Source organism: Providencia manganoxydans, from assembly GCF_016618195.1.
Classification (GTDB): domain Bacteria; phylum Pseudomonadota; class Gammaproteobacteria; order Enterobacterales; family Enterobacteriaceae; genus Providencia; species Providencia manganoxydans.
In genome coordinates this window covers 3,921,656-4,036,998 of record NZ_CP067099.1, presented here as the reverse complement: position 1 = coordinate 4,036,998, position 115,343 = coordinate 3,921,656, and the positions used below count along the sequence as shown (strand labels likewise).

The window sequence follows — 115,343 nt, the reverse complement described above, 5'->3', positions numbered from 1 at the left end:
TCCAATGGCGGGCACGGTTTCTTCATTGAATGTCTCTGTAGCGACAGGTGTTTGTTTATTTGAAGCTGTACGTCAGCGCAGTGCAAAATAAATAATTTGCCGCCATCCCTTGAGTTTTTCCTCTGGGATGGGTATAGTTACGCGTCAATTTTTTAGCCGCACTCAATAAGTTCCTTGCCTCCGCGGGCCGCGGTTAACCCTGACAGGAGGCTGAATAATCCGTAAGGAGCAACTACTAATGCGTCATTACGAAATCGTTTTTATGGTCCATCCTGACCAAAGCGAACAGGTTCCGGGTATGATCGAGCGTTACAGTGCTGTTATCACTAACGCACAAGGTCAAATCCACCGTCTAGAAGACTGGGGCCGTCGCCAACTGGCTTACCCAATCAATAAACTGCACAAAGCTCACTATGTTCTGCTGAACGTAGAAGCTCCACAGGAAGCGATTGATGAGCTGGAAACTAACTTCCGCTTCAACGATGCCGTTATCCGCAGCATGGTTATGCGCTTAAAACACGCAGTAACAGAAGCTTCTCCAATGGTTAAAGCTAAAGACGAACGTCGTGGCCGTGACCTGTCTGATGAATATCAGGATGAAGAAGCTGAAGAAGCTGGGGATTCTGAAGAGTAATTGCGCAGGTGTTCACTAATCGTTTGGTGCTCACAGGCACAGTCTGTAAAGCATTGATTCGAAAAGTGAGTCCATCGGGCATCCCTCACTGCCAGTTTGTTTTAGAACATCGTTCGGAACAACAGGAAGCTGGGTTGACTCGGCAAGCATGGTGCAGAATGCCCATAATTGCTAGCGGACAAACCTTACAAGCCCATACTCACAGTATAACGGTCGGCAGTCGGATTACAGTCACTGGTTTTATTAGCACCCACCAAGGGCGCAATGGCCTAAGTAAACTGGTCCTTCATGCCGAGCAGATTGATTTGATAGATTCTGGAGACTAGCCATATGGCACGTTATTTCCGTCGTCGCAAGTTCTGCCGTTTCACAGCGGAAGGCGTTCAAGAGATCGACTATAAAGATATCGCAACGCTGAAAAACTATATCACTGAAAGTGGTAAAATTGTACCAAGCCGTATCACCGGTACTCGTGCAAAATATCAGCGTCAGCTCGCTCGTGCTATCAAGCGCGCTCGCTACCTGTCTCTGTTGCCATATACTGATCGTCATCAGTAATTGGTACAGTCCATTAACGACTTTAAGAGGATAAGGTAATGCAAGTTATTCTGCTTGATAAAGTAGCTAACCTAGGTAGCCTGGGTGATCAGGTTAACGTTAAATCGGGCTATGCTCGTAACTACTTAGTTCCACAGGGCAAAGCTGTTCCTGCAACTAAGAAAAACATCGAATTCTTCGAAGCTCGCCGCGCTGAACTGGAAGCTAAATTAGCTGACGTTCTAGCAGCAGCTCAGGCTCGTGCAGCATCTGTTACTGCACTGGGTTCTGTCACTATCGCTTCTAAAGCGGGTGACGAAGGTAAACTGTTCGGTTCTATCGGTACTCGTGACATCGCTGATGCAGTAACTGCAGCTGGCGTTGCAATCGCGAAAAGCGAAGTTCGCCTGCCAAACGGCGTTCTGCGTACTACTGGTGACCACGAAGTTCACTTCCAGTTACACAGCGATGTTTTTGCAGAGCTGAACGTTATCATCGTTGCTGAGTAATCAATAATGATGGTAGTGCCATGAGTTTACTGATGGCACAAAAAAACACCGGCTGGTCCGGTGTTTTTTATTGTCTGTAATAAATGATTTTCGACTAAAACTAAGGTGTACGGTAGTAACTACCATCGCTTAAACGAGCAAAACTAAAGGTTTTTCCATCTGGAGTGGTGATCTCCAACACCTCTACTTCACCTTTGGCATTCGCTTTTAAGCGAACTTTTTGGCCTTTATGTAAGTTGCTTAAGGGTTTTTCTGCCCCTTCGGCTCGTGCCATGACAAAGGCATCATTAGCCTGCAAATTATTATCACGAAATAGCTGCGCGAGTGTTTTTCCTTTCTGTATTTGATAATTCCGCCACTCATTTGCCGATGGTTGAGATGCTGTCGTCGGCTGCTGCGTTTGTTTTGGTGGTGTCGTTGTCGCTGGTGGAGTGGTATCAACTGGCGCAGGATCCTCTGGAGGCTCTTGAACTATTTCAGGTTCAGTCGGTAAGCCTATTTGTGGTTGATCAGAGTCCCCGTTACTGACAGGCTCTTCTGGTGTTGAGGCGATGATTTCAGGCGTTGTCGGTGGTGGTACAACAATAGGTTGAGGCTGATTTTGCGTAATTTGGCTTTCGGTGTTTTTTTCACCTGTAGGCCAAAATAGTGCCGCTATAATGATAATGGCTAAAATAGCGATACCAATACGATGAAATACCGAAAGTTTAAACATGGCTCCTCCTTGATTGAGGAATAATAGCTGTGAGTTGAATATATTGTTATACGAATACTAGCATTGATTCTTAGTAAATTGATTACTCGATGTTATTTTTCAGAGAACACTTAACTATGCAGCAACATGAAAGATGATGAGCTAATCGTTTAGGTTTACCCATAAGTGTAAGGCTGTTATCCTTGGTTTTTTCTTAAAACCATACAGGTATTTTCATGGCAAACCAAAATTTTGATTCAGTAGAAGCACAAGCAAGCTATGGGATTGGCTTACAAGTGGGCCAACAACTATTAGAGTCAGGCTTAGAAGGCTTAGTGCCTGAAGCGATCCTTGCTGGCTTGACTGATGCACTAGAAGGTAATATGCCTTCAGTTCCTGTTGAAGCACTACATAAAGCGCTACGTGAAATTCATGAACGTGCTGATGCCGTCCGTGTTTCTCGCCAAGAAGCAATGGCAGCCGAAGGCCGTGCGTTCTTAGAAGAAAACCAAAAACGTGAAGGTGTTTCAACCACAGATTCAGGTTTGCAATTCTCTGTTATCAATCAAGGTGAGGGGGCTATCCCGACTCGTAGCGACCGCGTTCGCGTGCACTATACTGGTCGTTTGGTTGATGGCACTGTATTTGATAGCTCAGTACAACGTGGTCAGCCAGCCGAATTCCCTGTTAGTGGCGTGATCCCTGGTTGGATTGAAGCTTTGACTCTGATGCCTGTTGGTTCTAAGTGGGAGCTCTACATTCCTTCTGAACTCGCTTATGGTGAGCGTGGTGCGGGTGCATCTATTCCACCATTTAGCACTTTAGTTTTTGAAGTTGAATTATTAGATATCCTGTAATTCGTTTTATTGCTGGATTAAGAAATAGCGGGTCTAAACACCCGCTATTTTTTTATCTCTACTTTTTGTTGTTTAGGTTTATAGGAAAAAGGTGCATCAATGGCTTATGACTGCTAACCTAGTTTTAACAGTTAGCGGGAGAGAGGTGAATTATGTTAAAACAAATTTGCGAACTGGCTATAGACGCGGGTTCTGCCATCATGAGTTACTATACCGCCGAAGAGCCGCTACAGGTTGAACGGAAAAGTGATGATTCACCTGTAACTGCTGCCGATATTGCTGCTCATAATATTATTACAACAGGATTAACGCAGATCGCGCCTGAAATTCCTCAAATATCAGAAGAAGCACCACCATCGTGGGATGAACGTAAGAATTGGCAACGTTATTGGTTAATTGATCCGTTAGATGGTACCAAAGAATTTATCCACCGTAATGGTGACTTTACCGTTAATATCGCATTGATTCAAAATGGTGTTCCTGTCATGGGCGTGGTTTATGCACCAGCAAAAAACTTACTTTACTATGCTGAAGGTAATCAAGCATGGAAGGAAGAAGGCGGCCATAAGCAATCTATTCATGTCAAAGAGATGACGCCACCTACAATAGTCATTAGCCGTTCCCATCAAGACGGTGAATTACGTGATTACCTCAATCAAATGGGGAGCCATGAAACCGTTACTGTAGGGTCATCATTAAAGTTTTGCTTAGTCGCTGAAGGCAAAGCACAACTTTATCCACGCTTTGGGCCTACCAATATTTGGGATACAGCCGCGGGCCATGCAGTGGCAATTGCTGCGGGAGCGAAAGTGCTAGATTGGAATGGAAAGACATTAGATTATACACCACGTGAATCCTTTTTAAATCCAGGGTTTCGCGTGACATTGTTTTGATGTGGATAAAATAAAGAAGGGTGGAAAAATGATTATTTTCCACCCTTATTGAATTAATTATCCAGTTTTAATACTTTTGCCGTAGCAGCTCGAATATCAAGACAAGCTTTGGCATCAACTTTTAAGTCAATTCCATAAGTTGGAATAATATCTTTCAAGCGTGCTTCCCAGCCATCTGAATTTAATTGCTCTGCAAAGCAGGTTTTCAATACATTCAAGGCGATGAAGGCAGCTGTAGAAGCTCCCGGTGACGCACCCATCAAGACAGTAAATGACTTATCGGCACTGGTGATGAGTTCGGTACCAAATTCTAAAACACCTTTTTTGTCGTGATCTGGTTTAATGATCTGCACGCGCTGGCCTGCGACCACTTCTTTCCAGTCTTCATGCTGCGCTTCTGGGTAGAATTGTTGCAGCATGGCAAATTGGTGAGCAGATGTTTGCAGCACTTGGCCTACTAGGTATTCTGCTAGCGACCAGTTATCTTTTGCAACCGCAAGCATTGGCTCAAGGTTATTCAATTTAACGGATTCGAACAGATCTAAATAGGAACCATGTTTAAGGAATTTACTCGAAAAACCTGCATAAGGTCCAAATAATAGGGAGCGCTTACCACCAATAATACGTGTATCTAAGTGTGGGACAGACATTGGTGGTGAACCTTTATCTGCTTTACCATACACTTTTGCGTGGTGACGAGAGGCAATTTCTTCGTTGTCGCAACGTAGCCAGATACCACTGACTGGGAAACCACCATAGCCTTTGCCTTCAGGGATCCCTGATTTTTGTAGTAATTCGATCGCACGGCCACCTGCACCTACGAACACGAATTTTGCAGAGGTAATGGTTTTTTCATGGGTAAGTAGGTTTTTAACTTCAATATTCCATCTACCATCGGCTGCTTTTTTAACGTCGATGACTTCATGTTTATAGTGAACTGAAAAACCGGATTGTTCGCTGAGTTGCGCCATTAATAAATGCGTTAGTGCACCGTAATCGACATCTGCACCGGTATTAACACGGGTAACGGCAATCGCTTCTTTAGGATCACGGCCTTCCATGATCAGTGGAGCCCACTCATTGATCTGTTTTGGATCATCACTGTATTCCATATTGTGGTAACAGTGGTGAGCAGACATCTGCTGGTAGCGTTGCTTTAAGAATTTTACGTTGTCTTCGCCCCAAACAAAGCTCATATGTGGGCATGGATGAATAAAGTCACGTGGATCTTTAATTTTACCTTTGGTGACGAGATAAGACCAAAGCTGGCGAGAGAGGTCAAATTCAGTATTGACTTCAAGTGCTTTACTGATATCTACCGTACCATCTGGATTCGGTGGCGTGTAATTCATTTCACAGTTAGCGGCGTGGCCTGTACCTGCGTTGTTCCATGGATGAGAACTTTCTTGTGCGCAATCATTGAGTCTTTCAAATACGGCGATGTTGAGTGATGGCTCGAGCTCTTTTAAAAAAGTTCCCAATGTTGCACTCATGATACCGGCACCAATTAGCGCGATATCGACTTGTTCAGAAATAGGCTTACTCATTAAAAACTCCTACTGCTTAGTGGGCTTAAAACACAGTTCAGTGCCTTCTTGATACACAACATAAGCACGGCGCCATGGGTCATCACCGATTAAACGCCATTTGTGGCCAGTGCCTGTATTATCTTGTGCTAATAAAACATCACCGGGTTTGATGATAAATGTTGAACCATCTTTGGTTTCAAATTCTAGCGTACCCGTCAGAGTCAGCACATAACGTGGAACAGGATCTTTGTGCCAATCCCATGATCCGCCTGATGTGGTTTCGCGAAATGAAAGTTCACTCACTGCAATCGCGGGTGTTTCATTGTCACCTCTTGCTTCACCACTTAATTCTATCGTGCCTTCTTCAAAAAGAGAGTTACCATCTTCACCGGTCCACATACGAACACAACGTATCATATTATTAACCCCTTACTTTGTATTTTGCACTATTGAATGGATAAAAAATCGATAAAAGATATTCATAAAAAGACATTTCCTAAATTGGTAAAAGCCAAATGAATATATTTTGTTACCTTTTAAAAGAGATAATTCATTAATACATTGTAACTTATTCTAATTAAAATAAATACTGTAGTAATTAGCGGGATGTTTTTAGAAGATAATGGTAGAAAAAAAAGAAAAATATATATGTTATTGATTCAAAATGATTATTTATCTTGATTGGCATACTTGTAAAAAATGTAACATAATGAAAAATCTATAAATCCAAATAAACATGATTTAATTTTCCTTCTCAATTCGTATCGAGAAGGAAAATAGAGAAATATAAAATGTGATATTAAGTGTTTTTTAATATATTATTTAATGCTACGTGTTGTATGAGCATAATTGTCTTACCATCGACAATTTCACCGTTTTTGATCGCTTGTAATGCTCTGGGAAATTCCCACTCTAATACTTCAATATCTTCCCCTTCATCAGCGAGTCCGCCACCTAAATTTAAGCGATCTTGATCATGGTATTCAGCAATATAAAAATACAGCTTTTCGGTGACTGAGCCGGGGCTCATATAAGCTTCAAAAACTTTTTCGATTTTTTGTACCTTAAAGCCAGTTTCTTCTTCTGCTTCAGCGATAATTCTTTCTTCGGGGGAAGCATTGTCGAGTAACCCAGCAGCAGCTTCGATAAGAAATTGATTGTAGCCGCTGATATATAAAGGAAGCCGAAATTGGCGGATCAGGACAATGGTATTTTTACTGCGATTATAGAGCAAAATGACAGCGCCATTGCCTCTATCATAAGATTCTCGGCTCTGCTCTTGCCAGTTTCCATCGCTACGTTGTAGCTCATAAGTGTATTTCTTGAGGGTGTACCAATTATCAGAGAGTAAAGTTTCACGGATATTGCGCACTTTGGGATGTTTAGCGGACATGATATTACCTTCATAATGGTGGTAATAATTAATCTAACATTATCGTTAGTGCCCGAAAATAAGAGTCTATGACAGTTTGCATGATAAATATTGAGGGGAAAAATGTTAGCGAAAAGGGGGCAAGGCCCCTCTTCGTATTTTTTAAGGTTTATTGAATGATTTGAATTTGCTTAACTTCGACTTCGCGAGAATTCCAATCTTTATCAATTTTACCACGGATTTCTACTTTATCTTTTGGGGTCACATTGAGGCCGTTCCAACGTTTTGGACTAATCTCAAGATTGATAGTGCCTGTGCCATCAGTAAATTCATAATGCTTCTGATCTAACTGTTTTACGATGTTTCCACGTAAAATCACCCAGCTGTCATCTGATAGTTCAAGTGCTTTGGCAACAGTAGTTTCACCGCTATTCGGGCCATTAAAGCCACCTGCTTGAGTGGATGAAGTTTGTTGTGCTGATCCTGGGCCGTCAAATCCACCTGTTGCCGCAAATACAGGTGCAGAAGCAAGAGCAGCGATCATTGCAATAATAGGTAGTTTTTTCATCGTGGTTCTCTCCATTGATTACTTAAATTTGTTGACGGAGGCTATTAAAACAAAAAGTTCTTAACAAGATCTTAAGAAGTCGTAATAAAAGAATAGTTTTTTAATTTAGCTAATTATAGCTAGTCATCGGCCTATTAATTAGATAAATATATTAATATTCGAATGAGGGAGATGGCCATGCGTATTTTGCTGATAGAAGATGACAGGTTAATTGGTGATGGTTTAAAGGTGGGTTTAAGCCAACTTGGCTTCACGATTGACTGGTTTACTGATGGTAAGCAAGGGCAAACGGCATTATTCGATGCACCTTATGATGCCGTGATCTTAGATCTCTCTTTGCCTAGTTTAGATGGTATGGATATTTTAAAACATTGGCGCAAACAAGGCCGAGAGGAACCTGTTTTAATTTTGACCGCAAGGGATGCGTTGGATCAACGCGTACAAGGCCTACAACAAGGGGCCGATGATTATTTGTGTAAACCTTTTGCATTAGTTGAAGTTGCAGCCCGTTTGCAGGCTCTGATCCGTCGGCGTAGTGGTCAATTAACACCGACCTTGAAGCATGGTGATGTTGAATTAGATCCTGTAGCGATGACCGTGACATGTCACGGTGAGTTGGTTGAGCTAAAAAGCAAAGAATTAGCATTATTGTCTCTATTTTTACACCATCCAAATAAAGTATTGTCTCGAGCAGCAATCGAAGAAAAACTGTATAACTGGGATGATGACGTTTCAAGCAACGCAGTCGAAGTCCATATTCATCATTTACGTCGTAAGTTAGGTACAAACTTTATTCGTACAGTCCATGGGGTCGGTTACCGCTTAGGTGAAAATGCATGAAAACTTTTAGCTTGCGCTTAAAATTGACCTTGATGTTATTACTACTTGCGTTAATGACGTGGGGAGTGGCCAGTTTACTGGCGTGGCACCAAACCTATAAGACCATTAATGAGTTATTTGATACTCAGCAGATGGTATTTGCGAAACGTTTATCTGTTCTCCCTTCAGACTTAGATTTTGCTGGCTCTTCATTAGCCAAAACGAAGAAAATATTACGTAAAAACCGTGGTAATCAAGATGATGATGCATTGGCCTTTGCTATTTTTAGCCCACAAGGTGAAATGTTACTGAATGATGGCGACAATGGCCGAAAAATAGCCTTCGACTTTCGTCGTGAAGGTTTTAGCGAAGGCAAAGTGAAGGGCAGCGATGATGAGTGGCGATTTGTTTGGCTAAAATCGTCTGACGGGCAATACATCATTGCGGTAGGGCAAGAATGGGAATATCGGCAAGATCTGGCAAAAGATATTATGGTCGCCCAGTTTTTACCTTGGCTAATAGCATTACCTGTGATGTTAGTTTTATTTTTATGGTTATTGACCCGTGCACTTCGTCCTTTACGCCAAGTGGCTGCCCAGCTCTATCGACGGCAGCCTAATGAGCTCAATGCGGTTAACGTAAAACGATTACCCTCAGAAGTGAAACCGTTGTTAGATGCGCTTAATAGCTTATTTGAGCGCATCCAAATCATGTTTACGCGAGAGCGGCAATTCACCTCTGATGCGGCACATGAATTACGTAGCCCATTGGCAGCGTTGAAAGTGCAAGCCGAGGTGGTGCAAATTGCAGGACAAGATGCGGCGATCCGTCAGCATGCGGTGGCCAATTTATCTGAAGGTATTGATCGAGCAACACGCCTCGTTGACCAATTGCTGACCTTATCCCGTTTAGAATCGTTATCACAGCTTGATGATATCGAGCAGTTACAATGGTCTGCATTAATCGAATCATCAGTACAAGAGGCTGACTCAGAAGCGAAAGCAGCACAAGTCACCGTTGAAGTTTCAGTACTCAATGAACCGCCACCGATTATGGGACAGCGGTTACTGCTAGCCATTTTGCTACGAAATCTTCTTCATAATGCTATTCGTTATGGCAAAACGGGTGGGAGAATAGATATTGAACTGAATTACCGTTATCTTGCCATTAAAGATGATGGGGAGGGGGTCACCAAAGAGGTATTAGCGCGGTTAGGCGAACGCTTCTATCGACCTGCTGGGCAAGAAAAAACAGGAAGCGGTTTAGGCCTCTCTATTGCGAAACGTATTGCGGAGTTACACCATTTAAGACTTGAATTTTCTAATAGAGAAACGGGTGGATTTTGTGTGACGGTCTTTCTGGGAGAAAACAAAAATAGTGTGATATAATATCATACTATAAAATAACATATTGATAATAAACTACACTATAATAACCATATATATGAAATTTAAAAATGAAAACAGAAGAAAAAACAAAAGTTAAAAAAGAAAAACTAAATGAAATAATAAGTAAGTTAAATGAAAGTGATGATTTATATTATTTACAGCTACTATAATAAACAAGAATAGATTATTGTATGAGGCCATAGTGAAAAGACGAAACATAGATAAGTTAAGTAAAGATGATATTGCCAAACTTAGTTTAATCCATTCATCTATTGGAACTGCAGATAGTTTTGACTCATGGTTTGAAGAATCAATAGCAAGTAAAAAAACACCAAGAGTATTAATTTTAATTTTTATAATAAATTACATAACACTTGTTTTTTTTATGGGGGCCCCATTAATTCTATCGCTAATACCTTTAACAATCGCATATTTAGTTCCTGTGATAATATTTACTTTTATAATGTCATTAACAAAAAGAATACCTTTTTTTTTCTATTTAAAGATCAAATTAAAAATTTATTTTTTTTCTTGATTCAATTCAAGAATTAATTTTAATTTAATTATTGAGGTCGTTGCTGCATACAATAACATTGGTTTATTTCCTAGCGCTAATTTTCTTTTATAATTTTCACTAGTCCATTTAACAATTCTAAATCCAACATTATCAGGAAAGTTACGTGCAAAAATTCCCACTTTTCTTAAACCATTGGGAGTCTCCATTGGAAGATTTTTTATTTCAGTTCTTTTTTTTTGGATCAATAATTTTAAATGCAGCAAACCCCACATAGATATTATTAACAAAATCAATATCATAATAAACTTTCTTAGCTGTTATACTATCACCACCTAAAGCGGAAACACTTTGTTCTATTAAAAATTTAGTTGGATCTCCTCCAAGGTTTAATTCACCATCGCTAAGCTCATAGGTAATATCAGAAATACCTTGATATAAACGTCCTCCTCCATAAGCCATACTTATAGTACCTGATGTTTTCATTCCTTTACTTCCAATTTTTTTACCCACATAAAAGGTAAAAGCTCCCATTGTAGTTTGAATTGCACCTCCTAATATGTCTAAACTTTTGTCACTATAAAAAAGCCACCCTTCACCAAAATAAGATCGAGTAGCATCATACAGTTCTTTACTTGCCTTTCTTAGTTGTGAATAAGCTAATTTCTCTGATTCGTATTCCAGCTTAATTTCTTCTGTGTACTTGTAAAGTTCAGGCCAATTTCCTGTTGACCCCATGTTTTCTTTAACCCAATCCCTAGCACCATCTATTCTCTGATATCTAGCTTTGTTATTATATAATGCAATATTAAAATCAGCGCGAATCAATCTGATAACTTCATTAATTTCACTTCTGTAACCTTGTTTACAGTAGGGATCATCAAGAAAATATCTTGCAGACAGTTCTGATATTTTTCTTAACTCATTTGCATACCATTCAAAAGTTTCTTCTGGGGTAGAAAACATTTAGAAAACCCTTTCATCCCATATGCTGTACGAACTGGTTCCTGCAATCACATGTTCCCATGTGACCGACTGAAACTTAATCGATACAGATTCTTCTGGTTGAGCTTGGTTATGACTAACTGAATTAGGGTAAAAGCAATTTAAACTAACAATTGATGCCCCTGTTAATTTTATTTTGTAATATAATTCTAGCCCACCACTCATTGATGTTCTATAGAAAGCAAAGTCACAAGTTAATATTTCGTTAGATACTAAAGATTGCGAGAGTAGTGGGGACGATTTATCTATTGGTTTTCTAATATCGATGGGTTGAAAACTCACATTTTGATCCATTGATAAGTTAGAAGATAGTTCATGAATGAGGATCTCATCTTCATGTCCATTTTGATATTTATTTCCAATTGAATCTATTGTTGAGCACCCCTTTGAGATTAGTCCTTGCTTGTTTCCTTTTAACGTAAGATAGATAATATTCGCCATTTGAGTATTCCTATTATAAAAATTTAATATAAGTTTAGATAATACAACAGCGCAACCCTAAGTTAAATATATAATTAGATTATCGAGCTTAAGAATATTAAATAAAAATGGGGTATATACTCTAAATAATTAGAGATGCAGATAGGCGACAAGTGAAGATAGGCGGGGAGCATAGATAAACTCTATGACTCGACTCGCTGAGTGTAATCAACAACCCTGCAACTTGAAGTATAACGAGTATAGAAAAATAATTCCAAGCTGAGAATATAGGTATTATTACTCAGGAATTGATTAGGGTAATAATAGCTCACCGATATTACCTAGAGTGATGATTTTTTATGGCTCTATTCAGGATAATTATTCATAATGTTGATCATAACGCTTGAGACATAATTCAGAATAACTGTCTGTTTTTGTAATCGACATTTTCAATTTTTATGCTATTCGCTAGTACACAGTTACTGTGTACTAGCGGTTAAGTCATACTAATTAGTTAATTCAGTTTTAATCAGTTCAATCACTTTATTGATTTCAGGGGCTGTGAGTGCGCCATCTTTAAAATAAAGTACATTGCCTTGTTTGTTCAATATGATAATCGCTGAGCTTTCAGGGGCGAGGCTCCAAGCTTGCTTCACAACACCGTCGCTATCGACAATAAATTGTGAGTAAGGAAATTCTTTTTTGCTGTCCTCAACACTATTGCTAACAAACACGCCTGTACCAAAAATAGCATCATCGGCATTAATAATTGAGGTCGTTTGATAACTATCATGTGGGAAGCTGGCTTTTTTGATCGCTTCAATTAATGGTGCATTGAGCTCTTTCGCGGAGGAGCGGCCTGCAATATGCTGAATTGTCCGAACTTTTCCCGGTAACTGTTGGCTTTTCCACTCTTGGTATGAAAATTTCCCTTCTTGGTTTAAGAGCATTTCACCTTTGTCTGTCACAGTAACGGCTGGAACGGGTTGATTGAGCTGGATTTGGCTTGCAAAAGCGGTTGATGATAAAGCCAGTAAGCAAGCAAATAAAAAATTCTTTTTAATCATTATGTTACCTCATTTTTGTGATTGCCTTACATCAAATGGCAATGTGTGACGGTGAAGGTACTAAGTAGTTACTGTTATAGCATAGCTCATCCGATGAGTTGTGAGATGAAAATTAACATTTTTGCAAAATTTAGCATAACTACACAGTTTTTGCGGTTATTGACAGAGAGTTTGCAGTGTCATTTTCTGTAAATGAATTGAATAAAACTGCAATAATCGAACCAAAGTAAACATTGCTGGTCTATTATTAACGAGCGGTATGAGTGAACGAGTATCGTCAGACAAAAGGAAAGGAAAAGTTCTAATGAAAATATTTAACCGTTATAACCCATCCAAAATTGCACTCTACGTTAAAACGCTATTCCGTGGTCGCCTATATATTAAGGATTTTGGCGCTTTTGAATTTAACTATGGCAAGATTTTACCACCTAAGGTGGGTGATAAACGCCATTACAATGTGATGAGTGAGGTGAACAAACAAATTCTTGTTTTGCAAACTGAGTTGGGGTGATTGCTGTTAGTATCAATAGTTATGCTGTGTTGCTATTGAGCTAAAAACAGCGCCACATAAAGTGGCGCGTTAACAAGAAACGGCTTCGCTGTAAGACATTAATCTTTGATATTTTTTGTTGGTTGTTCTGCGTTAGCCGTTTCGGTGTTGTTTTTACCTGCTTGTACGACAACGGGTGCTGGTGGTGTCGTTAGACGAGTCACAAGCAGCTGGTCAATCTTATAGTTATCAATATCGACCACTTCGAATTTATAACCTGCATACTTCACATAGTCCGTACGTTTTGGCATTTTTCTCAGGCGGTACATCATAAACCCTGCGATGGTTTCGTAGTTGCTGAAATCAGGGAAATCATCAATATCAAGAATACGCTGTACATCCTCAATTGGTGTGCCACCTTCGACTAACCATGAGTTCTCGTCACGTGTGACAATTTGTTCTTCTTGTCCGGGGCCGAGTAAGTCACCCATTAATGTGATCATAACGTCATTAATCGTGATCACTCCCATGACCATGGCATATTCATTAAGAATAACCGCAAAATCAACACCATTGGCTTTAAATGCCTCTAGAGTATCAGAAAGCGATAGCGTATCAGGGATCATTAATGCAGGCTGAATATGTACACCATCTTTTAAATTCAGGCTTTGTCCATTTAGTACGCGATTCAGCAGTACTTTTGAGTCAACATAGCCAATCACATGGTCAATGTCACCGTTACATACCAAAAACTTCGAATGAGGCTCTGTTGATATTTTATGTTTGATGCTGTCTTCAGATTCTTGCTTATCAAAGTAAATAATACTTTCACGTGGCGTCATTGCTGAAGGAACTGTACGAGATTCTAATTCAAATACGTTTTCAATCAGCTCATGTTCTTGTTTACGTAATACACCTGCCACTGCACCTGCTTCAACGACCGCAAAAATATCATCAGACGTGATATCTTCATTACGTGCTGTAGGCAATTTGAAAATTTTGAAGATAAGGTTAGCAAGGCCATTAAAAAACCATACAAATGGACTAAGTACTGCGAGGCAAAAGCGCATTGGATTGACAATGTGGACCGCGATCGCTTCTGGTTTTACCATGCCAATACGTTTAGGCGTTAAGTCAGCGACTAAAATGAATAGGCTAGTGACAATGGTGAATGACAGAATAGAGGCGACCTGTTGTGCCCAAACAGGTGATAGGAAGTTAATAAAAATATCCTGTAGTGCGGGAGAAAAGGCGGATTCACCAACAATACCTGCTAAAATGGCGACAGCATTTAGGCCGATTTGTACCACAGTAAAGAATTTACCCGGCATTTCTTGTAATTTGAGAACGCGAGCTGCATTGATATTGCCTTCATCGGCCATCAGTTTCAATTTAATGCGGCGGGAGGCTGCCAGTGAAATTTCTGACAACGAAAAAAATGCGCTAATTGCACATAATAAAAGAACGATCAGTAAACTATTAAGCATAAATTATCCAGATAATACCTTCAGGAACATATGATCCTTGGTAATGTAGGATCCCCTGAAGGTAACTGTCCTTACTACACAGATAAAAGTGGCGCGGAGTGCGCAAAATTTGGTTAGTCACGTTAGTATAGCATTAGGTTAAATTATCTGCCTATACTTGTCATACTTCAAGTTGTAGCGTTGTTGGCTGCACTAAGCTAGCCAAGTCATAGAGTTTATCTATGCTCCTCGCCTATCTTCGCTTGTCGCCTAGCTGCATCTCGAATTATTTAGAGTATAAGTTTATGTTTGGCGGCAAGCAAATCCCAATCCCCCCTAATCCACAGTAGCCCGCTGGATTTTTGTGTAAGTATTGTTGATGATAGTCTTCTGCAAAATAAAACGCATCTAATGGTGCAATTTCAGTGGTGATGGTTCGTGAGTCTTGCTGTGCCTTCATTGCTTGTTGATAGGCATTCAGTGTGGCTTGTGCTTGCTGTTGCTGTGATTCAGAAATTGTGTAGATTGCTGAACGATATTGGGTTCCAATATCGCCACCTTGACGCATGCCTTGGGCAGGATCATGATTCTCCCAAAATAGGGTTAATAAATCAGCGTAGCTAATGACTTGTGGATCAAAGACAACACGGACAATTTCTGTATGGCCAGTTAGGCCAGTGCAAACCTCTTCGTAAGTTGGGTTTGGGGTGATCCCCCCGCTGTAGCCGACAGATGTTGAATATACCCCCGGTTGTTGCCAAAATAGTCGCTCTACACCCCAAAAGCAGCCCATAGCAAAATAAGCCGTTTCAGTATTGTTCGGAATATTATCAATCGAATGATGGTTAACTGCATGATATGGTGAATGAGGGATCGCACATTGTCGACCGGGTAATGCTTGTGAAATACTCACTGGGTGTAATTTATTGGAAGACATAACAGAACCTTATAAGTGATGGTGTGCAATTTAAGTAAAAATACTCATCGTATTTCAAGTTGTAGCGTTGTTGACTACGTTCACTCGTGCCAGTCACAGAGTACTCTATGCTGCTAGCGGCTCGTTCGCGTGTCGGCTAGCTGAAACTTGAATTATTTAGAGTAAATTAGGATAAAAACTTGTATCTAATGTTTATTTTACTCAAAATAAATTGATATTAAGTGTTTAGTCAAACTATCAATGATCTTAGGAGCGGGCGTGTCAAAATACCCTATCATCTGTTTTCTCTGCTTAACGGCGGCTGTGCCTGTAGCGTATGGTGCAAATCTTCGCCTTAATATTGAAGGACTTGAAGGGCAAACAAATCAGAACGTCCGCGTTCAACTTTCCAATATTTCTCAAGATGAAGTGGCTCCTAATGGTCGTTTTCGCGCTCGAGTCACTAAAGCGATCGAAGAAGGGCTAAGACCACTTGGCTATTATGAGCCTAAGATTGAGTTTAGTTATCAAGAAAACAAGCCTCCCGCACGTTCAATATTAACGGCAAAAGTCACGTTAGGTGAACCGGTCACGGTGCAAGGCGTGAAGGTGATATTAGAAGGGGGCGCAAAAACTGACCCCAACTATGCCAAAATGATAAAAAATAATACCCCTAAAATAGGGACTATTCAAAATGATGGCGAATATGAAAGTTTTAAAGGGAAATTTAGCAGTTTAGCTATCCGTGAAGGCTACTTTGATGCCGTTATGGAAAAAAGCCAACTGGGTATTTCATTAGATCATCATGCATCTTATTGGGATTTCGATTTTAATAGTGGTGAACGTTATCGTTTCGGTGCTATTTCCTATGAAGGTTCACAAATTCGCTCTGATTACCTCAACAACTTAGCGCCTTTCAAAGAAGGTGAATACTATACTTCAGAGCAGCTTGCTGAGTTTAACCGTAGACTTGCAGAAACAGGTTGGTTTACCTCCTCAATTGTGACGCCAAATATTGCCAAAGCGCGTGAGAACCATACAGACATCTTACCGATGGAAGGCGTGATGGTTCCTCGGGCAAAAAACTTTGTTGAGTTAGGCGGCGGCTATGCGACAGATGTTGGTCCTCGAGTAAAAGCGACGTGGAATCGGCCATGGGTAAACTCGCGTGGGCAAAGTATTACGTCCAATATTAGTTTATCTCAGCCAGAGCAAATCATTGACGCGAGCTACAAAATCCCCCTAAAAGCGAATCCACTTGAGCAATATTATGCGGTCCAAGGGGGTTATAAGCGCACTGATTTAAACGATACAGAATCAGATACAACGACTTTGAATGTGTCACGTAACTGGGATTATTCAAGTGGTTGGCAGTATGGCGTTAATATGCGTTGGATGCTGAGCCACTTTACGCAGGCCGATGTAACGAATACCACCATGTTACTTTACCCTGGAGCAAATGTAAGTCGAATTCGTCAGCGCGGTGGGGTCATGCCGAGTTGGGGAGATAGCCAACGTTATTCAATCGATTACTCTAATGAAATCTGGGGTTCTGATATCGATTTTCTTGTCTTGCAAACGAAACAAGTGTGGATCCGTTCACCTTGGGAAGGACACCGCTTTGTTGTCAGAGGCAATTTAGGTTGGATAGAAACCAATAACTTTGACAAAGTGCCACCTGATTTACGTTTCTTCGCGGGGGGGGATGGCAGTGTGCGTGGTTATGGCTACCAAAAAATTTCACCAGAAGATAGCAAGGGCAAGCTGACAGGGGCATCAAAACTGGTGGTAGGCTCTATCGAATATGATTACAACTTCACGGGCAATTGGTGGGGAGCAGCCTTCATTGATAGCGGTGAAGCGGTTAATGACATTAAGAAAAGTGATTTTAAAACGGGGGCGGGGATTGGTGTCCGTTGGGTTTCACCAGTAGGGCCAATTAAGTTTGATTTGGCAACCCCGATAGGTGACCCTGATAATAATAAGATTCAATTCTATATCGGCTTGGGGACTGAACTATGAAATGGATGAAGTGGTTTAAATGGATAAGTCTCGCCGTTTTATTAGTACTGGTCTTAGTCTTTGCGGCATTGGGATGGGTACTTGGCACGCAATCAGGCCTACATTTTGCACTAAATAGCGCAACGCGCTTTGTTCCGGGGCTGGAAATCCGTTCTATTGAAGGTGACATTCGCGACTTAACCTTAGCAGGCGTTAAATATCAAATGCCGGGTGTCGATGTGAATGCAGAGAAAATCCATCTTGCTTTACGTTTACGTTGCTTAACTCATCGTGAATTGTGCATTGACGATCTTTCGACTGAGAATGTTGTGGTCGATGTTGATACTTCAAAAATGCCACCTTCGGAAGAAACTCCGCCTTCAGAGCCGTTAACGGAATTGAATGCGCCATTAACTATCAGCCTCAATCAGCTGCAATTAACATCAACTAAAGTGACTGTTGATGGAACGAATATTGATTTAGCGAAGTTCAAAACGGGATTGCATTGGCAGAAAAAAGCACTGACATTAGCCCCGACTGACATTATTGATTTAGCGATTAATTTACCTGTCAGTGAAGAAAAGCAGCCTGAGCAGCCAGTGCCAGAAACCCCTGTGGGTGAAGAGAAGCCGATAGGTGAAACGTTAAAGGCATTGTTTGAAAAACCTTTATTAGCTGAATTGCCTGAGGTCATTTTACCTGTTGATTTGAATGTTGAAGGTATCAATGGCTCGAATCTACAACTTTCTGGTGCAACAGAGGCATCTATCAATGATTTGCGCTTGCAGCTGTCTAATGATGGGCAAAATGTTTTACTGAAACAGTTTACTGTTGATGCACCACAAGGCAATGTTGCTTTGTCAGGTACGGCAACTTTAAAAGATAAGTGGCCTGTATCCCTATCGATTACAGGGGAAAGTCGTCTTGATGACCTAAATGGCCAAAAAATTGATTTATCCTTGAAAGGCGGATTGCTTGAAGAACTAAAATTGGCTTTAAATCTTAGTGGCCCCATTAATGCAACATTGAATGCGGAAACTGACCTTGGTCAAGCCGATCTACCTATTTTACTGACCTTAGAAAGCCAAAAGTTAACATGGCCTTTGGTAGGCGATGCTCAGTATCAACTGGATGGCACGCGTTTACGTTTAAACGGGCGTCCATCTGCCTATGATTTATCACTGCGTTCAGCGATTACAGGTCAAGAAATTCCACCGTCAACTCTGATGTTAGACGCGAAAGGTAATGAAGAGCAAATTAACATTACCCGCCTACGCTTAGCCGCTCTGCAAGGTAATGCAGATATTACGGGGGTGGCAGATTGGAGTAAGGCGATCAGTTGGAATGCAGTGCTGACGCTATCGGGTATTAATACCGCCAAACAATGGCCCGAATGGCCAGCGAAGGTTGATGGTAAGATCGCCACGCGAGGGAGTTTGTATGGCGGTAGCTGGCAAATGCAAATCCCAGATATTTCCCTTGATGGCAATGTGAAAAATAACGTTTTAAAAGCACGTGGCCAAGCTTCAGGTAATGCGGCTGGGCAGTGGGATATACCTGAATTCAAACTTGCCTTAGGCAAAAATCAGTTGGATGTGAAAGGAAATCTTGCTGAGAAATGGAACTTAGATGCGAAAATTAACGCGCCGGGGCTGGATGGTATTCTACCAGGCTTAGGCGGCGTTATTCTTGGTGACATTAAGTTACGAGGCGATCTCACCGCCCCTGAAGTGGTAGCTGATTTAACAGCACGTGGCGTTAGATGGCAAAAAGACCTTGCTATCGATAATGTGGCCATTAAAGGTAATGTTGCTTCTGGCGAGCAAATCAAAGGCGATTTATCCGTTGTTGTACGCCAGTTAAAACAAGGTGACCTTGTGGTCAGCAATTTGACATTAGACGCTAAAGGCAGCGAGAAAAAGCACACTTTAAAATTAGATGTCAAAGGTGAGCCTGTTTCAGGTCATTTAACCTTAGCGGGTGGTTTCGATCGTCAAACAGAGCAATGGAAAGGTAACCTAAGCAATACGCTATTTGAAACCCCTGTTGGTGAATGGCAGCTGAGTAAAGTTATGGCATTGGATTATGCCAATCAAACACAAGAAGTGACGATCGGAACCCATTGCTGGGTCAATACGAATGCACGTCTTTGTGTGCCAAAACCGATCAAAGCTGGAAAAAGTGGTAGTGCTGACATCGTGTTAGAGCGCTTTGATTTGGCGATGTTAAAACCTTTCCTAACCGATGAAACGCGTGTTCAAGGTGTTTTCAGTGGCAAGGCTAACGTAGTATGGAAAGATAATGGCAGCTTGCCACAAGCTAAAATTGATCTGAAAGGTAATGGTGTCAAAGCCGTTCAGCTGGTGGATGGCACGCGTTTACCATTGGAGTTTGAAACACTGACGCTCAGTGCTGCATTACAAAATGGTAAAGCCAATTTGAATTGGTTATTTAAAATTGCTAATAACGGCCAACTGAAAGGTAATATCCAAGTTTCTGACATTGAGAAAAAACGTCAACTTTCAGGTAATGTGGAAATCAACGCTATTACATTAGCCATGATTAAGCCACTGATTGGCGAGAAAGAAGTGGCAAATGGTGACTTAAATGCCAATTTACGCCTCGGTGGTAGCGCCAATAATCCATTGTTGAATGGTAATTTGGCACTTTCTGGATTGGAAGTGAAATCGTCATTAATTCCATTTGATATTAAAAGTGGTAATTTAGGCATTGCTTTTAATGGCACAAGCTCGGTGATGACTGGTCAAATCAATACGCCAGAAGGTTATCTCAACATCAATGGTGATGCGGATTGGCGTAAAGTGGATGCATGGCGAGCCAAGGTGATGGCTGTGGGGAATAACCTGCGTGTCTCTATCCCACCGATGATCAAAGTCGATGTGCAGCCTGATATTGTATTTGAAGCTTCACCTTCACTACTGACGCTAAATGGTAGTGTGAATATCCCATGGGCGCGTATTACCGTACAGGAGATCCCTGAATCAGCGGTAGGGGCATCTTCTGATGTGGTCATGTTAGACAGTGATCTGAAGCCAATTGATGAAACTAGTACGCCAATTCCAATTCAAACTAATTTGGATATTAAAATTGGTAATGATGTGCAATTGGATGCCTTTGGTTTGAAAGCGCGCTTAACGGGTATGCTGAAAGTGTTGCAAAACAAACAAGGCTTGAGTCTCAATGGGCAAATTGATATCCCGTCAGGGCGTTTCCATGCTTACGGCCAAGATTTGCTTGTACGTAAAGGGCAAATTCAGTTCTCTGGGCCACCGGAACAGCCGTTCTTGAATCTAGAGGCTATTCGTAATCCAGATAACACGGCTGATGGTGTTATTGCAGGCGTTAAGGTCACAGGACTTGCAGACAAACCAAAAGTCGAGATATTCTCTGAGCCAGCCAAAACTCAGCAAGAAGCACTATCCTATCTGTTACGCGGAGAAGGATTAGATAGCGGAGATGCTAATGGCTCTCAGATGACCTCAATGCTCATTGGGCTTGGTGTGGCACAAAGTGGACAGCTTGTCGGTAAAATTGGTGAGACATTTGGGGTATCTGATCTGGCGCTCGATACCCAAGGGGTAGGTGATAAATCCCAAGTGGTCGTGAGCGGCAAAATTACTAACGACCTACAAATTAAGTATGGTGTTGGTATATTTGATTCATTGGCAACGCTAACATTACGTTATCGATTAATGCCTAAATTATATTTGGAAGCAGTGTCTGGTGTTAATCAGGCTCTTGATCTCCTTTACCAATTTGAGTTTTAGAATATGCGTGTAATTGTTTATGGCAGTTTAAGGCGCAAGCAGGGAAATCATCACTGGATGACTTATGCTCAATTACTTGGAGAGCATAAGTTAGAAGGCTATGAGCTTTACGATCTTGGGTATTATCCAGCAGTTGTCAAAGGAGATGGGGTGATTGAATGCGAAGTTTACCGTATCAATCCCTCTATTTTGACTGAATTAGATGAGCTAAAGAAAAACTCACAGGACTATGTCCGTGAATTAATTTCTACGCCATATGGTAATGCTTGGATTTACCTCTATCGTCATTCCGTTGACGGCTTGCACCGCATCAAGAGTGGTGATTGGCTAAAACGCCACGAAGAAGAGTAGTGTCAGTAAATGCCGATATCTCATATAGGATATCGGCGTTTTTCAGATATGAAAAAGGCTCTAACAGTCCTGTTAGAGCCTTATATACTCGTCATACTTCAAGTTGCAGCGTTGTTGACCTAGCTTGCTCACGCCAGTCACACCGTTTTCTATGCTGCTAGCGATTTGTTCGCTTGTCCTTGCTGCACCTCGAATTATTTAGAGTATCCCCCCGAAAGGGTTAATTATTTCTTCGCAGCGCGTTCGAAAGAAGCGATGATTTCAGCTTTAGCGGCTGCTGCATTATCCCAACCATCAACTTTAACCCACTTACCTTTTTCGAGATCTTTATAGTGTTCAAAGAAATGTGTGATTTGTGCGCGCAGTAATTCAGGCAGATCGTTCACATCTTTAATGTGATCGTATTCTTTGCTCAGTTTTGTGTGTGGTACTGCAACCAGTTTCGCATCTTCACCTGACTCATCAGTCATTTTCAGTACGCCAACTGGGCGGCAACGGATCACTGAACCCGGTTGTAATGGGTATGGGGTAGGGACTAACACATCAACAGGATCACCGTCTAAAGACAGCGTGTGGTTGATGTAACCATAGTTACATGGATAGAACATCGCGGTAGACATGAAACGATCGACAAACAGAGCGCCAGAGTCTTTATCAACTTCATATTTGATTGGATCTGCGTTAGCAGGGATTTCGATAATAACGTAGATATCTTCTGGCAGTTCTTTACCTGCCGGTACATTGTTCAGGCCCATGGAAAAGTATCCTTTATGTTAAAAACTAATATAGTCATCAATATGTTAAGTCGTAAAAAATACAACTGCTATCATGATTGATACATAACGTGGGGGGTATTATAGCCGTAAAGAGGGGTAAAACTCACTAGTTGGTAGGACATTCATAAAAAAAAGCTGAGAATGCAAAACAAAAAAGGCGAGATTTCCCGCCTTTGCTCAGTGAAACAGATTATTCAGTGTCAGGGAATTCACGCATGAATGATTCTGCTTTTTCAACCATAGACTCAGTTCCAACAAAGAACGGCGCTCGTTGGTGAAGCTCACTTGGGATAATATCTAAGATACGATCACGGCCATTACTCGCTTTACCGCCGGCTTGCTCTGCAAGGAAAGCAATTGGGTTGCACTCGTACAATAGACGAAGTTTACCATTTGGATGACTTGCTGTGCTTGGGTAGATATAAATGCCACCTTTTAGCAAGTTACGATGGAAATCTGCGACTAATGAACCAATGTAACGTGTCGTATATGGACGCCCAGTTGCCTCATCTTGTTCTTGGCAGTACTTAATGTATTTTTTAACCCCCATAGGGAACTTGATATAGTTACCTTCGTTGATTGAATACATTTTTCCTTCTGCTGGAAACATGACTTTCTCATGAGATAGGCAGAATACGCCAAGAGATGGATCATAAGTGAAGGCATGCACGCCACAACCCGTAGTATAAACTAGCATGGTTGATGAGCCATAAACAACATAGCCAGCGGCGACTTGACGATGACCTGGCTGCAAGAAATCAGCTTCAGTCACAGGTTGGCCAATTGGAGTTATACGATGGTAAATTGAGAAGATTGTGCCGACGGAAACGTTTACATCGATATTTGAAGAACCATCCAGTGGATCCATTAAAACGACGTATTTCGCGTTTTCTGCACGGTCACCTTCGAAAATGACAATTTCGTCTTCTTCTTCAGAGGCAATACCGGCAACTTCTCCGCGTGCTTTCAAAGCCGCTTTCAGTTTTTCATTTGCATACAGGTCAAGCTTCATTTGGACTTCACCTTGAACATTCGAAACACCGCTCGTGCCAAGAATGTCTACCAGTCCAGCTTTATTAATATCACGATGGATAATTTTAGCGCCCAGTTTAATTGCTGACAGTAACGCCGTCAGCTCTCCTGTTGCATGAGGAAAATCTTGTTGCTTATCGACGATGAATTCGCCTAATGTTTTCATGACGAAGGTCCTGAATATAATTGACAGAGGTTTGCAGGGAGGGATTGTACCTTACCCTGCGCGTGGAGTTTATCTAAATTAAAAAAAGATTCATAGGTTAATGCATTTATAAACCTGTATTTGATGGGTAGAATAGTGACAAACCTCATGCTATTGGATGGAAAATAATGCACATACATATTTTGGGTATTTGCGGTACGTTTATGGGAAGCTTGGCAATACTGGCTCGTTCACTTGGTCATAAAGTCACGGGCTCTGATGCAAACGTGTACCCTCCTATGAGTACGCTGCTCGAAAAACAAGGTATTGAACTAATTCAAGGTTATGATCCTAGTCAGCTCGAACCCACACCTGATATGGTGGTTATTGGCAATGCAATGACCCGCGGTAATCCATGCGTAGAAGCTGTATTAGAAAAAGGTTTAACTTATACTTCTGGCCCTCAATGGCTACATGATCATGTGCTACCTGAGCGTTGGGTGCTTGCCGTTGCGGGGACTCATGGTAAAACCACAACCGCGGGTATGTTAGCGTGGATTTTAGAAGATTGTGGCTACAAACCAGGGTTTTTAATTGGTGGTGTGCCAGGAAATTTTGAGGTTTCCGCACAATTGGGAGAAAGCCCATTTTTTGTGATAGAAGCTGATGAATATGATTGTGCATTTTTCGATAAACGCTCGAAATTTGTGCATTACAGCCCAAGAACATTGGTGCTCAATAATCTCGAATTCGACCATGCAGATATTTTTGATGACCTTGAAGCGATCCAAAAGCAATTCCATCACTTAGTTCGCATTGTACCAAGTAGTGGCAAAATTTTTATGCCTGATAATGATTCGAACTTAAAGCAAGTAATGGGGATGGGGTGCTGGAGCGAACAAGAACTTGTTGGTGAACATGGTGAGTGGCAAGCTCGTAAATTAAGCCATGATGGCAGCCAATTTGAAGTTTTCTACCAAACTAAAAAAGTGGGTGAAGTAAACTGGTCGCAAGTGGGTAATCACAATATTCATAATGGGTTAATGGCGATTGCCGCCGCGCATCATGTTGGTGTTCCCGCTGAAGAAGCTTGCCGAGCATTGGATAAATTTATCAATGCCCGCCGTCGCTTAGAATTACGTGGTGTTGAAAATGATGTCAGTGTTTATGATGATTTTGCACATCACCCAACGGCGATTTTAGCGACTTTAGAGGCATTACGCAGCAAAGTTGGTGGTACTTCGCGTATTATTGCAGTACTGGAACCTCGCTCTAATACCATGAAGATGGGGATCAACAAAAATGATATCGCGCCAGCGCTTGGGCGTGCTGATGAAGTGTTCTTGTTCCAACCGCCGAATATTCCTTGGATGGTCACTGATATTGCAGAAAATTGTGTTCAACCTGCGCGCTGGAGCTCTGATATTGAAACATTGACTAATATGGTGATCGAAACGGCACAGCCAGGTGACCATATTTTAGTCATGAGCAATGGTGGCTTTGGTGGGATCCATAGTAATTTATTGGCAGAACTAAAAAAGAAAGCCGAATCTGCTCACGAAGAGTAATGCTTTCTCATTAAACTATATTCTAACTAATTGAAGTGCAGCCAACGACACTACGGTTAGAAGTATAACGAATATATTGGCAGCTTAGGCTGCCTTTTCATTGCTATTGCTAATAAACCGGCTATATAAAGACAGGTCAGCAACAAAATATCCAAGTGAGGAGGCGAGAAGCTCCCGCCTGTAAGAGTATTTTTATTAAAGCTCTTGATCAAACAGAGTGAGAATCGCTTCGTAAAGCTCTTTTGTAGTGAAGTTATTGGCAGGGGTTGAAAAAATGGTATCGTCACCCGCGATACTTCCTAAAATCCCCTCTGCTTTGCCTAAAGAATCTAATAAACGGGCGATTAGTTGTGCAGCGCCTGGACTCGTTCTAATCACAACCACAGAGTGGTTATAGTCGATATCAAGAACAAGATTTTTTAATGGGCTAGTGGCAGTCGGTACGCCCGGCTCCGTTGGTAAGCAATAGACCATTTCCATTTTTGCGTTACGAGTGCGCACAGCACCGAACTTTGTTAGCATTCTGGAAATTTTAGATTGGTTGATATTTTCAAACCCTTGTTCTTGCAGTGCGATCACTATCTCTGCCTGAGAACTAAATTTCTCTTCTTTAAGTAGGGCTTTAAAAGCCTTAACCAAGTCTTCTTGTTTAGACGGTGTACGCATAATTAACCCATCCTTTGACAATAAATTGAGTTGCATTATCCGTAAATGTGAATTTTTATGCAACAAAATTGCGTGATGATGATTTTATATACTGAATTTGCGATGAATTAAATGAACAAAATAGTAATTTATTTTAAGTAGTTACCTATTTTAGTGAGAAAATTTGGCTGATCGCATAGAGAGATAATGCAATTTGCTAATAAAAGGTGTAAATTTTTTGTTAATCACTTTGTGAAGTAAGTCATGATTAGCAGTAAAAACAGTTTATTATGCAAAAATCAATAGTGATAAAAACTATTTGTTAAAAAAGTGCCCGTTATCTCATTAACAGATAAGGATTTTGTTTAGAATAGACAGAATCAATGTGAAAAAATATTTGCGTTAATATGTTTCAGCATCTGTTAATGAATTGTTTTTTATCGGTAATGTACTAAATACATAACAAGATGAATTCATATACTTTTTAAAGTACAAATAAAGGAGTTTCAGAATGAAAGTTGCAGTTCTCGGTGCAGCAGGTGGTATCGGTCAGGCTTTGGCCCTTCTTCTTAAAAATCAGCTCCCAGCAGGTTCAGAACTCTCTCTCTACGACATCGCACCAGTAACTCCAGGTGTCGCCGCAGACCTTAGCCACATTCCTACCGACGTTAAAGTTGTTGGTTTCTCAGGTGAAGATGCAACTCCAGCGCTAGAAGGTGCTGATGTTGTTCTGATCTCGGCAGGTGTCGCACGTAAGCCTGGTATGGATCGTTCAGATCTATTTAATGTTAACGCAGGTATCGTTCGTAATTTAGTGCAACAAATTGCGGTGACTTGCCCGAAAGCATTGATCGGTATTATCACTAACCCAGTTAACACCACGGTTGCTATCGCTGCTGAAGTACTGAAAAAAGCAGGTGTATATGACAAAAACCGTCTATTTGGTGTGACAACACTGGATATTATTCGTTCTAATACTTTCGTTGCTGAACTGAAAGGCAAAAAAACTCACGAGATCGAAGTGCCAGTTATCGGCGGGCACTCTGGCGTGACTATCCTACCTTTATTATCTCAAATCCCTGGTGTGAACTTCACTGATGAAGAAGTCGCTGCATTAACTAAGCGTATTCAAAATGCGGGTACCGAGGTTGTTGAAGCAAAAGCGGGTGGCGGATCTGCAACGTTGTCTATGGGCCAAGCAGCTGCACGTCTTGGTCTATCCCTGATCCGTGGTCTGCAAGGTGAACCTAATGTGATTGAGTGTGTTTACACCGAAGGTGATGGTGAACACGCACGCTTCTTCGCTCAACCAGTTCGCTTAGGTAAAAATGGTATTGAAGAGCATATCTCTTTCGGTAAGTTGAGTGACTTTGAACAAAAAGCACTGAAAGAGATGCTAGAAGTACTGAAAAAAGATATCGAGCTTGGTGAGAAATTCATTAACGGTTAATTACTGTTAATCGCCTCATCATTGTTTGATGAAAACCGCTGATTTGACATTGACTGTCGAACAGCGGTTTTTTTATGTTCTTTCAACTCTGTAACTGTGGCTTATCTCTTACTTTTCTTTCCAACAATTCACCTGTAACTGGATTGAAATAGCGACTTGGCCATATTTCAGAGGGATGGATCTCGAGGAAATTAGCAATAATCCATTCACCTTTTGGCCATGGACGAGATAATGCATTAGCAAGTGTTGATGAACTCAGTCCCGCATGGCGAGAAATCGCGGCTAAAGTTGTGCCTCGCTTACGTAAAGCCGCAATAATATCTGCTGGGTGCCAATCCGATTTCCGTAAAATCATTTTTTAGTCCTTTTTTTACTCAGAATCATGTAGAGTTAGTGGTACATCTAACAGAAGATTGTGATACATTCACTGCAATCGTCCTGTTATTGGAAATAAAATAACAGAAATTTCCCAAAAGTATTTCTAATTTTTTCTGAAAATTCAGTTTTATGAAAGGTATTTTATTTTTGTGAAATATGAGAAAGATTTAGCATTTATATTTGTGAGCTAATATAAGATATTGAAAACAAAAACTAACTATTTTTAGTTATTTGTAAAAATTGGCATATTAACGATTATAGTTAAAAGTATTTGTAATATAGAAGCAACATAAAGAGAAAAAAGATAACTGTCAGTGAGTTTTTAGCCAATTTATTGTTATTAAAAGAAATTAAAATACATTTTACATGTATAACTCATAAACTAACTAATAATTAATTTTCATAAAACAAAAGAGAATAAGGTTATTGAGAAAATAAAAACATTTTTCAGCAATTATTATTAAATTGTACATCGTGACTAGGAGGGTCAGGCATGCAAAAAGAATGGTTAACAGCGAAAGAGTTAGTCGGTTTAAAGGGATTACCAATGACGACTCAAGGTATTAATGCAATGGCGCGTAGAGAAAATTGGCTATGCCGTAAGCGGCGAGGCATCCAAGGTAAAGCACTCGAATATCATATTAATAGTTTACCAGAAGGCTTATTTGAACCTTCCTCTGTTTATGAAGCGCCTATGTCTTATCAAGTAAAGCACCATGACAGTGCATTTATTTGGCAAGAGATTTACAACCAACTTTCAACAGCAGAGCGCGGTAAGATATTGGCATTTATTATGCGTGAAGGCGTAATCGCATTAGTAGATTTAATTAATAAAAAATAATTTACCTGAAAAATGAATTGAAGGTAATTAATGAAGAATATCTATATAACAGAACATTATTCTTGGTTAATAACCGTTAGATATAACAGCCTCAACGGCAGATTTCATAATATAAGTTCGAAAGAGATAATATGAAAAAAATGTGGTTCACTGCGAAAGAATTAGCAGGTTTAGAAGGCTTACCTACCTCTCCTCAAGGCATCAATTTAATGGCAAGAAGAGAAGGGTGGAAAAATCGTCGTAAGCGTGGTGTGCAAGGTAAAGCGGTAGAATATTATCTCGATAGCTTGCCAGGGGAAATACAGAACCAATTGAGTCTTGCTGAACCTACTGTTGGCTATCAAAGCCATAGAATGGATGGCTCTCAAATCTGGACGGAAGCGTATTACCAGCTTACAGAAACCGAACGAGATAAAGTGGTTAAATATATTCTGCGTTACGGTTTGTCATCATTATTGGTTCAGATAGATAAAGAAGAAAAAGGGGAAGAATAGGTTCATTCCCCCTTCAACTCACACCGTTTAGGCTACGAGTGACGTGAAATAGCGACTTCGGCGAGGCTGATAAGCGCATCTTTGTATATTGAATCATCAATGATACTCAAAGCATCAATGGCTTTTTGTGATTCTTGTTGTGCCCGAGTATAGGTATATTCAAGAGAACCACAACGTTTCATGGTTGCAAGCACGGCTTCTAACAGGTGGCGGCCATTACCTTGTTCAATTGCTTGGCGGATCATTGCTGATTCTTCTTCAGTACCATTATTCATGGCATGGAGAAGAGGAAGCGTTGGTTTTCCTTCATCAAGATCGTCGCCCGTATTTTTCCCTAACTGAGTGTTATCTGCATCATAATCGAGTAAATCATCGATTAATTGAAATGCAGTGCCGAGATAGCGGCCATAGTCTTGGAGTGCTTTTTCTTGTTCGGGCGTTGCCGATGCTAAAATAGCAGAAGCATGAGCAGCAGCTTCAAATAAACGCGCTGTTTTACTGTAGATCACCTGCATATAGTTATCTTCAGTAATATTGGGATCGTTGCAGTTCATCAGCTGTAAAACTTCACCTTCAGCGATCACGTTAGTCGCTTCTGACATTAGCTTTAATACACGCATTGAATCCAGATCCGTCATCATTTGAAAGGATCGCGTATAAATAAAGTCTCCGACAAGAACGCTAGCTGCATTTCCAAAGACAGCATTCGCCGTTTGTTTACCCCGCCGCATATCAGATTCATCAACCACATCGTCATGCAATAATGTTGCGGTATGGATAAATTCAATCAAGGCTGCAACTTGGATATGTTTATGCCCTGAATAGCCGAGGGATCGTCCAGCCAATACTGCGATCATCGGGCGGATCCTTTTTCCGCCGCCGCTAACAATGTAATAACCAAGCTGGTTAATTAGCGCAACGTCTGAATTCAATTGACTGAGGATCGCTTCGTTTACCGCTGACATATCCTCGCTAGTCAGTTCAACAATAGATTCTAAATTCATTGTAATTTATTCATATTATTAAATTTTAGCCGCTACCAACTCATAAAAAGGGTGCTGCCATTGGAACAGTTATCTTGTAAGCATAACATTAATATTTCTAAGATAATTAGTTGTAATGCAAAAAATGTTTAAATAAGTAACAATTCGAGTTATTCATCATAAATTAAGGGTTAGTTAGCGCATCGAATAAAAAAGTCGGTTTTTTTGTGATCTAACTGCATTATTGGCTTGTGTTTCGATGCTTTTTTGCGTAGAATTCGCGCCCTATTGTGAATATTTTATAGCGTGCTCTTGCATTAAATTTTTTTAGCGGGTACGCGGAAAGCGGAGTTAATATGTACGCGGTTTTCCAAAGTGGTGGTAAACAACACCGAGTTAGCGAAGGTCAAACTGTCCGCCTAGAGAAGCTGGACATCGCAACAGGTGAAACTGTTGAATTTGATCACGTTCTGATGGTTGCTAACGGCGACGATATCAAAATCGGCGCTCCTGTCGTTGAAGGCGTTAAAGTTAAAGCGGAAGTGGTTGCTCACGGTCGTGGCGATAAAGTTAAAATCGTTAAGTTCCGTCGTCGTAAACACAGCCGTAAACAACAGGGTCACCGTCAGTGGTTCACTGATGTTAAGATCACTGGCATCGCTTAAGATTTAGGAGAGCAGATTAATGGCACACAAAAAGGCTGGCGGCTCGACTCGTAACGGTCGCGATTCAGAAGCAAAACGTCTGGGTGTAAAACGTTTTGGTGGTGAAGCTGTATTAGCAGGTAGCATCATCGTTCGTCAACGTGGTACTAAGTTCCACGCAGGTAACAACGTAGGTTGTGGCCGTGACCACACTCTGTACGCTTTAGCGGACGGTAAAGTTAAATTTGAAGTTAAAGGTCCTAACAATCGTAAATTTATCAGCATCGAAGCTGAATAAGTTTTCTGACTTTTAATTCGAATTAAAGCCCTGCAAAAACTTTTTGCGGGGCTTTTTATATTCAAAATACGCCATCTCTGGGTAATACAGCCATCCAGCACTATAATATGGCTATCAAACGGAGAAAGAATTATGAAATTTGTTGATGAAGCCAAAATATTGGTTGTGGCGGGAGATGGTGGCAATGGTTGTGTCAGCTTCCGCCGTGAAAAATATATTCCAAAAGGCGGGCCTGACGGCGGTGACGGCGGTGACGGCGGTGACGTCTACTTACAAGCAGATGAGAACCTCAATACGCTAATCGATTACCGTTTTGAAAAGTCTTTCCGTGCTGAGCGCGGTCAGAACGGCCAAAGTCGTGAATGTACAGGTAAGCGTGGTCAAGATATCACGATTAAAGTACCTGTAGGAACGCGTGTACGCGATTTAGGTACTGGAGAGATACTTGGAGATATGACGCGTCACGAACAGCGTCATATGGTTGCTAAAGGTGGTTTTCACGGTTTAGGTAATACCCGTTTTAAATCCTCTGTCAACCGTGCTCCACGTCAACGTACCATGGGTACGCCGGGTGAAACGCGCGATTTGATGCTAGAACTGATGCTATTAGCTGATGTAGGGATGTTGGGAATGCCTAATGCAGGCAAATCTACCTTTATTCGCTCAGTATCAGCAGCAAAACCAAAGGTTGCCGATTATCCATTTACAACACTTGTGCCTAGCTTAGGCGTGGTACGTATGGATAACGAAAAAAGCTTTGTGGTTGCAGATATCCCTGGTTTGATTGAAGGGGCCGCAGAAGGTGCAGGTTTAGGGATCCGTTTCCTTAAACACTTAGAGCGCTGTCGGGTGTTATTGCACCTAATCGACATTTGCCCAATTGACGAGTCTGATCCTGTTGAAAACGCCAAGATCATTGTTAGCGAACTTGAAAAATACAGCGAAAAACTTGCAGAGAAACCACGTTGGTTAGTCTTTAATAAAGTGGATATTCTCGGCGCTGAAGAGTCTGCTATACGTGCGGCTGAAATTGCTAAAGCAATGGGCTGGGAAGATAAATACTATATGATCTCTGCGGTAAATCACGAAGGTGTCAAAGCACTGTGCTGGGACATTATGGAGTTTATGGAAACTCAACCTCGTGATATGGCAGTGACAGAAGACGAGAAACAACCTGAAAAAGTTGAATTTATGTGGGATGACTATCATAAAGAGCAGCTCGAAGGTGCAGAAGATCTCGACGATGATTGGGATGACGACTGGGATGATGAAGACGACGAAGGCGTTGAAATCATATATCAAAAGTAATCGAACGATCTAAACTCCCATAAGATGGGACTCAGATTGCGGACAAAGCCCTAGCTTTTTAGTTAGGGCTTTTATCTAGCTAAGCTAGTATAAATAGTGCTCTAACCGATGCGTTAAAAAAACGCTCACCTCAGCAGTATCAGTTCGAAGCAAGTGGCTTTGCGAAGATCATCTGATTGGTAAAGTCGATATCATCATATAGGATCCGTCATGCTTCAATGGATCTAAAGCTTATTATTCTAACCATTCAAAAATGTATTGATATTTTATTAACAAAAAGAGATAAAACCCCCGCGGACGGGGGAGTTAAAGGTTTCTCAATAGCTATTAGGCGAGCATTCATTAATGGCGATTACGGACAATTTGATATCGACGAGTTAAATACTCAATTGGTACGCTCCAGATATGGACTAACCGGCAGAACGGGAACAGTAAGAAAATTGTCATTCCTAAGAAAATGTGTAATTTAAATACCCATGCAACACCTTCAAGGTTTGCTGAAGCACCGCCATGGAATGTCACAATTGATTGTGCCCAAGCAACTAGCTTCATCATTTCACTGCCATCCATATGTTGAGCAGAGAATGGGATCGTGAGCAGACCTAACGCAACCTGAATAACTAAAAGCGTTAAAATCATAATGTCACCAAATGAAGATGTCGCTCTAATTCGTGGATTGGTTAAACGACGTTTTAATAGCATCACACCACCGATTAACATTAATACTCCACAAGTACCGCCTCCGACCATGGCCATGATCTGCTTATATTCAATGGGCAAGAAAGATTCATACATCCAATGTGGCGTTAACATGCCCAAAAAGTGACCTACAAAAACGCCGATGATCCCGATATGAAACAAGTTAGAAGCAAGTCGCATGTTTTTTTTATCTAACATCTGGCTAGAACCGGCACGCCACGTATATTGACCATAGTCGTAACGTAACCAACTACCGATAATAAAAACAGCAGCGGCAATATAGGGATAGATATCAAAAAATAACATATTGATGTAATTCATTTTTGTGCTCCCGTACCCAACGAATTCCCCACGTTGAAATATTGAACTTTGGTCTCTTGTGCAAAGCGACGCTGGTGTTGGATAATTTTGTTATTGCCACATTGCGCACCTTCTCCAAGAAAGGTCACTTGCTCTTCTTCCCATACAGCATCTAATGCAGCAGGAGTATCATCTAAAGGCTCTTTCTCTACCTGAGCGGCCAATTGTGATGCATCTAATTCACTTTGTGAGAGACAAAGCAACACATCAAACAGTGTATGATAATCACTACCTCGTTGTTTTAAACGCTCAGCCAACAGGGCCAAAATAGGGGCAATGTTATTTAATCCTTCAATGCATTCAGTAGTAGATAGCAGTGTTAAATATTCAAGATAAGTCGGTAAATAGTCTGGAAGCTCACGACTGCTTAACGTGATCCCAGCTTGTTGATATTGATTTAACAGATCAACCATTGCCTGACCTCGGGAGCGAGATTCACCATGAACGTGCTCAAATAACAATAACGATCTTGCTCTACCTCGATCAAAAAGTTCACTGTAGTGAGATTGCGCATCTAATAACTCTTGTTGTGTTAATCGGTGAATAAAGGCCATTAATTTCGCAACTTGAGTTACAGGAAGTTCATCAGCTTCCTGTAATGCATCAATAAGTTCACTTCGGTTATCCCACAGCTCCTGAGTGGGATAATCTAAGAGATGAGAAATAACTTTCAGAGCGATCATTATATTTTCTCCTCTGAACGGCGTTGGTCTTGAGGTGTTTTTGATGTGATATCAATGGCATCAATACGATGACTATTAAACAGATTAAATTTGCTATCGCTACCATGACAACCATCACCAAAGCTAAAACCACAGCCATTCCGCTCAGGGAAGGCTTCTCTGGCTAATTCACGGTGGCTTGATGGGATCACAAAGCGATCTTCATAATTAGCGATAGCCAGATAGCGATACATCTCTTGCGCCTGTGCTTCGGTTAATCCAACTTGCTCTAATGCGCTTAGATCTGTTTTTCCTTCAACGGTTTCAGCGCGTTTGTAATGACGCATTGCTAACATACGTTTTAAGGCTAATAAAACAGGAGCAGTATCACCGGCAGTCAGTAAGTTTGCTAAATACTGAACAGGAATTCGTAAACTTTCTACATCAGGCAGCACACCAGTATGTGGTAATACACCTGCATCTGCTGCCGATTGGATTGGCGATAGAGGTGGTACATACCACACCATGGGTAAAGTGCGATATTCAGGGTGTAATGGTAAAGCCAACTTCCAATCCACCGCCATTTTATAGACAGGCGAACGTTGTGCGGCATCAATTACACTGAGTGGAATACCTTGCTCTTCTGCTGCTTTAATTACTTCAGGATCGAAAGGATCTAAGAAGATATCTAATTGGCTTTGATAGAGATCTGTTTCGTTATCAGCACTGGCTGCTTGTGAGATTTTATCAGCGTCATACAGCATCACACCTAGATAACGAATACGCCCCACACAGGTTTCAGAACACAAGGTTGGTTGACCTGCTTCAATGCGTGGATAGCAGAAAATACATTTTTCTGACTTACCACTTTTCCAGTTAAAGTAGATTTTTTTGTATGGGCATCCGGTTAAACACATGCGCCAACCACGGCATTTATCTTGATCTATCAATACAATGCCATCTTCGGCGCGTTTATAAATTGCACCACTTGGGCAGGTTGCAACACAAGCAGGGTTTAAGCAGTGTTCACATAAACGTGGTAAATACATCATGAATGTATTTTCAAACTGCCCATACATTTCTTTTTGCATATGGGCGAAGTTTTTATCTGCTGCACGTTTACTAAATTCACCACCTAAATCGTCTTCCCAATTTGGCCCATTTTCGATTTTCGTCATACGCTGACCGGTGATCAACGAACGAGGGCGAGCTGTCGGTAAAGAGCCTTCAGGAGCATTTTTTAAATGTTCATAGTCATAATCAAAGGGCTCATAGTAATCGTCTAAGGCCGGTACATCTGGGTTAGCAAAAATTTTAGATAATAGACCAACACGGTTCCCCATTCTTGGTACTAACTTACCTTTAATATTTTTGATCCAGCCACCTTTCCACTTTTCTTGATCTTCCCAGTTTTGGGGATAGCCTATACCCGGCTTTGTTTCAACGTTATTGAACCATGCATATTCAACACCTTCGCGACTAGTCCAAACATTTTTACAGGTCACTGAACAGGTATGACAGCCGATACATTTGTCGAGGTTCAGTACCATGCCGACTTGTGAACGAATTTTCATTATGCCTTCTCCTGTCCATTCAGGGTTTGCTGATAAGCATCCCCTTCACCATCGAGCCAATCAACCCGTCTCATTTTACGCACGACAACAAACTCATCACGGTTAGAGCCCACAGTACCGTAGTAGTTAAAGCTATAAGCTAGCTGAGCGTATCCACCAATCATATGCGTTGGTTTAGGGCAAACACGGGTCACTGAGTTATGAATACCACCACGCATTCCTGTGATTTCAGAGCCCGGCAGGTTAATTTGACGCTCTTGTGCGTGATACATATAAATCATGCCGTCTGGAATACGTTGACTGACAATCGCTCTCGCAGTCAGTGCCCCATTACTGTTATAGGCTTCAACCCAATCGTTATCGCTAATTCCCATCTCTTTGGCATCATCTTCACTTAACCACACCACAGGCCCTCCACGGCCTAGCGTTAACATGAGTAAGTTATCGCTATAGGTTGAGTGGATCCCCCATTTCTGGTGAGGAGTAAGGAAATTGAGTGCTTTTTCAGGGAAACCATTAGGTTTCTTACCTTTAACTGCATCAATAGCTTTAGTATCAATTGGTGGGCGATAAACCACTAAACTTTCGCCATAAGCACGCATCCACTCGTGATCTTGATATAGCTGTTGACGGCCACTCAAAGTACGCCAAGGGATCATCTCGTGAACGTTGGTATAGCAGGCATTATAAGAGACATGTTCATCTTCAAGACCCGACCATGTTGGGCTTGAAATGATCTTACGAGGCTGAGCAACGATATCGCGGAAACGAATTTTTTCATCTTCTTTGACTGTTGCTAAATGAGTGTGGTCACGCCCTGTGACTTTACTCAGTGCATCCCATGCTTTTACCGCCACTTGACCGTTAGTTTCAGGCGCTAAAGAGAGAATAACTTCTGCCGCATCAATTGCGGTCTCAATGACAGGGCGTCCTTTTGCTGTACCGTCATGACGAACACGATTGAGTTTTTTCAGGAAATCGACTTCTGTTTGTGTATTCCAGCTGATCCCTTTACCACCATTGCCCAGTTTATCCATGAGAGGTCCTAATGACGTAAATCGGGCATAGGTGTTCGGGTAATCACGCTCTACTGAAATAAGGTGCGGTGCTGTTTTCCCTGGAATAAGATCACATTCACCTTTTTTCCAATCTTTCACATCAAAAGGTTGTGCCATTTCAGCCGCAGAGTCATGCTGGATCGGTAATGTCACCAAGTCAGTTTCGACACCTAAATGACCAACGCAAAGTTTAGAGAAGGTTTTAGCGATGCCTTTATAAATCTCCCAGTCCGTTTTAGATTCCCAAGCAGGATCAACCGCAGCCGTTAATGGATGAATAAAGGGATGCATATCCGAGGTATTCATATCATCTTTTTCATACCAAGTTGCGGTTGGTAAAACGATATCGGAGAATAAGCAGGTGCTCGACATACGGAAATCTAATGTCACCACTAAATCAACTTTACCTTCGCCGCCATTATCTTGCCATTCGACCTCTTGTGGTTTGACTTGGCCTTGTTCACCTAAATCTTTCCCTTGTAAGCCGTTCTCTGTGCCCAACAGATATTTCAATAAATATTCATGCCCTTTACCAGCCGAGCCTAATAGGTTAGAACGCCAGATAAATAAATTGCGAGGGAAGTTTTGAGGGTTATCAGGTTGCTCTGATGCAAAGCGAATTTCACCTGATTTTAATGCATTAACAGTGTAGTCAGCTGCACTGATCCCCGCTTCTTGTGCTTTTGGGGCAATAGTCAGAGGATTGACATTTAATTGAGGAGCTGATGGCAGCCATCCCATGCGTTCTGAACGCACATTCATATCAATCAAACTACCGCTAAAGCGTGATTTATCGGCTAATGGCGATAATAACTCTGTTGGCGACACCGTTTCATAACGCCACTGACTTGAGTGGTTATAGAAAAATGATGTACTGTTCATATGACGAGGAGGGCGTTGCCAATCAAGGCCAAAGGCTAATGGCAACCAACCTGTTTGTGGACGCAGTTTTTCTTGTCCAACATAGTGTGCCCAGCCACCACCACTTTGACCGACACAACCGCAGAAAATCAGCATATTGATAATGCCACGATAGGTCATATCCATGTGATACCAATGGTTAATACCTGCACCGACAATCACCATTGAACGACCATGTGTTTTTTCTGCATTATCAGCAAATTCACGCGCAATACGAATAATATCTTGGCGATTTACCCCTGTGACTTTCTCAGCCCATGCGGGTGAGTATGCTTTGATTTCATCATAATTTGAGGCGCAGTTTTCATCATTTAAACCGCGATCAACACCATAGTTAGCTAATAATAAATCATAAACAGTTGTCACGTATTTTTCTTCGCCATTCGCAAGTGTAATGCGTTTAGCTGGAAGCTTATGAACTATCACATCATCAAGGGCAACACCTTCAAAGTACTCACTTTTGATCCCACCAAAGTAAGGGAATGCAACGTCTACAACATCATCATGGTTATTTAAAAGCCCCAATTGTAAGATGACCTCTTCGCCAGTTTTGCCGTCTTTAGGTTCAAGATTCCATTTAGCGGCACCTTCCCAACGAAAACCCATTGAGCCTTGAGGCACAACCAATTGCTGTGTTTTTTCATCAATGGCAATGGTTTTCCATTCAGGATTTTTCTCTTGATCAAGATTGTTGACTAGATCCGCAGCACGCAACATACGACCCGCCACTAACTTGCCAGAATCGTGTTTGTCTAACATCACCAACATTGGCATATCAGTGTATGTACGCACATAGTTACTAAAATATTCAGCTTGGCGTTGAACATGGAATTCGTTAAGAATAACGTGTCCCATCGCCATAGCCATTGCACTATCAGTGCCTTGTTTTGGGTTTAACCATTGGTCACAAAGTTTCGCAATTTCTGCGTAATCGGGGGTGACCGCGACGGTTTTAGTGCCTTTATAACGCACTTCGGTAAAAAAGTGGGCATCAGGGGTTCGTGTTTGCGGTACGTTAGAGCCCCACGCAATCAGATAAGAAGAGTTATACCAGTCGGCTGATTCAGGAACGTCTGTTTGCTCTCCCCAAGTCATTGGCGATGCTGGCGGTAAATCACAATACCAATCATAGAAACTTAAACATGCACCACCAATAAGAGATAAATAGCGCGCCCCTGCGGCGTATGAGACCATTGACATCGCTGGAATGGGGGAAAAACCGATAATACGATCAGGGCCAAATTCTTTTGCAGTAAACACGTTAGAAGCAGCAATGATTTCATTTACTTCAGACCATGATGAACGTACGAATCCACCACGCCCACGCGCTTGTTTATAGCTTTTTGTTTTTTCTGGTGAACTGACAATTGAAGCCCAAGCATCAACAGGATCGCTATATTGTGCCTTTGCTTCACGCCATAATTTAATCAGACGCTTACGTACCATCGGGTATTTAACGCGGTTCGCACTATATAAATACCATGAATAACTGGCACCACGAGGACAACCACGTGGTTCATGATCCGGTAAATCAGGGCGTGTACGTGGATAGTCAGTTTGCTGAGTTTCCCATGTCACTAGCCCATTTTTGACATAAATTTTCCAGCTGCAAGAGCCAGTACAGTTGACACCATGAGTAGAGCGGACAATTTTGTCGTGTTGCCAACGACTACGGTAACCATCTTCCCAGTCACGGTTAACATTCAGCTCTTGGCCATGATCCTCTGAAAAGGTATCACCAAGCTGCTTAAAATAGCGGAATCTATCGAGAAACTTACTCATCAGATACTCTCCCAATGCGCGTGAGCGCTCTCACATTGCGTATAATTCGTCATTATTGTTTATTGTGTTTACGTCCATAGACCAACCAAGTGATCAAGACGCAAGTGATATAAAATAGAACAAAGATTTTCATTGCACCGGCAGGCGAGCCAGTCATAGCTAGCGATGTACCGAAGGCTTTAGGAATAAAAAAGCCACCGATGGCACCAATTGCAGAGATAAAGCCAAGTGCAGCAGCGCTTTCAGTGACCGCTTCTTTTTGAGCAGCTTCATCGGAGGCGCCTTGTGCTTTCATACGGTCAATGGTGATTTTTCTAAACACCACAGCAATCATTTGGAATGTCGAACCACTACCTAAACCGGCTGTTAAAAACAACACCATAAAGACGCCATAGAACGCGATAAATGAGCCACCAGCATCATTTTCAGGTAGTGTTAAAAAGAGAAGGGCTGAGAAAATCGCCATAATAATGAAGTTAATCAGCGTGACTCTAATACCGCCAAATTTATCAGACAATATCCCACCCACGGGGCGAGCTAAGGCGCCTAATAAAGGGCCAAAGAATGCATAATGTAAGATAACGATATCTGGAAATTGGGTTTTAGATAACATCGCAAAACCCGCTGAAAAACCGATAAATGAACCAAAAGAACAGAGATATAAAATACTTAATAACCAGAGATGCCCACGTTTTAAAACAGGCAGTTGCTGCCTTAAAGAGGCTTTGTTAGCAGCAAGGTCATTCATACCGAACCATGCGGCAAATGTTAGGATAAGTAAGAAAGGCACCCAAATCCACGCTGCATTTTCTAGCCATAAACGTGAACCATCTGGTTGAACAACACCGGGGCCACTAAACATAGCAAAAACACCAGCACTAATGACTAATGGTGCAACTAATTGCATGACACTAACGCCAAGGTTGCCTAATCCGCCATTTAACCCTAATGCACCGCCTTGGCGCGCTTTAGGGAAGAAAAAGCTGATATTGGCCATACTTGAAGCAAAGTTCGCACCTGCAAAACCACATAATAGTGAAATCACAATAAAAGTTGAGTAAGAGGTTGTGGTGTCTTGCACAGCAAAACCGAGCCAAACACAAGGAATGATCAGAAATACAGTACTGATTGCTGTCCAGCGACGGCCACCAAAAATAGGGATAACGAATGAGTAAGGAACCCGTAAAATTGCACCAGAAACAGAAGGCAGTGCAGTCAACATAAACAACTGGTCGGTGGTAAAGTTAAAACCTACTTTGTTTAAATTTATTGCAACAGCACTAAAAAGCATCCATACACAGAATGATAAGAGTAAACAAGGAACAGAAATCCATAAATTGCGTGAAGCGATCTTTTGACCAGTCTTTTCCCAAAAAGCATTATTTTCAGGATCCCAATTTTCGATCACCCCTTTACGCATTTTTTCTGGGTGTTGAGTGAGTGCCATAACAACCTCGATTAACGGTTAAATTGGCACCTTTGTACGATTAGAATTGTTGATAAGTCATGATCTGCGTCAAGCAAACATTTGTTTGCTTTTTAAGCTAAGCGGGCTTTTGATACCTAAGTATTAATAGGCTTAATATTATTTATTTTTTAAATTAATAGGTTAAGGAAAATCATTCTAATTTAGCAGGGAAATTACCTCAGCTAGCTATTTGGAGGTAACGCTTTAGTGGTATATGGTATTTTATGCGTTTTTAAGACACGTGGCTTAGGAATACATTTAGTCGAAAAATAACAATGAATGCACTCAAAAGAGGTTTAAAGAAAGTGCTTATTCACTGTTGAGACAGCGCAAAGATGATTTGATTGTGACCTACGATCGCTGAAATAAAAAGCCCCCATACTAAAAATAGGGGGCTCGTTATCAGTCTGAGCCCACCATGTGAGCTTTTTGTTGTTTGAATAGCCTTAAACGATCAATTCTTTTGATAAAGATCTTTATATAGCCTACTTTCAAAACGTACTAATGGCGCTCGTCGGGTCCGTTGTTGATTTTGAGGTACGGCATAGGCTGAAATATATTGCACAAAAGCAACACGTTGGCCACTTGCTGTTGTGATAAAGCCTGCTAGGTTATACACGCCTTGTAGCGCACCAGTTTTAGCGGAGACTTTGCCATTAACACCGGCTTCATCTAAACCACCACGATAGCGTAATGTTCCGTCATGGCCAGCAAGAGGAAGCATCGAAATAAAGTCAAGCTGCTGATCGTTTTTGGCGATAAACTGCAATACTTCCATCATGGTTGCGGGGGTAATGAGGTTATGACGAGATAAACCTGAACCGTCGACCATCACGGTATTCGCCAAATCAATTCCTGCTTTTTGTTTCAAAACTTGCCGCACTGCATCGGATCCAGAGCGCCATGTGCCCGGTACGCCATAATAATCTCGGCCGATAGTTCTAAAAACAGTGTCTGCGATCATGTTGTCAGATTTTTTCAACATAACTTTCAGTAAGTCATGTAATGGCTTCGATTCTGTTTTGACCAACACCTGTGATTGAGCCGTTGGGAAGGTGCGTTTTTTCACATGGCCTGTAATTTCAATACCTGCATTGAGTAATTCGTTTTTAACAATCGAACCTGAATAGCTGGCACCATTTTGTACCGCAAAAGCAAGAGGTAATGGTTCACTACGTTGAGATAAGCAGCCTGTCAACGTGTAGCGATTTAATTCACCTGGAACGACATCAAGTTCACAATAGCGCCCTTCAGGAGCCCCTTTAGCAATCGTTTTTACTTCACTAAACATATTGACGGGGTAGAAGCTAGCCGACTTGATATAGGCCATATCACCCACTTTTTCGGCTGGATAAAGAGACACAGAAAAGCAGTTGCGGTCAATAATCGCCGCCGCTGGTGGTGCGCTAAAGCATTGAGTCATGTCATTCCACACCCAACCTGGCGCCTTATCATGGCTGGTAAATGCGGAAATATCGACGATCAAGTCGCCATCGACTTTATGAATGCCTACTTGTTTTAACGCGTTAACCATATTGCGTATTTGTTGGCGAGTGAGGGTAGGATCACCGCTGAAACGGATCACCAGATCGCCTGTTAATGTATTATTATTGAGTTTCGCATCCGTCTCGAAGTTAGTGACGAAGCGATAATCAGGCCCCAGTTGCAAAAGAGCAGCTAGCGCAGTGACCACTTTTTGTGTACTGGCAGGCAGTGCCATTTGCTGCGCATTGTAATCAATAATGGGGGTGTCACTACCGACTTTCTGCGCAACCAGAGCGAGGTTAGTACCATCAGGTAGATATTGCTTATAATCATCAATCGGAATAGCAAGCGCTTGCCCAACTGTAAAAGTGAGTCCTAAAGTGATGATCCATTTTCTGGTGAGTGTTAATAACGACATAAATTTCACGCATTAGGGTAGACATACTGTACATACTAAAGTGTAATGCCTGAAAAAGTAAACGATGACCGACTATTAAGTCTACGTTAGAATGGTTACCATTGTGATAAGATAAGTGTGTGAATGCATTTTCAAAACGCATTTACGGCCTGTGTATTGTTTGGACACCCCCCTTATGTTGTAGGGTGTTTAGTGTACTGTTGTTACAAAAATCAGGAAGATACTTATTTTTAGATAGGATTGAAACAGAGGTATTTATCAATGAAACAGATTCCAATGACGGTATTTGGTGCAGATAAACTTAGAGAAGAGCTTGAGTATCTTAAATCTGTCCGCCGCCCGGAAATTATTGCATCGATTGCAGAAGCACGTGAACACGGTGACCTGAAAGAGAACGCAGAATATCACGCCGCTCGTGAACAACAGGGGTTCTGTGAAGGCCGAATTCAAGAAATTGAATCGAAACTTTCGCATGCTCAAGTGATTGATGTGACTAAAATGGCAAATAACGGTCGTGTCATTTTTGGTGCAACAGTCAGCGTTTTGAATGTCGATACCGATGAAGAATTGACTTATCGTATTGTTGGGGATGATGAAGCAGATATTAAGGTTAATCTGATTTCTGTTAACTCTCCGATTGCTCGTGGTTTGGTAGGTAAAGAAGTTGATGACGTTGTTGTTATCAAAACACCAGGCGGCGATGTAGAGTTCGAAATTCTTAAAGTTGAGTATATCTAATTCCTATTTCCCTGAATTGGTTATATTATTTTACGGTATTAGCGAAAAAGGCCGCTAGCGGCCTTTTTCTTCATATAGAAGCTGCCTTTAATGGCATTTTTATATAAATTAAGTGTAATTATTTAGGTAAAATAATTTTCCGCTCAGCTGATGGGCGGTAAAGAACAAGTATCTTGCCTATAATTTGTACATTTGCAGCACCTGTTTCGCGAACAATCGCTTCAGCGATCAAGTTTTTAGTTTCACGGTCTTCGCCTGCGATTTTGATTTTGATAAGCTCATGGTGAGCTAATGAAAGCTCAATCTCAGCTAAAACACCTTCAGTTAAACCATTGTTGCCAATCATAACAACAGGGTTTAAGTGATGAGCTAAGCTTTTCAGGTGCTGAATTTGTTTTTTATTAAGATTCATCGATTTTTTACTTCTTTAGTATTGAAAATGGCTTATTCTACCGCCATCTGATATCTATCACCATCAATTAATCTCTATCGGGTGGTAAAGAAGTGACAATAAATACCCAGAAGATTCAGGTCACATGTAAGTCAAAGCGTTAATAAGCATGTTGTTTGGAGAACTTTGGGGATAGATGTGTTTCTATGAGTATAGTTGGAAAATGCAATGGCCAATAAAAAACGTTCTGCAAGCTCCAGCCGTTGGTTGCAAGAACATTTTAGTGATAAATATGTTCAGCAAGCACAAAAGAAAGGACTTCGCTCGCGTGCATGGTTTAAACTGGATGAAATCCAGCAAGGTGATAAAATTTTTAAACCAGGTATGACCGTTGTTGATTTGGGTGCAGCACCCGGAGGTTGGTCACAGTATGTTGTCAGCCAAATAGGCCAAAATGGCCGGGTGATTGCATGTGATATTTTACCTATGGATCCTATTGTTGGCGTCGATTTCCTGCAAGGTGATTTTCGCGATGAGGCAGTGCTAGCAGCGTTGTTGGAACGAGTTGGTGATAAAAAAGTTCAGGTGGTCATGTCTGACATGGCGCCGAATATGAGCGGGACGCCTGCGGTCGATATACCTCGATCAATGTATCTGGTTGAGTTAGCTTTGGATATGTGCCGTGCAGTATTGGCCCCTGGGGGAAGTTTTATTGTCAAAGTGTTTCAGGGAGAAGGCTTTGATGAGTACCTAAGGGATATCCGTTCCCTATTTACGAAGGTAAAAGTTCGTAAACCCGAATCTTCGCGGGCACGATCGCGTGAAGTATACATTGTAGCGACAGGGCTAAAACTGTAGTACCCTGAGCGTTATTTGTTAACACAGTTGTAATATGAGGTTAATCCCTTGAGTGACATGGCGAAAAACCTGATTCTCTGGTTAGTCATCGCAGTTGTTCTGATGTCCTTGTTCCAGAGTTTTGGCCCAAGCGATTCGAATAGTCGCAGAGTTGATTATTCTACGTTTATCAATGAGTTAGCCCAGGATCAGGTACGTGAAGTTCGTATCACAGGTCGTGAATTAAACGTCAGAAAGGCGGATAATAGCCGCTATACAACTTATCTTCCTATGCAGGATGAGAAGCTGTTAGATACCATGCTTAACAAGCATGTAACTGTCGTTGGTGAACCACCAGAAGAACCTAGCTTACTGACATCTATTTTTATTTCCTGGTTCCCAATGCTTCTGTTGATTGGTGTCTGGATCTTCTTTATGCGCCAAATGCAAGGTGGTGGCGGTAAAGGAGCAATGTCATTCGGTAAAAGCAAAGCGCGGATGCTGACTGAAGACCAGATCAAAACAACTTTTGCTGATGTGGCTGGTTGTGATGAGGCAAAAGAAGAAGTTGGCGAAATCGTTGAGTTCTTACGTGAACCTGCGCGTTTCCAAAAACTGGGTGGTAAAATTCCTAAAGGCGTCCTAATGGTAGGGCCTCCGGGTACAGGTAAAACATTGCTTGCTAAAGCGATCGCTGGTGAAGCAAAAGTACCATTTTTTACTATTTCAGGTTCTGACTTCGTTGAAATGTTTGTCGGTGTTGGTGCATCTCGTGTTCGTGATATGTTCGAACAAGCGAAAAAAGCAGCGCCTTGCATTATCTTTATCGATGAGATTGATGCGGTCGGTCGTCAACGTGGCGCAGGTTTAGGCGGCGGTCACGATGAACGCGAGCAAACATTGAACCAAATGTTGGTTGAAATGGATGGTTTTGAAGGCAATGAAGGTATTATCGTCATTGCAGCGACTAACCGTGCAGATGTTCTTGACCCTGCATTATTACGTCCAGGTCGTTTCGACCGTCAAGTTGTGGTTGGTTTACCTGACGTACGTGGTCGTGAGCAAATCCTGAAAGTTCATATGCGTCGTGTGCCGATTGATCCAAACGTAGATACGTTTATTTTGGCGCGTGCAACACCGGGCTTCTCGGGGGCTGAATTGGCTAACTTAGTCAACGAAGCTGCATTGTTTGCCGCTCGTGCTAATAAGCGTGTTGTTTCAATGGTTGAGTTTGAAAAAGCACGTGACAAGATTTGGATGGGTGCTGAACGTCGTTCTCTGATGATGACTGAAGAGCAAAAAGAGTCGACGGCTTATCATGAAGCAGGTCATATGATCGTTGGTCATTTGATGCCTGAGCATGATCCTGTTCACAAAGTTACCATTGTTCCTCGTGGACAAGCGCTGGGTGTTGCTTTCTTCTTGCCTGAAGGTGATGAAGTGAGTCGTAGCCGCTTGAAACTTGAAGGTATGATTGCAACTGCTTACGCAGGTCGTATTTCGGAAGAATTGATCTATGGTCCTGATAAAGTCACTACAGGTGCTTCATCGGATATTCAATTTGCTACGAATACCGCACGTAACATGGTAACTCAATGGGGCTTCTCAGACCGTTTAGGCCCAATGCAGTATTCTAAAGAAGAAGGTCCTGCATTCTTAGGCCGTTCTTCAGGTAATGGTTCAGGTATTTCTGATGAAACAGCACGTATTGTTGATGAAGAAATCAAAATTATCCTAGACCGCTGCTATCAGCTCGCTTATAAAACGCTGACTGACAATATTGATATTTTGCATGCAACTAAAGATGCATTATTGAAATATGAAACGATTGATATGCCTCAGATTGATGATCTGATGAATAGACGTCCAGTGCGTGAGCCAGCAGGCTGGGATGAAGACAAAAAAGTGAGTAATGTAACAGGTTCGTTTGGTACAGGTTTTGGTGGTTCAAAAACTGAAGCAAATACTGATACTTCTCCGTCTGAAGAACCAAAAGATAATACTGATGAATCTAATTCATCAAACAATACAAACGATAATAAACCACAGTAAGTTATTGTTTGACACGTAATCTCAAACCCCAGTTTACTGGGGTTTTTTACATTGAGGCACAATAATAATGAAAATCAGCGCTAGAGGTTGTGAACTTGATTTATCAACACCTAAAGTGATGGGGATTTTGAATGTTACTCCTGATTCATTTTCAGATGGTGGCACCCATAATCGTTATCATGATGCAATTGAGCACGTTGCTAGAATGGTCAAGGAAGGCGCAACCATTATTGATATTGGTGGTGAATCAACGCGCCCCGGAGCCGCTGACGTTTCAGTTAATGAAGAGCTAGAGCGTGTTATTCCAATTGTCGAAGCCATTGCACAACGTTTTGACGTATGGATTTCTGTTGATACTTCAAAAGCAGAAGTTATGTCAGAAGCGGCTAAAGCTGGTATGCATCTGATCAATGATATTCGTTCATTACATGAAAAGGGTAGCCTAGAAGTTGCGGCAAAGACAGGCTTGCCAGTCTGTCTTATGCATATGCAAGGTCAACCACGAACGATGCAAGAAGCGCCTAATTATGAAAATGTCGTACGAGAAGTGAAAGATTACTTTCATTCAGAAATTGAGCGCTGTGTCGCAGCAGGGATCCATCGACAACAGATAATACTTGATCCAGGTTTTGGTTTTGGTAAGAACTTAGCGCATAATTACCAACTATTAGGAAATTTAGATCAGTTTCATGATTTCGGATTACCGCTATTGGCAGGTATGTCACGTAAATCTATGATTGGAAACTTATTGAATGTTCCACCTCAAGAACGGCTTGCGGGCAGCATTACTTGTGCGACCATTGCATTGATGCAAGGAGCGCAAATTATTCGTGTCCATGATGTTAAAGAGACAGTTGATGCAATGAAGATCGTTCAGATGACTCTGTCAGAAAAGGAAAAGTTAGCGTATGAGTAACCGTAAATATTTTGGTACCGATGGTATTCGTGGCAAGGTGGGCGATAGCCCAATCACACCTGATTTTGTTTTGAAATTAGGTTGGGCAGCAGGAAAAGTGCTGGCACGTCATGGTTCGCGAAAAATTATCATTGGTAAAGATACGCGTATCTCTGGCTACATGTTGGAGTCATCATTAGAGGCGGGTTTGGCTGCTGCGGGGCTATCAGCCTCTTTCACAGGTCCAATGCCAACCCCAGCCGTTGCTTATTTGACTCGCACCTTCCGTGCAGAAGCAGGGATTGTTATTTCAGCGTCACATAACCCTTATGATGATAATGGGATTAAATTCTTCTCAATCGATGGTACGAAATTACCTGACGAAGTTGAAGAAGCTATTGAAGCTGAAATGGAAAAACCGATTACTTGCGTTGAATCGGCAGAACTTGGCCGTGCAAACCGTATTGTCGATGCGGCAGGTCGCTATATTGAATTTTGTAAAGGTACATTCCCAAGTGAACAAAGCCTTTCTAGTCTAAAAGTGGTTATCGATTGTGCAAATGGAGCTACTTACCATATTGCACCGAACGTTTTCCGCGAATTAGGGGCAGAAGTTATTGCTATTGGTTGCGAACCTAACGGTATCAATATCAATGAAAAATGTGGTGCAACAGATGTACGCATGCTGCAAGAGCGCGTAATCGCAGAAAAAGCCGATGTTGGCCTAGCATTTGACGGTGATGGTGACCGTTTAATTATGGTTGATCACCAAGGTAATAAGGTTGATGGCGACCAAATCCTCTATATCATTGCTCGCGAAGCATTGCGTCAAGGTCAACTCAAAGGCGGCGTGATCGGGACGCTAATGAGTAACATGGGTCTCGAAATCGCACTAAAACAATTGGGTATTCCATTTGAGCGAGCAAAAGTTGGTGACCGTTATGTTCTTGAGAAGCTGCAAGAAAAAGGTTGGCGCATGGGGGCAGAAAACTCAGGTCACATCATCTTATTAGATAAGACGACAACCGGTGACGGTATTGTTGCTGGTTTGCAAGTTCTGAGTGCGATGGTCCGTAATCAAATGAGTCTACATGATCTGTGTAGCGGCATGAAATTATTGCCACAAGTACTCGTTAACGTACGTTTCGCAGGTACACATGATCCTCTACAAAGTGAGGCAGTATTAGCGGCGAATGAGCAAGTTGAAAAAGAACTTGCGGGTAAAGGTCGTGTATTGCTCAGAAAATCAGGTACTGAGCCTTTGATCCGTGTCATGGTCGAAGGGGAAAACGAAGCGGATGTATTGGCGATGGCTAATCGTATTGCTGATGCAGTGAAAGCGGCTGGCTGATAAAATTTATTAGTGATTGCTGTTTTAAAAACAGACTTGTTGCTGAGTTGAAAGCTGTGCTGTCAGTTATTTTACTCAATTGTTGTTTTTTTCTGCAAATGAGCTCAGGAAATAAAATTTGGCTTGCTTGTCGGCTCAGCATTAGTTAGTATTCGCACCTGCTCATTCCCGCAAAGGTCATTCTTCAAGGGCAATAGAGCAGGTGTGCAGTAATAAAGGTCATAGATACTATGAACCGCAACTGAATAGGTAACTCAAATGTACATAGCTCTTTTAATTATTTTCTTGCTAGCAGCAATCGGCCTAATTGGTCTGATCATGTTACAGCAAGGTAAAGGTGCTGACATGGGTGCATCATTCGGTGCGGGTGCTTCTGCAACACTGTTTGGTTCATCGGGTTCAGGTAACTTCATGACCCGTATGACTGGGATCTTGGCTGCTGTGTTTTTCATTATCAGTTTGATTCTTGGCAATATGACTGCCAACAAATACGGAACTGGTAGTAAGTGGGAAAACATTAGTGAACCTGCTAAAGTCGAGCAACCAACAGACGTTCCGGCAGCACCAGCTACACCAACGAGCGACATTCCTCGTTAAGTGTTAAAGATCCCGGATGAAGGCATTTAAGCCATCATCAAAGAAGTAAAGAATTTGAGGTTATTGTTTGTTATAAACGGATAACCTCGCCTCAGTGCCGAGGTGGTGAAATTGGTATACACGCTACCTTGAGGTGGTAGTGCCTACAAAACGGGCGTACGGGTTCAAGTCCCGTCCTCGGCACCATTATTTAAGATGACTTGTGATCTATGAGTTATCTGTGTAGAATATGTCACGTTTTCGAACGCGGGGTGGAGCAGCTTGGTAGCTCGTCGGGCTCATAACCCGAAGGTCGTCGGTTCAAATCCGGCCCCCGCAACCAATTCTTAGTCAGCATATCTTTTCAGATGTATTTATCGTAAATTCTCATCGATTTATTTAGATTTTAAAGATATACTAAGAAGATGGTGAACCCGTTGGCACTACAGGGTCCAGTTTCATAAAGCCCCGAAATTTCGGGGTTTTTTGTTATTTGACAATCGAATTAACTGGGCTTTTATAGCCCTTTTTTTATGTCTGGGGGTGGGCTTGTCCACATTAGAGCAAAAATTAACAGAGATGATTTCAGCACCGGTGGAAGCACTTGGCTTTGAATTTGTAGGCTTAGAGTTTGTCCGCGCGCGTACATCGACATTGCGTGTTTTCATTGATAGTGAAGAAGGCATCACCGTTGATGATTGTGCTGATGTCAGCCATCAGGTGAGTGCAGTATTGGATGTCGAAGATCCAATTTCTGTCATTTATAACCTAGAAATTTCGTCACCAGGGCTAGAACGCCCACTGTTCACTGTCGCCCACTATGAGCGTTTTGTCGGTGAAGAGGTGGCTCTGACTTTGCGCATTGCGATGCAGAACCGCCGGAGATGGCAAGGTATTATTAAAGCTGTCGAAGGTGAAATGATAACGGTTACTGTGGATGGTAAGGATGAAGTGTTCGCCCTTGGCAACATCCAGAAAGCTAACTTGGTACCCCACTTTTAATTAAGTTCAATGAGGCAACTAGGATGAACAAAGAAATTCTGGCTGTTGTTGAAGCGGTTTCTAACGAAAAATCCCTCCCTCGTGAAAAAATCTTCGAGGCTCTGGAAACGGCACTGGCGACAGCAACCAAAAAGAAATATGAGCAAGAGATCGATGTTCGTGTCGAAATCGACCGTAAATCAGGTGACTTTGATACGTTCCGCCGTTGGTTGATCGTTGATGAAGTGACTATGCCAACACGTGAAATCACGTTAGAAGCGGCACAATATGAAAATCCAGAGTTGAAACTGGGTGAGTATGTTGAAGATCAAATTGAATCAGTTGTTTTTGACCGTATTACCACGCAAACGGCGAAACAAGTTATCGTTCAAAAAGTTCGCGAAGCTGAACGTGCGATGGTTGTTGACCAATTCCGTGAGCAACAAGGTGAAATCATCACTGCTCAAGTGAAGAAAGTGAATCGTGAAAATATCACGTTAGATCTTGGTAACAATGCTGAAGCCGTTATTTTACGTGAAGACATGTTACCACGTGAAAACTTCCGTCCAGGTGACCGCATCCGCGGAGTCCTGTATGATGTTCGTCCTGAAGCACGCGGTGCGCAGCTTTTTGTTACTCGTTCTCGTCCTGAAATGCTGGTTGAATTATTCCGCATTGAAGTACCTGAAATTGGTGAAGAGATCATCGAAATCAAAGCTGCTGCTCGTGATCCAGGTTCTCGCGCTAAGATCGCAGTAAAAACTAACGATAAGCGTATTGACCCAGTTGGTGCTTGCGTAGGTATGCGCGGTGCACGGGTTCAAGCCGTTTCTAGTGAATTAGGCGGCGAGCGAATTGATATTGTGTTATGGGATGATAACCCTGCTCAATTCGTTATTAATGCAATGGCTCCGGCTGATGTGGCATCTATTGTCGTCGATGAAGACAAATGTACGATGGATGTTGCCGTAGAAAGTAGTAACTTGGCTCAAGCGATTGGCCGTAATGGTCAAAACGTTCGCTTAGCGGCACAATTACTGAAAAAACACCGTGGTGATGACAAATGGGAACTGAATGTCATGACCGCAGAAGAGCTGAATGCAAAACATCAGGCAGAAGCACATGCTTCTATTGACACATTCACCAAGCATCTTGATATTGATGAAGAGTTCGCCACTGCACTTGTTGAAGAAGGCTTCTCGACGTTAGAAGAACTGGCCTACGTGCCTATTAAAGAGCTTCTGGAAATTGACGGTCTCGACTCCGATACTGTTGAAGTTCTACGTGAAAGAGCAAAAGCGGCCCTCACTACGATTGAATTGGCTCAAAAAGAGAGCCTAGGTGATAATCAGCCAGCAGAAGATTTATTGAATCTGGAAGGTATGGATAATACTCTAGCTTATAATTTAGCTACTCATGGTATCTGTACACTGGAAGATCTTGCTGAGCAGGGCATCGACGACCTGATTGATATTGAAGGTCTGGATGGTGAGAAAGCAGGAGCACTCATCATGGCTGCACGTAATATTTGCTGGTTCGGTAACGATGCGTAAACACTGTAGCAGGAAGGAACGGCATGACAGAAACTGTAAAATCATTGGCAGCAGAAATTCAAACCACAGTTGAGCGCCTGGTACAGCAATTTGCTGAAGCAGGGATCAAAAAAGGTGAGAATGACTCTGTTAGTCAGTCAGAAAAAGAAACATTGCTGGGGCACTTAAATCGTGAACACGGCGGCTCGGCGGGACAGCCGAGTAAGTTAACATTGCAACGTAAAACGCGTAGTACGTTGAGTGTTCCAGTTACCGGTGGTAAAAGTAAATCGGTAAATGTAGAAGTCCGCAAAAAACGCACTTATGTGAACCGTGACGCTGAGCAAGCGCAAGCGGAAGAGCAGGCGAAGCGTGAAGCGGAAGAGCAGGCACAGCGCGAAGCTGAAGAACTGGCAAAACGTGAAGCTGAAGCTAAACGTATCGCAGAAGAAAAAGCGAAACAAGAAGCACAAGCAAAACGTGATGCCGAAGAAAAAGCAAAACGTGAAGCAGCTGAAAAAGCTACGCGCGAAGTAGCGGAAAGAGAAAAAGTGAAACCAAGCGAAAATCATCAAAAAGCTGGCAAAGCCGGTGAGAGCAATTCTGAAAAACAGCGCCTTGAAGCCGAGGCAGCCGCTCTGAAACGTAAAGCGGAAGAAGAAACTCAACGTAAAGTTGAAGCTGAAGCTAAACGTGTTGCAGAAGAAGCTCGTAAAATGGCCGAAGAAAACGGTGAAAAGTGGACGAGTGATGCAAAATCTGAAGAAGATAGTGACTATCACACCACAACCTCTCAACATGCGCGTGCAGCGGAAGATGAGAGTGATGAGAAAGAAGAAGGCCGTCGTTCTCGTAACCGTAGTGCGAAAGCACCTCGCCAAAAGAAAGGCAATAAACTTTCTGAGAAAGCCGATCGTGAAGAAGAACGTGCTGCTGGCCGTTCTGGTCGCGTTAAAGGTAAACAACGTAAGGGTAGCTCACTGCAACAAGGCTTTACTAAGCCTGCCGCAGCAGTAAACCGTGATGTTATTATCGGCGAAACGATCACTGTTGGCGAATTAGCTAACAAAATGGCTGTTAAAGGCTCACAAGTGATTAAAACAATGATGAAGATGGGCGCTATGGCGACTATCAACCAAGTCATTGACCAAGAAACTGCACAACTTGTTGCAGAAGAAATGGGCCATAAAGTTATTCTGCGTCGTGAAAACGAGCTTGAAGAAGCTGTAATGAATGATCGTGACACTGGCTCTGCAATGGAAGAGCCACGTGCACCTGTTGTGACAATTATGGGTCACGTTGACCACGGTAAAACGTCACTACTTGACTATATTCGTTCAACCAAAGTTGCTTCAGGCGAAGCGGGTGGTATCACCCAGCACATTGGTGCATACCATGTGCAGACTGACAAAGGTATGATCACCTTCCTAGATACCCCTGGTCACGCCGCGTTTACCTCGATGCGTGCTCGTGGTGCACAGGCAACGGATATCGTTGTTCTGGTTGTTGCAGCGGATGATGGCGTGATGCCACAAACTATCGAAGCTATCCAACATGCGAAAGCAGCTGGCGTACCGATCGTTGTTGCTGTGAACAAAATTGATAAACCAGAAGCGGACCCAGATCGTGTCAGAAACGAACTGTCTCAATATGGCGTTATTTCTGAAGATTGGGGTGGTGATACTCAGTTTATCAGTGTATCTGCGAAAAAAGGAACAGGTATTGATGACCTGCTCGACGCTATCCTACTGCAAGCTGAAGTCTTAGAGCTGAAAGCGGTTTATGCAGGTATGGCAAGCGGTGTTGTTGTTGAATCTTACCTTGATAAAGGCCGTGGTCCAGTAGCCACTATCCTTGTCCAAGAAGGTACATTGAACAAAGGCGATATCGTGCTTTGTGGCTTTGAATACGGCCGTATTCGTGCGATGCGTAACGAATTAGGTAAAGAAGTTCAATCTGCTGGCCCATCAATGCCTGTAGAGATCCTCGGTCTATCAAACGTTCCATCAGCGGGTGATGAAGCGACAGTTGTTCGTGATGAGAAGAAAGCGCGTGAAGTTGCTTTGTATCGTCAGGGCAAATTCCGTGATGTTAAACTGGCTCGCCAACAGAAATCTAAACTGGAAAACATGTTTGCTAACATGGAAGACGGTAAGGTTTCTGAATTGAACATCGTTCTGAAAACAGATGTTCAAGGTACCTGTGAAGCGATCACTGACTCACTGATGAAACTGTCAACTGATGAAGTTAAAATTAAAATCATCGGTTCTGGCGTTGGTGGTATCACTGAAACTGATGCTACTCTGGCAGCGGCGTCTAACGCAATCATTCTTGGCTTTAACGTACGTGCTGATGCTTCTGCTCGCCGTGTTATTGAAAGTGAAAGCGTTGACCTGCGTTACTACTCCGTTATCTATAGCCTGATTGATGAAATCAAACAAGCAATGAGCGGTATGTTAGCGCCTGAATACAAGCAGCAAATCATGGGTCTTGCAGAAGTTCGTGATGTATTCAAATCACCGAAATTTGGTGCAATCGCTGGTTGTATGGTGACTGAAGGAACTATCAAACGTAATAACCCAATCCGTGTTCTACGTGATAACGTGGTTATTTACGAAGGTGAGTTGGAGTCACTGCGTCGCTTTAAAGATGACGTCAACGAAGTGCGTAATGGCATGGAATGTGGTATCGGTGTTAAGAACTACAACGATGTCCGCGTTGGCGATATGATCGAAGTCTTTGAAGTAATTGAAATTAAACGTTCAATTGACGGTTAATTTCACGAGTAATCACACATCTAATATGTGTGGAGCTCATTGATATATTCCTAGGGGGGCTTATGCCCCCCTATGTATCGGAGATATGGATATGGCAAGAGAATTTAGTCGTTCTCAGCGTGTAGCACAAGAAATGCAAAAAGAAATTGCAATTATCTTGCAGCGCGAAGTGAAAGATCCTCGCATTGGTATGGCAACCGTTTCGGGTGTTGAATTATCAAGAGACTTGGCCTACGGAAAAGTATTTGTCACTTTCTTAAACATTTCTCATGAAGAACATGAGTCACAAATGGTTCAAGATGGTATTAAAGCGCTAAATGAAGCTTCAGGCTTTATTCGTTCTTTACTCGGAAAAGCAATGCGTTTACGTGTCATTCCTGAGTTAACGTTCTCTTACGATAGCTCATTGGTTGATGGTATGCGTATGTCTAACTTAGTTTCTAATGTTATTCGTAATGATGAAATACGCCGTGCAAATGCGGACGATAAAGAGGAAAAATAATGGGGCGTCGTCGTAGCGGCCGTAATATAGATGGCGTTGTGCTGCTGGATAAACCTACTGATATTTCTTCAAATGATGCGCTGCAAAAAGTGCGGCGCTTCTTCAATGCAAATAAAGCGGGCCACACCGGTGCGTTAGATCCACTTGCAACAGGGATGCTCCCAGTGTGTCTTGGTGAAGCAACCAAATTCTCTCAGTTTTTACTTGATTCAGATAAACGTTATCGTGTAATTGCTCGCTTGGGGCAACGTACCGACACTTCTGACTCTCACGGAGAAATCATCAGTGAGCGTAACATTGAGTTTACACAAGCTCAGCTTGATGAGGCTTTAGAGCACTTTCGTGGTGATACTTTGCAAGTTCCCTCAATGTATTCCGCATTGAAACATCAAGGACGCCCTCTGTATGAGTATGCACGAAAGGGGATCACCGTAGAGCGCGAAGCCCGCCCAATTACAGTCTATGAGTTACAGTTTATTCGCTTAGAAGGTAATGAGCTTGAGCTGGAAATCCACTGTTCTAAAGGCACTTATATTCGAACCATCATTGATGATTTAGGTGAAATGTTAGGCTGTGGTGCTCATGTGACCTATTTGCGCCGAGTTCAAGTGGCAAATTATCCGTACGAACGGATGGTGACATTGGAACAGTTAGCAGAGCTAAGAGCAAGAGTCGATGCAGGTGAGGGCTCTTTTGAGTCATTACTCGATAGTTTATTGTTACCGATGGATACCGCTGTCGTGCATTTTCCAGCGGTCAATTTAACTGAAGAAACAGCCGCTTATTTTAAGCAAGGTCAACCAGTTAGAGCCGATATTGGTGGATTAGCTGAAGGTACGATGATCAGAGTGACTCGAGGTGACTCTCAATGCTTTATTGGGATTGCGGTGATCAGTGAAGATCTTCGGGTTGCGCCGCGACGTTTAGTCGTCGAAAATGAATAATCCGCATCGCGGCACTTATTGCTTTGCGCCGTTAAGCAGCGTAGAATAGCGGCGCTTAATCTGTGAGATGCTAAATTAGAGATTGGCTCTCATTACATACATTTATACATTTGGAGTTTATTATGTCTCTAAGTACTGAAGCGAAAGCAAAAATCGTTGCTGAATTCGGCCGCGGTGAAAACGACACTGGTTCAAGCGAAGTTCAAATCGCTCTGTTAACTGCTCAAATCAACCATCTGCAAAGCCACTTTTCAGAGCATAAAAAAGATCACCACAGCCGTCGTGGTCTGCTGCGTATGGTTGCTCAGCGTCGTAGATTGCAAGCTTACTTGAAAGGCAAAGACATCGCGCGTTATACCGCTCTTATCGAGCGTTTAGGCCTGCGTCGCTAGTCTTTACTCTAAATAATTCGAGGCGCAGCTAGGCGACAAATGAGTGAGATACTAAGCGCATACATCAGTATGTGACTAGTGCGAGTGAATAGAGTTAACAACGCTGTGACTTGAAGTAGGACGAGTATCGTCAGTTTCAGTGAAAAGGGGCCACCGGCCCCTTTTCTTCTAAAAGTTATATTAAAGTTGAAGTAATACTCGAATTATACTTAACTTAAATGCTAAGCTATGATCCGTAATTAATTGTTTTATTAACGCCTCTTCAGCTACACCGATTCGCGCGGCTAATGAGAAAATTGATAACATGAACATCAGTGTTCTCATTAGTCGCGAGGCTGTGGTAGGAAGAGAAAGCCAATGTCGCTAGAAAAGCTCCAGCGGCCTAAAAATGAAGGGTAATATTTTGTTAAATCCTATCGTTCGCAAATTCCAATACGGTCAGCACACTGTATCCATTGAAACTGGTATGATCGCTCGCCAAGCGACAGCCGCGGTAATGGTGAATATGGATGATACTGCGGTTTTCGTTACTGCGGTAGCTCAGAAAAAAGTTAAAGAAGGGCAAGACTTTTTCCCTCTGACGGTTAACTATCAAGAGCGTACCTATGCCGCTGGTCGTATCCCAGGTAGTTTCTTCCGTCGTGAAGGTCGCCCTGGCGAAGGTGAAACCCTGATCGCTCGCCTGATTGACCGTCCACTACGCCCACTGTTCCCAGAAGGCTTCCTGAACGAAATCCAAATCATCGCTACTGTGGTGTCTGTTAACCCACAAGTTAACCCAGATATCGTTGCAATGATCGGTGCATCAGCTGCATTAGCTCTGTCAGGTGTTCCTTTCAATGGCCCAATCGGCGCAGCTCGTGTTGGTTTTATCAATGATGAATATGTATTGAACCCAACTGCTGACGAATTGAAATCAAGCCGCCTTGATTTAGTGGTTGCAGGAACTGAAAGTGCTGTTCTGATGGTTGAATCAGAAGCTGAGCTGTTAAGCGAAGAGCAAATGCTTGGTGCCGTTGTTTTTGGTCATGACCAACAACAAGTTGTTATCAATGAAATTAATGAATTAGTAAAAGAAGCAGGCAAAGAAAAATGGGATTGGCAACCTGAGCCAGTTAACCAAGCTCTGCAAGATAAAGTTGCTGCCTTGGCTGAAAGCCGTATGGGCGATGCATACCGTATCACTGAGAAACAAGAGCGTTACGCACAAGTTGACTTGATTAAAGATGAAGTCACCGCGGCAATTGTTGCTGAAGACGAAAACGTCGATACTTCTGAAATTGCAGATATTCTTGCTAACTTAGAAAAACAAGTTGTACGTAGCCGTGTTATCCGTGGTGAGCCACGTATTGATGGTCGTGAGAAAGACATGGTTCGTGCGTTAGACGTACGTACAGGTGTTCTGCCACGCACCCATGGTTCGGCACTGTTTACTCGTGGTGAAACTCAAGCACTGGTAACGGCAACACTTGGTACTGAACGTGATGCGCAGGTAATCGACCAACTAATGGGCGAGTACACTGACCGCTTCTTGTTCCACTATAACTTCCCTCCATACTCTGTTGGTGAAACTGGTATGGTAGGTTCACCTAAACGTCGTGAAATTGGTCATGGCCGTTTAGCAAAACGTGGTGTTCTGGCTGTTATGCCAAACCACGCTGATTTCCCATACACGGTACGTGTTGTATCTGAAATCACTGAATCAAATGGTTCATCTTCAATGGCTTCTGTATGTGGTGCTTCTCTGGCTCTGATGGATGCTGGTGTACCAATTAAAGCGGCTGTTGCTGGTATTGCAATGGGTCTGGTTAAAGAAGGCGACGATTTCGTTGTACTTTCTGACATTCTAGGTGACGAAGACCACTTAGGTGATATGGACTTTAAAGTAGCTGGTAGCCGTGATGGTATCAGTGCACTGCAAATGGACATTAAAATTGAAGGTATCACTCGCGAAATCATGCAAGTTGCATTGAATCAAGCGAAAGGTGCTCGTCTACACATTTTAGGTACGATGGAACAAGCGATTAACAGCCCTCGTGAAGAGATCTCTGAGTTCGCACCACGTATCTACACTATCCGTATCAATCCAGACAAGATCAAAGATGTTATCGGTAAAGGTGGTTCAGTGATCCGTGCACTGACTGAAGAAACCGGTACAACCATTGAAATTGAAGATGATGGTACTGTGAAGATTGCTGCAACTGATGGCCTGAAAGCGAAAGAAGCGATTCGTCGCATCGAAGAAATTACTGCTGAAGTTGAAGTTGGCCGTATCTATCAAGGTAAGGTCACTCGTATCGTTGACTTCGGTGCATTCGTTGCTATCGGTGGTGGTAAAGAAGGTTTAGTTCATATTTCTCAAATCGCTGATAAGCGTGTTGAGAAAGTGACTGACTACCTGCAAATGGGTCAAGAAGTACCCGTTAAGGTATTGGAAATCGACCGTCAAGGCCGTATCCGCCTAAGCATGAAAGAAGCTGTGGCAACGGAAGAAGTTCCAGCACAGCAACAGGACTCAGCAGAGTAGGCTGATACTGAAACAGCGCCTTTTGTATGAAGGCACATTTAGCCGTAATTTGCTGAACTAGTGGTAATGTAAGGACGGAGTATGCTGAACAGTATCTGTCTTCGGTTTAGGGATTTAAACACGTTTACTCGTGTAGTCTCTGCGCTTATCTTTTTTGTACTACTTGGATGTAGTAGCAAAGATTGGCGTAAAAACGAGGTATTTGCTGTTCCTTTGCAACCATCATTACAGCAAGAAGTGATATTGGCTCGTATGGAACAAATCCTTGCGAGCCGATCTTTAACCGATGATGAATACGCCCAGCTTTTATATGAGCGCGGAGTGTTGTATGATAGTCTCGGTTTGAGGGCATTAGCGCGCAATGATTTTTCAACTGCGTTAGCGATCCGCCCTGATATTCCTGAAATCTTTAACTTTTTAGGAATATATTTTACGCAGGCTGGCAATTATGATGCCGCCTATGAAGCGTTTGATTCTGTATTAGAGCTTGATCCAACTTACAATTTCGCGCGTATGAACCGTGGCATCGCATTATATTACGGTGGCCGTCATAAATTAGCGCAGGATGATCTGCTGGCGTATTATCAGATAGATCCAAATGATCCTTTTCGTTCTCTATGGCTTTATCTTGTTGAAAAAGACATAGACCCGCGTATAGCGCAAGAAAATCTTGCTGCTCGCTATAATCGTGCGGAGAAGGGGCAATGGGGCTGGAATATCGTAGAGTTTTATTTAGGTGACATCAGTGAAAATACATTGATGACGCGTTTGAAAGAAACTTTTACGGATAACACTTCGCTCGCTGAGCATCTCAGTGAAACTAACTTCTATTTAGGTAAGCATTACCTAAGTCTGGGGGATAAGGATAGCGCAACTGCGTTATTCAAACTGACGGTGGCTAACAACGCTCACAGCTTTGTTGAACACCGCTATGCATTGTTGGAATTGGCGCTGTTAGGCCAAGAACAAGACGACCTTTTAGAATCGGGCCAGCAATAGCTGACGAACATTTCATGACTATTTTTTGAGCCATCATCTTTAGGGGTGACGGCCTATTTGTTCGTTTAATAACACAATTTGAGCCAGTTCACATTTTAAATGAAAATGACCGAAATGAATTTCGTACGGTTATGTAAACTGGCCGCCATTAAGTATGAGGCACCTTTACATGACCACCGAGACTGATATCTCTTTCGCTGATTTAGGTTTATCAGCGTCTATTTTGACTGCACTAAACGACCTGGGATACGAAAAACCTTCACCGATCCAGCAGCAATGTATCCCATTGTTGATGGAAGGTAATGATGTGCTGGGGATGGCCCAAACAGGTAGTGGTAAAACTGCTGCTTTTAGTTTGCCGTTACTCCATAACATCGATCCTGATTTAAAAGCCCCACAAATTTTGGTTCTTGCTCCAACTCGTGAGTTGGCTGTTCAAGTTGCTGAAGCGATGGGCGATTTCTCTAAACACATGAGCCGCGTTAATGTTGTTGCTCTGTATGGTGGCCAACGCTATGACGTACAATTACGTGCTCTGCGCCAAGGCCCGCAAGTGGTTGTCGGTACGCCTGGCCGCCTACTTGACCATCTAAAACGTGGTACTTTGGATCTTTCTAAATTGAAAGGCCTCGTATTAGACGAAGCCGATGAAATGCTACGTATGGGCTTTATTGAAGATGTTGAAAACATCATGAGCCAAATTCCAGCTGATCATCAAACTGCGTTGTTCTCTGCGACTATGCCTGAGCCAATTCGTCGTATTACACGCCGTTTCATGAAAGAGCCTAAAGAGATCCGCATTCAAGCTAGCATTACAACACGTCCAGATATTGCTCAAAGCTATTGGACTGTGTATGGCATGCGTAAGAACGAAGCATTAGTTCGTTTCTTAGAAGCTGAAGATTTCGATGCTGCAATCATCTTTGTGCGTACTAAAAACGCAACATTGGAAGTCGCTGAAGCGCTTGAGCGTAATGGTTACAACAGTGCGGCACTGAATGGTGATATGAACCAAGCACTGCGTGAACAAACCTTAGAGCGTTTAAAAGATGGTCGTTTGGATATATTGATTGCAACTGACGTTGCGGCTCGCGGTCTTGACGTTGAGCGTATCAGCCTAGTTGTTAACTATGATATTCCAATGGATGCAGAATCTTACGTTCACCGTATCGGTCGTACTGGCCGTGCGGGCCGTGCGGGTCGCGCATTATTATTCGTTGAGAATCGTGAGCGTCGTTTGCTGCGTAACGTTGAACGCACCATGAAGCTGACTATTCCAGAGGTGGAACTGCCAGATTCTCAGCTATTAAGTGAACGTCGTCAGGCGAAATTTGCTGAAAAAATTCAACAGCAATTTGAAAGCAGCGATTTAGATCAATACCGTGCACTGTTGGCTAAGCTGTCTCCATCAGAAGATGTAGATATGGAAACATTAGCAGCAGCACTGCTGAAAATGGCTCAAGGTGAACGTGCCCTGATCCTGCCACCTGATGCTCCACGTCGTCCACGTCGTGAGTTTAACGACCGTGATGATCGTCGCCGTGATCGCAATAACAGCAATGGCAATGGTTTTGAGCGTGCAGAGCGTGGCGGTAGTGCTCGTCGTGAGCGTCGTGATGTTGGTGATATGGAAATGTACCGTATCGAAGTTGGCCGCGATGATGGTGTAGAAGTTCGTCACATTGTTGGTGCGATTGCGAACGAAGCTGACATCAGCAGCCGTTATATTGGTAATATTAAATTGTATGGTACCCACTCTACCATTGAATTACCAAAAGGCATGCCAACTGACGTATTAACCCATTTAAGCCGTGCACGTATTCTGAACAAACCAACTCAGATGCAACTGATTGGCGATGCGCAACCATTTGAACGTCGTGAGCGTCGTGGTGGTCCACGTCGCGAAGGTGGTAGCGAAGGTGGTTTTGGTGCAGGCCGTCGTAACGACCGCGAAGGTGGAAACCGTCGTAGTGGTGGTGATCGTGATAATGCGGGCGGTAACCGCCGTGGTGGAAACCGTGATCGTGGTAATAGCAGCGCTCCACGTGGTCGTAATGAAGATCATAATACTGCGGCACCACGTCGTCGCAGCACTAGCCATAACGCATAATTAAATGCCTAAGTGCCTTGATTAAACCGGCACTGGTTAAAATACAAAACCCGCTTCCAATTGGACTGCGGGTTTTTTATTGGAGAAAGTTAATATTCATTGCATTATTTTCTATTTATCGTAAATACTCCTGCATTGCTTAGCTCTTTAGTATTTATGTATCGCATTTGGCTTGCAGAACCTAGCATCGAGTCTAATGCTTTTATATGAGAGGTCTATTCAGATTTCAAACTTGATGGAATATAATGGTATCCGCCCTTAATGTAATCTCTGATTATTTCTATTTTGACACTTTGATCTATAGAAGATAGGTTATTAGGCTAAAATATAAGGCCAAAATCAATAGGGACTATTTGTCCTGTTTCTATTTTCAAAAAATTTTCAGGTTTAGCGTCAGCCATTAAAAAACCTTTATCATAGAGATCTTTTATCCCACTGAGCGTTTCTATTTTATTAGGTGTTTGGCCATGAACAAATGGCATTGTAATTCTTTCTCCAATGATAAATGCATTTGGAGATATGCTATGGGTTTTATCTCTATATGCATTACACATAGTAACCTCATGTTTAGCCTCACCTAAATTGAACTTTTTAAGCTGTTTTATGACAAATTGGCTGTCATGATAGACGTGACTTCTACCACCTCTACCAATTCGTTTTTCCATGTTCTCCACAGGTTTTATCCGGCAGTGTAGTTCTATCGCATTTGCTTGCCACTTATTTATTTTAGGATAAATAAGTGTATCTTTTTCTTGAGTAGTCATCTTCTTTCAAAAAACGACAAGAATTTTATTTGTAAAGTTAGATGGTAGACATAGGATGTATGAGAGAAAGGAGTTAATGGCTCCTGAGATTGTTGACGAAGCAGAATAAAAATATGGTTTTTCCTACTCCGTATTATCAGCCGAAAATCAATGAATTGGTTTTGCTCATTTATTTCAAAAACTTTAGCCACTGCCGGCAAACAGAATACGTCTGTCAGCAGTTTGAGGGGCTTAATGGCCCTTGGATTATTTCCTATCCAATAACTCTTCTGCATGTTTTTGTGGCATGGGGAGAGTGTCATGACTGACGATCACTTTTTTAAGCTTATGGTTAAAAGCTGCCACAGTGATCTCTTCGAGTAGTCTGACTTCAACAGGACTTAAGCCGCCTTCATTTTTTTCTAAAGCTTGCACAATAATGCGATGATGTGGCGTTAATGGAAGCCGAACACTCAGTTTCATTGTGTCAATAAGTTGCACTAGAAGGCTTTGGGCGACGTAAAAATCACCAATGATCAGCCGAGACGATGAGAAATCACCTTTTGCGGTATATTCTTCATGGGTCTCTAGGTTTTTTAAGGTCATTGAGTTGGTGCGAAGTTGTAAGTAGAAGTCGGCCATGTATCATCTCCCTATACGCGTCATCTTTTAAATAAATACTCTAAATGAGCCCTAGTGCTTCTTTTAACGGCTTTAAGTAGCGGCGGCTTACTGGGATATGTTCCCCTGAGCTTAAGACTAGCTCTGCTTGCCCATTATCACCAAACAAAATTTCACTTAATTGCGTCATGTTAACTAAATATTGACGATGGCAGCGCACTAATGAGGTGCGTAACTCTAGTGTTCTGAGAGTCAGCTCTGTAAAGCCTTCTTGGCCTTGTGTGCTCATCACATAAACGCCACTCATGCGCGAAGTGACATACTGCACTTCATCCAATTTCATCAGCCAAATGCGGCTATGGCCGGTACAAGGAATAAATTTTAATGGCTCGTGATCACTTAAGATTTCAAGATCTTGTTTTTGTTGGCCTTGGCGTAGGCGAGTGAGTGTTTTATTCAGTCGATCGCTTTCGAGTGGTTTTAATAAATAATCAAATGCGTGTTCTTCAAAGGCTTGTATGGCGAATTCATTAAAAGCAGTTAAAAAAACGATATAGGGACGATCTTCAGGATCAAGCATGCGTACCATCTCAAGGCCAGTGATACGAGGCATTTGAATATCAAGAAATACCACATCGGGTTTCTTTTTGTGGATCACACCGATTGCTTCAATTGCATTGGCGCATTCATCCATAATTTCAATATCATCATGTTCTTCAAGCAAACAGCGCAAGTTTTCCCGTGCAAATGGTTCATCATCAACAATTAGTACGTTCATAAGTATTCAATCTTTTTATTATATTCGTGATACTTCAAGTTGCAGCGCCTTTTGTTAAGGTATGGTGACTACGCTCGCCGAGTCATAGCGTTTATCTATGCTTCTCGTCAATCTTCGCTTGTCGCTTACCTGCAATTTGGATTATTTAGAGTACATGTTAAAACGTAAGGCAATCGTAACTGTACGCGTGTAAATTGCTCTGGCTCATATTCCACACTCACACCATATTGTTCGCCATATTTAAGTTTAAGGCGCTTATCGACTAGGCTCATACCCAATCCATCACTTTGTGTAGTGGGTTGATAGCAGCCGGCATTGTCTTCTATCTCAATATATACTTGCTCACCGCGTATATAACTTCTTATTGTAATATATCCAGTATCTAATAACTGTGAAGTACCGTGTTTAATTGCATTCTCTACAATGGGTTGTAGTGAAAAGGCAGGCAATTTAACTTGTTTTAAGTGTTCTGGTATATCTAGCTCTATATGTAATTTTTCTTGGAAACGTGCTTTTTCTATCTGTAAGTAAGCATTCACATGTTCTAATTCTTCGCCTAATGTGGCGCCTTGCTCTGGACGCTTGAGGTTATTTCTAAAGAAGGTCGAAATATACTGAACGAGTTGACCTGCTTGCTGGCTATCTCGGCGAATAACTGCTTGCAATGTATTTAAGACATTAAATAAAAAGTGTGGATTAACCTGTGCATGTAATAGCTTCACTTCAGATTGTAATAAAGATTGTTTATTACGTTCATATTGCCCCGCGAGGATCTGAGCCGAAAACAAACTGGCGATACCTTCACCCAGTGTCCGGTTAATAGAACTGAATAGCCGATTCTTCGCTTCATAAAGTTTAATGGTACCAATAACGCGTTCATTTTCACCTCTAAGTGGGATAACAAGTGCGGATCCAAGCTTACATGTGGGGCTTAAAGAACATTTATAAGGTGTTTCATTACCATCTGCATAAACCACTTCATTGTTATCAATAGCTCGCCTCGATTGCTCTGAGGCAATAGGCGTTCCTGGACAATGATGATCAGCACCAATACCAATAAAGGCTAAAATCTTCTCTCTATCCGTGATGGCAACGGCACCAATTTCGAGTTCTTGATAGATAATTTTAGCGACTTTCATGCTGTTATCTGCATTAAACCCCTTACGTAAGATCCCATCAGTACAGAGCGCAATTTTTAAGGCTTGGGCTGAAAATGCAGTGGTATATTTTTCAACAATGGCACGGCGGTCGAGCAAAATACGAATAAACATTGCCGCACCAATCGTATTAGCAATGACCATGGGCGCTGCGATATTTTTAACCAGCTCTAAGGCTTCGTCGAAAGGGCGTGCTAATAATAAAATAATGAGCATTTGGATGATTTCAGCCACAAAGGTGACACAGCTAGCGGTGAGAGGGTTAAATATTTTATCTATTTGTCCACGCTTCATGTAGTAGCGATGTACCAGTCCACCAATCAGCCCTTCAGCAATTGTTGATACCATACAGCTGAAGGCGGTCATTCCTCCTAGAGAATATCGGTGTAGGCCGCCTGTAAAACCGACGGCAAAGCCAACAGCAGGTCCACCGAGCAGACCGCCAAGGACTGAGCCGATAGCACGTGTGTTAGCGATTGAATCATTAATGTGTAAACCAAAATAGGTTCCCATCACACAAAAAACTGAGAAAATGACGTAACACATCACTTTATGTGGTAGACGAATTGTCACTTTTAATAAAGGGATGACAAGTGGGGTTTTACTCAGTGCCCATGCTATGACTAAATAAACACACATCTGCTGCAAGAGCAGCAGGATCAGATCGAACTCGTACATTAAGGTTTCCAGTTTTGCTGCTTTAAGAGGGCGATTGTTGTGTAACCGACTGATAGCGATTGTAGCGTAATGGGCTGATAGGAGAATAGTGATTTGGTCAAGCTATGCTATCTTTATACTGGTTATACTCGTCATACTTCAAATTGCAGCGTTGTTGACTACGTTCACTCACGCCAGTCATATGGTTTTCTATGCGCCTAGCGATTGGTTCACTTGTCGCCTAGCTGCACCTCGAATTATTTAGAGTATATAATGCCTCTTATAGAGATGTTAACGATGTTCAACTGTACTTTGCATTATGTAGAGTATATTTGACATAAGACTGTAATTGGTTCAATAATAGACGTTTTCCCCTTCTATGTGTGACCTTGCGCACAAATTTATTAACGCTGTATCGGCAATTACTGCGATAATTTTATTGCCATAGTTTCCTCCGTGATTATTTAAGGTTTTACTAATAATGAAAAAAAGAACAATAGCACTGATTTTGTTGATGCTGATTTTGATAGCGGCGGCGGCACTTTTTCATTCCCATAACCAATTTTTATTATTACAAGGTGAAGTTGACGCACCTGAAGTTATGGTGACATCGAAAGCTAAAGGGCGAGTGATTGAACGTCATGTCGAGCGCGGAGATGATGTTAAAAAAGGGCAGCTGTTAATTACATTAGAAAGTCCTGAGCTAGCAGCCCAGTATGCGGCACTGAAAGCCGCAAGAGATCAAGCTCAGGCGCAACTCGATCAATCACTTCATGGAACTCGTGAAGAGACCATCCGTAATTTACAAGCATCATTATCGCAAGCGGAATCTCAGTATCAGAATGCCACTCGTGAATATAACCGTTTAAGCAATTTATCGGGTAAAGGATACGTGTCAGCTAATGAGCTTGATAGCTCACGTAAAGCTAAAGATGTGGCTTTTCAGCAAGTTCAAGGCGCTAAAGCACAACTTGAAGAGGCGAAAAACGGTGACCGCATTGAACTGCGCCAAAAATATCAGGCAGAGCTCAATGAGGCAGAGCAAAAATTAGCTGAACTACAAGTACAACTCGATGATTTACAAGTCAAAGCTCCTGTCGATGGTGAAGTTGGTCCAATTCCCGCTGAAGTGGGGGAAATTTTCAATGCAGGTAGTCCATTACTCACCATGGTCCGCATCCCCCAAGCGTATTTTATTTATAACTTACGTGAAGACATCCTTGTTGATGTGAAAAAAGGCGATAAGGTTCAGCTTGATGTGCCTGCGTTAGGTGATAAAAAGATTGAAGCGGAAGTGCGTTACATTGCGCCGAAAGGGGATTACGCAACGAAAAGGGCAACTCGAGCCACAGGTGATTTTGACTTGAAAACCTTTGAAGTCCGTTTGTATCCGTTGGAATCCATTGATGGCCTAAGACCTGGTATGAGCGTGTTATGGCGTTGGGATAAATAAAAGGCGCGAATATGAAATTAAAATTCGCTTGGCATGGTTTTGAACATGCTTTTAGTCGAGAAACACAAGCCGCCATTCGTAGTCCAGTTTTTCATTGGTTAAGCTGGTTATTTCCGCTGATGCTATTTACGTTGGTAAGTGCTAACTTTTCAGAAGGCACACTGATGGATCTCCCCGTTTCTGTGGTGGATAACGATATCAGCCCAGCCTCAAGACTCGTGGTGAGAGACTTAAATGCAGGGCCTCATGCAGACGTTAAAGCGATTGATAATAACCTCAATACGTCATTAAAACGCTTGGCGAGTGCGAAAGATTATGCACTGCTATATATTCCAACCAATTTTGAAGCAGACGTGTTGCGTGGGCGTCAGCCCGAACTACGTATGTACTACAATGCGTTATTCTATGCTTCAGGCAGTTATGCCATTCAAGATTTTAGTGGATTAGTCGCTGAACTGAATGCGAAATATCGTACTCAATTAGCGAGCTCCATGGGGAAAGCATTGCCGCAATTGGCACAAGTGACACTTTCCTACGATAGCTTATTTAATCCAAGTGGTAGTTATATCTATTATCAGCAATTTGCAGCGACGATCCATATGTTGCAGCTATTTGTGGTGACTTGCACCATCTATACGTTATCGCGTAGCTCTATATTACAAAGTGTGAAACCGTTTTCGATGGCAGTTTTAGGGAAAATGGCACCTTATACGCTATTTTTTACTACATTATTAGTGGTGGAATTGGCCGCGTTAGTGAGCATTTTTGATGCTAAGGTGGTGGGTAATCCTTTATACATGATAATGGTTGGCTTTTTTTATGTGATAGCGGCGCAAAGTATCGGTTTATTACTGTTTAGCTTCACCTCTAGTGCGATTATGGCCTACAGCTTAATTGGGATGTTAGTCAGTATCGCCTTGGCCTTTTCAGGTATGGCGGTACCTGAATTATCAATGATTTTACCTGCTCAAATCATTTCCAACATTGAGCCACTGACGCATACACTTAACGCCATGTTTGATATTTTCTTACGTGAAATTTCATTCATGCGAATTGTGGAAGTGTGTTTGTTTTTACTGATTTATCCAATCGTCACCGCTTTTTTGATCCGTAAGCGATTACCTAAACGAATTGCAGCTCAAGGGGGGGAACTCTAATGCAAATGTATTTTGCAACCTTCCGCAAAGTGTTGCTCGGTATGTTGGATAAACCAATGTGGTTATTATTGCTGGTTTCTTTATGCGTAATGAGTTTGGTGTATGCAAAACCGGTTTTGTGGGATTTGCCCGTTGCGGTTATCGATCAGGATCATAGTGTTGCGAGCCGTGCATTAATTCGTGATTTAGATGCAGCACCTAAGGTCGTGTTGCACAGCTATGACAATTTGGCTCAAGCGCGCAAAGACATGATTGACCGGAAATTGTTTGCCATCATTATTATCCCAACAGATTTTGAAAAATTCTTACTCAATGGAAAAAATATCACCGTACCTGTCTATGGTGATGCGACGAACCGCTTAGCCAGTGGTCAGATCCAACAAGAGTTAGTAAGTGCTTACCAAACGTTGTTGAATAGCTATAACACTCAGCTGCTGGTGGATTCAGGTTATAGTAAGCAACAAGCAGAAGTGATTATTACGCCAATTCGAAGTGTAACTGAGCCTCTTTATAACCCTGGAGTCAGTTTTGCGGCGATTGTGTTTCCAGGGCTGTTAGTTATGCTATTACAGCACTCATTGTTGATTGCTTGCGTACGTGTCAGTATTGCGATCCGTGGAACACCTAAGGGTAAGCCACCGCTGGCCGTGTATTTAGGCGCACTTTCAGCGCTGATCCCAATATGGCTATTTTTATCGACAGTATTTTTTGCCTTATGGCCATGGATCCTTGGATATCGGCAAGAAGCACCATTATACCAGCTGTGGATGCTGACTTTCCCATTCTTACTTGCCGTATTAGGGCTCGGCAAGTTAGTGACTGAGTGTCTACGTAGTGTTGAAATGATTTATCTGACGCTGGCATTTATTACGACACCTGTATTTTATATGTCAGGGACAATTTGGCCATTACAAGCGATGCCTGAGTGGGTACGAATGATCGCTTACGCTTTACCGTCTACTTGGGCTACGAGTGCCATGGCTGGTATCAACCAAATGGGGCTTCCGTTCAGTGGGGTGCTAATGGATATTGTCATGATGTTAGTGCTTGGTGTGATTTATACCGTCATCGGTGTGTTTATTGGCATGTTGCGGGATGGTGAGCTACGTCATATCTCTCATATTATTCATCGTTGGCGCAAACAGCATCATGAATAATCGAAAAACGGGCGCAGTCCCGTTTTTTTTGCGTCGTAATCTTCATGATTAAAAATAGAGTGGAGTTGTTATTTTAAGTTTATTTAATTCAAAGTTAAAATATACTCTATATTGTAGTATTTAATTAATTTTTTAATCATATTAAGAATGATGATTAATCATTTTGTAAGAACTTATTTAATTGAGTTTATTTTTAAAATAGATTGATATAAATTTCAGCCCTTAATTAAAAGGGGCATTTATGGACGTTTCTATTATACTTTCAGCATTACTTTCTTTTATCAGCTACTTTTTCATTGGTACTATTATGGTACTGGTATTTCTGTTTATTTATACGCGTATTTCTCGACATAATGAGTGGGTGTTGATTAAGCAAAACAATACAGCCGCAGGTATTGCGTTTATTGGTGCGATGATCGGCTATATCACGCCTTTATCGAGCGCGATATCTCATTCGGTGAGTATTTTGGATTGCGTTATTTGGGGCGTTATTGCTTTATTGGTTCAATTATTAGTACTCGGTGCAACCAAAATATATATGCCTAAAATTAGCGAAAAAATTGAACAAAATAATATCTCTGCTGGTTTATTTTTAGGTGGGACATCGCTTGGATTTGGTATTTTGAACGCTGTCAGCATGAGTTATTAATCAAAAAAATGCACTATGAATAAGAAAAATAAAACGAAATATCATAAGCGAAAAAAGAAGGCCGGCTATAAGGGGTATCCACAGCTTAAACGAGTTGGTGTGAGTACTAAAGAGGAGCGGAAAGGATCAGGGTTATTGACACTAGTTATTATGAGTGGAGCGGTATTTTTTGGTTTACGCAGCTGCGATCAAGAGTCGGAAGCGCCTAAAATCACGCTATTTAAGGATACCAATGACTGCGTGCAAGCGGGATATAACCTTTCTTTTTGTGCACAAAAACAAGAGGAAGCGCAGCAAGAATTAATACGAAATATGGCGACATATAGCCAGCTCGATGTTTGCGAAAATTTATACGGTATAGGCAATTGTATACAGAGTAAGCGTAAATTAAGCCGCTTACAGTATGATCAATGTTTGGCGGAAAATGCTACCCCCGAATATTGTGATCGTTTGAGTGAGCAGGATGTTTATGGCCCTAAACTGGCTGGGTTTTCAATTGATGAATCTCCTGAAGCAGTGCAACGCTATAGCTCAACACATACTCACTCATCGGGGAGCTATTATTTTTCTAGAGCTCGTCCATTTTATTCTACTCGATATGAGCCTAATGTTTACCGTGAAGTGGGGTCATCAGAAAAGTGGCTTTCCGATGGTTCAAATAAGTTAAAACCTGCTAATTATCATCATAATTCAACCCGCACGACATCTCGAGGTGGTTTCGGGAACAAATCGAAAAGTAAGGGTGGGTAATTATGTTAAGAATACCACTTAAACCTAGAGAGAATTTAAATCAGATAGCTGAAGATTATGGTTTTAACTTTCATATTATTGATGATGAAATCTATTGGGATGAATCACACGCCTATTGTTTTACATTAGATCAGATTGAAACGGGTATTGAAGATCCCACCGCTGAATTACATCAAATGTGCTTAGAGGTTGTTGATACAGCAATCAATGATGAGTTGGTTCTCAATCAATTGGCGATCCCTGAATTGTATTGGGATGCAATAGCCGATAGTTGGAAGACGAATAAATCTTCACTTTATGGGCGAATGGATTTCTCATGGAATGGTTATAGTACTGCAAAACTACTGGAATATAATGCAGATACACCAACATCGCTTTATGAATCTGCATTCTTTCAATGGCAATGGCTGTCTGAGATGACGGCATGTGGTTTATTACCGACTAATGCAGATCAATTTAATTCCATTCAAGAAAAACTGATCCAGCGTTTTTTACTGTGGCGAAATGAATACCCATTCTATTTTTGTTGCTGTGAAGATTCGATTGAAGACAGAGGAACGGTTCTATATTTGGAAGATTGTGCTAGCCAAGCAGGGTTACAAACTCAGTTTCTGTATATGGAAGAGGTTGGTTTAGGGGTTGGTGGGGTTTTTACTGATCTGCAAGATCAAATCATCCATCAAGGTTTTAAATTATACCCTTATGAGTGGATGTTTCAGGATGATTATGGGCCCGTATTGCGTAGTCAGCGTACAGAATGGGTTGAACCCTTGTGGAAATCGATTTTAAGTAATAAAGGGTTATTGCCTTTATTATGGCGTTATTTTCCTAACCATTCTAATTTATTACCGGCTTATTTTGCCGATGAGCAGATTAATATTGTCGGCAAACTTAAACAAGACATGGGTAATAATTGGCAAGGTTTTACCACAAAGCCACTATTTTCACGTGAAGGCGCCAATGTTTCTCTATTCCTTAATCACGAAAATGAGGTTATAACGGAAGAATTTGGTGAATATGCACATGAACCGCGAATTTATCAAGCCAGTGCATTATTACCTAAATTTGGCTCTGACTATACATTAATAGGCAGTTGGGTCATTGGTGATGAGCCAGCAGGAATAGGCATTCGAGAAGATAGATCATTAATTACCAAAGACACGTCTCGCTTTGTTCCGCATTATATTATGGGTTAATTAATTACGTGATACTGTAATTTGCATATATTTGGTTTTTTCTTATCGTATTTGACTAGCAAGATGTCTCATCTCTTGTATAACGATAATAACTCATCAAATGTTTACTGTTCCCATTTATGGGGTATTGATGTCGGCTTTGGGGTAAAGGATTCACGAATTCCACTATTGATAGATATATGAGTGAATTAAGTTCTTATATAAATAGATATTGTAAAATAATTGGATTGAAACCGATGTCTGTATTTTTATAGGGTGTGAATACGGCACTCACACCCCATAAAATAATACCCCTAATCCACCATCTCTAACCCTGCAACTTGTCGCCAGTAACCATTACAATCTTTATCATCAATAGGGAGAGGGGCTTTCCCTGTTTGATTGGCTTTAAATTGGGTCAGTACTGCCAGTGAATCGATACTGTCAGGGGAAATACGCACAATATCCACTAAATCGTTCATTGACGTTTGCTCATTACCTAAATTGTAGCAATAACCACTTTGTGTTTGCAGACCATTGAGGGTGAAGACTTGCTGTTGCTCTTGAGATAATACCTTGCGGCCTTGTGGGTAATGAATACAACAAGTCTCACAATCATCTTTAGCCCTGTTTTCTGAACGTGCGGTGAAACAACGAGCCGAATAAGCCAGTGGAAGGTACCCATAGCTCATTACTTCAACTTCAAACTTATTGCGGATTTTTAATTCATCACATTGATTTAGCAAATTAATGAGCCAATCTCTAGATAGCTCGACAGGCATACACCAACGCATCATACCTTGGCGTAATAAGATATTCAGTGCTTGGGCGTTATAGCAATTCAGTCCATGACCAGCAATAAAAGGCAGTTTGCGTTCAGCTAGCATGTTAACGACACCAAAATCATGTGCTTCAACGAGAAAATCACCGTTATCAACTAATTTGCTGATCTCTTTAAGTTCAGAAGGTGCTTGTAATAGCGCTAATGTACTTAAAATAATTTGTTTGCCACTTGTGGAGAGCTGTTTTGCAAGATCAATCCAATCTGCGGGCTTCATTGCACGCCGTTTGCTACAAACGGTTTCACCTAGATAGATAATATCTGCATCACTTTGGGCGGCTAATTGATAAAATTCGTAAAGTTTGTGTTTGGGCCAGTAATACAGCACTGATCCTAATGAATACTGCATATTTGACTCCTTTTATTGCCATTCACGGTGATAGGCACCCAGCGTAGTTTGGCTGCCTTCAGAAAGATCCCCGAGTGTTTTTAGCCATTGAGGCTCTGCCATAAATGCGGTTGGATTAGCATTGTATTTATCGATGGCCTGCCGCCAAATGCGTGTTACTTCAGTGACATAAGCAGGACTTCTTTGGCGACCTTCAATTTTCACTGAGGCAATATTAGCAGCCATTAGGTCAGGCAATAGCTCAATAGTATTGAGGCTTGTGGGTTCTTCAAGCACATGGTACTTATGGCCATCGACTAAATAACGGCCTTTACAGAGTGTAGGATAGCCCGCATTTTCATTGCCTTGATAGTTGTCGATTAGCACTTCATTAAGGCGTGATTCCATCCCGCGTGGGGTTCGTTGCCAACGAACAAAGCGCGCTGGTGAGCAAGCTCCAACCGTATTGGGTGATTCGCCCGTAAGGTAAGATGACAGATAGCAGCGTCCTTCAGCCATAATGCATAGGCTACCAAAGGCAAAAACCTCTAAAGGCACAGGGCTACTTTTTGCTAATTGTTTGACTTGGTGAATGGATAACACACGAGGTAATACAACTCTATGCACTTCAAAGTTGCGTGCATAGAAACGGATTGCCTCTGTATTAGTGGCCGAAGCTTGTACTGAAACGTGGCGCTCTATATGTGGATATTTGTTCGCTGCATATTCCAACATGGCCAGATCGGCGAGGATCAGCGCATCAGCACCGAGTGATGCAGCGAGATCAACAGAATCTTTCCAGCGCTGAAAGCCATTAGGATGAGCAAAGGTGTTGATCGCAATATGAAGTTTACGTTTACGGCTGTGAATGTAGCGCTCGGCTTCATGAAGTTTTTTTTCAGTAAAGTTAAGTCCTGCGAAGTGGCGTGCATTAGTATCATTTTTTAGGCCGATGTAGACAGCATCAGCACCATTATCTACAGCCGCTTTGAGGGCGGGTAAGTTGCCAGCTGGGCAGAGTAATTCCATGAGAATTGTTCCAGAGTAGAAATTCGACAATTTAGCATTGTAGTCAACTCATCAGGTCTACATTTTGATTTAAGGCAGTGAATGAGGGATTAAACCATTATAAATCTGTGGTTATTTTCAACAGCAATTGTTGATATTTTGTGCGGATTACGGTGTGGTTGTGATGATTAATTGGTGATTTTCACAAATTAATACTGGTCGTATGTGTAAATCTTGATATAGGATCAAATGAATAAATCTATTTTCTGTCAATATACATATCATATTTCAAGTTGCAGCGTTGTTGACTAGGTTGATTCGCGCGAGTCACATTGATGTATGTTTCTTGCAGCGCATTTATTTATCGCCTAGTTGCATCTCGAATTATTTAGAGTTTATATGGTCTGTATATAATCAGGTATACCGCTATTGATTTCTGTTGGTTGCTTTATAGAAGTGCGTAACTGTTAGCAGATAGGCAAAAATGATAAGGGAGTCGTACTATGTTAGGAAAAATTCGTTCTCAACTTATTTCAAAAGGTCCTTCATTACTGAAGTTGCCTTTAAAAATGACCCCATTCGCCATACAGCGTCAAGTGTTAGAACAGCTGCTTAGCTGGCAGTTTCGTGAGTCGGTCAAAGAAGGAGAGTTGGATTTTCTTGAGGGTAAATGGCTGAAAGTTGAAGTCAGTGACCTTAACTTAGTTTGGTTCATTAGTCTACAAAATGGCATATTGGTGGTGCGCTCTGATGAGCAAGCCGATGTGCATGTGTGTGCAGCGGCGAATGATCTGATCCTGATTGCGGCACGTAAAGAAGATCCTGATACGTTGTTTTTCCAACGTCGATTGGTGATTGAAGGTGATACGGAGCTAGGTTTATACGTCAAAAACCTAATGGATGCGTTTGAGCTAGAAAATATGCCAGCGCCACTACGTTTTGCATTATTACAACTGGCGGACTTTATCAAAGCTGCCCAACAAGATGAGGACACTGAGTCTAAAAGCTCTGTGGTTGTTTCATGCTAATTCGTGTTGAGATCCCCGTTGATGCCATGGGTATTGATAAGCTGCTGCGTGAGGCATTCCCAACTGAGGCAGAAGCTAATTTAGTGCAAAAACTACGTGAAGACGGCCTATTAACCCTTGGTGTTGTTGCAACCAATGATGATGGCGAAGTTATTGGCTATGTAGGATTCACCCCTGTTGACGTCAATGATGAAGATGTCCAATGGGTTGGTCTAGCGCCTCTGGCGGTGAGAAAAGAATTTCAGAGGCAAGGTATCGGTGGGCAGTTGATCTACGAAGGGTTAGATAGCCTGAATGAGTTCGGTTATGGTGCCGTCGTGGTATTAGGAGATAGCCAGTATTATCGTCGTTTTGGCTTCGAACCCGCTTCTAAGCATAATGTTGTTTGTCCATGGCCTGACTTACAAGAGCATTTTATGATTTGTGGATTAGAGAATGGCACATTGAGTGATCACCAAGGGAGAGTGACTTACTCTGCGCACTTTGATGCTGTTTGAATGAATAAGTAGTCAACGATATCACTAGGCTGGTCGAGTACCAGCCTTTCTTTTGCCTGTTTGCTGAGTCTTTTGATCTGAAATTCCAATTTAGATGCTGCCGAGCGATCCCCCACCGCACCATTAAACACTAAAGTCAGTGGTAATTTACCTTTCAGTGCTTTTGCACCTTTTCCTTCTTGATGTTGTGTAAAACGGCGTTGGACATCCGTGGTGATCCCACAATATAACCTGTTATTTTTCTCTCTAATTAGGTAGATGTGCCAAATTTTTTGCGTATTCATTTGCTTTTGTTGCCCTATTTTTATCTTTCTGTGCTGAAATCAAAGGAGAAAAAAGATGCCAAAATGTGAAAGGTTATCGAATAAAGATAAATGTAACATACTAAATTATAAACAAAAAATGACACGCAGTGTTCATGAATTTGTCATCAATACCATCCATCTAGATCAAATAATTTGAATGATAACAGCAAAATTAGCTAATTTTCATTATCAATTAAAGTGCATAATATGATCCATATCACAGGGGGACAATAAAATTCCCTGATAAAAACTGAATCTCAATGAGGAACACATTATGAAAAAATCAACATTAGTTGCTGCAACTTTAGCTTTAAGTGCTATTTCATTTGGAACAATGGCTGCTGAAGAAGTTCAACATTCTAGCCAACCAGCCGCAGGTTATGTTTCAGTAACAGGCGCTGTAAGTGTAAATGATCTGACCGCACAATTGGCCAAAAAAGCTGATGAAGCTGGTGCAAGTTCATTCCGCGTAATTTCTGCTGGTGGTGAAAACTCAATGAATGGTGTTGCTGCAATCTATAAATAGTAGTATTCGTCATACTGTGACGATATGAACCATATAGGTTATAGTGGTTAGCAAATTACCCATTTCTAAACGTTCAGAACAGCTTAAGCACGCTCGATGACATGAAATAGTGTATAAAGAGCGTGTTCTGAACGGCTAACTTAGGTTTTTGCGATGAATACCCAACAATCCTTACAACATATCCAGCGTTATTTTTCTCGCCAACACGTCTTTTCACTATTTACTTATCAAGATAATGATATCTGGCCTGCCAGTTGCTATTATGCATTTGATGCTAATCAGATGAGCCTGTTTTTTATGACTGATGCGAACTCGCGTCATGGTCAATTAATGCTTCAAAACAGCCGTGTTGCTGGCACAGTCTCCGCACAAACGAAAGTCGTTAGTCAAATCCAAGGGATCCAATTTATTGGTGAGGTGGTTGCTATTGTCGAAGCGGCACAGCAAACCGCCCGTGATTTCTACTGTCGCCGCTTCCCTGTGGCGTTAACAGCAAAGTTGCCTGTATGGCGATTAGATTTGCAAGAAGTCAAAATGGTGAATAATCAATTAGGCTTTGGTAGCAAATTGTATTGGCTGCGTGATAGTTAGCGTAGCCGGTGGATCACTTGATTACTGCTTCCTCGCCAAAGCAAAGCGGGATCATGCAATTCTTGAACAAATTTCCCATCCACTAACACGTTGATGAAACTCACCACTTTCTGCTGTTCGAGGGTGAGATCTGCAAATAGATAACCCGTCCATAGCCAAATATCTTTATCAGGGCACACCGTTTTTACACGTTGTACTAATTTCAAAATGGCAGGTAGGTTTGCGGGGTGTAGTGGATCCCCGCCGGAAATGGATAACCCTTGCCGACGGATACGTGGATCTTGCAGATCTTGGATGATTTGGTCTTCCATTACTTGTGTGAAGGGAAGACCTGAATCAATTCGCCATGTACTTTGGTTGTAGCAACCTTTGCATTGGTGGATGCAGCCAGAAACAAACAGTGTACAGCGTGTTCCTGGGCCATTCACCACATCAACTGGGTAGTATTGATGGTAATTCATCGCATTAACCCAGCTGGCCGTTGCCTAAATGTTTAATGCGTCGTTTGACTTCTTCTTGTTTACCCGCGTTAAATGGTCGAGCATCTGGGCTACCTAGATAACCACACACTCTGCGGATCACGGAGACACGGTTGGTGTCATGGTTACCACAACGTGGGCACACAAAACCTTTACTGGTACAGTTAAATTCACCGGTAAATCCACATTCATAACATTCATCAATAGGCGTGTTGGTTCCATAATAAGGTACATGTTCATAGCTGTAGTCCCAAACGTCTTCAAGTGCTTTCAAGTTGTGCTGTAAGTTTGGATACTCGCCGTAGCAAATAAAACCGCCATTTGCGAGAGCGGGGTATGGCTGTTCAAAATCAATCTTATCGTATGGGTTAACGCGTTTTTCAACATCAAGGTGGAAACTGTTGGTGTAGTAACCTTTTTCCGTAACACCTTCGATAACCCCAAACTCAGCAGTATCAAGGCGACAGAAACGATCACACAAGTTTTCACTTGGGGTGCTATAAAGGCTAAAACCATAGCCTGTTTCTGCTTTCCATTCATCGGTCGCTTGGCGTAGGCGATCTACAATCGCGATAGCTTTTTCTCTTAATAATGGGTTGTCGTACACATGCTGTTGTGTACCAAATAGTGCATTGATTGTTTCATGTAAGCCAATATAGCCTAATGAAATGGATGCGCGACCATTTTTAAAGATCTCCGCCACACTATCATCTGCTTTGAGTCGTACTCCGCAGGCGCCTTCCATATATAGGATAGGTGCAACGCGTGCTTTGACATTTTCTAGGCGTGCAATGCGTGTCATCAAGGCTTTTTTGGCGATCGCTAGGCGTTCTTCGAGTCGTTGCCAAAACGCGTCTTCATTGCCTTGCGCTTCAATGGCAATACGCGGCAGGTTAAGGCTAATGACACCTAAATTATTACGACCATCATGAATTTGTTGGCCATTTTCTTCGTAGACACCTAAGAAGCTGCGGCAGCCCATTGGCGTTTTAAACGAGCCCGTTACATCGACAACTTTGTCATAGTTTAAGATGTCGGGGTACATGCGTTTGCTCGCACACTCTAATGCTAACTGTTTGATATCATAGTTAGGATCACCATATTGGTGATTAAGGCCTTTTTTAATAGCAAACACTAATTTAGGGAAAACGGCAGTTTTACGATTTTTACCTAACCCAGCGATACGGTTTTTTAGAATGGATTGTTGGATCAAGCGTGCTTCTTGCGATGTGCCTAAACCAAACCCAAAGGTTACGAAGGGGGTTTGACCATTGGCGGTATGCAGTGTGTTCACTTCGTATTCAAGGGATTGGAAGGCATCGTAACATTCTTTTTCGGTTTGGCTATCAGCATAGCCTTTCGCATCTTCAATGCCCCAATTGATCGCTGTTTTTAGATGTTTTTCATAGCTGATGTGGACATAAGGAGCAAGGATTTCATCAATGCGGTTGATAGTGGTGCCACCATAAATATGGCTAGCTACTTGAGCGATAATTTGGGCTGTCACTGCGGTGGCAGTGGAAATTGATTTAGGAGGCTCTATTTCGGCATTACCCATTTTAAACCCATTAGTTAACATGCCTTCAAGATCAATCAGCATACAGTTAAACATGGGGAAAAATGGCGCATAATCGAGATCGTGATAATGAATTTCACCGCGTTCGTGAGCAATAACCACATCACGTGGCAAAATATGTTGTTTAGCGTAATGCTTTGCGACAATGCCTGCGAGCAAATCACGTTGGGTAGGGATCACTTTGCTGTCTTTGTTTGCATTTTCATTGAGTAATGAAACATTGCTTTGTTCAATCAGACCGCGAATATCATGGGTCAGTTGGCTACGTTTTTCGCGTTCATTATCTCGGTCATGGCGGTATTCGATATATGCACGAGCTAGGTTCTTATAGGGGCCAGACATGAGTTGGTTTTCAACAGCATCTTGGATCAGAGCGATATCCACTTTTTCACGGTTGCCAAGTAACTCTGTGACAGTTGTTGCAACTTGAAGAGAGTAGTCATCATCCTGAATATTCACCGCCGCCGCCGCACGTTTTATGGCTTCCTGAATTCTCTGGAGGTCAAAATTCACCTGACAACCGTCACGTTTAATTACAACCGTTTTCACTGTAATGCTCCTTATTGAGTTATCCACAAGCTTAAATGGCACGAAATAGGTGATCGTGGCACTGATTAGGATATTGTGGATAAAACTGTGAATAAATACTATATGTAGTGTCTTGGTGTAATTAAAGCACAATATATAGGTTATTGCTTTTTTTTAGCTACTCTTATTTTGATCCAAAACAAGGAAAAAAATAAATTGTATGAATATCAAAAGCAGAGGAACGAAAATAAAAAAAGTTATTGGGAGCGATAAAGAGATGCAGGGTATCGAGGAGGGCATTTGATGATGATAATCATGCTGAATAGAAGATTAATTAATTTTTCGTTTATTTTAAAAGAGATAATAGCTGTTGCCGTGTGTATTCTACTTGGCAACAGCCTCATACCTTATCAGGAATAACAGCGTATTATTTTAACAGGTCAAATTTTGCTAAATATTCTCCCCAATCTGCTAAACCTTGAAATTCGAAACCAACACTTTGATAGAAGAGGTGTGCTTCAAGATTATTAGTATGATACCCAATCATCATGGTTGGAATTTTATCTTGATTTGATAATTTGATCTCATCAATTATTAAGGCCATTGCCTGCCGCCCATAGCCTAAGCGTTGATAATTTTTATCTATCATGAAACGATAAATCCAATAGTTTCCATCATCAGGATCAATGCCATACATGACTAATCCAATGAGTACCTCTTCGTGCTGGATCCCTTTAACCGTGAAATTAGGTAAAAATTGAACTTCAGCAATTGAATATAAGTTGGATGCAATAAATTGGGATTGTGTTTCTGAAACTTGTAAATCGGCGCAATCTTCCCAGTTGTTTTTATCTAGCTTAACGAGCGTTACCATTAACTTCTCCTATTTAGAGAAGTACATCTTCTCTAAATTATAAATGAATAGAATAGGTGGTGAATATATTTAGTTTTTTGTTATGCATGATAACCTCCTTAACTTAAATTTATATTTTAGATCAATGAATGGTAGGGAGCCGGCTCAACTATGCAGGAATGCTAACAAAATAACAATATGCTTTAATAAATATGTTGTAAGTAAGAAATTAAGGTTGCTCATCATTGTAAAGCACGTGAAGTGTGGATTTAGCTTATTGCGGGGCGTATTAATTAAGAATTGATTATATAAAGAGGGAAAAGCGATATATTTCCCTCTTTATAATATAAGTACTATTTACGAACAGCGATCGCTTCGATTTCGATTTTTACATCTTTTGGTAAGCGAGCTACCTCAACGCAAGAACGCGCTGGGAATGGGGCATTATGCTGCTTGAAGAATTCTTCATAAGTTGCATTTACCGTCGCGAAGTCATTTAAGTCTTTCACGAATACTGTGGTTTTCACGATATTCGCCGCCGTTAAACCTGCTTTTTCTAAGATTGCCGCCACATTTGCCAGTGACTGGCGAGTTTGTGCTGCGATATCTTCAGGAACTTCACCCGTTTTTGGGTTTACAGGGATCTGACCAGAGGTGATCACCATACTACCTAAATCAACGCCTTGAACGTAAGGACCGATAGCCGCTGGTGCATTTTCTGTACTGATTTCGTATGACATAACTACTCCGTTTAATCAGGTAAAATTAGCATTATATAAGGGACAGTATAAAAGCTTTGTCGCTGACATACAAAGCTCATACAAAACCGCAGTCTACGCTGATATTGATTATTGATTATTGATCACGGCGTCTCTATCAAACTCTTTCTCACAGAATTTACAGGTTAGTGCGACTTCTTTGCCAACTTTTTTCACTTTAAATCCACTTGAAACAGGCTCATTGTGGCTAATGCAATTACTGTTTGGGCAGACGAGTACATTGTCGATATGCTCGGGTAATCTTAATTCAAGTTTCTCAACCACTTGGTAATCTTCAATACGATTCACTGTCGCTTCTGGAGCGTACATTGCCAGTTGGTTTGCTTGTTCTGGGGTTAAAAACGTATTTTCGATTTTGATTAAGTCTTTTTTACCCAAGTTATTCGACGGTAAATTTAACCCAATAGTGATGCGCTCATCGGTAAGTGTGAGCTTAAATAAGCTCAGTAATTTGAAACCAATTTGAGCAGGAATGTGGTCGATGACAGTACCGCAGCTGATAGCTTCTACTTGTAGTTTATGATCGTGTGTCATGATTGATTTCTCCTCAGATTGCCAGTTCTTTATTTAACACCAGTGATAGCAAGGCTTGTCGTGCATAAATACCATTACCTGCTTGTTGAAAATAGTAGGCGTAAGGTGTGCTATCAACATCGACGGTGATTTCATCGATACGTGGTAGTGGGTGTAGTACCTTCAGGTTTGGCTTTGCAACGTGTAAATCAACCGCTCGCAACACAAATTGTGCCTTCACATTGGCATATTCAGAAGGGTCTAAACGTTCTTTTTGTACCCGTGTCATATAGAGAATATCGAGCTCAGGCATTACTTCATCAATATTATTATGTAGGCTATAGGTAGAGCCTTTCTCTTCCAGTAGATGCAGAATATGCACTGGCATGGATAACGCATCTGGTGCGATAAAGTAAAAGTGATTTCCTTCAAACTTAGACAGTGCTTGCGTTAGCGAGTGGACAGTTCTGCCATATTTTAGGTCACCAACCATCGCAACTTGCAGATTTTCTAAACGGCCTTGTGTTTCTTGAATGGTAAACAGATCCAACAACGTTTGCGTTGGGTGTTGGTTGGATCCATCGCCCGCATTGATGACAGGGATATGACCTGCAAATTGACTGGCAAGGCGTGCGGCACCTTCTTGTGGGTGGCGCATCACAATTGCATCTACATATTGGCTGATAACCGAAATAGTATCTGCGAGGGTTTCACCTTTTTTACCTAAAGATGTATTAGTGCTATCCGAAAAGCCGACGACCGAGGCACCTAAGCGATGAATTGCAGTCTCAAAGGAGAGGCGTGTACGGGTTGATGCTTCAAAGAAACAACTTGCGATAACTTTATGTTTCAGAAATTCAGGCTGTTGTTGCTGTTTTAGAGAAGCAGCCACTTTGAGTACTAGCTCAAGGTCGGTGCGATCTAAATCATTAATTGAAATTATGTCGCGATGGTATAAAGGGTTCGGCATCGTTGTTCTCCTGTGTCAGCAAGATGTTTTAGGTAAAAGGCCAAAAAAAAGCCCCTCAATGAGGGGCTTTCTATCAAATACGGAGGGGAAAAACAGGCTCTCCAGACCGCCAGATGGCAGTGTAGTGGAGGTGTTCTCTGTAACAAATAGAGCGACAGCGTTCATGTTTTCTCCTGACAAATTGTGGCGCATTATACGCGTGTCTTTTCACGACGCAAGCGTTTGCATGCAGAAAAAATAAAATTTTTTTGTTATTTCGCGCTATCGACTCTCATACAATTCTGCGTAAAAAGAGAGAAATCAGTGAGATATTTATCGGCTGCTTAGTCGTTTGGCGATACGTTCCAATTGGATCATCAGCAGCAATGTCATTCCGACTAAAATAACCGTTAGTGCTGAGCCATCAGCAATATTTCCTCGGTCGGTTAAACTAAAAATAGATACTGGCAGTGTTGCCCATCCTGGAGGATAAAGCATCATGGTTGCGCCTAGCTCCCCTAAAGATAATGATAGGCTCAATGCTAATGCAGATATCATCCACGGCATTAATAATGGCAATGTGACATGGCATAAGCGATACCAAGGCGATGCACCTAAGCTAAAAGCAACATTTTCGATATCAGGAGAGATACGCGCTAGACCTGTTGATACATTACTAAAGGTAAATGCGCTTATCAGCACGAAATGTGCAGAGAAAATAATCCAAAATGTACCGTTCATCTGCAAATAGCCTTGGCTGAAAGCAACCAATATGCCTAGCCCGATCGAGACGGAAGGGATCGCACTGGGTAAATAGAAGGCAATGCCTAAGTATTTTTGTATTTTGGGAGAATGACGGCGTAGCGCTAAAGCGGCGCATAATCCACAGATTAAAGCAAATAGGCTGGCGCTAAAGCCAATTACCAGACTAGATAAAATGGCATCCCACGCAGGGCCTCGAAAGGCATTAACGAAGTGAATAAAAGTAAACCCTGAAGGTAATATTCCATTCCATTGCTGGCTAAAACTGGACATCAGGATGATGACGAGTGGCAGCAAAAAAATCACGCTAAATAAGCAGATAGCGATTGTCGCGGCAATGACACGGCTTTTTGATGACCATATTAGCATGATGATTTCCTCGTATTGATGCGACCCGTAGCCATTCGATATAAAGAGAATAAACCGAGTGACAGTAAAATATTAATTAACGCTATCATGCAGGCAACGGTGTAATTCGATTCAAGAATGGCCTTACTATAGACCATCATCGGCAATGTATTGACCCCTTTGGCGCCAATAAATAGCACAATGCCGAATTCATTGGTGGTGAGCAGTAAACATAGGCTTCCCCCAGCAAGCAAAGCAGGTAATGCAGCGGGAAAAATGACTTGGCGGATCACACGAGCAGGATGTGCACCAAGTACGCTAGCGGCTTCGAGTTGGCTTTTATCGATTTGACGCAGAGCCGCCATCAGTGGTCGCATAATTAACGGAGTGAAAACGGTAATTTCAGCCAAAATGACGCCATTAACGGAGTAAAGAAAATCAACGGGGGGGAGTTCAAAATCAAATAACGCCATGAGTGTGCCATTTAGTAACCCAGCGGAGCCATAGATAAAGGTAAAGGCGAGGGTGATCAAAAAGGTGGGTAGTGCAATAAACGTATCAATTACTTGTGTGATAAATCGGCTGCCCGTAAAAGGGATAAAAACCAATATCACAGAGAGAATACTACCAATGATCAAACAACCCAGTGTTGCAAAAACGGCAATGTACAGTGTATTGCTTAAGCCATTGATAAAGCGACGTGACTCAACCACTTCCCAAAACGTGGTTAAACCCCATTGCCCAGACTCATTTTGTAACGCTTGTTCTGCAATCAACAACAATGGGTAAAAGAACAGCGTAGCGAGTACTAATAATGGCAATAGTACCCATAAATAGGGGGATATCTTGATAGGACGACGATCTGTTTCTATTGCTTGTGACATGTCACGCCTCAATTAAAATCGTATTTGCGGGTGAAAACCATAAAGTTAGTGGATCGCCAATTTGTGGGCTTGGATGCAAGTGAGTGACAGCAACACTTATCGTTTCATTGGCTATGTCACAGATCAAATGGGTAAGATCGCCTTTCCAATTAATAGAACGTAAAGTGGCATTTAAGTGATTGGTCGTTTCTGGGCGTGGTGACAAGCTAATATGTTGCGGACGCACGCAAACCAGTTTATGGCCACTAGAGCGTACAGCTGAGGTTTGTGCTTCAATCAGTGCGCCTAAACAACTGACCGTCATTTGCCCAGAAGGCGGGATATCCCCAAGTGCGGTTGCGGGTAGGATATTGGCTCGGCCTAAAAACTCTGCCGCAAAACGATTAGGAGGCTGGTGATAAAGGGTGTTTTTTTCACCATGCGCGACCATATATCCCTCTTTCATTATGCCAATTTTATCCCCCAACGCGAGAGCTTCGGTCTGATCATGAGTAACATAAAGGATAGTTAATTCAGGTAATTCACGATGTAAACGTGCGATTTCTTCGACCATATTGTGGCGAATTTGTGCATCGAGAGCAGATAAGGGTTCATCAAGTAGTAATACCCGAGGCCGTACTGCAATGGCGCGAGCGATAGCGACACGCTGTTGTTGGCCACCAGAAAGTTGATGTGGATACCGTGTCGCATAGTCAGTCATACCTACAATTTTCAGTGCTTCAATCACACGTTCATTGACCAACGATTTAGGCTGTTTTTGCGCTCGTAGCCCAAAGGCAACATTATCTTCAACTTTCATATGAGGGAATAAGGCATAGTTTTGTACCACCATACCAAGCCCTCTTTGATAAGGTGGAAGATGGGTGATATCCGTATCACCCAGTAAAATACGTCCGCTGTCTGGTTGTGCAAAGCCGGCAATAGCGCGTAAAACAGTCGTTTTCCCTGAGCCAGATGGTCCGATAAGCACTAAAATTTCACCGGGCTCGATGGTCAGTGATAACGGTTTAAGTACCACGTTGTCATGATAGGACACTCTTAATGAATCAAGGGTGATCCCTGAATGTGCCGCCGTTTGTATCGTTGAATTAGTCATTTTTTTCATCAACATATCTGTATTACTCACTTTCAGTGGCTTTGTGCCAACGTGCAATATCGTCCGAAAGTGCAACGGCAACTTCATCCCAATTAGGTTGCCAACTTTTCACGCCTTCCATGGTTTTGATTGCGGTACGATATTTTTCATCAGTTGGGGTAATATCGGTGCGTACTGGGATCCCCCATGAAAGCTCACTGACTCGGCTTTGTGATTGTTGACTTAATAAAAAATTAATGAGTTTTTTACCATTTTCGGTTTCAGGACCACCTTCAACTAAACCAACCACATAAGGCAGGATCAAAGTAGAACGTTGCCCCTGCTTATCTTCAGGCCAAAAGATTTTGACATTCGGATTACGCTCCATTTGCGATAGGTTCATTTGTAAATCGCCATTAGCAACGTATAGCTCTCCCTTGTTAACCAGTGCAGTCAACTTACCTGTTGATGCGGAAGGGCCAACATTGTTCGCTTGCAACTTACCTAAATAATCTAGCCCCGCTTGTTTGCTGCCAAAGTTATGAAACACCTGTAGCATGACAGCGGTTCCATCTCCAGCTTGACCCGGGGTCGAGTACTGAAGTTTATTTTTAAAGCGGCTATCGAGTAATGAATCCCAATTTTTAGGGGGAGCTTTTAACAATTTATCGTTATAGATGAATGTCAGATAATTATTGACGATAGGAGTGTAATATTTGGTTGAATTGGGAATCGTTGTTGCGGCATCAGGAGTAAATTCAGCGAGTAGCTTGCTAGTGGCTGCGCGTTGAATAAAAGGCGGTATAGTGACCAACACATCAGCTTGCGGGTTTGTACGTTCTTTGGCGAGACGCTCGACAATAGCCCCCGATCCACTTTCTACATATTGTACTTTGATACCAGTTTGTTGGGTAAATTCATTAAATTGGTTTTGATACCAGCTGTTGTTGCCATCGTGCAGGCCATCGGCGGAATAAACTGTGACAACGGGTGCCGTTAGCGCGGGAGCGGAACATAGTGTAGCCATTAATAAGCAAGAAAGGCGAGAAAGTTTCATGGTGATCTCCTGTTAGCGAAAGTTTTCTGGTATATACCAGTTGGCTTTACGCTAAAGAGAGATTATGACAGAAAGATGAAAATCTATTTTTTTTCGAAAAATCTATTTTCATGAACCGTGCTACAAGGTATCAACCTCAATACGCAGGCTATCATGACGCCAATATTCCACATCATAATCCAGTATGCGCCCATATTGGTCATAGTTTAAGCGTTGTAATAAGAGCGCGGGACGGCCGACTGTGACGCCTAATGCATTAGCGGCCGGCTCAGGCATCGCGGTTGGGTAAAATGATAGGTGCATACTGGTGTAAATCAGGTTGTAGTGCGTTTCATACACTTCAGTGAGGCTGCCATTCAGATCATGACTGAGTAATTCGGGGACGCGAGCAGGTAAACAATGGTTTTCGCAATAACAAATAGCGCGATCATCTGCAAAACGTAATCGAGTGAGTAAATAGATTTTTTCAAAAGGCTCTAGCAGCAATGGCTTGGCAACTTGGTTTGGTACGGTGACAACACGACCATCCAATAATTCTGTTTTAGGCTGACGACCTTGCTCAAGGCACAATTTATGGAAGTTAGTGTTTTGGGTTGGGTTGAGCCATAAGCGTTCAGGTGTGACAAACCAGCCGCGTCGCTCGGAACGGTAAATCAAACCACTGGACTCTAGCTGCATCAAACTTTCACGAATGGTGATACGAGTGGTGTGGTATATCGAGCACAACTCACGCTCTGAAGGCAGTTTGTCACCACTCTTTAAGCTGCCATTTTCGATTTTTGCTTGCAATTGCGCGGTGATCAACCGGTATTGCGGAAGCTCTTCAGTCGTCGATTTCATAAATTTTCACCACGTTAGTTATCCAGCACATTATACAGAGTTATATGAATTTTTTGTTGCAGAGTGACTTTTCCTTTGACCTTTTAAGTTAACTATACGCATTATAATGCCTATCTGGTATAGACCAATAGGTGAGTTGAATGTCTGATCGTAATTATTTGTTATTAACCCCCGGTCCTTTGACGACATCACAAACGGTAAAACAAGCCATGCTGTTTGATAGTTGTACATGGGATGATGACTATAACCTTGGTGTAGTACAGCAAGTTCGTCAGAAATTAGTCTCTTTAGCGACCGCAGCGGCTGGATACACGTCAGTTTTAATTCAAGGTAGCGGTAGTTTTGCTGTTGAGGCGTTATTAGGGAGTGCGATTAGTTCGCAGCACAAGCTACTGATCATTAGCAATGGCGCATATGGTAGACGTATGGCCGAAATGGCTCAGCGTATGGGGTTATCCCATCATTTATATGATTGTGGTGAAGTGGCGCTACCCGACCTTCATCATATCGAGCAGTTATTACAGCGAGATCAAAATATTACGCATATTGCGATGGTGCATTGCGAAACAACGACAGGGATCTTGAATCCTATCGCCTCAGTGGGGGAATTGGCTAAACGCTATAATAAGCGTTATCTAGTTGATGCAATGAGTAGTTTTGGTGGTATTCCAATGGATATCGCTCAACTTAATATTGATTTTATGATCAGTTCTGCCAATAAATGTATTCAAGGTGTGCCAGGCTTTGCTTTTGTTATTGCTAGGGTGAATGAATTGGAGCAATGTGAAAATCGCTCTCGTTCATTGTCTTTGGATCTGTATGCTCAGTGGCAATGTATGGAGCAATATCATGGTAAATGGCGTTTTACTTCCCCGACACATACTGTATTGGCATTTGCACAAGCTTTACAAGAGTTGGAACATGAAGGGGGAATAACTGCTCGCCATCATCGTTATTCACAAAATCAAATCAAATTGGTTGCTGGTATGCGAGAGCTAGGCTTTGAAACTTTACTTGATGAGGCAATGCAATCGCCAATTATTACTGCATTTTATTCACCTAAAAACCCACATTACCGCTTTAAATCATTTTATGAGCGGCTAAAAGCCCAAGGATTTGTTATCTATCCGGGGAAAGTTTCACAAAGTGATTGTTTCCGTATCGGTAATATTGGTGAAGTTTATCAACAAGATATTGCTGCTCTATTGTTGGCGATCGAGAAGGCTATGTATTGGAAAAATGAGGAATAATGATGAGTCGTATTAATGCAGTGATCCTTGATTGGGCGGGTACAACGGTAGATTTCGGCTCTTTTGCACCAACCCAAATTTTTATTGAAGCATTTCATCGTGTGTTTGATATTGATATTACCCTTGCTGAAGCACGTATACCTATGGGGCTGGGTAAATGGCAACATATTGAAGCATTAGGCAAGCTAGCGGCAATTGATGAGCGCTGGCAGCAGAAATTTGGACGTTCAATGTCTCATGATGACATTGATGCTATTTATGAAGCCTTTATGCCATTGCAAATCGCCAAAGTCATTGATTTTGCAGCTCCTATCGATGGTGTTATTGATACCATCAAAACACTCCGCTCTTCAGGGATCAAAATTGGTTCATGCTCTGGTTACCCACGGGCCGTGATGGAAAAATTAGTACCCGCAGCAGAGCAGTTAGGCTACAAGCCTGATTATTGGATTGCTAGTGATGAGCTTGCGGCTGGTGGCCGCCCAGGGCCTTGGATGGCGTTAAAAAACGTGATTGAATTGGGCGTTGATGCTGTTTTCCATTGTGTGAAAGTCGACGATGCGGTACCGGGAATTGAAGAAGGCCGTAACGCAGGTATGTGGAGCGTTGGGCTAGCATTATCAGGTAATGAGTTCGGCAAAACATGGGATGAATATCAGAACATGTCCGCTGATGCAGTGGATCGGCTACGGCAACATGCAGCCGATAAATTATTTACTGCGGGTGCCCATTACGTCGTGGATACCTTAGCGGATTTACCTGATGTTATTGAACAAATCAATAAGCGGTTAGCGAAGGGCGAAAGACCTTAGTTTTTATTATTGCTTTGTTAATTATTTTTATCAGTATGATTGGCTTACTTTGATTTGATCTTCAAATTGGATTAAGTAGGCCAAATAGGCTGTTATTTCAAGGTAAATTCATATTATAAGTTGTGTATAACAAGCGCTAATTGCCTCTGACTCTTCATATTTTTTAGGTGGCTCAAAGTGTGTAAGCCACGTCTAACATCAATGAAAGAGAGAGCACCGTGGTGACAACGTACAGTTAGTAGCTATCATTAATGAATGGTTCCTGTGCGATTAAAAAAATCGAGAAGGTATTGCTCAAGCTCATTTTTTTGAAAAAAACGTTTATAAAAGAAGCTACGGAAACGAAAAACACAGCGCTTTAGTCTTGTTATTCGCCATTGTTGCTGCTTGGCTTCCCACAATAATTGTAGTTGTGTGCGAAATTTGGGCGTAGTGATATCAAAAATAAATAAAGCAATTTTAATTTTTTCTGATTTTTTATCCCATTGAGGTGAAAAACGTAAAACTATCGTATGTTCATTAGGATAATGAAGATGAAGAAGGCGATCAGGGCCGCTGACATGGTTAGTCAATGTTTCTACTGTTTTAGATGTCGTTAACCATTGTGAAACTTCTTGATATAGCTGCGTCAAATGATTTTGCCGTCTCTGGCGATAGTATTCCTGCTGAGATTGACGTTGTTGTTGAGATTGCAAAGCGTGTTTTATTTTATCCATATCGTTAGGCTCATTCTTGCAATATAACTGGTGTTATTTCATATAAATAAATGATGAAGTTATAGGGTTATCATCTATAAAATAATATAAGGTATATTTTAAATAAAAATTCAAAGAAAGCGTATTTAACCAATGATGATAGTAACAATAATTCTAACTTTATTTAAATGAAGCCTCAATAACAATTTTGTTGTTGAGTATGCTATTATCATGTTAATCGTTTGATTAATATAATAAGAAGTTAAATAAATTAAATTAATTATAAATTGCTATTGATGTGAAATAAATAATATTACAGTATTTACTATAATTTTTATTGATAATCATTATCTAAATGTAGTTGTTTATCGTTCTTGGAACTCATTAACTGATTAATATATTTGTGTTTTTTGTTTTGAGGGGATTTTTCGTTAAATTGACATGATTGTGTTGACGAAGCGATAAAGTAGAGTGATTTCAATTATGTTATATATTAGATGGAATGTAAAAATATCGTTCTATTCTTTATTCTCATTTTTTATGAGGTTGTTTTTTGTCTTCAAAAAGTTTGTTGTTGTGACATTGAAGAGATGTATTTTGGTTATGTTCAATCATTATTAATTATTATTATTTATAGTAATTAGCATTGTTTTATATTTAAAATATCCATCTGTTTTTAGAGTGGATGTTACCTACATGCTTAATGAAGTAGTTATTGATTAATGATATCTTTAATTATTTATTATTAATTATGTTTGCAAACATCACAATCAGGGTGATGTTTGCAAATATGGCAGGATCAAATGACATCTTTTGGCAGCTCAGGCGCTAATGTTGCGACCATAACTGCTTTGATTGTGTGTAATCGGTTTTCTGCTTCATCAAATACAATGCTGTACGGAGACTCAAAAACCTCTTCAGTAACCTCTAATCCACCCCACATATCAAACTCCTCAGCAAGTTGTGCGCCTAGTGTCGTATCTTCATTATGGAATGCAGGTAAGCAATGTAGGAATTTTACATCAGGGTTGCCAGTTAGTTTAATCACATCCATATTGACTTGATAAGGTTTGAGCAATTTGATCCGCTCAGCCCAAACCGCTTTTGGCTCTCCCATTGAAACCCACACATCGGTGTAAAGAAAATCAGTATCTTTTACCCCTTCAGCGACATCTTCGGTTAAGGTTATTTTACCGCCTGTTTTGTGTGCTGCTTGTTGGCAAATTTCAACTAACTCTTGCTCTGGCCAGCAACTTTTTGGTGCGACTAAGCGAATATCCATCCCTGTTAACGCGGCTGCTTCTAACATGGAGTTCCCCATGTTATTACGTGCATCACCCAGATAGGCAAATTTAACTTCAGACAATGGCTTGTTTGGTTGGTGTTCTTGAATTGTCAGCAGATCGGCCAATAACTGTGTGGGATGGAATTCATTGGTTAATCCATTCCATACAGGCACTCCCGAATGAGCAGCCAGCATTTCAACATTAGATTGGCTGAATCCCCGATACTGAATACCATCATACATTCGGCCGAGAACACGAGCGGTATCTTTCATGGTTTCTTTATGACCGATTTGGCTACCTGATGGACCAAGATAGGTAACACGAGCACCTTGATCAAATGCGCCCACTTCAAAAGCACAGCGGGTACGGGTGGAATCTTTTTCAAAAATTAACGCGATATTTTTACCTGCTAGCAGGGGTTGTTCAAGACCTGCTTTCTTCTGTGCTTTCAGCCATGCTGATAGTTTTAATAGTGAATGAATTTCACTGGGCGTAAAATCAAGTAACCTTAGAAAGTGCTTTTTATAGAAGGGGTTCATAGAATATAGCCTTTTTTTATTGAATTAATATTCAATTTATATTCATAAAAATTCAAAATCAACCCCTTATAGAAAAGAAATTATTCATATAAGTATGGTTTCACTGGCTACCCTATGGGAGAATGAGTTTGAGACTAGCAATAATGATAAAAGGGGTGTGGACATGGTGGATAAAGCTGAACAAGAAGCTCAATACGAAGAAACTCGTTTAATTATTGAAGAGTTACTGGAAGACGGTAGTGATCCAGATGCATTATATGCAATTGAACACCATTTCTCTGCTGATAATTTTGAACTACTCGAAAAAGCCGCAGTAGAAGCCTTTAAATTAGGTTATGAAGTCACTGATGCTGAAGAACTCGAAGTTGAAAATGGCGTAACACTGATGTGTTGCGATGTGATCAGCGAAAGTGCATTAAATGCAGAATTGATCGATGCGCAAGTTGATCAGCTAATGAAACTGGCAGAAAAAATCGGTATTAATTACGATGGGTGGGGAACTTATTTTGAGGATCCTGACGCAGAGTATGATGACGAAGACGCTGACGATGAAGAAGAAGGCGAACGCATTCACTAATCAGAGCTGATAACCAGAGGATAGCTATGGGCTATCCTCTGGGGTTTTAATAAGCTATGATTTTTTAATCGGGCATGTAAATCATGCTGTATATAGGTTTGTTACCAAATCTGCTGATTAAAAGTGATAGTGACCTCAATTATAAAATAGTTTATCACCTGCTCTCTGCTTTGAAGTGATCTATTTCATTTTTGAAAGTCGATTTATTCGTGAAATAAGCCCTCTTATACCCTAAATTACTCGCTATTTACTTAGCCAGTATAAAGACATCAATGGCGCCTGAATAAGCTTTACCTGCTTCAGGCCGTCCATCACTACAAAGATCCCACTGCATGATGAGACTCCCCGTATTACTACCTACAAATGGTGTTTCACCATCGAATAGAAAGTCACCACCGCTACAACCAGGAGGCGTGTTTTTTAAACTACCAGTGATATAAGGCCCTGTTTGCACGTTATTTAGAAATAATTTTTTCTTGTTGATATCTGTGATACCAGAGGATACCTTAGAAAAAACTGAAATCGCATTCAGCCCTGTTTCACAACTATAATTAAGTGTAGTTGATTTAGTGCCATAGGTGGTTCCTTGAACGGGTTTAATTGCAGCATTTTTCCATTCTACGACGGCTGGAGTATTGATAGTGCATGCAGGGCGAACTAAAAAACTAGGAATTATTCTTGTAGATTTAATCGTCGACCATCCGCTAGCAGCTCCACCTGGATGAAATGCATTAGCAAAACTTTTGAAAGTCAAGCTATTATCAGATGAAATCGAATAAAGGCCTGGTTTTACATATGCTGACCCACTATTATATATTCTATATTTTAAACCTGATGCTTTTTGAGTTGAGCTTACCCCACTAAAAATAGAGTTACTGTAGTATTTATTGAAAGTATCACTAGGAGGCTTATTTGCTGTTATTACTTTATTCTGATTATTCCCGTCAATATTTAGAGAGATGCTACCAGAAACAATAACCAAATATAATGTAGTAGGAGAACTGGGTGACTCCACATTAATGAGTGGGACACCATAATATTGACTAGGTGAACCTATGTATTTAGAGCCTTCTAACTCTAATGAAGTTAAAAACCGATTACATCCCCCATATCCCATAGACTGTGCACAGTTATTACCATTCACTGTGGCGTAAGTTGTGATATCACTTATTGAAAGTTCAGGTGTAATAAACCCTTCTCTAACGACAGAACCTACATCAATTGTTTCTGCAAAAGAGAAGCTTGAAAATAGGGTAAAACCAATAATTATTCTTTTTAAAGCTAATAAATATTTTACTCTGGAGATAGCCATAAGACACCATAAATTAGTTTAAATACAATTAATGCTCAATTGTTTAATAAGTTCATCTGAAGGTAAATTATTTGGTAATTGATAAGAAGCAGTACATTGTTGTTCTTCTTTATTGCCCCATTTTACTGAAATAATTCCTTTTTCTTGTAAGCCGCTTAAATATAATTGACCTAATTCGCCGACAATACTTGAGTCTGATGTAGAAAACTCTTTGTTATTATCAATAATGGTAGCAATAGCCCCAAAAGGAACAAAACCACCATTATAATTGACGGTTAATAATGCTTGATAGCCGACATTAGTTTTAAATTGAGCTTTTACTACAGCACCTTTAGTTGGATAAACATTGACTGATGTATCGATAAGTGTTGTATTTTCTGGTAATGTTGTAGGGTTAATACTTACAATATTTTTGTTATAATCAGATAAATAGGATGAAACAGCATATCCATCAGAATTTACTGTATTGCCATTCTCAACTTTAGCGCCTTTAGCATCTTGAGCTTCAACAATAGCAATTGAAGAGCCAAGTGTCGGCGATAATATTATCCCATTTTTATGTATAACAACGCCACCATTACCACTAAGGTTTACGCTACGGTTACTCTCCGTATAATTATAGCCGGACGAAATATTTCCTTTATTACCAGTATAACTTGCATTCAATGAACCACCGTAGTCTTGGTCTTTATTACCCCAACTTTGATTAATACTATAAGATAAAGCATTATTCAATGCGTTTCCACTAAGTCCAATAGACTGCGAAACTTTTCCATTATTAGAATGAGATAATTGGTAATTAGAATAAATGTTTTCCGCTAGCTCTGATTGACTAAATAAACTAAATGGTACTTGGATACTTAACGATAGCTGTTTATTTTCAGGCCATTTTCCATTTGTATCATCGGTACGGCTAATTGAATAAGCAGTATTAACATTGACTCCTTTAATATTCGTATTATAGGACAAAGATAAGTTTGTGACTGTTTCATTACGATCCCAAAAATCATCACGAGATGCCATCAAGGAAACGCTACCATACTTACCAATTGATTGGCTAAGGGAGGTTTGGAAGCTATTTTTTTTACGCGATGATAACCATGGCATAATTCCTTGGTTGATATCATATCCAGTATTATTGAAATCACTAAAACTATAGTAGTTTTTTGTTGAATATCTTAATGCTGTCAAATCAACGGAGGTACCAGTGGATAACAAACTTTTTGAATAACGAACACGATATGATTGCCCAGTTTTGGTATCCTGATGATTAAATTTAGCCGACGATACAGTGATATCAGCAGAAAAAGCCCCAAATACCCCGATAGAAAAACCAGTACCTAATGTACCTGACATATATTTTTCAGCGAGTAATGTACCACCATATAGGGTTAAATTTTTAGGCAATCCATAAATTAGAGTACCTAATATAAAATTACTTTTCCGGGAACCATTTGTAATTTCACCATTATATTGGCCAGAAGAAATTTCATATTTCATTTGGCCACTTCTAACCATAACTGGTAAAGCTGAATAAGGTTGGTTAAAGGTTTTTATTGTACCATCTTCTTCTGTAATTGTAATAACTAAGTCACCACCCATATTAGTAGGATATAAATCACGTATGCTAAAAGGGCCTGGGGCTACATAAGTTTGGTAAATAATCGTTCCATTCTGAGAAATGCTGATGCGTGCATTCGACTGAGCTATCCCATTAATCTCTGGTGCAAATCCTCTTAAACTGCTTGGTAGCATTTGTTCATTTGAATTAATTTTTATCCCTTTAAAGGGAATACTATCAAATATTTCACTACCTGTGTTGGTTTCTCCAATGAATAGTTCCGAACGCCATTTTCTAATTTCTCTCATTACATAGCTATTTGAAAATTTCGTTTTTGAATCTGTCGTTTTTGAATCTGCGCGATCAAATGTATTTCTTGTATAAGTTGCAGTTGAGCGTAATCGCCAAGCTCCTAAATTTATACCGCCATTAGCAGTTGCATAAAAATTATCACTTGATGATTTTTTTGAGTAGCGATTGCCATCTTGCCAATTTTTTCCACCACTAAATTGATAGTTAAAAATAGCAGCAGGAACGCCTTCACTAAATAGATTAGGATCAATATATCCACCTACTTGATGCTTCATATCAATTTGTGGAATGCTTAAGTACAAACTTAATTTAGCAAGATCAAATCTATAGGAAAAATCAGGAATGAACTCATTAATATCCGAAACAATTTCATTACCTTTTAATGATGATAACCCTTTAATAATTTGAGTATTAACACCTAGTTCATCTAAATTCTCTTTAGTTAATTCGGGATAAACTTTACCATCATTATTTTCAATGAAATTAATCTCTTTTACACCCGACTCCTGTTGGTTAATATAAACAGTGACTAAATAATGTCCAGGAGATATCGCGCCGGATTTAGAGAAAATACTTAAATCAATATTATCACGATCACTACCATTAGGGAATGACAATAAATTGGGATCAAAGTAGTCCTCTGCAAAACTTGAAAATGTCATTGAGACAAGTAATGCGACAATACTTTTTTTATGTAAAAATAAAACCTTGCTTTTTCTAGTAACCAAAATTTTCTTCATAATAATGTTTTCTTATTTTAGCCGCATTTAAAAATCTTGCTCTATAGATTCTGTTTTTCCGGATAAGTCATTAATTAATGACCATTGAATTTTTCCTGATGCATTTTTAGGTAGTAGGTATTTCTGACTATCATTAGGTGGTACCATTCTCATTAATTCATCTTCAGATATTTTTTTGTTACCGATAGATATAGAATCAAAGGTTACATATAAAGGTGAATTGTTTCTTACGATTAAACTCTCTCCCTCTTTTTGGAATTCCAGCATATCGAAGGTTTTATTAATTTTTTTTATCTCTAAGTCATTTGGTCTATAAAAAAGTTTAAAAGATAATACTGTGTTTATCGCTATTTTACTATTTTCATCTTCATTAAATGAAGGTATTGCTTTTATATATATATAATAAACACTCTCATTTTTCCTATTAAGGATTCTGTCTTTTTGAATTATTCTCCAACTCATTTTTTCATAGCCATTAATTTTTTTTAATGGAGGTAATATGATAAAAGGTGAGTCTTTATACTTATAATCATCAGTACTATCTTTAATTGACATTGGAGATGTTTCTGAAATCCATGCCTGCATTAAATAATTATTCTTAGAGTTATTTTTTATTGAGAAACTAATCCCTGACTTATCTGATTCATTATAAATCAGTCTAGTGCTATAAAAATCAAACCCGCTGTTAACGTCATTTGCATTTGACGCATTTATAGACAAAAAAAGCACAAATAAAAATGCAATCAATCGCATATCTTAAGCCTACTTTTTGAATACATATTGATAATTATCACTAATGCCGCCGTAATCGTTGATTAATGACCATTCGATAGTGTTTGCTTTATTATAAATTGATATTATTTTTTTCTCATTAGGACCAATTAGGGTATCGAAATTGGATATTGACTTATTATTTACCTTAAGGCTAGCAAACGTTAAGTAATAAGGCGATGGATTATAAACCTCTAATTTATTGTCATTTATTAATTTAAATTTCAAATCACTTTCGGATTTTTTATAACTGATGGGTAAATTTTCAGGACGATAAAATAGCTTGATTACACTTCGGGTTGAAATTGTAATTTTTGCTTGCATACTATTATCTTCACTTCCATTATTGGTTTTTTGACTTGAAGGGATAACATTTGCAGAAAAATAAGCAATAGACTCTTTATCACTAGGTAGTGATTTTTTTGATTTTAAAATTATCTTTATAGTATTTTCTTTATTTGGCTCTAATCTAAATAATGGCGGGATAACATAAAAATTGTCATCTAATATTCCATTAGGTGAAACATATACACCTGCTTGAACTAAGTAAGCTTTATCATCATTATTAATGATTGTGATTGTTTGTTCTTTATTACCTTCATTATATACAATGCGTGTTTGCCCTAGAGCAACACCAGAAACTGCATAGCTTTCTGCCATTATAAGCATTGATAATGATAAAAAGATAATTTTTTTTAATAGAGTAAACATAGAAATTACCGATACTCAACTTGAAAAGTCATCGTCGCATTAAGTTCTGTTGCCTTTATATCTGCACTTTTTTGACAATTTATACAGAAGATATTCGATTCAAATGTTTTTTCTGAATAATCAGTAGTGCCATCATCCTTTCCTGTCCATACAATGTCCCCTGGTTTAAATCGTTCACCATTGTCTTTCAAAAGTGCAACGCCGATGTTCTGATCGACAAGGTTATTAAATAGAGTATTGTCACCAGATAATGTTGTGCCTGATAGTTTGATTGAGGGGGTAACAAGATCAATATTTTGACAGTTACTTAACTGTAATGTTATTTCTTTAGGGGAAACGCGTTCATAAATAATATTTGTGGTGATTACTTTTCCAAAATCGACATCACCTTTTACTTTTTTATCATTAAAAACTGAAATATTGCAAGAAGCTGCAACAAATGTTGCTTTGAACTGGATTTTTGCTGTATCAGCAGAATAAGAGTATGCCGATATTAGTAATAGTAATGGAGATACTTGACAAGTTTTCTTTATAAATTTCATGGGATATCTCTTAAGGGTAAATAAAATCAAAAGTAATAGTTGCAGTAGCTGAACCACTTGATATTTTCTTTGCTGCGTTTTGTAATACAAAACCCACGGTCATATTGATTAGCTTTTCTGTGGGTTCTATTTCTATCTCACTATTATCTTTTAATGGTTTGCTTTTATTTTCATTAAATTCTAAAGGTGTGATGTCACCATTTTTTATTTGAAAACCAACCCCTTCTGCTGTACCTGATGTGAAAAAAGTTTCTGGATCATTATCTGGTGTGATCCCATTAACTTTTATCGAGGGATTTATTCCTTCTGCGAAACCTTCGCATTCATATAATATTTTTAAAGGCTTAACTCTAGCTGCTAAATTTGCATTTTCAATAAAGTCACCAAGATAAATATCTCCAAAATCAATATTACTCACAGTACTAAATGAGCAAGCACCTTTAATGATTTCTGCTTTAAATTCTATTCCTTCATCTGAGTAGCTATTAAGCGATATAAATAATAATAGGACGGATAAAGTTCTATTTTTGAATGCTTGAGCTATAAACATTTTCACCACCTATATCATTAATTGCTATCCAATATACTTTTCCAGTAGAGGCTTTAACGTTATATGTCTGCTGACTATAGGGCGCTATCATTGAATTACCTTCTTCAACAGAAACTTTAACTTTTTTACCAGCGATATTTAAACTCGAGATACTTACGTAGTACGGCGAATTATTAATCATTTCGATGCCTTTTGAGGTTGACTTAAAAGTTAATCCTTTTTGGGCTTCTTCTGGTGTTGAAGCTAAATTACTCGGTCTATAAAATAATTTTATTTTATTTGCAATCGCAATGTTTATCGCTCCACTAACCGTATTATTATTATTTTCATTACCTAGTTTTCCTGAAGGAATTGCTGTTCCAATGAAATAGAAAAGCGATTCTTGGTTCTTTGGTAAATTAACATTATTGTTTTTAATTATTTTAACTTGGTTTGTATTACCCGGTTCTAGTCTGAATATTGGTGGTATAGTTTCAAATGGCGATTGCTTATCATCTGGCGTTAAAACTTTAGTTTGAACTAGGTAAGCAATATCTTTGGTTGTATTTCTTATACCAACAGTTTTCGTTTTGTCATTTTCATTATAAATAATGCGAGTTGCATTAATGCCAAAACCTGCGGAAAACGCATAAGAGGTAATTGACATAAGTATAATAGCTGAAATATATTTAAACATTTTGCAACTCACTGATATTTCTTAATATATTATGTGAAAGCTGGCGATCTCGCCAGCTCATGAAACACTTATAAATTAGTTATAGGTATAAGTGAATGTGATTGGCGCTTTAACATCACTTGATGGAATAGCAAAATTTTCTTTTGCTTTAGATGCTAATTTTGCTGTGAAAGCAACAGTTTGCTTAGTACCTGTGTTAGATAATTTGATACCTTGATTATTTGTAACTGGTGTATTGGAATTAGCTACTTCATATAAAATAACACCGTTACTACCTGTTGAAGCTGAGCTGAAAATTTCATTAGTACCTGATAATGTTGTACCTGTAACTTTTAACTCTGCATCGCCTTTACCTTCCACTGAGACTGTTTGTGGTTGGCCATCTTCACCCACTTCAATTTGAGTGCCATACTGACATTGGGTCAAAGCGATTTCAAAGCTTTTATTACCGCCTTCTAAATAGTTTGATTGACCCATAGAAAAATCAGACATAGGGATCCAACCTAGATCAACACTGGTTTCACCAGAAATACCCAGATCGACATCACAAGTTGCTGAGCTAATTTGCCCAGTAAAATCAACGGTCATTTTATTGTTTGCATGAGCAACAGATGCAAATAGTACAACTGCTGCAATTGGTGCTAAAATTGCTTTATTACTTAATTTCATGGATGTCCTCTAATATTTTAGTGTTTATACATATTTTGCTTAGGTGATATAATTTATAAACGTTTAATTACGTTTAGCTAATTATTCATTTTTTGAATAATAATTTATATAGGTAAGGATTCTTAGTGTTAAAAGATATTTAGTCTTATATATTAGTAAAAAATATTCTGTTCTAATTTGTTGTCATAGGGTAATTTCAATTCTGCTTCATTGTCATATCTAGATATAAATATATTGCTATACAATTTTGCTACTTCTCTATTTTTTTCAAAAATATTTATGAATACATTTTTAAAGAATGATTCTGCTGATGTATCAAGAGTTAATAGTAGTTGAATTAGCTTACTAGCACTAATGTTACAAACACCACACTCATAACGGGATAGTTGTTGTTGTGATATACCTATATGACTAGCTAGCTCTGCTCCTGTCATCGACTTTATTTTTCTTAATCGATAAATTTCTTTACCAATAGCATTTAGAAATAGGTTTTGAGTGTCATTCTCAGATAGATTTTTGTTACTAATTTTGTTCACTAAAAAGTTCCTTACACAATCGCTTTATTTATTTCAGATCGTGTGTGTATAGATCAATTTTGATACCTTTAATTTGGGTTATATGTGACTTTGTTAGTCACTTAATACTCCGAATTCGTGTATATTAAGAGTTTGGATATTTAGTGTCAAGCAATGGTGAAAGTGAAAAAAACTTAATAATAAGCGTTTTTACTAGCTATTTTAAAGTATGTTTTTTTCTATAAAATATAGATGGAATAAGGATTTGCATTGGTTAATCAAAAATGGATTATCTATTTTGAATGGTTTAACGTGTTGATTTTTAGTCTGTATAAGATAATAAAATAAAATAAAGAACTGCAATTAATATAATGACATAGTTATATTAAATTAAGTTTAGCAAGCCATTTATTTAATCTTGTCCAATTTAATCAATAATTAAATCAATATGTTGTGATTTTTTAAAAGGATAATAATTATTTTTTTAGTACTTGATTGTCTATTTTTTTTTATTTATCTAATGAAAAATTAAATATTCTAATGATAATTTATATTGCCTGTGAATAGTGTTGCTTATTTTATTTTAATGTTCCTTTCCTATTTGTTTGTTTTATGAGCTAATAGTGTTTGGTATTCATGTATAGATTTATTCATTTAATGAATAAATCTATACGTTCTGCACGTCATGTAATTTTAAATATAAAATTTAAATGCGTATTTTTTTACTATCAGTTTTTTTTAAGTAAATATATAGACAGTTATTCTGATTTGATATTGTATTCTATTAAGGTGAATTTTATTTAATGAGGTAAATATTTATGCGATATTTTTATATTTTTTTGATTTGTTTTTTTATTTTTATATAAATAACTTTAATGATTTTTGTTTTTGTTAACAAAAATAAATTTTTTATTAACATTTTGAAACGTTAAGGATAAATGAGCAAAAAATTTTGAATGTTAAGTGATGTTATAATTTTTGTCCCTATTTATACTAAGGTTACTGATGGTAAATGAACAACTCAGAGGCCAAATTTGTATTTAATTACTCAGAAAAATATAGTCAAGTTTTCATAGTTATCATATTACGATATTTTTTCAATTTTAATAAGTCATATTTAGATGTTAAATAAGTAGAGAGTCTATATCTGTGAGTAACAAGCTGAGTTTTTTGGCCTAGTGATAAGAACTAAAGTGCATAAAGAAGTTTTGTAGAAATATGAATGGTTGATGTTATTTACACTAATTTAGATTGAAAATGGTACTGATTTAGATGTCCGAACAGTGTGTATTGATATCCTGAAATGATTTATCAATGGACGAAGTGGGGCTACTTTAAAATTATACCATTATCTATGATGTAGCTGACTGGATTGTCTTTGTTGAATATATCGAGAGATGCGTATTCACTAATCAGAACTGATAACCAGAGGGTAGCTATGTGCTATCCTCTGTGAATTGATGGCTATAATGTTTTTAACATCCGAATTTCACAGTCACTGTGGCCTGTATTGCCCAATGGTTCATCAATAAACTCAAAGCCTAGCTTCTCATACAACTTAATAGCCGCTTGTAATTCTGCGGTTGTTTCTAGATAGCAGCGGCTATAGCCTTGTGATTTGGCAAATTCTAATGACATCAGTACTATTTGTTTAGCGACGCCTTTACCTCTGAGTGCTGAGGATAGGTACATTTTTTGCAGTTCCGCGGTTTCACTATCACCACCAGCCACTTGCGAGACCCCGCCTCCACCAACAATTTGCCCATCCATTTCAACTACCCAATAAGCGCTACGTGGCTTACTGTAGACTTCATAGAGGGTGTCTAAAATAGGATCAGCGACGGCAAAACCTTTATCCGCGGTTAACCCATGTTCTGCGGAAACTTCACGGATCACCGCGGCAATCCCTGCATTATCTTTTTGTTCGATTAAACGAATAGTGTGGTTTGTGTTTGTTGTCATGACAGACTCTCATTATTTTTATTTTTACAACTCAGTGCGAGAGAACCAGAAGGGAACTTCAATCTGAGAACTGCGAATGCAGTAAATTAATGATAATCGAATTTTAATCACTTTAAAAGAAAGCCCTTATTGATGGAGTCAATAAGGGCTTGTCATTATTTCAAAGCAATCAATTACAGTGATGCGATAGTGACTTTTTGAGCTTCTAGTTTACCTTTAGCTTCAATGTTAGCAGCTAAACGTTCACGCTCTTTCTCAACAACAGCAGCAGGCGCACGGCTTACAAAGCCTTCATTAGCTAGCTTGCTTTCAATGCCTTCGATTTCTTTACTTACTTTATCTAGCTCTTTATCTAAACGAGCTAGTTCAGCATCTTTATCAATCAGGCCTGCCATTGGGATCAGTAGCTCAGTGCCACTAACTAATTTAGTGACGGAGACAGGTGCTTCTTCACCTTCAGTAAGTACACGAATACTTGCCAAACGCGCCATTGATTTGATGAAGTTTTCGTTTTCTGCAACGCGACGTTTTGCATCTTCAGAAGCGCCACGCAGCATGACATCAAGTGGTTTACCTGGAGAAATATTCATTTCAGCGCGAATATTACGAACTGCAATGATAGCTTCCTTGATCCACTCTAAGTCACTTGACGCCAGCTCATCAACTTTCGCCGCGTCAAACTCAGGGAATGGCTGCAACATGATAGTATCTGCATCAATCCCTTTCACCACTTTCACTCGTTGCCAGATGGTTTCGGTGATAAATGGAATGATAGGGTGCGCTAAACGCAGTAAGCCTTCAAGAACTTCAATCAAGGTAAAGCGAGCTGCACGAACTTGTGCTTCATTACCTTTATGAACGGCTGGTTTGGAGAGCTCCAAGTACCAGTCACAGAATTCGTTCCATGTGAAGTCATACAAGATACCCGCAGCAATATCATAGCGATAAGTATCAAGTGCTTCACGGTAGGCTTTGATGGTTTGGTTAAATTGCGCCATGATCCAACGGTCAGCCAAAGAGAAGCTCATTTCACCGCCATTTTGACCGCAGTCTTGGTTCTCTGTGTTCATCAACACAAAGCGACTTGCGTTCCATAACTTATTACAGAAGTTACGGTAGCCAGACAGACGTTTCATATCCCAATTTATATCACGACCAGTTGAGGCTAATGCAGCCAAGGTGAAGCGCAATGCATCGGTACCATGTGCTTCAATACCATCCGGGTACTCTTTACGGGTACGTTTGGCAATTTTTTCAGCCAATTGCGGCTGCATCATGTTACCAGTGCGTTTTTCTAATAAGTCTTCCAGTGAAATACCGTCGATCATATCCAATGGGTCGATAACGTTCCCTTTGGATTTCGACATTTTCTGGCCTTCTTCATCACGGATCAGACCTGTCATATATACCGTCTTAAACGGCACTTGTGGAACACCATTTTCATCTTTGATGAAATGCATGGTTAGCATGATCATGCGGGCGATCCAGAAGAAAATAATATCGAAGCCACTGACCAATACATCAGTTGGGTGGAATGTTTTTAGTGCTTCGGTATTTTCAGGCCAACCTAATGTTGAGAAAGTCCATAAACCAGAAGAGAACCAAGTATCTAATACGTCATCATCTTGACGTAGTGCAATATCAGCACCAAGGTTATTTTCGCGGCGTACCTCTTCTTCATCGCGGCCTACGTACACATTACCTTTGTCGTCATACCATGCAGGGATACGATGACCCCACCACAATTGGCGAGAAATACACCAGTCTTGAATATCACGCATCCAAGAGTAGTACATATTTTCATATTGACGAGGGACAAATTGAATGCGACCGTCTTCAACCGCTTTGATGGCGTTTTCAGCCAGTGGTTTAGTACGAACATACCATTGGTCAGTCAGCATTGGCTCAATAACTACGCCGCCACGGTCACCGTAAGGTACGGTCAAATCGTGAGGCTTCACTTCGACCAACAAACCTAATTGTTCGAAATCAGCCACGAGTGCTTTACGTGCTGCAAAACGTTCCATACCACGATAGGCTTCAGGAATTTCGCTGCTGTAAACGGTTGACGGATTACCGTGGGTATCAAAAACTTCCGCTTCTTGGCGAACATTACCATCCAGATCCAACATATTGACCATTGGTAACTGGTGTCGTTTACCTACTTCATAGTCGTTAAAGTCATGAGCTGGGGTGATTTTCACACAACCAGTCCCTTTTTCCATATCGGCGTGTTCATCACCAACAATTGGAATGCGGCGGTTGACGATCGGCAGAATGATTTCTTTGCCAATTAAGTCTTTGTAACGTGGATCTTCAGGGTTAACTGCGACACCCGTGTCGCCAAGCATGGTTTCAGGGCGCGTTGTGGCGACAACGAGGTAGTCCTTACCTTCTGCTGTTTTCACGCCATCTGCTAATGGGTAACGCAGGTGCCACATTGAACCTTTAACTTCACGGTTTTCAACTTCCAGATCAGAAATTGCGGTATGCAGTTTGGGATCCCAGTTAACAAGGCGTTTGCCACGATAAATAAGATTATCTTTATATAGGCGCACGAACGCTTCTTTAACTGCTTTGGATAGGCCTTCATCCATGGTAAAACGTTCACGTTCCCAATCAACAGAGTCACCCAAACGGCGCATTTGTTGAGAAATATTGCCACCAGACTCAGCTTTCCACTGCCAGATCTTATCGATGAATGCTTCACGGCCGTAATCATAACGGGTTTTGTTCTCTTCAGCGGCAATTTTACGCTCTACAACCATTTGAGTCGCGATACCTGCATGGTCAGTCCCCGTTTGCCATAAGGTATTTTTACCTTGCATACGTTGGTAACGGATCATGGTATCCATGATGGTTTGCTGGAAGGCGTGACCCATGTGCAGGCTGCCTGTGACGTTTGGTGGTGGGATCACGACACAGAAGCTGTCTTTGCTAGTATCACCATTTGGTTTGAAATAACCGCTTTTTTCCCAATGAGCGTAGCGTGACTGCTCAATCTCAGCAGGATTATAAGTTTTATCGAGCGAAGGCTCGGCAATTGCATTCTCTGGTTTTTTGTCCATCTTTAATATCGTATTCAGTTAGTTGGCGGCGTCGCCATAGTCAAGTTGAAGCCGACGCTGCGGTAAATTTTATACCGTTCACGCGCCAACTGTTTTAAAGTTTCATCGATAGGCACAAAGTCTATCACTTCATGGAATGCGGTGGCAAAATCTGCGAATTGGTTTTGCAGATTAATTAATACATCGCGTTGTGCATTGCCTCGTTTCCCCGGCCAGCAAATCTCAATTGGCGCACCATAACGAGGGCCTTCACCCGCAAGGTTATGAGGAACGAACTGATGGGGATCTCTTTGCCAAAGTGCCTCATCGAGTTTTTCTGCTTGCTCAGCAGTTTCACACGCAAGCAATATACGCTTACCATTACGCCACATCTGTGCTGCAAGTTCGCAAGCCAACCACTCATGAGCTTCAAGTTCATCCTGTTCAGCGGGGGTGGGGGGTAGTTGATAAAATGTGGCGTTTTTCATTGGATCCCCGTTATACTTTGCACCGTAGTGTTGTTGACTACGTTTATTCACTACTCATTACATACTTGTATATGCGCCTAGCGACTCATTCACTTGTCGCCTAGTTACAACACGAATTATTTAGGGGATGTATTCCGTCATACTTCGCGCCGTAGCATTGTTGACTACGTTCATTCACTACTCATCACATACTTATGTATGCGCCTAGCGACTCAGTATCCTTTCGTAAATGTTGTATTTACAGAAATCTTTCTGAATTATAACTGGTTTTGCTGCTGGTTCAAAATCGGTTGGTAGTTATATCGATTATGTTGAGCTTAATTGACTGTCCTAAAAAATAACATCCCGAATCACGGATAGCCATGATTCGGGAGCACGCTTATTTTTCAGGAACAATAATCAATTTAGATTAATCGTCACCATTCAAACCGACGCGGTTCAGTAAAAATTGTGACAGCAAGGAGACTGGGCGACCCGTTGCTCCTTTTGCTTTACCTGAACGCCATGCTGTACCTGCGATGTCCAAGTGTGCCCAATTATACTTAGTTGCGAAGCGCGATAGGAAACAGCCTGCGGTGATTGCACCAGCAGGACGCCCGCCTGTATTCGCTAAATCTGCAAAATTAGGTGTAATTTGATCAAAATATTCGTCAGCTAATGGTAAGCGCCATGCTCGGTCACCAGATTGCTCCGACGCATTCAATAGCTCGTGAGCTAGCGGGTTGTGATTAGACATCAAACCAGTATAGTGGCTACCTAATGCGATGACACAAGCCCCTGTTAGCGTTGCAATATCAATAACTAATTCAGGATCAAAGCGTTCAACATAAGTTAGCGCATCACACAATACTAAGCGGCCTTCTGCATCTGTATTTAATACTTCAACCGTTTGGCCTGACATCGTGGTAAGGATATCACCCGGACGATAAGCACGACCACCGGGCATGTTTTCACAGCCGGCTAGAACACCAACCACGTTAATCGGTAGCTGTAGTTCGGTAATAAAGCGCATTACACCATAAACGGTTGCAGCACCACACATGTCATATTTCATCTCATCCATGCCATCGGCTGGCTTGATAGAAATACCACCTGAGTCGAATGTCAGCCCTTTACCGAGTAATACAATAGGTTTTGCTTCAGGATCAGCGCTACCTTTGTACTCCATAATAGACATCAGAGACTCATTTTGAGAGCCTTGCCCAACAGCAAGGTAGGCATTCATGCCTAACTCTTTCATTTGCTCTTCGCCGATAACGCGAGTTGTTAACCTATTATCTGAAATATCAGCCAGTTGGCGCGCTTGAGACGCTAAGTAAGCTGCATTACAGATATTGGGTGGCATATTACCGAGATCTTTCGCTGCCTTCACACCCGATGCAATCGCTAGACCATGCGCAATTGCGCGTTCACCACTTGGCAATTCACGGCGTGTTGGTACATTGAAGACCAATTTACGTAGTGGACGGCGGTGCTCGGTTTTATTACTTTTTAGTTGATCAAAGACGTAGAGAGACTCTTTTGCTGTTTCAACAGCTTGGCGTACTTTCCAGTAGTTATTACGGCCTTTGACATGTAGTTCAGTCAAGAAGCAAACTGCTTCCATAGAACCTGTTTCATTCAGTGTACTAATTGTTTTCTGAATGATTTGCTTAAACTGACGTTCATCCAGCTCACGCTCTTTACCACAGCCAATGAGTAGAATACGTTCAGACAGGACATTTGGTACATGATGGAGTAGTAGGGACTGGCCTACTTTACCTTCAAGTTCCCCGCGGCGCAGCAGGGCGCTGATATATCCGTCGCTTATTTTGTCCAGCTGTTCAGCTATAGGGGACAGACGGCGTGGTTCAAAGACTCCGACAACGATACATGCGCTGCGTTGTTTTTCCGGGCTACCACTTTTTACACTAAACTCCATGCGTTCTCCTGAATCTTAAAGACAAAGGCCCATGCTCCCGCTAAAATTATTAGCGTACCGCATTAATCTACCTCATAGAGTATGAACTCTTTATGTTAAACTGAGCGGATATCTGGTTTTTCAACAATATTAAGCATCTTCTGATTGGGTAATCAGTATATACTCAAAATAATACCAGTTGCAGGTAGGCGACAAGTGAAGATAGACGAAGAGCATAGATAAACGCTATGACTCGGCTAGCTAAGCGTAGTCACCATACCTTAACAAACAGCCCTGCAACTTGAAGTATGAAGAGTATAGAGAATGCTTTTATATCATTCTAGCCATACAATGAGCCAGAGTATATGTTAACAAATGGTAGATATTGAACGAACTTAGCCATTTTCCACCCAAAAGACAAGTTTTCACAGGCGTATAAGCGTGATCATTATTAGATATTTGGTACGGGAGACCCTGAAAAGTCAGCTAGCTATTCTTTTTGTGCTAATGTTGATTTTTTTCAGCCAAAAGTCCATCGATATCCTCGGGGCTGCGGTACAGGGTAATATTCCTTCAAACTTAGTGTTACCTTTGCTGGGATTAGGTGTGCCTGAAATGGCGCAGTTGATCCTCCCTTTGAGCCTATTTCTTGGGCTGTTAATGACATACAGTAAGCTATATACCGAAAGTGAAATTACGGTTATGCACGCTTGCGGATTAGGAAAAAGCGTGTTGGTTAAAGCCGCTTTGGTGCTTGCCACCCTGACCGCGTTGGTTGCAATCGGCAATATTACATGGATGCTGCCTTGGTCCTCTCAATATCAGGAACAAGTACTTGCTGATGCGAAAGCTAACCCAGGCCTAGCTGCGATGGTGGAAGGGCAATTTAAAACCACCAAAGACCGCAACATCGTGCTGTATATTGGTGAAGTTAAAGGCAATGATTTTAAAAATGTCTTTCTAGCTCAATTACGCACTGCTAATGAACAGCGCCCATCAGTCGTGGTGGCCGACAGCGGCTACATGAAAGAAGATGCTGATGGCCGCCAAGTAGTGGTACTGGATGAAGGGACTCGCTACGAAGGAACGGCATTATTACGTGACTTCCGTATTACCGATTTCGAAAACTACCAAGCGGTTATCGATCATAAAACCAGTGATACCAGTAATGACAAAGTTGAACAGAAAACGATGTTCGAGCTTTGGAAAGCCAATGATCCTGACTCGAATGCAGAATTTCATTGGCGTTTAACCATCGTATTCTCTGTGGTGGTAATGGCACTGATGGTTGTACCTCTTAGTGAAGTCAACCCTCGTCAGGGGAGAGTGCTTAGTATGCTCCCTGCGATGTTGTTGTATCTTATATTCTTTCTGTTACAAAGTACGCTACGCAACAGTGCAGAAAAAGGTGATGTCGACCCGAAATATGCCTTATGGGCGGTTAACTTAGGTTACCTTGCTCTTGCGGTAATTCTTAACTTATGGAATACCGTACCAATGCGCCGTTTACGTGTCAGATTTAATAGAGGGGCTGCCTAATGTTTGGTGTTTTAGACAGATATATTGGACGCACGATCCTCAACTCTATTTTAATGACCTTGTTCCTACTGGTATCCCTTTCAGGGATCATTAAGTTTGTTGAGCAGCTGCGTAAGGTAGGCGATGGCGACTATACTGCGTTAGGTGCAGGGGTATTTACATTGTTAAGTATCCCCAAAGATATTGATATCTTCTTCCCAATGGCCGCTTTGTTAGGTGCTTTGCTAGGACTAGGTGCATTAGCGTCGCGCAGTGAATTGGTCGTGATGCAAGCTTCTGGCTTCACACGTTTACAAATTGCGCTTTCGGTGATGAAAACCGCGATCCCTCTGGTGATTGTTGCGATGTTTATCGGGGAGTGGGTTGCTCCTGCTGGTGATCAATGGGCAAGAAATTATCGTGCAGAGAAAATTGTGGGTAATTCATTAGTTGTCACCAATGAAGGTATGTGGGCGAAAGACGGACGTGATTTTATTCATATTCAACGCATTGCCGATACCACATCGATTCAAGAAATCTCGATTTACCGTTTTGATGAACAACATAAACTTAAATCCGTGATGTTTGCTTCAAGTGGCGCTTATGATAAAGACAACAAACTATGGGTATTATCTCAAGTTGATGAATCTATTTTGAGCAGTGAGAAAAAAATTACGGGCTCCCAACGTTTAACTTACGATTGGAAAACCAACCTTACCCCTGAAAAATTGGGTATTGTTTCTCTCAATGCAGATTCACTTTCTATTCGTGGTCTTTATCAATATATCTCTTATTTGAAAGAGAGTGGGCAAGTTGCTGCGGTTTACCAACTGAGTATGTGGAAGAAGATCTTAGCACCACTCTCTGCTGCGGTTATGATGCTAATGGCGGTATCGTTTATTTTTGGTCCTTTGCGTACCGTACCAATGGGGGTACGTGTTGTGTCAGGGATCGTCGGCGGTTTCTTATTCTATATTTTAAACCAAGGCTTTGGTAATTGGAGCTTGGTCTATTCCGTACCACCAGTTATCGCGGCGTTACTGCCAAGTATACTATTCCTTGGTGTCAGCATTGTTCTATTGGTGAAACGTAAATAAGCCGTCGTTATCAACGATCACAAAGGTTGTAGAATCAAATGATTTTACAACCTTTTATCAACGAGATATATATTTTATACTGAGAATATGATTCCCCATCTTACTGAATATGGCTTTAATTTTTCCCTGTGGTTTAAATAAAATTAGTTGTCTCTTTTTGCCTTTAGTCTCTGAGGTGTGTATACCAATAACCCCTATTACACCGCATCTTGTTCTATTAGCTATTTGCTGTGCGTAAGAAAAATATCCTCCATTTGCACTGTATGACTTTTCAATAAGACCGGCATGCTTTTTTATTTTTTTAATTATTTTTTGTTTGGTATCACACTTAGATTTTTCTGAGGGAAAAGGGGAGGTAGACTGATTTTTTGCTCTTAATATTTGTTGTGCGAATTCATAGGAAAACTGATTTTTATCTGAATATATGAAGCGTAATGTGTGTCTGTAATGTGATATTTTCATCTTAGCCCCTTTATTTATTATGCTATTTAAACAATAGGCACTAAGCATAGCGGGTGGGATAACTAAAAAATTGCATAAAAAGCAGTTAACTTCTAGAAAACTGCCTGAATTTATCAGGCAGCTATAGAGAATAATGTGAGTGCGCGAACAAAGCCACGGGTTAGGGTTGGGGTGTAGCTCACCAGTGCATTAACTGCGTTGGTGGTACTCCTTCAATGTTTTCCATATGCATGGTTAGCGGATAATGCGGCAACCATGTCGTTCACTCCAATAGTCAGTTTACTAAATTTACTGCTATCTTTACGCGTCATTACCACAAAAACACCAATATTTTGCTGGGGGATCATCGCCATATAGCTATTAAAGCCACCGCCGCCACCGGTCTTTTGATAAATGCCCGGACGACCGTTTTGTGGTTTCATATAAACCCAGCCAAGTCCTAATCCATCAGCATTACCAGCAACATCCATTCCTTTTACATCAATCAATTTTTCTCTTGGGAAATAAATACCTTGCTCGCGTGCAGCGGTGGCTTTTCTGAGGTTTTTATCCGTTGATAAAAATTGCTGCATCCACTTTTGCATATCAGCGGGCGTTGAATACACACCGCCACTTCCAGCTGCTGCTAGCGTGTTATGACACGGACTTGGTTTAGCCCCTATCATTAAACGGGAGCATTGTGATGCATTCGGGGTGTAGGTTGTTTCTGTCATTTTGGCCGGTGAAGTGACATAGCGATGAAATAACTGTGGATAAGACAACCCCGATGCTTTAATCATAGCATCAGCAAGAAGATCGTAAGCAAGGTTGGAGTATGACGCTTCTGTACCCGGTGTAGCATCAAGCTTACCATTTTTTAGCCAAGTCCAGCGGTTATCTTGTGTAGGCCAAATAAACACAGGTCGACCCCATTTTCCACCAGGCTGTTCTCTTGGAAGGCCACTTGTATGACTCGCTAAATGATATAAGCGGATAGGTTGTCCACTATTGTTATCGGGCACAGTTACGCCATGGTAGCTATATTGCTGCAACGGATCGGTAATCAACAATTTTTTGTCTTGCTCTAACTTTATCAAAATTTCGCTGGTCATTAATTTTGATATAGAAGCAATTCGAACCAGTGAATGTGGCCCCGGTTTTATTCCATTTCCCGGCGCAGTTTCACCATAGTAGCGTGACAATGCTTGGTTATTATCAATAACAATGATAGCCATACCGCGGGCATCACTTTCATTAAAAATACGGTTTGCATACAAATCGACAATCTTAGCAACGCGCTCGTAAGTTCTTCGATCCCCTTCGAACACTTTCCAGTCACTAGATTCGGCATCATTGTTGTTGCCTTGTAAAAACTTAGGTTGTTTCTCAGTCGTTGTTGAGCAGGCCGCTAATGCGAGAGACAACGCAGATACTGACAGAATTTTTAGAAATGATTTCTTCATGTTTAGAAGCCAGCCGATGTGTAATTTTGCATATGATCCAACGGATCTACGTTATTTTTTCTTCGAGAAAACCTTCATCAAAGCGCCAATTAAGATCCCAATAACCAGTCCTACCGCTATCCACCCTAGAAAACCCATGTATTAAGCCCTTCAATCGTTTCGTAATGAACATACGCTAGCAAAAATTATTGTAAGTCGCCAGCAGCCTTGATGAGGTGAACAATTAAATCAAATATTTGACTAAAGTAACATACGACTAGGCTGATAAATAAACAAAAAGTATTAATTCGCCAATAACTGGAAGGTTAAAGTATTTGAGGGATATGTACTCTAAATAATCCGAGGTACAGCTAGGCGACAAGTGAACGAATCGCTAGGCGCATAGAAAACTCTGTGACTGGCATGAGTGAACGTAGTCAACAACGCTGCAACTTGAAGTATGACGAATATATAGACAAAATCATAATCGATGTAAGTACATGCTTTTTTTTTAAGCGAACAAACTGAATAATCAAGATATATGTTGCTAGTCGAGACAAGGCAAGTATAATAGCCACGTTTTCCAAGGAATACATCACTTCGTGCCGGAGTGGCGGAATTGGTAGACGCAGTTGATTCAAAATCAACCGCCTTCGGGTGTGCCGGTTCGAGTCCGGCCTTCGGCACCATAAGAACATCAAGAGACGTCAACCGACGTCTTTTTTTGTGTCTGAAATCCAGTGTTTGCAAGGCTTTCCCTGCGTTTTTAGTCAATGCATGTCAATCTAACTCAACCCACATCAACCTCCGAGTGAGTATATAACTGAGTATATACGTCGCTTCGATAATGAATGTATACTCGTCATACTTCGAATTACATGGGTGTTGGCTTCGTTCAGCTATCCGAGTCACATAGTTATCTATGCTCCTCGGCTATCTTCACTTGCCGCCTACATGTAATCCGAATTATTTAGAGTATATGCTTGCTCAAAGGTGAGAGGACAAAGAATATGGCATTAACCGATACGAAAGTTCGTGCAGCTAAACCAGACGAGAAAGCTTATACACTGACAGACAGTGATGGCTTGTTTCTTTATATTCACCCCAATGGCTCTAAATATTGGCGTTTCCGTTTTCGCTTTGGTGGTAAACAACATTTAATGGCCTTTGGTATATATCCTGAAATCTCCTTAGCGGATGCGAGAGAAAGAAGGGATGCTGCCAGAAAGCAAGTTGCTTTAGGTATCGACCCACGCGAACTCAAGAAAGAATTAAAGGAAGAACAGCAAAAGGAATTTAACACCTTTGAGAAGGTAGCTCGCGATTGGCATGCGACCAATAAGAAGTGCTCAGAGAGTCATAGTCATTGAAAGCTTAAAATAGGTTCATCAATTTATTTTTAATCACGATCTGATATTTATCGACGATCATAATCCAAGAAAACTAATGAATGAA

General features: G+C 41.0%; 108 protein-coding genes, 3 tRNA genes and 1 pseudogene (2 of these 112 running past the window's edge). 54 read left to right on the top strand and 58 right to left on the bottom strand.

Annotation, left to right across the window (positions count from 1 at the left end; genetic code table 11):
• The 5 genes from rlmB to rplI form a co-directional block, all read left to right on the top strand.
• On the top strand, window positions 1-91 hold the 3' portion of the coding sequence (rlmB, locus tag JI723_RS18395) for a 23S rRNA (guanosine(2251)-2'-O)-methyltransferase RlmB (protein WP_140181087.1). Its footprint begins 647 nt before the window's first position; 91 of the gene's 738 nt are visible here — the last part of the coding sequence; the start codon falls outside the window, past its left edge; its stop codon occupies window positions 89-91.
• Between the two features lie 147 nt (window positions 92-238).
• Window positions 239-634 carry a 30S ribosomal protein S6 gene (gene rpsF, locus JI723_RS18390; protein WP_070925646.1) on the top strand — a complete coding sequence of 132 codons (396 nt, stop codon included), beginning with the start codon at window positions 239-241 and terminating at the stop codon, window positions 632-634.
• 8 nt (window positions 635-642) lie between these two features.
• Window positions 643-960: a primosomal replication protein N gene (gene priB / locus JI723_RS18385; RefSeq protein WP_070925644.1), complete on the top strand. Its 318-nt coding sequence runs from the start codon at window positions 643-645 to the stop codon at window positions 958-960.
• Between the two features lie 4 nt (window positions 961-964).
• Complete coding sequence (rpsR, locus tag JI723_RS18380) at window positions 965-1,192, top strand: 30S ribosomal protein S18 (protein ID WP_000135199.1); 228 nt, start codon at window positions 965-967, stop codon at window positions 1,190-1,192.
• A 38-nt stretch (window positions 1,193-1,230) separates the two neighbouring features.
• Window positions 1,231-1,680, top strand: a complete 450-nt coding sequence (gene rplI, locus JI723_RS18375) for a 50S ribosomal protein L9 (protein WP_070925642.1) — start codon at window positions 1,231-1,233, stop codon at window positions 1,678-1,680.
• 100 nt (window positions 1,681-1,780) lie between these two features.
• Here rplI and JI723_RS18370 read toward each other — a convergent pair whose 3' ends face one another.
• Window positions 1,781-2,395 carry a LysM-like peptidoglycan-binding domain-containing protein gene (locus tag JI723_RS18370; protein WP_337979631.1) on the bottom strand — a complete coding sequence of 205 codons (615 nt, stop codon included), beginning with the start codon at window positions 2,393-2,395 and terminating at the stop codon, window positions 1,781-1,783.
• A 215-nt stretch (window positions 2,396-2,610) separates the two neighbouring features.
• Here JI723_RS18370 and JI723_RS18365 point away from each other — a divergent pair, with 215 nt between their 5' ends.
• Together JI723_RS18365 and cysQ are read left to right on the top strand one after the other, a co-directional pair.
• Window positions 2,611-3,231 (top strand): BamJ family beta-barrel-assembly machinery protein, encoded by a 621-nt coding sequence (locus JI723_RS18365; RefSeq protein WP_070925638.1) that lies wholly within the window; start codon window positions 2,611-2,613, stop codon window positions 3,229-3,231.
• Window positions 3,232-3,383: 152 nt separating this feature from the next.
• Complete coding sequence (gene cysQ, locus JI723_RS18360) at window positions 3,384-4,124, top strand: 3'(2'),5'-bisphosphate nucleotidase CysQ (RefSeq protein WP_070925636.1); 741 nt, start codon at window positions 3,384-3,386, stop codon at window positions 4,122-4,124.
• 53 nt (window positions 4,125-4,177) lie between these two features.
• Here the strand turns inward: cysQ and mqo are convergent, their stop codons facing one another.
• The 4 genes from mqo to JI723_RS18340 form a co-directional block, all read right to left on the bottom strand.
• A complete protein-coding gene (mqo, locus tag JI723_RS18355) occupies window positions 4,178-5,671 on the bottom strand; it encodes a malate dehydrogenase (quinone) (protein ID WP_140181083.1) in 1,494 nt (497 codons plus the stop codon).
• Window positions 5,672-5,680: 9 nt separating this feature from the next.
• Window positions 5,681-6,070: a cupin domain-containing protein gene (locus JI723_RS18350; RefSeq protein WP_070925632.1), complete on the bottom strand. Its 390-nt coding sequence runs from the start codon at window positions 6,068-6,070 to the stop codon at window positions 5,681-5,683.
• Between the two features lie 382 nt (window positions 6,071-6,452).
• A complete protein-coding gene (locus JI723_RS18345) occupies window positions 6,453-7,046 on the bottom strand; it encodes an NUDIX hydrolase (protein ID WP_283125985.1) in 594 nt (197 codons plus the stop codon).
• 148 nt (window positions 7,047-7,194) lie between these two features.
• Window positions 7,195-7,593, bottom strand: a complete 399-nt coding sequence (locus tag JI723_RS18340; protein WP_319067346.1) for a YgiW/YdeI family stress tolerance OB fold protein — start codon at window positions 7,591-7,593, stop codon at window positions 7,195-7,197.
• Between the two features lie 177 nt (window positions 7,594-7,770).
• On the opposite strand from JI723_RS18340, the gene qseB reads away from it, so the two are divergent.
• Together qseB and qseC are read left to right on the top strand one after the other, a co-directional pair.
• On the top strand, window positions 7,771-8,433 hold the full coding sequence (gene qseB, locus JI723_RS18335; RefSeq protein ID WP_140181079.1) for a quorum sensing response regulator transcription factor QseB: 663 nt from the start codon (window positions 7,771-7,773) through the stop codon (window positions 8,431-8,433).
• On the top strand, window positions 8,430-9,800 hold the full coding sequence (gene qseC, locus JI723_RS18330) for a quorum sensing histidine kinase QseC (RefSeq protein ID WP_070925626.1): 1,371 nt from the start codon (window positions 8,430-8,432) through the stop codon (window positions 9,798-9,800). The genes qseB and qseC overlap by 4 nt, the downstream gene beginning before the upstream one ends.
• 519 nt (window positions 9,801-10,319) lie before the next feature.
• Here the strand turns inward: qseC and JI723_RS18325 are convergent.
• The 4 genes from JI723_RS18325 to JI723_RS18310 all read right to left on the bottom strand — a co-directional run bounded on the left by JI723_RS18325 (window position 10,320) and on the right by JI723_RS18310 (window position 12,806).
• A complete protein-coding gene (locus tag JI723_RS18325) occupies window positions 10,320-10,523 on the bottom strand; it encodes a hypothetical protein (RefSeq protein WP_337979630.1) in 204 nt (67 codons plus the stop codon).
• Between the two features lie 16 nt (window positions 10,524-10,539).
• A complete protein-coding gene (locus JI723_RS18320) occupies window positions 10,540-11,280 on the bottom strand; it encodes a hypothetical protein (RefSeq protein ID WP_337979629.1) in 741 nt (246 codons plus the stop codon).
• Window positions 11,281-11,760 carry an Hcp family type VI secretion system effector gene (locus JI723_RS18315; protein ID WP_070925621.1) on the bottom strand — a complete coding sequence of 160 codons (480 nt, stop codon included), beginning with the start codon at window positions 11,758-11,760 and terminating at the stop codon, window positions 11,281-11,283.
• A 485-nt stretch (window positions 11,761-12,245) separates the two neighbouring features.
• A complete protein-coding gene (locus JI723_RS18310) occupies window positions 12,246-12,806 on the bottom strand; it encodes a YtfJ family protein (protein WP_070925619.1) in 561 nt (186 codons plus the stop codon).
• A gap of 304 nt (window positions 12,807-13,110) precedes the next feature.
• Here JI723_RS18310 and JI723_RS18305 point away from each other — a divergent pair, with 304 nt between their 5' ends.
• Window positions 13,111-13,317: a DUF1107 domain-containing protein gene (locus JI723_RS18305; RefSeq protein ID WP_070925618.1), complete on the top strand. Its 207-nt coding sequence runs from the start codon at window positions 13,111-13,113 to the stop codon at window positions 13,315-13,317.
• A gap of 98 nt (window positions 13,318-13,415) precedes the next feature.
• Here the strand turns inward: JI723_RS18305 and paeA are convergent, their stop codons facing one another.
• Both paeA and msrA read right to left on the bottom strand, forming a co-directional pair.
• Window positions 13,416-14,783: a polyamine export protein PaeA gene (gene paeA, locus JI723_RS18300; protein WP_070925616.1), complete on the bottom strand. Its 1,368-nt coding sequence runs from the start codon at window positions 14,781-14,783 to the stop codon at window positions 13,416-13,418.
• Between the two features lie 265 nt (window positions 14,784-15,048).
• Entirely contained in the window at window positions 15,049-15,699 is a 651-nt protein-coding gene (gene msrA, locus JI723_RS18295; RefSeq protein ID WP_283125981.1) for a peptide-methionine (S)-S-oxide reductase MsrA, read from the bottom strand.
• A gap of 258 nt (window positions 15,700-15,957) precedes the next feature.
• On the opposite strand from msrA, the gene tamA reads away from it, so the two are divergent.
• Genes tamA through JI723_RS18280 form a run of 3 tightly spaced genes read left to right on the top strand, consistent with a single transcriptional unit; the run spans window position 15,958 to window position 21,818 of the window.
• The gene (gene tamA, locus JI723_RS18290; RefSeq protein WP_070925613.1) at window positions 15,958-17,700 is read left to right on the top strand and encodes an autotransporter assembly complex protein TamA; all 1,743 of its coding nucleotides are present in this window, start codon (window positions 15,958-15,960) and stop codon (window positions 17,698-17,700) included.
• Window positions 17,697-21,467 carry an autotransporter assembly complex protein TamB gene (gene tamB, locus JI723_RS18285; RefSeq protein WP_070925610.1) on the top strand — a complete coding sequence of 1,257 codons (3,771 nt, stop codon included), beginning with the start codon at window positions 17,697-17,699 and terminating at the stop codon, window positions 21,465-21,467. The genes tamA and tamB overlap by 4 nt, the downstream gene beginning before the upstream one ends.
• A 3-nt stretch (window positions 21,468-21,470) precedes the next feature.
• Window positions 21,471-21,818: a gamma-glutamylcyclotransferase family protein gene (locus tag JI723_RS18280; protein WP_070925608.1), complete on the top strand. Its 348-nt coding sequence runs from the start codon at window positions 21,471-21,473 to the stop codon at window positions 21,816-21,818.
• A gap of 224 nt (window positions 21,819-22,042) precedes the next feature.
• Here JI723_RS18280 and ppa read toward each other — a convergent pair whose 3' ends face one another.
• Complete coding sequence (gene ppa / locus JI723_RS18275; protein ID WP_070925606.1) at window positions 22,043-22,573, bottom strand: inorganic diphosphatase; 531 nt, start codon at window positions 22,571-22,573, stop codon at window positions 22,043-22,045.
• Between the two features lie 211 nt (window positions 22,574-22,784).
• Window positions 22,785-23,792 (bottom strand): class 1 fructose-bisphosphatase, encoded by a 1,008-nt coding sequence (gene fbp / locus JI723_RS18270; protein ID WP_140181069.1) that lies wholly within the window; start codon window positions 23,790-23,792, stop codon window positions 22,785-22,787.
• A 167-nt stretch (window positions 23,793-23,959) separates the two neighbouring features.
• Here fbp and mpl point away from each other — a divergent pair, with 167 nt between their 5' ends.
• On the top strand, window positions 23,960-25,339 hold the full coding sequence (mpl, locus tag JI723_RS18265; protein ID WP_319067338.1) for a UDP-N-acetylmuramate:L-alanyl-gamma-D-glutamyl-meso-diaminopimelate ligase: 1,380 nt from the start codon (window positions 23,960-23,962) through the stop codon (window positions 25,337-25,339).
• 195 nt (window positions 25,340-25,534) lie between these two features.
• Here the strand turns inward: mpl and argR are convergent, their stop codons facing one another.
• The gene (gene argR / locus JI723_RS18260) at window positions 25,535-26,005 is read right to left on the bottom strand and encodes a transcriptional regulator ArgR (protein WP_070925602.1); all 471 of its coding nucleotides are present in this window, start codon (window positions 26,003-26,005) and stop codon (window positions 25,535-25,537) included.
• Window positions 26,006-26,495: 490 nt separating this feature from the next.
• On the opposite strand from argR, the gene mdh reads away from it, so the two are divergent.
• Window positions 26,496-27,434, top strand: coding sequence for a malate dehydrogenase (mdh, locus tag JI723_RS18255; RefSeq protein ID WP_140181067.1), 939 nt, complete (start codon window positions 26,496-26,498; stop codon window positions 27,432-27,434).
• 82 nt (window positions 27,435-27,516) lie between these two features.
• On the opposite strand, the gene JI723_RS18250 is transcribed toward mdh, so the two are convergent.
• On the bottom strand, window positions 27,517-27,789 hold the full coding sequence (locus JI723_RS18250; RefSeq protein WP_070925600.1) for a helix-turn-helix domain-containing protein: 273 nt from the start codon (window positions 27,787-27,789) through the stop codon (window positions 27,517-27,519).
• Between the two features lie 516 nt (window positions 27,790-28,305).
• Here JI723_RS18250 and JI723_RS18245 point away from each other — a divergent pair.
• Entirely contained in the window at window positions 28,306-28,653 is a 348-nt protein-coding gene (locus JI723_RS18245; RefSeq protein ID WP_319067335.1) for a DNA-binding protein, read from the top strand.
• A 131-nt stretch (window positions 28,654-28,784) separates the two neighbouring features.
• The gene (locus JI723_RS18240) at window positions 28,785-29,147 is read left to right on the top strand and encodes a DNA-binding protein (RefSeq protein ID WP_070925597.1); all 363 of its coding nucleotides are present in this window, start codon (window positions 28,785-28,787) and stop codon (window positions 29,145-29,147) included.
• Window positions 29,148-29,179: 32 nt separating this feature from the next.
• Here the strand turns inward: JI723_RS18240 and ispB are convergent, their stop codons facing one another.
• A complete protein-coding gene (gene ispB / locus JI723_RS18235; RefSeq protein WP_319067334.1) occupies window positions 29,180-30,151 on the bottom strand; it encodes an octaprenyl diphosphate synthase in 972 nt (323 codons plus the stop codon).
• A gap of 335 nt (window positions 30,152-30,486) precedes the next feature.
• Between ispB and rplU the strand changes: the two genes are divergently transcribed.
• From rplU to cgtA, 3 genes are all read left to right on the top strand, one after another.
• The gene (gene rplU, locus JI723_RS18230; protein WP_004915752.1) at window positions 30,487-30,795 is read left to right on the top strand and encodes a 50S ribosomal protein L21; all 309 of its coding nucleotides are present in this window, start codon (window positions 30,487-30,489) and stop codon (window positions 30,793-30,795) included.
• A 19-nt stretch (window positions 30,796-30,814) separates the two neighbouring features.
• The gene (gene rpmA, locus JI723_RS18225; protein WP_070925593.1) at window positions 30,815-31,072 is read left to right on the top strand and encodes a 50S ribosomal protein L27; all 258 of its coding nucleotides are present in this window, start codon (window positions 30,815-30,817) and stop codon (window positions 31,070-31,072) included.
• Window positions 31,073-31,204: 132 nt separating this feature from the next.
• Window positions 31,205-32,380, top strand: coding sequence for an Obg family GTPase CgtA (cgtA, locus tag JI723_RS18220; RefSeq protein ID WP_070925591.1), 1,176 nt, complete (start codon window positions 31,205-31,207; stop codon window positions 32,378-32,380).
• Between the two features lie 342 nt (window positions 32,381-32,722).
• On the opposite strand, the gene narI is transcribed toward cgtA, so the two are convergent.
• The 6 genes from narI to dacB all read right to left on the bottom strand — a co-directional run bounded on the left by narI (window position 32,723) and on the right by dacB (window position 42,807).
• Window positions 32,723-33,400, bottom strand: a complete 678-nt coding sequence (narI, locus tag JI723_RS18215; RefSeq protein ID WP_070925589.1) for a respiratory nitrate reductase subunit gamma — start codon at window positions 33,398-33,400, stop codon at window positions 32,723-32,725.
• On the bottom strand, window positions 33,397-34,122 hold the full coding sequence (narJ, locus tag JI723_RS18210) for a nitrate reductase molybdenum cofactor assembly chaperone (RefSeq protein ID WP_319067330.1): 726 nt from the start codon (window positions 34,120-34,122) through the stop codon (window positions 33,397-33,399). The genes narI and narJ overlap by 4 nt, the downstream gene beginning before the upstream one ends.
• Window positions 34,122-35,675, bottom strand: a complete 1,554-nt coding sequence (gene narH / locus JI723_RS18205; protein ID WP_140181065.1) for a nitrate reductase subunit beta — start codon at window positions 35,673-35,675, stop codon at window positions 34,122-34,124. Before narH ends, narJ begins: the two co-directional genes overlap by 1 nt.
• Window positions 35,675-39,436, bottom strand: coding sequence for a nitrate reductase subunit alpha (locus tag JI723_RS18200; protein ID WP_337979628.1), 3,762 nt, complete (start codon window positions 39,434-39,436; stop codon window positions 35,675-35,677). Before JI723_RS18200 ends, narH begins: the two co-directional genes overlap by 1 nt.
• Before the next feature lie 52 nt (window positions 39,437-39,488).
• Window positions 39,489-40,883 carry a NarK family nitrate/nitrite MFS transporter gene (locus JI723_RS18195; protein ID WP_070925583.1) on the bottom strand — a complete coding sequence of 465 codons (1,395 nt, stop codon included), beginning with the start codon at window positions 40,881-40,883 and terminating at the stop codon, window positions 39,489-39,491.
• Window positions 40,884-41,358: 475 nt separating this feature from the next.
• A complete protein-coding gene (gene dacB / locus JI723_RS18190) occupies window positions 41,359-42,807 on the bottom strand; it encodes a serine-type D-Ala-D-Ala carboxypeptidase (RefSeq protein ID WP_140181059.1) in 1,449 nt (482 codons plus the stop codon).
• Window positions 42,808-43,068: 261 nt separating this feature from the next.
• Here dacB and greA point away from each other — a divergent pair, with 261 nt between their 5' ends.
• Window positions 43,069-43,545, top strand: coding sequence for a transcription elongation factor GreA (gene greA, locus JI723_RS18185; protein WP_070925581.1), 477 nt, complete (start codon window positions 43,069-43,071; stop codon window positions 43,543-43,545).
• A 118-nt stretch (window positions 43,546-43,663) separates the two neighbouring features.
• On the opposite strand, the gene yhbY is transcribed toward greA, so the two are convergent.
• Window positions 43,664-43,957 (bottom strand): ribosome assembly RNA-binding protein YhbY, encoded by a 294-nt coding sequence (gene yhbY, locus JI723_RS18180; protein ID WP_070925580.1) that lies wholly within the window; start codon window positions 43,955-43,957, stop codon window positions 43,664-43,666.
• A 207-nt stretch (window positions 43,958-44,164) separates the two neighbouring features.
• Here yhbY and rlmE point away from each other — a divergent pair, with 207 nt between their 5' ends.
• From rlmE to JI723_RS18100, 16 genes are all read left to right on the top strand, one after another.
• Complete coding sequence (gene rlmE, locus JI723_RS18175) at window positions 44,165-44,794, top strand: 23S rRNA (uridine(2552)-2'-O)-methyltransferase RlmE (RefSeq protein WP_070925579.1); 630 nt, start codon at window positions 44,165-44,167, stop codon at window positions 44,792-44,794.
• Between the two features lie 57 nt (window positions 44,795-44,851).
• On the top strand, window positions 44,852-46,825 hold the full coding sequence (gene ftsH, locus JI723_RS18170) for an ATP-dependent zinc metalloprotease FtsH (protein ID WP_070925578.1): 1,974 nt from the start codon (window positions 44,852-44,854) through the stop codon (window positions 46,823-46,825).
• 67 nt (window positions 46,826-46,892) lie between these two features.
• Window positions 46,893-47,741 carry a dihydropteroate synthase gene (gene folP / locus JI723_RS18165; protein WP_319067327.1) on the top strand — a complete coding sequence of 283 codons (849 nt, stop codon included), beginning with the start codon at window positions 46,893-46,895 and terminating at the stop codon, window positions 47,739-47,741.
• Window positions 47,734-49,071 (top strand): phosphoglucosamine mutase, encoded by a 1,338-nt coding sequence (gene glmM, locus JI723_RS18160; protein WP_070925576.1) that lies wholly within the window; start codon window positions 47,734-47,736, stop codon window positions 49,069-49,071. Before folP ends, glmM begins: the two co-directional genes overlap by 8 nt.
• A 258-nt stretch (window positions 49,072-49,329) precedes the next feature.
• Window positions 49,330-49,668, top strand: a complete 339-nt coding sequence (secG, locus tag JI723_RS18155) for a preprotein translocase subunit SecG (RefSeq protein WP_070925575.1) — start codon at window positions 49,330-49,332, stop codon at window positions 49,666-49,668.
• 96 nt (window positions 49,669-49,764) lie between these two features.
• Window positions 49,765-49,854, top strand: a tRNA-Leu gene (locus JI723_RS18150).
• 59 nt (window positions 49,855-49,913) lie between these two features.
• Window positions 49,914-49,990 (top strand) — tRNA-Met (locus JI723_RS18145).
• A gap of 206 nt (window positions 49,991-50,196) precedes the next feature.
• The gene (gene rimP / locus JI723_RS18140) at window positions 50,197-50,649 is read left to right on the top strand and encodes a ribosome maturation factor RimP (RefSeq protein ID WP_070925574.1); all 453 of its coding nucleotides are present in this window, start codon (window positions 50,197-50,199) and stop codon (window positions 50,647-50,649) included.
• 23 nt (window positions 50,650-50,672) lie between these two features.
• Complete coding sequence (gene nusA, locus JI723_RS18135) at window positions 50,673-52,181, top strand: transcription termination factor NusA (protein WP_070925573.1); 1,509 nt, start codon at window positions 50,673-50,675, stop codon at window positions 52,179-52,181.
• Window positions 52,182-52,204: 23 nt separating this feature from the next.
• Window positions 52,205-54,937 (top strand): translation initiation factor IF-2, encoded by a 2,733-nt coding sequence (gene infB, locus JI723_RS18130; RefSeq protein ID WP_319067326.1) that lies wholly within the window; start codon window positions 52,205-52,207, stop codon window positions 54,935-54,937.
• Window positions 54,938-55,028: 91 nt separating this feature from the next.
• Window positions 55,029-55,439, top strand: a complete 411-nt coding sequence (gene rbfA, locus JI723_RS18125; protein ID WP_070925673.1) for a 30S ribosome-binding factor RbfA — start codon at window positions 55,029-55,031, stop codon at window positions 55,437-55,439.
• A complete protein-coding gene (gene truB / locus JI723_RS18120) occupies window positions 55,439-56,383 on the top strand; it encodes a tRNA pseudouridine(55) synthase TruB (protein WP_319067323.1) in 945 nt (314 codons plus the stop codon). Before rbfA ends, truB begins: the two co-directional genes overlap by 1 nt.
• 122 nt (window positions 56,384-56,505) lie before the next feature.
• Complete coding sequence (rpsO, locus tag JI723_RS18115; RefSeq protein WP_006657959.1) at window positions 56,506-56,775, top strand: 30S ribosomal protein S15; 270 nt, start codon at window positions 56,506-56,508, stop codon at window positions 56,773-56,775.
• Between the two features lie 403 nt (window positions 56,776-57,178).
• The gene (pnp, locus tag JI723_RS18110; RefSeq protein WP_319067321.1) at window positions 57,179-59,302 is read left to right on the top strand and encodes a polyribonucleotide nucleotidyltransferase; all 2,124 of its coding nucleotides are present in this window, start codon (window positions 57,179-57,181) and stop codon (window positions 59,300-59,302) included.
• A gap of 81 nt (window positions 59,303-59,383) precedes the next feature.
• Window positions 59,384-60,301 carry a lipoprotein NlpI gene (nlpI, locus tag JI723_RS18105; RefSeq protein WP_070925570.1) on the top strand — a complete coding sequence of 306 codons (918 nt, stop codon included), beginning with the start codon at window positions 59,384-59,386 and terminating at the stop codon, window positions 60,299-60,301.
• A 169-nt stretch (window positions 60,302-60,470) separates the two neighbouring features.
• Complete coding sequence (locus tag JI723_RS18100) at window positions 60,471-62,411, top strand: DEAD/DEAH family ATP-dependent RNA helicase (protein WP_319067319.1); 1,941 nt, start codon at window positions 60,471-60,473, stop codon at window positions 62,409-62,411.
• A gap of 320 nt (window positions 62,412-62,731) precedes the next feature.
• On the opposite strand, the gene JI723_RS18095 is transcribed toward JI723_RS18100, so the two are convergent.
• From JI723_RS18095 to JI723_RS18080, 4 genes are all read right to left on the bottom strand, one after another.
• Entirely contained in the window at window positions 62,732-63,175 is a 444-nt protein-coding gene (locus tag JI723_RS18095) for a hypothetical protein (protein ID WP_319067318.1), read from the bottom strand.
• A 246-nt stretch (window positions 63,176-63,421) separates the two neighbouring features.
• Window positions 63,422-63,796: a YjaA family stress response protein gene (locus JI723_RS18090; RefSeq protein WP_140181047.1), complete on the bottom strand. Its 375-nt coding sequence runs from the start codon at window positions 63,794-63,796 to the stop codon at window positions 63,422-63,424.
• A gap of 40 nt (window positions 63,797-63,836) precedes the next feature.
• Complete coding sequence (gene btsR, locus JI723_RS18085) at window positions 63,837-64,553, bottom strand: two-component system response regulator BtsR (RefSeq protein WP_070925567.1); 717 nt, start codon at window positions 64,551-64,553, stop codon at window positions 63,837-63,839.
• A 125-nt stretch (window positions 64,554-64,678) separates the two neighbouring features.
• Entirely contained in the window at window positions 64,679-66,388 is a 1,710-nt protein-coding gene (locus JI723_RS18080; RefSeq protein WP_319067316.1) for a sensor histidine kinase, read from the bottom strand.
• Window positions 66,389-66,848: 460 nt separating this feature from the next.
• On the opposite strand from JI723_RS18080, the gene JI723_RS18075 reads away from it, so the two are divergent.
• From JI723_RS18075 to JI723_RS18050, 6 genes are all read left to right on the top strand, one after another.
• Window positions 66,849-67,820: an HlyD family secretion protein gene (locus JI723_RS18075; protein ID WP_319067314.1), complete on the top strand. Its 972-nt coding sequence runs from the start codon at window positions 66,849-66,851 to the stop codon at window positions 67,818-67,820.
• A gap of 11 nt (window positions 67,821-67,831) precedes the next feature.
• A complete protein-coding gene (locus JI723_RS18070; RefSeq protein ID WP_070925564.1) occupies window positions 67,832-68,977 on the top strand; it encodes an ABC transporter permease in 1,146 nt (381 codons plus the stop codon).
• A complete protein-coding gene (locus JI723_RS18065) occupies window positions 68,977-70,134 on the top strand; it encodes an ABC transporter permease (RefSeq protein WP_070925563.1) in 1,158 nt (385 codons plus the stop codon). Before JI723_RS18070 ends, JI723_RS18065 begins: the two co-directional genes overlap by 1 nt.
• A 241-nt stretch (window positions 70,135-70,375) precedes the next feature.
• On the top strand, window positions 70,376-70,783 hold the full coding sequence (locus JI723_RS18060) for a DUF350 domain-containing protein (protein ID WP_070925562.1): 408 nt from the start codon (window positions 70,376-70,378) through the stop codon (window positions 70,781-70,783).
• Between the two features lie 15 nt (window positions 70,784-70,798).
• Complete coding sequence (locus JI723_RS18055) at window positions 70,799-71,533, top strand: DUF1190 domain-containing protein (RefSeq protein ID WP_319067311.1); 735 nt, start codon at window positions 70,799-70,801, stop codon at window positions 71,531-71,533.
• Window positions 71,534-71,535: 2 nt separating this feature from the next.
• Window positions 71,536-72,729, top strand: coding sequence for a glutathionylspermidine synthase family protein (locus tag JI723_RS18050; RefSeq protein ID WP_337979627.1), 1,194 nt, complete (start codon window positions 71,536-71,538; stop codon window positions 72,727-72,729).
• A 293-nt stretch (window positions 72,730-73,022) separates the two neighbouring features.
• Here JI723_RS18050 and JI723_RS18045 read toward each other — a convergent pair whose 3' ends face one another.
• Complete coding sequence (locus tag JI723_RS18045) at window positions 73,023-73,898, bottom strand: U32 family peptidase (RefSeq protein WP_319067310.1); 876 nt, start codon at window positions 73,896-73,898, stop codon at window positions 73,023-73,025.
• Window positions 73,899-73,910: 12 nt separating this feature from the next.
• Window positions 73,911-74,906, bottom strand: a complete 996-nt coding sequence (gene ubiU / locus JI723_RS18040; protein WP_318707051.1) for a ubiquinone anaerobic biosynthesis protein UbiU — start codon at window positions 74,904-74,906, stop codon at window positions 73,911-73,913.
• A 482-nt stretch (window positions 74,907-75,388) separates the two neighbouring features.
• Between ubiU and ubiT the strand changes: the two genes are divergently transcribed.
• Entirely contained in the window at window positions 75,389-75,913 is a 525-nt protein-coding gene (ubiT, locus tag JI723_RS18035) for a ubiquinone anaerobic biosynthesis accessory factor UbiT (protein WP_319067309.1), read from the top strand.
• Window positions 75,907-76,410 carry a GNAT family N-acetyltransferase gene (locus JI723_RS18030; RefSeq protein ID WP_140181037.1) on the top strand — a complete coding sequence of 168 codons (504 nt, stop codon included), beginning with the start codon at window positions 75,907-75,909 and terminating at the stop codon, window positions 76,408-76,410. The genes ubiT and JI723_RS18030 overlap by 7 nt, the downstream gene beginning before the upstream one ends.
• On the opposite strand, the gene JI723_RS18025 is transcribed toward JI723_RS18030, so the two are convergent.
• On the bottom strand, window positions 76,383-76,694 hold the full coding sequence (locus JI723_RS18025; RefSeq protein WP_319067307.1) for a GIY-YIG nuclease family protein: 312 nt from the start codon (window positions 76,692-76,694) through the stop codon (window positions 76,383-76,385). The two genes, JI723_RS18030 and JI723_RS18025, sit on opposite strands and share 28 nt — an antisense overlap.
• 295 nt (window positions 76,695-76,989) lie before the next feature.
• On the opposite strand from JI723_RS18025, the gene JI723_RS18020 reads away from it, so the two are divergent.
• Together JI723_RS18020 and JI723_RS18015 are read left to right on the top strand one after the other, a co-directional pair.
• Entirely contained in the window at window positions 76,990-77,241 is a 252-nt protein-coding gene (locus tag JI723_RS18020) for a YdgH/BhsA/McbA family protein (protein ID WP_070925555.1), read from the top strand.
• 153 nt (window positions 77,242-77,394) lie between these two features.
• Window positions 77,395-77,832, top strand: coding sequence for a YhbP family protein (locus tag JI723_RS18015; protein WP_140181035.1), 438 nt, complete (start codon window positions 77,395-77,397; stop codon window positions 77,830-77,832).
• On the opposite strand, the gene nrdG is transcribed toward JI723_RS18015, so the two are convergent.
• From nrdG to phnR, 11 genes are all read right to left on the bottom strand, one after another.
• Window positions 77,829-78,293, bottom strand: coding sequence for an anaerobic ribonucleoside-triphosphate reductase-activating protein (nrdG, locus tag JI723_RS18010; protein ID WP_319067305.1), 465 nt, complete (start codon window positions 78,291-78,293; stop codon window positions 77,829-77,831). The genes JI723_RS18015 and nrdG overlap by 4 nt on opposite strands.
• 4 nt (window positions 78,294-78,297) lie before the next feature.
• The gene (nrdD, locus tag JI723_RS18005) at window positions 78,298-80,436 is read right to left on the bottom strand and encodes an anaerobic ribonucleoside-triphosphate reductase (RefSeq protein ID WP_283125971.1); all 2,139 of its coding nucleotides are present in this window, start codon (window positions 80,434-80,436) and stop codon (window positions 78,298-78,300) included.
• A 406-nt stretch (window positions 80,437-80,842) separates the two neighbouring features.
• Window positions 80,843-81,289: a GNAT family N-acetyltransferase gene (locus JI723_RS18000; protein WP_070925552.1), complete on the bottom strand. Its 447-nt coding sequence runs from the start codon at window positions 81,287-81,289 to the stop codon at window positions 80,843-80,845.
• 332 nt (window positions 81,290-81,621) lie between these two features.
• Window positions 81,622-82,008: a 2-iminobutanoate/2-iminopropanoate deaminase gene (gene ridA, locus JI723_RS17995; RefSeq protein WP_070925551.1), complete on the bottom strand. Its 387-nt coding sequence runs from the start codon at window positions 82,006-82,008 to the stop codon at window positions 81,622-81,624.
• A 108-nt stretch (window positions 82,009-82,116) separates the two neighbouring features.
• Window positions 82,117-82,581 (bottom strand): aspartate carbamoyltransferase regulatory subunit, encoded by a 465-nt coding sequence (gene pyrI, locus JI723_RS17990; protein ID WP_070925550.1) that lies wholly within the window; start codon window positions 82,579-82,581, stop codon window positions 82,117-82,119.
• Window positions 82,582-82,594: 13 nt separating this feature from the next.
• Window positions 82,595-83,530, bottom strand: coding sequence for an aspartate carbamoyltransferase (gene pyrB / locus JI723_RS17985; RefSeq protein ID WP_319067301.1), 936 nt, complete (start codon window positions 83,528-83,530; stop codon window positions 82,595-82,597).
• A 312-nt stretch (window positions 83,531-83,842) separates the two neighbouring features.
• The gene (gene phnV / locus JI723_RS17980) at window positions 83,843-84,640 is read right to left on the bottom strand and encodes a 2-aminoethylphosphonate ABC transport system, membrane component PhnV (protein ID WP_319067300.1); all 798 of its coding nucleotides are present in this window, start codon (window positions 84,638-84,640) and stop codon (window positions 83,843-83,845) included.
• Entirely contained in the window at window positions 84,634-85,503 is an 870-nt protein-coding gene (gene phnU, locus JI723_RS17975; RefSeq protein ID WP_319067299.1) for a 2-aminoethylphosphonate ABC transporter permease subunit, read from the bottom strand. The genes phnV and phnU overlap by 7 nt, the downstream gene beginning before the upstream one ends.
• Before the next feature lies 1 nt (window position 85,504).
• On the bottom strand, window positions 85,505-86,614 hold the full coding sequence (phnT, locus tag JI723_RS17970) for a 2-aminoethylphosphonate ABC transport system ATP-binding subunit PhnT (protein ID WP_369097229.1): 1,110 nt from the start codon (window positions 86,612-86,614) through the stop codon (window positions 85,505-85,507).
• A 7-nt stretch (window positions 86,615-86,621) separates the two neighbouring features.
• Window positions 86,622-87,635, bottom strand: a complete 1,014-nt coding sequence (locus tag JI723_RS17965) for a 2-aminoethylphosphonate ABC transporter substrate-binding protein (protein ID WP_283125969.1) — start codon at window positions 87,633-87,635, stop codon at window positions 86,622-86,624.
• A gap of 120 nt (window positions 87,636-87,755) precedes the next feature.
• A complete protein-coding gene (phnR, locus tag JI723_RS17960) occupies window positions 87,756-88,475 on the bottom strand; it encodes a phosphonate utilization transcriptional regulator PhnR (RefSeq protein ID WP_283125968.1) in 720 nt (239 codons plus the stop codon).
• 140 nt (window positions 88,476-88,615) lie between these two features.
• On the opposite strand from phnR, the gene phnW reads away from it, so the two are divergent.
• Together phnW and phnX are read left to right on the top strand one after the other, a co-directional pair.
• Window positions 88,616-89,725: a 2-aminoethylphosphonate--pyruvate transaminase gene (phnW, locus tag JI723_RS17955; protein WP_283125967.1), complete on the top strand. Its 1,110-nt coding sequence runs from the start codon at window positions 88,616-88,618 to the stop codon at window positions 89,723-89,725.
• Between the two features lie 2 nt (window positions 89,726-89,727).
• Complete coding sequence (gene phnX / locus JI723_RS17950; RefSeq protein ID WP_070925543.1) at window positions 89,728-90,537, top strand: phosphonoacetaldehyde hydrolase; 810 nt, start codon at window positions 89,728-89,730, stop codon at window positions 90,535-90,537.
• A 248-nt stretch (window positions 90,538-90,785) separates the two neighbouring features.
• Here the strand turns inward: phnX and JI723_RS17945 are convergent, their stop codons facing one another.
• Together JI723_RS17945 and argF are read right to left on the bottom strand one after the other, a co-directional pair.
• Window positions 90,786-91,253: a hypothetical protein gene (locus tag JI723_RS17945; RefSeq protein WP_140181015.1), complete on the bottom strand. Its 468-nt coding sequence runs from the start codon at window positions 91,251-91,253 to the stop codon at window positions 90,786-90,788.
• Between the two features lie 778 nt (window positions 91,254-92,031).
• Entirely contained in the window at window positions 92,032-93,057 is a 1,026-nt protein-coding gene (gene argF, locus JI723_RS17940; protein ID WP_319067294.1) for an ornithine carbamoyltransferase, read from the bottom strand.
• Window positions 93,058-93,220: 163 nt separating this feature from the next.
• Here argF and rraB point away from each other — a divergent pair, with 163 nt between their 5' ends.
• The gene (gene rraB, locus JI723_RS17935; protein ID WP_180355036.1) at window positions 93,221-93,634 is read left to right on the top strand and encodes a ribonuclease E inhibitor RraB; all 414 of its coding nucleotides are present in this window, start codon (window positions 93,221-93,223) and stop codon (window positions 93,632-93,634) included.
• Between the two features lie 247 nt (window positions 93,635-93,881).
• Here rraB and JI723_RS17930 read toward each other — a convergent pair whose 3' ends face one another.
• From JI723_RS17930 to pepA, 13 genes are all read right to left on the bottom strand, one after another.
• The gene (locus tag JI723_RS17930; protein ID WP_319067293.1) at window positions 93,882-94,946 is read right to left on the bottom strand and encodes a hypothetical protein; all 1,065 of its coding nucleotides are present in this window, start codon (window positions 94,944-94,946) and stop codon (window positions 93,882-93,884) included.
• Between the two features lie 18 nt (window positions 94,947-94,964).
• A complete protein-coding gene (locus JI723_RS17925) occupies window positions 94,965-97,559 on the bottom strand; it encodes a fimbria/pilus outer membrane usher protein (RefSeq protein WP_319067292.1) in 2,595 nt (864 codons plus the stop codon).
• A 27-nt stretch (window positions 97,560-97,586) separates the two neighbouring features.
• Complete coding sequence (locus tag JI723_RS17920) at window positions 97,587-98,312, bottom strand: fimbrial biogenesis chaperone (RefSeq protein ID WP_319067290.1); 726 nt, start codon at window positions 98,310-98,312, stop codon at window positions 97,587-97,589.
• A 9-nt stretch (window positions 98,313-98,321) separates the two neighbouring features.
• Complete coding sequence (locus JI723_RS17915) at window positions 98,322-99,041, bottom strand: fimbrial biogenesis chaperone (RefSeq protein ID WP_337979626.1); 720 nt, start codon at window positions 99,039-99,041, stop codon at window positions 98,322-98,324.
• 5 nt (window positions 99,042-99,046) lie between these two features.
• Window positions 99,047-99,583, bottom strand: a complete 537-nt coding sequence (locus JI723_RS17910) for a fimbrial protein (protein WP_319067287.1) — start codon at window positions 99,581-99,583, stop codon at window positions 99,047-99,049.
• 10 nt (window positions 99,584-99,593) lie between these two features.
• Window positions 99,594-100,133, bottom strand: a complete 540-nt coding sequence (locus JI723_RS17905) for a fimbrial protein (protein ID WP_337979625.1) — start codon at window positions 100,131-100,133, stop codon at window positions 99,594-99,596.
• Window positions 100,105-100,809 carry a fimbrial biogenesis chaperone gene (locus JI723_RS17900; protein ID WP_140181001.1) on the bottom strand — a complete coding sequence of 235 codons (705 nt, stop codon included), beginning with the start codon at window positions 100,807-100,809 and terminating at the stop codon, window positions 100,105-100,107. The genes JI723_RS17905 and JI723_RS17900 overlap by 29 nt, the downstream gene beginning before the upstream one ends.
• A gap of 75 nt (window positions 100,810-100,884) precedes the next feature.
• The gene (locus tag JI723_RS17895) at window positions 100,885-101,478 is read right to left on the bottom strand and encodes a fimbrial protein (protein ID WP_319067283.1); all 594 of its coding nucleotides are present in this window, start codon (window positions 101,476-101,478) and stop codon (window positions 100,885-100,887) included.
• A 152-nt stretch (window positions 101,479-101,630) separates the two neighbouring features.
• Entirely contained in the window at window positions 101,631-102,014 is a 384-nt protein-coding gene (locus JI723_RS17890; protein WP_319067281.1) for a helix-turn-helix domain-containing protein, read from the bottom strand.
• Window positions 102,015-103,457: 1,443 nt separating this feature from the next.
• Window positions 103,458-103,955 (bottom strand): GNAT family N-acetyltransferase, encoded by a 498-nt coding sequence (locus tag JI723_RS17885; RefSeq protein ID WP_140183212.1) that lies wholly within the window; start codon window positions 103,953-103,955, stop codon window positions 103,458-103,460.
• Between the two features lie 173 nt (window positions 103,956-104,128).
• Window positions 104,129-107,023 (bottom strand): valine--tRNA ligase, encoded by a 2,895-nt coding sequence (locus JI723_RS17880; RefSeq protein WP_319067278.1) that lies wholly within the window; start codon window positions 107,021-107,023, stop codon window positions 104,129-104,131.
• A gap of 14 nt (window positions 107,024-107,037) precedes the next feature.
• Window positions 107,038-107,490: a DNA polymerase III subunit chi gene (locus JI723_RS17875; protein ID WP_140183214.1), complete on the bottom strand. Its 453-nt coding sequence runs from the start codon at window positions 107,488-107,490 to the stop codon at window positions 107,038-107,040.
• Between the two features lie 409 nt (window positions 107,491-107,899).
• Entirely contained in the window at window positions 107,900-109,411 is a 1,512-nt protein-coding gene (gene pepA, locus JI723_RS17870) for a leucyl aminopeptidase (RefSeq protein ID WP_070927662.1), read from the bottom strand.
• A gap of 420 nt (window positions 109,412-109,831) precedes the next feature.
• Here pepA and lptF point away from each other — a divergent pair, with 420 nt between their 5' ends.
• On the top strand, window positions 109,832-110,929 hold the full coding sequence (gene lptF, locus JI723_RS17865) for an LPS export ABC transporter permease LptF (RefSeq protein ID WP_070927664.1): 1,098 nt from the start codon (window positions 109,832-109,834) through the stop codon (window positions 110,927-110,929).
• Window positions 110,929-112,005 carry an LPS export ABC transporter permease LptG gene (gene lptG, locus JI723_RS17860; protein ID WP_319067275.1) on the top strand — a complete coding sequence of 359 codons (1,077 nt, stop codon included), beginning with the start codon at window positions 110,929-110,931 and terminating at the stop codon, window positions 112,003-112,005. Before lptF ends, lptG begins: the two co-directional genes overlap by 1 nt.
• A 57-nt stretch (window positions 112,006-112,062) precedes the next feature.
• Here lptG and JI723_RS17855 read toward each other — a convergent pair whose 3' ends face one another.
• Together JI723_RS17855 and ampH are read right to left on the bottom strand one after the other, a co-directional pair.
• On the bottom strand, window positions 112,063-112,467 hold the full coding sequence (locus tag JI723_RS17855; protein ID WP_319067273.1) for a hypothetical protein: 405 nt from the start codon (window positions 112,465-112,467) through the stop codon (window positions 112,063-112,065).
• Between the two features lie 212 nt (window positions 112,468-112,679).
• The gene (gene ampH / locus JI723_RS17850; protein WP_337979624.1) at window positions 112,680-113,909 is read right to left on the bottom strand and encodes a D-alanyl-D-alanine-carboxypeptidase/endopeptidase AmpH; all 1,230 of its coding nucleotides are present in this window, start codon (window positions 113,907-113,909) and stop codon (window positions 112,680-112,682) included.
• 583 nt (window positions 113,910-114,492) lie between these two features.
• Between ampH and JI723_RS17845 the strand changes: the two genes are divergently transcribed.
• A tRNA-Leu gene (locus JI723_RS17845) sits at window positions 114,493-114,577 on the top strand.
• Between the two features lie 321 nt (window positions 114,578-114,898).
• Window positions 114,899-115,343 (top strand): annotated as a pseudogene (locus JI723_RS17840) (tyrosine-type recombinase/integrase); it runs 309 nt beyond the window's last position.

What these genes read in the sequence shown, in the direction of transcription:
- phnW (WP_283125967.1), top strand. Translation starts at nt 88,616, where the DNA reads ATGTCTGATCGTAATTATTTGTTATTAACCCCCGGTCCTTTGACGACA.
- JI723_RS18365 (WP_070925638.1), top strand. Translation starts at nt 2,611, where the DNA reads ATGGCAAACCAAAATTTTGATTCAGTAGAAGCACAAGCAAGCTATGGG.
- JI723_RS17855 (WP_319067273.1), bottom strand. Translation starts at nt 112,467, where the DNA reads ATGAAAATATCACATTACAGACACACATTACGCTTCATATATTCAGAT.
- narJ (WP_319067330.1), bottom strand. Translation starts at nt 34,122, where the DNA reads ATGATCGCTCTGAAAGTTATTTCTCATCTCTTAGATTATCCCACTCAG.
- fbp (WP_140181069.1), bottom strand. Translation starts at nt 23,792, where the DNA reads ATGAAAACATTAGGCGAATTCATCGTCGATAAGCAACAAGATTTTCCT.
- tamB (WP_070925610.1), top strand. Translation starts at nt 17,697, where the DNA reads ATGAAATGGATGAAGTGGTTTAAATGGATAAGTCTCGCCGTTTTATTA.
- phnT (WP_369097229.1), bottom strand. Translation starts at nt 86,614, where the DNA reads ATGTTGATGAAAAAAATGACTAATTCAACGATACAAACGGCGGCACAT.
- JI723_RS18070 (WP_070925564.1), top strand. Translation starts at nt 67,832, where the DNA reads ATGAAATTAAAATTCGCTTGGCATGGTTTTGAACATGCTTTTAGTCGA.
- mdh (WP_140181067.1), top strand. Translation starts at nt 26,496, where the DNA reads ATGAAAGTTGCAGTTCTCGGTGCAGCAGGTGGTATCGGTCAGGCTTTG.
- rbfA (WP_070925673.1), top strand. Translation starts at nt 55,029, where the DNA reads ATGGCAAGAGAATTTAGTCGTTCTCAGCGTGTAGCACAAGAAATGCAA.
- JI723_RS18080 (WP_319067316.1), bottom strand. Translation starts at nt 66,388, where the DNA reads ATGTACGAGTTCGATCTGATCCTGCTGCTCTTGCAGCAGATGTGTGTT.
- rplI (WP_070925642.1), top strand. Translation starts at nt 1,231, where the DNA reads ATGCAAGTTATTCTGCTTGATAAAGTAGCTAACCTAGGTAGCCTGGGT.
- JI723_RS18030 (WP_140181037.1), top strand. Translation starts at nt 75,907, where the DNA reads ATGCTAATTCGTGTTGAGATCCCCGTTGATGCCATGGGTATTGATAAG.
- phnV (WP_319067300.1), bottom strand. Translation starts at nt 84,640, where the DNA reads ATGCTAATATGGTCATCAAAAAGCCGTGTCATTGCCGCGACAATCGCT.
- JI723_RS18050 (WP_337979627.1), top strand. Translation starts at nt 71,536, where the DNA reads ATGTTAAGAATACCACTTAAACCTAGAGAGAATTTAAATCAGATAGCT.
- rraB (WP_180355036.1), top strand. Translation starts at nt 93,221, where the DNA reads ATGGTGGATAAAGCTGAACAAGAAGCTCAATACGAAGAAACTCGTTTA.
- nlpI (WP_070925570.1), top strand. Translation starts at nt 59,384, where the DNA reads ATGCTGAACAGTATCTGTCTTCGGTTTAGGGATTTAAACACGTTTACT.
- JI723_RS18195 (WP_070925583.1), bottom strand. Translation starts at nt 40,883, where the DNA reads ATGGCACTCACTCAACACCCAGAAAAAATGCGTAAAGGGGTGATCGAA.
- JI723_RS18340 (WP_319067346.1), bottom strand. Translation starts at nt 7,593, where the DNA reads ATGAAAAAACTACCTATTATTGCAATGATCGCTGCTCTTGCTTCTGCA.
- phnR (WP_283125968.1), bottom strand. Translation starts at nt 88,475, where the DNA reads ATGAAATCGACGACTGAAGAGCTTCCGCAATACCGGTTGATCACCGCG.
- argR (WP_070925602.1), bottom strand. Translation starts at nt 26,005, where the DNA reads ATGCGTACACCGTCTAAACAAGAAGACTTGGTTAAGGCTTTTAAAGCC.
- cgtA (WP_070925591.1), top strand. Translation starts at nt 31,205, where the DNA reads ATGAAATTTGTTGATGAAGCCAAAATATTGGTTGTGGCGGGAGATGGT.
- JI723_RS18020 (WP_070925555.1), top strand. Translation starts at nt 76,990, where the DNA reads ATGAAAAAATCAACATTAGTTGCTGCAACTTTAGCTTTAAGTGCTATT.
- JI723_RS18095 (WP_319067318.1), bottom strand. Translation starts at nt 63,175, where the DNA reads ATGACTACTCAAGAAAAAGATACACTTATTTATCCTAAAATAAATAAG.
- qseB (WP_140181079.1), top strand. Translation starts at nt 7,771, where the DNA reads ATGCGTATTTTGCTGATAGAAGATGACAGGTTAATTGGTGATGGTTTA.
- glmM (WP_070925576.1), top strand. Translation starts at nt 47,734, where the DNA reads ATGAGTAACCGTAAATATTTTGGTACCGATGGTATTCGTGGCAAGGTG.
- btsR (WP_070925567.1), bottom strand. Translation starts at nt 64,553, where the DNA reads ATGAACGTACTAATTGTTGATGATGAACCATTTGCACGGGAAAACTTG.
- JI723_RS17945 (WP_140181015.1), bottom strand. Translation starts at nt 91,253, where the DNA reads ATGGATAAAATAAAACACGCTTTGCAATCTCAACAACAACGTCAATCT.
- phnX (WP_070925543.1), top strand. Translation starts at nt 89,728, where the DNA reads ATGAGTCGTATTAATGCAGTGATCCTTGATTGGGCGGGTACAACGGTA.
- ppa (WP_070925606.1), bottom strand. Translation starts at nt 22,573, where the DNA reads ATGGGCCTGAACAATGTACCGGCAGGTAAAGAACTGCCAGAAGATATC.
- qseC (WP_070925626.1), top strand. Translation starts at nt 8,430, where the DNA reads ATGAAAACTTTTAGCTTGCGCTTAAAATTGACCTTGATGTTATTACTA.
- JI723_RS18320 (WP_337979629.1), bottom strand. Translation starts at nt 11,280, where the DNA reads ATGTTTTCTACCCCAGAAGAAACTTTTGAATGGTATGCAAATGAGTTA.
- JI723_RS17965 (WP_283125969.1), bottom strand. Translation starts at nt 87,635, where the DNA reads ATGAAACTTTCTCGCCTTTCTTGCTTATTAATGGCTACACTATGTTCC.
- JI723_RS18015 (WP_140181035.1), top strand. Translation starts at nt 77,395, where the DNA reads ATGAATACCCAACAATCCTTACAACATATCCAGCGTTATTTTTCTCGC.
- JI723_RS17930 (WP_319067293.1), bottom strand. Translation starts at nt 94,946, where the DNA reads ATGGCTATCTCCAGAGTAAAATATTTATTAGCTTTAAAAAGAATAATT.
- nrdG (WP_319067305.1), bottom strand. Translation starts at nt 78,293, where the DNA reads ATGAATTACCATCAATACTACCCAGTTGATGTGGTGAATGGCCCAGGA.
- rpmA (WP_070925593.1), top strand. Translation starts at nt 30,815, where the DNA reads ATGGCACACAAAAAGGCTGGCGGCTCGACTCGTAACGGTCGCGATTCA.
- folP (WP_319067327.1), top strand. Translation starts at nt 46,893, where the DNA reads ATGAAAATCAGCGCTAGAGGTTGTGAACTTGATTTATCAACACCTAAA.
- JI723_RS17895 (WP_319067283.1), bottom strand. Translation starts at nt 101,478, where the DNA reads ATGAAATTAAGTAATAAAGCAATTTTAGCACCAATTGCAGCAGTTGTA.
- JI723_RS17875 (WP_140183214.1), bottom strand. Translation starts at nt 107,490, where the DNA reads ATGAAAAACGCCACATTTTATCAACTACCCCCCACCCCCGCTGAACAG.
- JI723_RS18310 (WP_070925619.1), bottom strand. Translation starts at nt 12,806, where the DNA reads ATGATTAAAAAGAATTTTTTATTTGCTTGCTTACTGGCTTTATCATCA.
- rpsO (WP_006657959.1), top strand. Translation starts at nt 56,506, where the DNA reads ATGTCTCTAAGTACTGAAGCGAAAGCAAAAATCGTTGCTGAATTCGGC.
- cysQ (WP_070925636.1), top strand. Translation starts at nt 3,384, where the DNA reads ATGTTAAAACAAATTTGCGAACTGGCTATAGACGCGGGTTCTGCCATC.
- paeA (WP_070925616.1), bottom strand. Translation starts at nt 14,783, where the DNA reads ATGCTTAATAGTTTACTGATCGTTCTTTTATTATGTGCAATTAGCGCA.
- JI723_RS18370 (WP_337979631.1), bottom strand. Translation starts at nt 2,395, where the DNA reads ATGTTTAAACTTTCGGTATTTCATCGTATTGGTATCGCTATTTTAGCC.
- nusA (WP_070925573.1), top strand. Translation starts at nt 50,673, where the DNA reads ATGAACAAAGAAATTCTGGCTGTTGTTGAAGCGGTTTCTAACGAAAAA.
- JI723_RS18025 (WP_319067307.1), bottom strand. Translation starts at nt 76,694, where the DNA reads ATGAATACGCAAAAAATTTGGCACATCTACCTAATTAGAGAGAAAAAT.
- JI723_RS17900 (WP_140181001.1), bottom strand. Translation starts at nt 100,809, where the DNA reads ATGTTTAAATATATTTCAGCTATTATACTTATGTCAATTACCTCTTAT.
- lptG (WP_319067275.1), top strand. Translation starts at nt 110,929, where the DNA reads ATGTTTGGTGTTTTAGACAGATATATTGGACGCACGATCCTCAACTCT.
- JI723_RS18250 (WP_070925600.1), bottom strand. Translation starts at nt 27,789, where the DNA reads ATGATTTTACGGAAATCGGATTGGCACCCAGCAGATATTATTGCGGCT.
- JI723_RS17905 (WP_337979625.1), bottom strand. Translation starts at nt 100,133, where the DNA reads ATGTTTATAGCTCAAGCATTCAAAAATAGAACTTTATCCGTCCTATTA.
- JI723_RS18090 (WP_140181047.1), bottom strand. Translation starts at nt 63,796, where the DNA reads ATGGCCGACTTCTACTTACAACTTCGCACCAACTCAATGACCTTAAAA.
- JI723_RS18060 (WP_070925562.1), top strand. Translation starts at nt 70,376, where the DNA reads ATGGACGTTTCTATTATACTTTCAGCATTACTTTCTTTTATCAGCTAC.
- ridA (WP_070925551.1), bottom strand. Translation starts at nt 82,008, where the DNA reads ATGTCATACGAAATCAGTACAGAAAATGCACCAGCGGCTATCGGTCCT.
- rlmE (WP_070925579.1), top strand. Translation starts at nt 44,165, where the DNA reads ATGGCCAATAAAAAACGTTCTGCAAGCTCCAGCCGTTGGTTGCAAGAA.
- JI723_RS18240 (WP_070925597.1), top strand. Translation starts at nt 28,785, where the DNA reads ATGAAAAAAATGTGGTTCACTGCGAAAGAATTAGCAGGTTTAGAAGGC.
- pepA (WP_070927662.1), bottom strand. Translation starts at nt 109,411, where the DNA reads ATGGAGTTTAGTGTAAAAAGTGGTAGCCCGGAAAAACAACGCAGCGCA.
- narH (WP_140181065.1), bottom strand. Translation starts at nt 35,675, where the DNA reads ATGAAAATTCGTTCACAAGTCGGCATGGTACTGAACCTCGACAAATGT.
- JI723_RS18065 (WP_070925563.1), top strand. Translation starts at nt 68,977, where the DNA reads ATGCAAATGTATTTTGCAACCTTCCGCAAAGTGTTGCTCGGTATGTTG.
- JI723_RS18045 (WP_319067310.1), bottom strand. Translation starts at nt 73,898, where the DNA reads ATGCAGTATTCATTAGGATCAGTGCTGTATTACTGGCCCAAACACAAA.
- mpl (WP_319067338.1), top strand. Translation starts at nt 23,960, where the DNA reads ATGCACATACATATTTTGGGTATTTGCGGTACGTTTATGGGAAGCTTG.
- JI723_RS17915 (WP_337979626.1), bottom strand. Translation starts at nt 99,041, where the DNA reads ATGTTTACTCTATTAAAAAAAATTATCTTTTTATCATTATCAATGCTT.
- JI723_RS18315 (WP_070925621.1), bottom strand. Translation starts at nt 11,760, where the DNA reads ATGGCGAATATTATCTATCTTACGTTAAAAGGAAACAAGCAAGGACTA.
- truB (WP_319067323.1), top strand. Translation starts at nt 55,439, where the DNA reads ATGGGGCGTCGTCGTAGCGGCCGTAATATAGATGGCGTTGTGCTGCTG.
- rpsR (WP_000135199.1), top strand. Translation starts at nt 965, where the DNA reads ATGGCACGTTATTTCCGTCGTCGCAAGTTCTGCCGTTTCACAGCGGAA.
- JI723_RS18000 (WP_070925552.1), bottom strand. Translation starts at nt 81,289, where the DNA reads ATGGTAACGCTCGTTAAGCTAGATAAAAACAACTGGGAAGATTGCGCC.
- pyrB (WP_319067301.1), bottom strand. Translation starts at nt 83,530, where the DNA reads ATGCCGAACCCTTTATACCATCGCGACATAATTTCAATTAATGATTTA.
- infB (WP_319067326.1), top strand. Translation starts at nt 52,205, where the DNA reads ATGACAGAAACTGTAAAATCATTGGCAGCAGAAATTCAAACCACAGTT.
- ispB (WP_319067334.1), bottom strand. Translation starts at nt 30,151, where the DNA reads ATGAATTTAGAATCTATTGTTGAACTGACTAGCGAGGATATGTCAGCG.
- mqo (WP_140181083.1), bottom strand. Translation starts at nt 5,671, where the DNA reads ATGAGTAAGCCTATTTCTGAACAAGTCGATATCGCGCTAATTGGTGCC.
- pyrI (WP_070925550.1), bottom strand. Translation starts at nt 82,581, where the DNA reads ATGACACACGATCATAAACTACAAGTAGAAGCTATCAGCTGCGGTACT.
- secG (WP_070925575.1), top strand. Translation starts at nt 49,330, where the DNA reads ATGTACATAGCTCTTTTAATTATTTTCTTGCTAGCAGCAATCGGCCTA.
- narI (WP_070925589.1), bottom strand. Translation starts at nt 33,400, where the DNA reads ATGAATTACATCAATATGTTATTTTTTGATATCTATCCCTATATTGCC.
- JI723_RS18055 (WP_319067311.1), top strand. Translation starts at nt 70,799, where the DNA reads ATGAATAAGAAAAATAAAACGAAATATCATAAGCGAAAAAAGAAGGCC.
- JI723_RS18305 (WP_070925618.1), top strand. Translation starts at nt 13,111, where the DNA reads ATGAAAATATTTAACCGTTATAACCCATCCAAAATTGCACTCTACGTT.
- ampH (WP_337979624.1), bottom strand. Translation starts at nt 113,909, where the DNA reads ATGAAGAAATCATTTCTAAAAATTCTGTCAGTATCTGCGTTGTCTCTC.
- dacB (WP_140181059.1), bottom strand. Translation starts at nt 42,807, where the DNA reads ATGTCGTTATTAACACTCACCAGAAAATGGATCATCACTTTAGGACTC.
- JI723_RS18200 (WP_337979628.1), bottom strand. Translation starts at nt 39,436, where the DNA reads ATGAGTAAGTTTCTCGATAGATTCCGCTATTTTAAGCAGCTTGGTGAT.
- JI723_RS17925 (WP_319067292.1), bottom strand. Translation starts at nt 97,559, where the DNA reads ATGAAGAAAATTTTGGTTACTAGAAAAAGCAAGGTTTTATTTTTACAT.
- JI723_RS18075 (WP_319067314.1), top strand. Translation starts at nt 66,849, where the DNA reads ATGAAAAAAAGAACAATAGCACTGATTTTGTTGATGCTGATTTTGATA.
- JI723_RS17885 (WP_140183212.1), bottom strand. Translation starts at nt 103,955, where the DNA reads ATGACAACAAACACAAACCACACTATTCGTTTAATCGAACAAAAAGAT.
- argF (WP_319067294.1), bottom strand. Translation starts at nt 93,057, where the DNA reads ATGAACCCCTTCTATAAAAAGCACTTTCTAAGGTTACTTGATTTTACG.
- JI723_RS18280 (WP_070925608.1), top strand. Translation starts at nt 21,471, where the DNA reads ATGCGTGTAATTGTTTATGGCAGTTTAAGGCGCAAGCAGGGAAATCAT.
- JI723_RS18245 (WP_319067335.1), top strand. Translation starts at nt 28,306, where the DNA reads ATGCAAAAAGAATGGTTAACAGCGAAAGAGTTAGTCGGTTTAAAGGGA.
- ubiT (WP_319067309.1), top strand. Translation starts at nt 75,389, where the DNA reads ATGTTAGGAAAAATTCGTTCTCAACTTATTTCAAAAGGTCCTTCATTA.
- greA (WP_070925581.1), top strand. Translation starts at nt 43,069, where the DNA reads ATGAAACAGATTCCAATGACGGTATTTGGTGCAGATAAACTTAGAGAA.
- JI723_RS18350 (WP_070925632.1), bottom strand. Translation starts at nt 6,070, where the DNA reads ATGATACGTTGTGTTCGTATGTGGACCGGTGAAGATGGTAACTCTCTT.
- JI723_RS18325 (WP_337979630.1), bottom strand. Translation starts at nt 10,523, where the DNA reads ATGGAGACTCCCAATGGTTTAAGAAAAGTGGGAATTTTTGCACGTAAC.
- ftsH (WP_070925578.1), top strand. Translation starts at nt 44,852, where the DNA reads ATGGCGAAAAACCTGATTCTCTGGTTAGTCATCGCAGTTGTTCTGATG.
- JI723_RS18345 (WP_283125985.1), bottom strand. Translation starts at nt 7,046, where the DNA reads ATGTCCGCTAAACATCCCAAAGTGCGCAATATCCGTGAAACTTTACTC.
- rpsF (WP_070925646.1), top strand. Translation starts at nt 239, where the DNA reads ATGCGTCATTACGAAATCGTTTTTATGGTCCATCCTGACCAAAGCGAA.
- JI723_RS18100 (WP_319067319.1), top strand. Translation starts at nt 60,471, where the DNA reads ATGACCACCGAGACTGATATCTCTTTCGCTGATTTAGGTTTATCAGCG.
- JI723_RS17920 (WP_319067290.1), bottom strand. Translation starts at nt 98,312, where the DNA reads ATGCGATTGATTGCATTTTTATTTGTGCTTTTTTTGTCTATAAATGCG.
- yhbY (WP_070925580.1), bottom strand. Translation starts at nt 43,957, where the DNA reads ATGAATCTTAATAAAAAACAAATTCAGCACCTGAAAAGCTTAGCTCAT.
- ubiU (WP_318707051.1), bottom strand. Translation starts at nt 74,906, where the DNA reads ATGGAATTACTCTGCCCAGCTGGCAACTTACCCGCCCTCAAAGCGGCT.
- msrA (WP_283125981.1), bottom strand. Translation starts at nt 15,699, where the DNA reads ATGTCTTCCAATAAATTACACCCAGTGAGTATTTCACAAGCATTACCC.
- phnU (WP_319067299.1), bottom strand. Translation starts at nt 85,503, where the DNA reads ATGTCACAAGCAATAGAAACAGATCGTCGTCCTATCAAGATATCCCCC.
- rplU (WP_004915752.1), top strand. Translation starts at nt 30,487, where the DNA reads ATGTACGCGGTTTTCCAAAGTGGTGGTAAACAACACCGAGTTAGCGAA.
- JI723_RS17910 (WP_319067287.1), bottom strand. Translation starts at nt 99,583, where the DNA reads ATGAAATTTATAAAGAAAACTTGTCAAGTATCTCCATTACTATTACTA.
- JI723_RS17880 (WP_319067278.1), bottom strand. Translation starts at nt 107,023, where the DNA reads ATGGACAAAAAACCAGAGAATGCAATTGCCGAGCCTTCGCTCGATAAA.